This is a genomic window from Flavisphingomonas formosensis, assembly GCF_009755815.1.
In the GTDB taxonomy this organism is placed as follows: domain Bacteria; phylum Pseudomonadota; class Alphaproteobacteria; order Sphingomonadales; family Sphingomonadaceae; genus Flavisphingomonas; species Flavisphingomonas formosensis.
Window position 1 is genome coordinate 229727 of record NZ_WRPK01000008.1, and the last position, 113558, is coordinate 343284.

At 65.6% G+C, this 113558-nt stretch carries 107 protein-coding genes and 2 pseudogenes (2 of these 109 running past the window's edge); 40 read left to right on the plus strand and 69 right to left on the minus strand.

Annotated features, from left to right (window positions below; all coding sequences use genetic code 11):
• Together GQY20_RS21515 and GQY20_RS21520 are read left to right on the plus strand one after the other, a co-directional pair.
• Positions 1-473, plus strand: the final stretch of a protein-coding gene (locus tag GQY20_RS21515; protein WP_157219206.1) for an aldo/keto reductase. It extends 586 nt beyond the left edge of the window; the window shows 473 of its 1059 coding nt (coding positions 587-1059); its start codon lies off the left edge, out of view; the stop codon is at positions 471-473.
• A gap of 2 nt (positions 474-475) precedes the next feature.
• Positions 476-1744, plus strand: a complete 1269-nt coding sequence (locus GQY20_RS21520; RefSeq protein ID WP_157219207.1) for a spinster family MFS transporter — start codon at positions 476-478, stop codon at positions 1742-1744.
• 121 nt (positions 1745-1865) lie between these two features.
• On the opposite strand, the gene GQY20_RS21525 is transcribed toward GQY20_RS21520, so the two are convergent.
• Genes GQY20_RS21525 through GQY20_RS21535 form a run of 3 tightly spaced genes read right to left on the minus strand, consistent with a single transcriptional unit; the run spans position 1866 to position 4189 of the window.
• Positions 1866-2636, minus strand: coding sequence for an enoyl-CoA hydratase/isomerase family protein (locus tag GQY20_RS21525; RefSeq protein WP_157219208.1), 771 nt, complete (start codon positions 2634-2636; stop codon positions 1866-1868).
• A gap of 18 nt (positions 2637-2654) precedes the next feature.
• Positions 2655-3068, minus strand: a complete 414-nt coding sequence (locus GQY20_RS21530; protein WP_157219209.1) for a nuclear transport factor 2 family protein — start codon at positions 3066-3068, stop codon at positions 2655-2657.
• Entirely contained in the window at positions 3065-4189 is a 1125-nt protein-coding gene (locus GQY20_RS21535) for an acyl-CoA dehydrogenase family protein (RefSeq protein ID WP_157219210.1), read from the minus strand. Before GQY20_RS21535 ends, GQY20_RS21530 begins: the two co-directional genes overlap by 4 nt.
• Before the next feature lie 103 nt (positions 4190-4292).
• Here GQY20_RS21535 and GQY20_RS21540 point away from each other — a divergent pair, with 103 nt between their 5' ends.
• Genes GQY20_RS21540 through GQY20_RS21575 form a run of 8 tightly spaced genes read left to right on the plus strand, consistent with a single transcriptional unit; the run spans position 4293 to position 13209 of the window.
• The gene (locus tag GQY20_RS21540; protein WP_157219211.1) at positions 4293-5405 is read left to right on the plus strand and encodes a CaiB/BaiF CoA transferase family protein; all 1113 of its coding nucleotides are present in this window, start codon (positions 4293-4295) and stop codon (positions 5403-5405) included.
• 1 nt (position 5406) lies between these two features.
• A complete protein-coding gene (locus GQY20_RS21545; RefSeq protein ID WP_157219212.1) occupies positions 5407-6558 on the plus strand; it encodes a nitronate monooxygenase in 1152 nt (383 codons plus the stop codon).
• Positions 6552-8546, plus strand: coding sequence for an oxidoreductase (locus tag GQY20_RS21550; RefSeq protein WP_157219213.1), 1995 nt, complete (start codon positions 6552-6554; stop codon positions 8544-8546). Before GQY20_RS21545 ends, GQY20_RS21550 begins: the two co-directional genes overlap by 7 nt.
• The gene (locus GQY20_RS21555; RefSeq protein ID WP_157219214.1) at positions 8546-9007 is read left to right on the plus strand and encodes a YybH family protein; all 462 of its coding nucleotides are present in this window, start codon (positions 8546-8548) and stop codon (positions 9005-9007) included. The genes GQY20_RS21550 and GQY20_RS21555 overlap by 1 nt, the downstream gene beginning before the upstream one ends.
• Complete coding sequence (locus tag GQY20_RS21560) at positions 9004-9849, plus strand: oxidoreductase (RefSeq protein ID WP_198351110.1); 846 nt, start codon at positions 9004-9006, stop codon at positions 9847-9849. Before GQY20_RS21555 ends, GQY20_RS21560 begins: the two co-directional genes overlap by 4 nt.
• Before the next feature lie 5 nt (positions 9850-9854).
• Positions 9855-10826, plus strand: coding sequence for a DUF7064 domain-containing protein (locus tag GQY20_RS21565; RefSeq protein WP_157219215.1), 972 nt, complete (start codon positions 9855-9857; stop codon positions 10824-10826).
• On the plus strand, positions 10823-12022 hold the full coding sequence (locus GQY20_RS21570) for a phosphotransferase family protein (RefSeq protein ID WP_157219216.1): 1200 nt from the start codon (positions 10823-10825) through the stop codon (positions 12020-12022). Before GQY20_RS21565 ends, GQY20_RS21570 begins: the two co-directional genes overlap by 4 nt.
• Positions 12019-13209 (plus strand): epoxide hydrolase family protein, encoded by a 1191-nt coding sequence (locus GQY20_RS21575; protein ID WP_157219217.1) that lies wholly within the window; start codon positions 12019-12021, stop codon positions 13207-13209. The genes GQY20_RS21570 and GQY20_RS21575 overlap by 4 nt, the downstream gene beginning before the upstream one ends.
• Here the strand turns inward: GQY20_RS21575 and GQY20_RS21580 are convergent.
• From GQY20_RS21580 to GQY20_RS21600, 5 genes are read right to left on the minus strand one after another with little or no spacing between them, the layout of a single operon-like run.
• Positions 13187-14197: a TIGR03617 family F420-dependent LLM class oxidoreductase gene (locus GQY20_RS21580; protein WP_157219218.1), complete on the minus strand. Its 1011-nt coding sequence runs from the start codon at positions 14195-14197 to the stop codon at positions 13187-13189. The genes GQY20_RS21575 and GQY20_RS21580 overlap by 23 nt on opposite strands.
• 40 nt (positions 14198-14237) lie before the next feature.
• Positions 14238-15422, minus strand: coding sequence for a CaiB/BaiF CoA transferase family protein (locus tag GQY20_RS21585; RefSeq protein ID WP_157219219.1), 1185 nt, complete (start codon positions 15420-15422; stop codon positions 14238-14240).
• A 1-nt stretch (position 15423) separates the two neighbouring features.
• Positions 15424-16242: an enoyl-CoA hydratase/isomerase family protein gene (locus GQY20_RS21590; protein ID WP_157219220.1), complete on the minus strand. Its 819-nt coding sequence runs from the start codon at positions 16240-16242 to the stop codon at positions 15424-15426.
• Positions 16226-17755, minus strand: a complete 1530-nt coding sequence (locus GQY20_RS21595; RefSeq protein ID WP_157219221.1) for an AMP-binding protein — start codon at positions 17753-17755, stop codon at positions 16226-16228. The genes GQY20_RS21590 and GQY20_RS21595 overlap by 17 nt, the downstream gene beginning before the upstream one ends.
• A 4-nt stretch (positions 17756-17759) precedes the next feature.
• Complete coding sequence (locus GQY20_RS21600; RefSeq protein ID WP_198351111.1) at positions 17760-18554, minus strand: enoyl-CoA hydratase/isomerase family protein; 795 nt, start codon at positions 18552-18554, stop codon at positions 17760-17762.
• A gap of 100 nt (positions 18555-18654) precedes the next feature.
• Here GQY20_RS21600 and GQY20_RS21605 point away from each other — a divergent pair, with 100 nt between their 5' ends.
• Together GQY20_RS21605 and GQY20_RS21610 are read left to right on the plus strand one after the other, a co-directional pair.
• Positions 18655-19416, plus strand: a complete 762-nt coding sequence (locus tag GQY20_RS21605) for a glucose 1-dehydrogenase (protein WP_157219223.1) — start codon at positions 18655-18657, stop codon at positions 19414-19416.
• Between the two features lie 12 nt (positions 19417-19428).
• Positions 19429-20169 (plus strand): putative quinol monooxygenase, encoded by a 741-nt coding sequence (locus GQY20_RS21610; protein ID WP_157219224.1) that lies wholly within the window; start codon positions 19429-19431, stop codon positions 20167-20169.
• 12 nt (positions 20170-20181) lie between these two features.
• Here the strand turns inward: GQY20_RS21610 and GQY20_RS21615 are convergent, their stop codons facing one another.
• The 8 genes from GQY20_RS21615 to GQY20_RS21650 are packed head-to-tail and all read right to left on the minus strand — an operon-like array spanning position 20182 to position 27822.
• Positions 20182-21087 (minus strand): HpcH/HpaI aldolase/citrate lyase family protein, encoded by a 906-nt coding sequence (locus GQY20_RS21615; RefSeq protein WP_232476184.1) that lies wholly within the window; start codon positions 21085-21087, stop codon positions 20182-20184.
• The gene (locus GQY20_RS21620; protein WP_332836104.1) at positions 21084-21671 is read right to left on the minus strand and encodes a MaoC family dehydratase; all 588 of its coding nucleotides are present in this window, start codon (positions 21669-21671) and stop codon (positions 21084-21086) included. Before GQY20_RS21620 ends, GQY20_RS21615 begins: the two co-directional genes overlap by 4 nt.
• Positions 21563-23101 (minus strand): AMP-binding protein, encoded by a 1539-nt coding sequence (locus GQY20_RS21625; RefSeq protein ID WP_157219226.1) that lies wholly within the window; start codon positions 23099-23101, stop codon positions 21563-21565. The genes GQY20_RS21620 and GQY20_RS21625 overlap by 109 nt, the downstream gene beginning before the upstream one ends.
• Positions 23102-23131: 30 nt before the next feature.
• Complete coding sequence (locus GQY20_RS21630; protein ID WP_157219227.1) at positions 23132-23914, minus strand: enoyl-CoA hydratase/isomerase family protein; 783 nt, start codon at positions 23912-23914, stop codon at positions 23132-23134.
• A complete protein-coding gene (locus tag GQY20_RS21635; RefSeq protein ID WP_157219228.1) occupies positions 23911-25131 on the minus strand; it encodes a phosphotransferase family protein in 1221 nt (406 codons plus the stop codon). The genes GQY20_RS21630 and GQY20_RS21635 overlap by 4 nt, the downstream gene beginning before the upstream one ends.
• Complete coding sequence (locus GQY20_RS21640; protein ID WP_198351112.1) at positions 25128-25598, minus strand: hypothetical protein; 471 nt, start codon at positions 25596-25598, stop codon at positions 25128-25130. Before GQY20_RS21640 ends, GQY20_RS21635 begins: the two co-directional genes overlap by 4 nt.
• Positions 25599-25618: 20 nt before the next feature.
• Positions 25619-26671 (minus strand): phosphotransferase family protein, encoded by a 1053-nt coding sequence (locus GQY20_RS21645; RefSeq protein ID WP_157219230.1) that lies wholly within the window; start codon positions 26669-26671, stop codon positions 25619-25621.
• A gap of 11 nt (positions 26672-26682) precedes the next feature.
• Complete coding sequence (locus GQY20_RS21650; protein ID WP_157219231.1) at positions 26683-27822, minus strand: hypothetical protein; 1140 nt, start codon at positions 27820-27822, stop codon at positions 26683-26685.
• Positions 27823-27987: 165 nt separating this feature from the next.
• Here GQY20_RS21650 and GQY20_RS21655 point away from each other — a divergent pair, with 165 nt between their 5' ends.
• A complete protein-coding gene (locus GQY20_RS21655; RefSeq protein WP_157219232.1) occupies positions 27988-28470 on the plus strand; it encodes a MarR family winged helix-turn-helix transcriptional regulator in 483 nt (160 codons plus the stop codon).
• A 270-nt stretch (positions 28471-28740) separates the two neighbouring features.
• On the plus strand, positions 28741-29262 hold the full coding sequence (locus tag GQY20_RS21660) for a MarR family winged helix-turn-helix transcriptional regulator (RefSeq protein ID WP_157219233.1): 522 nt from the start codon (positions 28741-28743) through the stop codon (positions 29260-29262).
• A 45-nt stretch (positions 29263-29307) separates the two neighbouring features.
• Here the strand turns inward: GQY20_RS21660 and GQY20_RS21665 are convergent, their stop codons facing one another.
• On the minus strand, positions 29308-30459 hold the full coding sequence (locus GQY20_RS21665) for an acyl-CoA dehydrogenase family protein (protein ID WP_157219234.1): 1152 nt from the start codon (positions 30457-30459) through the stop codon (positions 29308-29310).
• A 98-nt stretch (positions 30460-30557) separates the two neighbouring features.
• Here GQY20_RS21665 and GQY20_RS21670 point away from each other — a divergent pair, with 98 nt between their 5' ends.
• A complete protein-coding gene (locus GQY20_RS21670) occupies positions 30558-31355 on the plus strand; it encodes an enoyl-CoA hydratase/isomerase family protein (protein WP_157219235.1) in 798 nt (265 codons plus the stop codon).
• Between the two features lie 50 nt (positions 31356-31405).
• Here the strand turns inward: GQY20_RS21670 and GQY20_RS21675 are convergent, their stop codons facing one another.
• The 3 genes from GQY20_RS21675 to GQY20_RS21685 all read right to left on the minus strand — a co-directional run bounded on the left by GQY20_RS21675 (position 31406) and on the right by GQY20_RS21685 (position 36110).
• On the minus strand, positions 31406-32647 hold the full coding sequence (locus GQY20_RS21675) for a cytochrome P450 (protein WP_157219236.1): 1242 nt from the start codon (positions 32645-32647) through the stop codon (positions 31406-31408).
• Between the two features lie 71 nt (positions 32648-32718).
• The gene (locus tag GQY20_RS21680) at positions 32719-34896 is read right to left on the minus strand and encodes a CaiB/BaiF CoA-transferase family protein (protein ID WP_157219237.1); all 2178 of its coding nucleotides are present in this window, start codon (positions 34894-34896) and stop codon (positions 32719-32721) included.
• Between the two features lie 32 nt (positions 34897-34928).
• Complete coding sequence (locus GQY20_RS21685; RefSeq protein ID WP_157219238.1) at positions 34929-36110, minus strand: acyl-CoA dehydrogenase family protein; 1182 nt, start codon at positions 36108-36110, stop codon at positions 34929-34931.
• 166 nt (positions 36111-36276) lie between these two features.
• Between GQY20_RS21685 and GQY20_RS21690 the strand changes: the two genes are divergently transcribed.
• From GQY20_RS21690 to GQY20_RS21705, 4 genes are all read left to right on the plus strand, one after another.
• Entirely contained in the window at positions 36277-37491 is a 1215-nt protein-coding gene (locus GQY20_RS21690; protein WP_157219239.1) for an acyl-CoA dehydrogenase family protein, read from the plus strand.
• A 3-nt stretch (positions 37492-37494) separates the two neighbouring features.
• Positions 37495-38658, plus strand: coding sequence for an acyl-CoA dehydrogenase family protein (locus tag GQY20_RS21695; protein WP_157219240.1), 1164 nt, complete (start codon positions 37495-37497; stop codon positions 38656-38658).
• A 72-nt stretch (positions 38659-38730) separates the two neighbouring features.
• Positions 38731-39168, plus strand: a complete 438-nt coding sequence (locus tag GQY20_RS21700) for a Zn-ribbon domain-containing OB-fold protein (protein WP_157219241.1) — start codon at positions 38731-38733, stop codon at positions 39166-39168.
• Positions 39169-39180: 12 nt separating this feature from the next.
• Positions 39181-40320, plus strand: a complete 1140-nt coding sequence (locus tag GQY20_RS21705) for a thiolase family protein (RefSeq protein WP_157219242.1) — start codon at positions 39181-39183, stop codon at positions 40318-40320.
• A gap of 8 nt (positions 40321-40328) precedes the next feature.
• Here GQY20_RS21705 and GQY20_RS21710 read toward each other — a convergent pair whose 3' ends face one another.
• The 11 genes from GQY20_RS21710 to GQY20_RS21760 all read right to left on the minus strand — a co-directional run bounded on the left by GQY20_RS21710 (position 40329) and on the right by GQY20_RS21760 (position 53790).
• On the minus strand, positions 40329-41639 hold the full coding sequence (locus tag GQY20_RS21710) for a hypothetical protein (RefSeq protein ID WP_157219243.1): 1311 nt from the start codon (positions 41637-41639) through the stop codon (positions 40329-40331).
• A 72-nt stretch (positions 41640-41711) separates the two neighbouring features.
• Positions 41712-42479, minus strand: a complete 768-nt coding sequence (locus GQY20_RS21715; RefSeq protein WP_157219244.1) for an enoyl-CoA hydratase-related protein — start codon at positions 42477-42479, stop codon at positions 41712-41714.
• Between the two features lie 267 nt (positions 42480-42746).
• Positions 42747-43589, minus strand: coding sequence for an SDR family NAD(P)-dependent oxidoreductase (locus GQY20_RS21720; protein WP_157219245.1), 843 nt, complete (start codon positions 43587-43589; stop codon positions 42747-42749).
• A gap of 217 nt (positions 43590-43806) precedes the next feature.
• The gene (locus tag GQY20_RS21725) at positions 43807-47292 is read right to left on the minus strand and encodes an indolepyruvate ferredoxin oxidoreductase family protein (RefSeq protein WP_157219246.1); all 3486 of its coding nucleotides are present in this window, start codon (positions 47290-47292) and stop codon (positions 43807-43809) included.
• The gene (locus tag GQY20_RS21730) at positions 47289-48287 is read right to left on the minus strand and encodes an amidohydrolase family protein (protein ID WP_157219247.1); all 999 of its coding nucleotides are present in this window, start codon (positions 48285-48287) and stop codon (positions 47289-47291) included. The genes GQY20_RS21725 and GQY20_RS21730 overlap by 4 nt, the downstream gene beginning before the upstream one ends.
• Before the next feature lie 6 nt (positions 48288-48293).
• Positions 48294-49082 carry an SDR family NAD(P)-dependent oxidoreductase gene (locus tag GQY20_RS21735; RefSeq protein WP_157219248.1) on the minus strand — a complete coding sequence of 263 codons (789 nt, stop codon included), beginning with the start codon at positions 49080-49082 and terminating at the stop codon, positions 48294-48296.
• A 3-nt stretch (positions 49083-49085) separates the two neighbouring features.
• Complete coding sequence (locus tag GQY20_RS21740; protein WP_157219249.1) at positions 49086-49997, minus strand: VOC family protein; 912 nt, start codon at positions 49995-49997, stop codon at positions 49086-49088.
• Positions 49998-50014: 17 nt separating this feature from the next.
• A complete protein-coding gene (locus GQY20_RS21745) occupies positions 50015-50503 on the minus strand; it encodes an aromatic-ring-hydroxylating dioxygenase subunit beta (protein ID WP_157219250.1) in 489 nt (162 codons plus the stop codon).
• 19 nt (positions 50504-50522) lie between these two features.
• On the minus strand, positions 50523-51854 hold the full coding sequence (locus tag GQY20_RS21750; RefSeq protein ID WP_198351113.1) for an aromatic ring-hydroxylating oxygenase subunit alpha: 1332 nt from the start codon (positions 51852-51854) through the stop codon (positions 50523-50525).
• 98 nt (positions 51855-51952) lie between these two features.
• Entirely contained in the window at positions 51953-52873 is a 921-nt protein-coding gene (locus GQY20_RS21755) for an NADP-dependent oxidoreductase (protein WP_157219252.1), read from the minus strand.
• Between the two features lie 14 nt (positions 52874-52887).
• Positions 52888-53790 (minus strand): SDR family NAD(P)-dependent oxidoreductase, encoded by a 903-nt coding sequence (locus GQY20_RS21760; RefSeq protein WP_157219253.1) that lies wholly within the window; start codon positions 53788-53790, stop codon positions 52888-52890.
• A 145-nt stretch (positions 53791-53935) separates the two neighbouring features.
• On the opposite strand from GQY20_RS21760, the gene GQY20_RS21765 reads away from it, so the two are divergent.
• From GQY20_RS21765 to GQY20_RS21780, 4 genes are read left to right on the plus strand one after another with little or no spacing between them, the layout of a single operon-like run.
• Positions 53936-55177, plus strand: coding sequence for a hypothetical protein (locus tag GQY20_RS21765; RefSeq protein ID WP_157219254.1), 1242 nt, complete (start codon positions 53936-53938; stop codon positions 55175-55177).
• A gap of 39 nt (positions 55178-55216) precedes the next feature.
• Complete coding sequence (locus tag GQY20_RS21770; protein ID WP_157219255.1) at positions 55217-56365, plus strand: acyl-CoA dehydrogenase family protein; 1149 nt, start codon at positions 55217-55219, stop codon at positions 56363-56365.
• Positions 56366-56375: 10 nt separating this feature from the next.
• Positions 56376-57542, plus strand: coding sequence for an acyl-CoA dehydrogenase family protein (locus GQY20_RS21775; RefSeq protein ID WP_157219256.1), 1167 nt, complete (start codon positions 56376-56378; stop codon positions 57540-57542).
• An 11-nt stretch (positions 57543-57553) separates the two neighbouring features.
• On the plus strand, positions 57554-58408 hold the full coding sequence (locus GQY20_RS21780; protein ID WP_157219257.1) for a MaoC family dehydratase: 855 nt from the start codon (positions 57554-57556) through the stop codon (positions 58406-58408).
• A gap of 227 nt (positions 58409-58635) precedes the next feature.
• Here the strand turns inward: GQY20_RS21780 and GQY20_RS21785 are convergent, their stop codons facing one another.
• Positions 58636-59256 (minus strand): glutathione S-transferase family protein, encoded by a 621-nt coding sequence (locus GQY20_RS21785; protein ID WP_157219258.1) that lies wholly within the window; start codon positions 59254-59256, stop codon positions 58636-58638.
• A gap of 87 nt (positions 59257-59343) precedes the next feature.
• Here GQY20_RS21785 and GQY20_RS21790 point away from each other — a divergent pair, with 87 nt between their 5' ends.
• The 4 genes from GQY20_RS21790 (at position 59344) to GQY20_RS21805 (ending at position 62909) form a co-directional block, all read left to right on the plus strand.
• Positions 59344-60525, plus strand: a complete 1182-nt coding sequence (locus GQY20_RS21790) for an acyl-CoA dehydrogenase family protein (protein WP_157219259.1) — start codon at positions 59344-59346, stop codon at positions 60523-60525.
• 10 nt (positions 60526-60535) lie between these two features.
• Complete coding sequence (locus GQY20_RS21795; RefSeq protein WP_157219260.1) at positions 60536-61687, plus strand: acyl-CoA dehydrogenase family protein; 1152 nt, start codon at positions 60536-60538, stop codon at positions 61685-61687.
• A gap of 159 nt (positions 61688-61846) precedes the next feature.
• A complete protein-coding gene (locus GQY20_RS32645) occupies positions 61847-62209 on the plus strand; it encodes an EthD domain-containing protein (RefSeq protein ID WP_157219261.1) in 363 nt (120 codons plus the stop codon).
• 34 nt (positions 62210-62243) lie between these two features.
• A complete protein-coding gene (locus GQY20_RS21805) occupies positions 62244-62909 on the plus strand; it encodes a nitroreductase (protein WP_332836105.1) in 666 nt (221 codons plus the stop codon).
• Between the two features lie 217 nt (positions 62910-63126).
• Here GQY20_RS21805 and GQY20_RS21810 read toward each other — a convergent pair whose 3' ends face one another.
• Together GQY20_RS21810 and GQY20_RS21815 are read right to left on the minus strand one after the other, a co-directional pair.
• Positions 63127-64056, minus strand: coding sequence for an electron transfer flavoprotein subunit alpha/FixB family protein (locus GQY20_RS21810; RefSeq protein WP_157219263.1), 930 nt, complete (start codon positions 64054-64056; stop codon positions 63127-63129).
• Positions 64053-64802: an electron transfer flavoprotein subunit beta/FixA family protein gene (locus tag GQY20_RS21815; protein WP_157215429.1), complete on the minus strand. Its 750-nt coding sequence runs from the start codon at positions 64800-64802 to the stop codon at positions 64053-64055. The genes GQY20_RS21810 and GQY20_RS21815 overlap by 4 nt, the downstream gene beginning before the upstream one ends.
• 282 nt (positions 64803-65084) lie before the next feature.
• Here GQY20_RS21815 and GQY20_RS21820 point away from each other — a divergent pair.
• A pseudogene (locus GQY20_RS21820) lies at positions 65085-65841 on the plus strand (IS5 family transposase).
• 265 nt (positions 65842-66106) lie between these two features.
• On the opposite strand, the gene GQY20_RS32845 reads toward GQY20_RS21820, so the two are convergent.
• The 4 genes from GQY20_RS32845 to GQY20_RS21835 all read right to left on the minus strand — a co-directional run bounded on the left by GQY20_RS32845 (position 66107) and on the right by GQY20_RS21835 (position 67977).
• The gene (locus GQY20_RS32845; RefSeq protein WP_269769769.1) at positions 66107-66517 is read right to left on the minus strand and encodes an energy transducer TonB; all 411 of its coding nucleotides are present in this window, start codon (positions 66515-66517) and stop codon (positions 66107-66109) included.
• The gene (locus GQY20_RS21830) at positions 66502-66882 is read right to left on the minus strand and encodes a hypothetical protein (RefSeq protein ID WP_157219265.1); all 381 of its coding nucleotides are present in this window, start codon (positions 66880-66882) and stop codon (positions 66502-66504) included. Before GQY20_RS21830 ends, GQY20_RS32845 begins: the two co-directional genes overlap by 16 nt.
• A gap of 67 nt (positions 66883-66949) precedes the next feature.
• The gene (locus GQY20_RS32850) at positions 66950-67072 is read right to left on the minus strand and encodes a hypothetical protein (RefSeq protein ID WP_269769770.1); all 123 of its coding nucleotides are present in this window, start codon (positions 67070-67072) and stop codon (positions 66950-66952) included.
• Positions 67069-67977, minus strand: a complete 909-nt coding sequence (locus GQY20_RS21835) for a PepSY-associated TM helix domain-containing protein (protein ID WP_157219266.1) — start codon at positions 67975-67977, stop codon at positions 67069-67071. The genes GQY20_RS32850 and GQY20_RS21835 overlap by 4 nt, the downstream gene beginning before the upstream one ends.
• Here GQY20_RS21835 and GQY20_RS21840 point away from each other — a divergent pair.
• Positions 67943-68791, plus strand: a complete 849-nt coding sequence (locus tag GQY20_RS21840) for an IS110 family RNA-guided transposase (RefSeq protein WP_157219267.1) — start codon at positions 67943-67945, stop codon at positions 68789-68791. The genes GQY20_RS21835 and GQY20_RS21840 overlap by 35 nt on opposite strands.
• Before the next feature lie 260 nt (positions 68792-69051).
• Here the strand turns inward: GQY20_RS21840 and GQY20_RS21845 are convergent.
• The 4 genes and pseudogenes from GQY20_RS21845 to GQY20_RS21860 all read right to left on the minus strand — a co-directional run.
• Positions 69052-69306, minus strand: a pseudogene (locus tag GQY20_RS21845) (DDE-type integrase/transposase/recombinase); the annotation flags it as partial.
• 477 nt (positions 69307-69783) lie between these two features.
• Positions 69784-71628 carry an acetyl/propionyl/methylcrotonyl-CoA carboxylase subunit alpha gene (locus tag GQY20_RS21850; protein ID WP_157219268.1) on the minus strand — a complete coding sequence of 615 codons (1845 nt, stop codon included), beginning with the start codon at positions 71626-71628 and terminating at the stop codon, positions 69784-69786.
• Between the two features lie 15 nt (positions 71629-71643).
• Entirely contained in the window at positions 71644-73245 is a 1602-nt protein-coding gene (locus GQY20_RS21855) for a carboxyl transferase domain-containing protein (protein ID WP_157219269.1), read from the minus strand.
• Positions 73242-74411: an isovaleryl-CoA dehydrogenase gene (locus GQY20_RS21860; protein WP_157219270.1), complete on the minus strand. Its 1170-nt coding sequence runs from the start codon at positions 74409-74411 to the stop codon at positions 73242-73244. The genes GQY20_RS21855 and GQY20_RS21860 overlap by 4 nt, the downstream gene beginning before the upstream one ends.
• A gap of 88 nt (positions 74412-74499) precedes the next feature.
• Between GQY20_RS21860 and GQY20_RS21865 the strand changes: the two genes are divergently transcribed.
• Positions 74500-75360 (plus strand): LysR family transcriptional regulator, encoded by an 861-nt coding sequence (locus tag GQY20_RS21865; protein ID WP_157219271.1) that lies wholly within the window; start codon positions 74500-74502, stop codon positions 75358-75360.
• 183 nt (positions 75361-75543) lie between these two features.
• Positions 75544-75930: a VOC family protein gene (locus GQY20_RS21870; RefSeq protein ID WP_232476186.1), complete on the plus strand. Its 387-nt coding sequence runs from the start codon at positions 75544-75546 to the stop codon at positions 75928-75930.
• A 519-nt stretch (positions 75931-76449) separates the two neighbouring features.
• Here the strand turns inward: GQY20_RS21870 and GQY20_RS21875 are convergent.
• The 3 genes from GQY20_RS21875 to GQY20_RS21885 form a co-directional block, all read right to left on the minus strand.
• A complete protein-coding gene (locus tag GQY20_RS21875; protein WP_157219273.1) occupies positions 76450-77421 on the minus strand; it encodes a zinc-binding dehydrogenase in 972 nt (323 codons plus the stop codon).
• Between the two features lie 122 nt (positions 77422-77543).
• Positions 77544-78332: an SDR family oxidoreductase gene (locus GQY20_RS21880; RefSeq protein ID WP_157219274.1), complete on the minus strand. Its 789-nt coding sequence runs from the start codon at positions 78330-78332 to the stop codon at positions 77544-77546.
• Positions 78329-78658, minus strand: coding sequence for a nuclear transport factor 2 family protein (locus tag GQY20_RS21885; RefSeq protein WP_157219275.1), 330 nt, complete (start codon positions 78656-78658; stop codon positions 78329-78331). Before GQY20_RS21885 ends, GQY20_RS21880 begins: the two co-directional genes overlap by 4 nt.
• Positions 78659-78754: 96 nt before the next feature.
• Here GQY20_RS21885 and GQY20_RS21890 point away from each other — a divergent pair, with 96 nt between their 5' ends.
• Both GQY20_RS21890 and GQY20_RS21895 read left to right on the plus strand, forming a co-directional pair.
• Positions 78755-79666 carry a LysR family transcriptional regulator gene (locus GQY20_RS21890; RefSeq protein WP_157219276.1) on the plus strand — a complete coding sequence of 304 codons (912 nt, stop codon included), beginning with the start codon at positions 78755-78757 and terminating at the stop codon, positions 79664-79666.
• 672 nt (positions 79667-80338) lie between these two features.
• Positions 80339-80587, plus strand: coding sequence for a hypothetical protein (locus GQY20_RS21895; protein WP_157219277.1), 249 nt, complete (start codon positions 80339-80341; stop codon positions 80585-80587).
• Positions 80588-80636: 49 nt separating this feature from the next.
• Here the strand turns inward: GQY20_RS21895 and tgt are convergent, their stop codons facing one another.
• The 10 genes from tgt to GQY20_RS21940 all read right to left on the minus strand — a co-directional run bounded on the left by tgt (position 80637) and on the right by GQY20_RS21940 (position 90408).
• Positions 80637-81791 (minus strand): tRNA guanosine(34) transglycosylase Tgt, encoded by a 1155-nt coding sequence (gene tgt / locus GQY20_RS21900; RefSeq protein WP_157219278.1) that lies wholly within the window; start codon positions 81789-81791, stop codon positions 80637-80639.
• A 10-nt stretch (positions 81792-81801) separates the two neighbouring features.
• Positions 81802-82578, minus strand: coding sequence for an exodeoxyribonuclease III (locus GQY20_RS21905; RefSeq protein WP_157219279.1), 777 nt, complete (start codon positions 82576-82578; stop codon positions 81802-81804).
• Positions 82579-82603: 25 nt separating this feature from the next.
• Complete coding sequence (gene erpA, locus GQY20_RS21910; RefSeq protein WP_157219280.1) at positions 82604-82939, minus strand: iron-sulfur cluster insertion protein ErpA; 336 nt, start codon at positions 82937-82939, stop codon at positions 82604-82606.
• Positions 82940-83236: 297 nt separating this feature from the next.
• A complete protein-coding gene (locus tag GQY20_RS21915) occupies positions 83237-83950 on the minus strand; it encodes a M23 family metallopeptidase (RefSeq protein WP_157219281.1) in 714 nt (237 codons plus the stop codon).
• Positions 83951-84070: 120 nt separating this feature from the next.
• Positions 84071-84868 (minus strand): ferritin-like domain-containing protein, encoded by a 798-nt coding sequence (locus GQY20_RS21920; protein ID WP_157219282.1) that lies wholly within the window; start codon positions 84866-84868, stop codon positions 84071-84073.
• Positions 84865-85329, minus strand: a complete 465-nt coding sequence (locus tag GQY20_RS21925) for a peroxiredoxin (protein WP_157219283.1) — start codon at positions 85327-85329, stop codon at positions 84865-84867. The genes GQY20_RS21920 and GQY20_RS21925 overlap by 4 nt, the downstream gene beginning before the upstream one ends.
• Before the next feature lie 14 nt (positions 85330-85343).
• Positions 85344-88034, minus strand: coding sequence for a bifunctional [glutamine synthetase] adenylyltransferase/[glutamine synthetase]-adenylyl-L-tyrosine phosphorylase (locus tag GQY20_RS21930; protein ID WP_198351114.1), 2691 nt, complete (start codon positions 88032-88034; stop codon positions 85344-85346).
• Positions 88035-88451: 417 nt separating this feature from the next.
• Positions 88452-89099 carry a sigma-70 family RNA polymerase sigma factor gene (locus GQY20_RS21935; protein ID WP_157219285.1) on the minus strand — a complete coding sequence of 216 codons (648 nt, stop codon included), beginning with the start codon at positions 89097-89099 and terminating at the stop codon, positions 88452-88454.
• A gap of 283 nt (positions 89100-89382) precedes the next feature.
• Positions 89383-89520: a hypothetical protein gene (locus GQY20_RS32230; RefSeq protein ID WP_198351115.1), complete on the minus strand. Its 138-nt coding sequence runs from the start codon at positions 89518-89520 to the stop codon at positions 89383-89385.
• A 93-nt stretch (positions 89521-89613) separates the two neighbouring features.
• Positions 89614-90408: a response regulator gene (locus GQY20_RS21940; RefSeq protein ID WP_157219286.1), complete on the minus strand. Its 795-nt coding sequence runs from the start codon at positions 90406-90408 to the stop codon at positions 89614-89616.
• A gap of 154 nt (positions 90409-90562) precedes the next feature.
• On the opposite strand from GQY20_RS21940, the gene GQY20_RS32650 reads away from it, so the two are divergent.
• The 3 genes from GQY20_RS32650 (at position 90563) to GQY20_RS21955 (ending at position 92902) form a co-directional block, all read left to right on the plus strand.
• A complete protein-coding gene (locus GQY20_RS32650; protein WP_157219287.1) occupies positions 90563-90862 on the plus strand; it encodes a NepR family anti-sigma factor in 300 nt (99 codons plus the stop codon).
• A gap of 168 nt (positions 90863-91030) precedes the next feature.
• Positions 91031-92479: a sensor histidine kinase gene (locus tag GQY20_RS21950; protein ID WP_157219288.1), complete on the plus strand. Its 1449-nt coding sequence runs from the start codon at positions 91031-91033 to the stop codon at positions 92477-92479.
• 282 nt (positions 92480-92761) lie between these two features.
• Complete coding sequence (locus GQY20_RS21955) at positions 92762-92902, plus strand: entericidin A/B family lipoprotein (protein WP_157219289.1); 141 nt, start codon at positions 92762-92764, stop codon at positions 92900-92902.
• Positions 92903-93079: 177 nt separating this feature from the next.
• Here the strand turns inward: GQY20_RS21955 and tatC are convergent, their stop codons facing one another.
• From tatC to GQY20_RS22005, 10 genes are all read right to left on the minus strand, one after another.
• Positions 93080-93847, minus strand: coding sequence for a twin-arginine translocase subunit TatC (tatC, locus tag GQY20_RS21960; protein WP_157219290.1), 768 nt, complete (start codon positions 93845-93847; stop codon positions 93080-93082).
• Positions 93844-94284 carry a Sec-independent protein translocase protein TatB gene (gene tatB / locus GQY20_RS32655; protein ID WP_232476187.1) on the minus strand — a complete coding sequence of 147 codons (441 nt, stop codon included), beginning with the start codon at positions 94282-94284 and terminating at the stop codon, positions 93844-93846. Before tatB ends, tatC begins: the two co-directional genes overlap by 4 nt.
• 63 nt (positions 94285-94347) lie before the next feature.
• Positions 94348-94599 carry a Sec-independent protein translocase subunit TatA gene (locus GQY20_RS21970; RefSeq protein WP_157219291.1) on the minus strand — a complete coding sequence of 84 codons (252 nt, stop codon included), beginning with the start codon at positions 94597-94599 and terminating at the stop codon, positions 94348-94350.
• A gap of 27 nt (positions 94600-94626) precedes the next feature.
• Positions 94627-95226: an SMC-Scp complex subunit ScpB gene (scpB, locus tag GQY20_RS21975; RefSeq protein ID WP_157219292.1), complete on the minus strand. Its 600-nt coding sequence runs from the start codon at positions 95224-95226 to the stop codon at positions 94627-94629.
• Positions 95223-95999, minus strand: coding sequence for a segregation and condensation protein A (locus GQY20_RS21980; protein ID WP_157219293.1), 777 nt, complete (start codon positions 95997-95999; stop codon positions 95223-95225). Before GQY20_RS21980 ends, scpB begins: the two co-directional genes overlap by 4 nt.
• Positions 96000-96088: 89 nt before the next feature.
• Complete coding sequence (nagZ, locus tag GQY20_RS21985) at positions 96089-97096, minus strand: beta-N-acetylhexosaminidase (RefSeq protein ID WP_157219294.1); 1008 nt, start codon at positions 97094-97096, stop codon at positions 96089-96091.
• Between the two features lie 55 nt (positions 97097-97151).
• Positions 97152-98033 (minus strand): SPOR domain-containing protein, encoded by an 882-nt coding sequence (locus tag GQY20_RS21990; protein WP_157219295.1) that lies wholly within the window; start codon positions 98031-98033, stop codon positions 97152-97154.
• The gene (gene argS / locus GQY20_RS21995) at positions 98033-99760 is read right to left on the minus strand and encodes an arginine--tRNA ligase (RefSeq protein ID WP_157219296.1); all 1728 of its coding nucleotides are present in this window, start codon (positions 99758-99760) and stop codon (positions 98033-98035) included. The genes GQY20_RS21990 and argS overlap by 1 nt, the downstream gene beginning before the upstream one ends.
• Positions 99761-99880: 120 nt before the next feature.
• Positions 99881-101227: an LLM class flavin-dependent oxidoreductase gene (locus tag GQY20_RS22000; protein ID WP_157219297.1), complete on the minus strand. Its 1347-nt coding sequence runs from the start codon at positions 101225-101227 to the stop codon at positions 99881-99883.
• Positions 101228-101319: 92 nt separating this feature from the next.
• The gene (locus GQY20_RS22005) at positions 101320-102309 is read right to left on the minus strand and encodes a sulfate ABC transporter substrate-binding protein (protein WP_157219298.1); all 990 of its coding nucleotides are present in this window, start codon (positions 102307-102309) and stop codon (positions 101320-101322) included.
• A 197-nt stretch (positions 102310-102506) separates the two neighbouring features.
• Here GQY20_RS22005 and GQY20_RS22010 point away from each other — a divergent pair, with 197 nt between their 5' ends.
• Positions 102507-103709 carry a cytochrome P450 gene (locus GQY20_RS22010; protein WP_157219299.1) on the plus strand — a complete coding sequence of 401 codons (1203 nt, stop codon included), beginning with the start codon at positions 102507-102509 and terminating at the stop codon, positions 103707-103709.
• Positions 103710-103747: 38 nt separating this feature from the next.
• Here the strand turns inward: GQY20_RS22010 and GQY20_RS22015 are convergent, their stop codons facing one another.
• The 4 genes from GQY20_RS22015 to GQY20_RS22030 all read right to left on the minus strand — a co-directional run bounded on the left by GQY20_RS22015 (position 103748) and on the right by GQY20_RS22030 (position 110470).
• Positions 103748-104605, minus strand: coding sequence for an HpcH/HpaI aldolase/citrate lyase family protein (locus tag GQY20_RS22015; RefSeq protein WP_157219300.1), 858 nt, complete (start codon positions 104603-104605; stop codon positions 103748-103750).
• Between the two features lie 7 nt (positions 104606-104612).
• On the minus strand, positions 104613-106034 hold the full coding sequence (locus GQY20_RS22020) for an efflux transporter outer membrane subunit (RefSeq protein WP_157219330.1): 1422 nt from the start codon (positions 106032-106034) through the stop codon (positions 104613-104615).
• A gap of 64 nt (positions 106035-106098) precedes the next feature.
• Positions 106099-109302, minus strand: a complete 3204-nt coding sequence (locus tag GQY20_RS22025; RefSeq protein WP_269769771.1) for a multidrug efflux RND transporter permease subunit — start codon at positions 109300-109302, stop codon at positions 106099-106101.
• A gap of 4 nt (positions 109303-109306) precedes the next feature.
• Positions 109307-110470 carry an efflux RND transporter periplasmic adaptor subunit gene (locus GQY20_RS22030; RefSeq protein WP_157219301.1) on the minus strand — a complete coding sequence of 388 codons (1164 nt, stop codon included), beginning with the start codon at positions 110468-110470 and terminating at the stop codon, positions 109307-109309.
• Between the two features lie 169 nt (positions 110471-110639).
• Between GQY20_RS22030 and GQY20_RS22035 the strand changes: the two genes are divergently transcribed.
• The 3 genes from GQY20_RS22035 to GQY20_RS22045 form a co-directional block, all read left to right on the plus strand.
• On the plus strand, positions 110640-111251 hold the full coding sequence (locus GQY20_RS22035) for a TetR/AcrR family transcriptional regulator (RefSeq protein ID WP_157219302.1): 612 nt from the start codon (positions 110640-110642) through the stop codon (positions 111249-111251).
• Positions 111252-111328: 77 nt separating this feature from the next.
• Entirely contained in the window at positions 111329-113275 is a 1947-nt protein-coding gene (acs, locus tag GQY20_RS22040; protein WP_157219303.1) for an acetate--CoA ligase, read from the plus strand.
• Between the two features lie 150 nt (positions 113276-113425).
• On the plus strand, positions 113426-113558 hold the 5' portion of the coding sequence (locus tag GQY20_RS22045) for a cupin domain-containing protein (RefSeq protein WP_157219304.1). Its footprint extends 383 nt past the window's final position; 133 of the gene's 516 nt are visible here — the first part of the coding sequence; it begins with the start codon at positions 113426-113428; its stop codon lies off the right edge, out of view.

Sequence of the window (113558 nt, forward strand, 5' to 3'; positions counted from 1 at the left end):
TGGAGGGCGAGCTGGCGCCGATGGCACAGGCGATGGGGCTCGGCATCACGCCCTGGTCCCCGCTGCGCGCCGGCATGCTAAGCGGCAAATATAGCCGCGACAACCACCAGGCGGACTCGCCGGGTCGCGCCGCCAGCTTGGCACGCAACTTCAACGAGCGCAATTTCGCGGTGGTCGACATGGTCAAGGCGGTGGCGGCCGAGCAGGGCGCAAGTCCCGCCTCCGTCGCCCTCGCCTGGCTGCTCGCGCGGCCCGGCGTCGCCGCGCCGATCATCGGCGCGCGCACCATGGCGCAGCTCGAGGCCAATCTCGCCGCACTCGATCTCCGCCTCGATCCATCCGCCATCGCCCGGCTCGATGCGGTCTCGAAGCCGGCGCTGAACTTCCCGGCGGAGTTCCTGCCGATGGCGGTGGCCAACAGCTATTCGGGGATGAGCGTGAACGGACAGGCATTCGGCCCCTCGGTGCGCTGATCATGGAAAACCGACCGCCCCGCAGCCGAGCCGGCGCGCCCGCGCCGCTGCTGCTGATCCTGCTCTCCGCCGCCTATTGCATGGCCTATATCGACCGGCTGATGATGGCCGTGGTCGCAGAACCGGTGAAGCAGGCCTTCGCGCTCTCGGACACGCAGCTCTTCCTGCTCACCGGCGCCGCCTTCGTGGTGATCTACGGTATCGTCGGCGCGCTTTCCGGCGCGCTGCTCGATCGCTGGAGCCGCAGGAAGCTCGTGATACTCTCGCTCGGCGCCTGGAGCCTGTGCACTGTCGCCTGCGGCTTTGCCGGCAATTTCTGGCAGCTCGCCCTGGCGCGCGCGGGCGTCGGCGTCGGCGAGGCGGCGATCGTGCCCGCCGCCATCTCGCTGATCAGCGACACCTATCCGCCCGAGCGCCGCCCGCTCGCCATGGCGATCTTCTATGCGGGCGGCATGGCCGGCATATTGCTCGCCTGGATGATCGGCGGCTGGATCGCCTCCGCCTATGGCTGGCGTCCCGCCTTTTTCCTTGCCGGGCCGCCGGGGCTGATCGTCGGCCTCCTGATCCTTTGGCGCGGCGAGGATCCCCCACGCGAGGCTGCGCCAGTCGCCGCGACGTCAGGCGGCTCCACCTTTCGCGTCGTCTGGTGCAATCGCCCCCTGGTCTGGCTGATCGGCGCGGGATCGGTCGTCACCTTCGTCAATATCGGCCTGGTCAACCAGCTCGGCAGCTTCTTCATCCGCAGCCATGGCATGAGCGTTCGCGAGGTCGGCCTGATCTTCGGGCCGCTGATGGCGGGCGGTATGGCCTGTGGCCTGATCGGCGGCGGGTGGATCGGCAACCGGCTGGCGGCGCACGGCGATACGGACGTGCTGATCCGCTTCTCGCTGTGGAACACGCTCGCGCTGTTTCCGCTCTACATGCTGATCTTCCTCGTGCCGTCCAAGACGCTTGCGCTGGCCGCGACCTTCGTCGGCACCAGCATCAGCGTACTCTACTCGCCCTGCTATTCCGCCGCCTATCAGGCGATCAGCGCACCGCACACGCGCGCGACGGCGGCCGGCATATCGAGCTGCGCCAACGCGCTGATCGGCAGCGCGCTCGCCACCTTCCTGGTCGGCATGCTCAGCGACCATTGGAAGCCGCTCTACGGCGCGGACAGCCTGCGCTATGCGATGATGGCTGGCATGGTGACCTGCCTCCTCTCCGCCCTCATGTTCTTGCGCGCGCGGGCGCTGCTCGCCCGGGAAAGCGGGATAAGGCTAAGGTGAATCGTCATCCCAGCGAAGCTGGGATCACTCTCGGCCATGAACCGCATGCTTTTGAAGCGATGCCAGCTTCCGCTGGCAATACGGGAACTTCAAGAAGACGAGACCGACAATCCCACCGATCTCACGCGCTCTTGAACACCGGCTTGCGCTTCTCGCGAAAGGCAGCGACGCCCTCGGCATGGTCCTCGGTGCGGCTGGCGACGGGCTGCATCACATGCTCCGTCTCCAGGAACTGATCGAAGGACAGGGTGGCAGCGAGATCCGTCTGCCGCTTGGCGAGCGAGATCGAGACGCCCGGGCCCTCGGCGAGCTGCTCGGCGAAAGCGAGGCTCCGCGCGAACAGCTCCTCCTGCGGCATCAGCTCCAGCGCGAGGCCGAGCCGCAACGCCTCCTCCGCGCGGACCACGCGGCCGGTATAGCAGAGCTCCTTGGCGCGCATCGGGCCGACCAGCCGGCTCAAGAGCCAGATCGAACCGCCGTCGGGCGCCAGCGCAACGCCGCGAAACACCTGCACGAACTTCGCCGTCTCCGCCGCGAACACGAAGTCGCAGCACAAAGCGAAGCCCCAGGACATGCCGGCGCAGATGCCGGACACGGCGGCGATGGTCGGCTTCTTCAGATGATAGATGGCGCGGTTGATCCGGCCGAGCTCGTGCATGCGACCGAGCGAGCCCGGCACGCCGCCACCGCCGAAGCTGGCGAGGTCCGCGCCGGAAGAGAAATTGCCGCCCGCCCCGGTCAGGAGCACCGCGCGCACCGAGCCGTCGAGCGCGAAATCCTCATAGGCTTCCCACAGCTCGCGCCGCATGCCGTCGGTGATCGCATTCTTGGTCTGCGGCCGGTCGAGCACGACCACCGCGACCGCGCCGTGCCGCTCAACCGTCACCGTCATCCTACGTCCCCTCGCCCGTCATGCTTCGCTGAGCTGCGTCTTGACGGCACCGCCGTCATAATAGTCGGTCACCGATCGGATCCGCCCGTCGGGCGCCAGCGTCATCACCGCGACGCCTTTGCCCGTGAAGGCGATGTCGGTGGGCGGCCGGCCATGATAGGTGCCGGTCTGCCGGCCCGAGAAGGTCCACTCAAGACAGGCGTCCACGCCCGAACGGAAGGCGCGCGGGAATTCCATGCGGATCTCGGAAATGGCGGCGACGAAATGCGCGTGGAACCCGCGCAGATCGGCGTGTCCGACACTGTAGCGGCCCACCTGATCGTCCCGGTAGGTCGCGTCCGGCGTGAACATCGCCACGAACCGCTCCGTGTCGGGACTGGCCCACGCATCGCCATAACGGCGCGCGAAGGCGGCGATATCCTCGCCGTTCATTGCATCAGCCCCCGCGCGATCGCCACTTTCTGCAACTCGTCCGTTCCGGCGTAGATTCGCTGGATGCGAGCCGCCGTCCACATGCGGGAAATGGGGTTATCGTCCATCAGCCCCGCGCCGCCGAAGAGCTGCACGCACTTGTCGAGCACGCGTCCTTCCATCTGCGTCGCCCAGAGCTTGAGGATCGCACCGTCCTCGAAGGTGAATTCCCCATTGCGCAGTTTGATCATCGCCGTATCGACCATCGTTTCGGTGATCTTGATATCGGCGCGGCACTCTGCGAGGACGAACTGGCTGTTCTGGAAATCGATCACCCTCTGTCCGAAGACCTTACGCTCCTTCACATAATCCAGGGTCAATTCGAACGCCCGTGACGCCGCACCCAGGCACCGCGCCGCGATCTGGATGCGATCCTCGAGGAACGTATCCATCAATATCTTCATCGCGCCGCCTTCGACACCGAGGAGATTGCTCGCCGGCACGCGGACATTGTCGAAGTTCAATGCGCCCGTATCTCCCTGACGCCAGCCGATCATCGGAATCTTCGCCTGTGAGACGCCGGGCGTATCGGCCTCGACGATGATCACGCTCATGCCGCGTCCGCCCTTGGACGGATCGGTCTTCGCGACGACATAGAGAAGATTGGCGCCGGACCCGTTGGAGATGAAATATTTCTCGCCATTGATGACATAGTCGTCGCCGTCGCGAAGCGCCGTGGTCGCGATGGCGGTGGCGTCGCTGCCCACGCTCGGCTCGGTCAGCGGCATGGCCTGCGTCCACGCGCCGGTCAGGATGCCGGCGAGATATTTGTCCTTCTGCGCATCACTGCCATGATTGACCAGAATATAGGTCGCGACGTCCGCCATCAGCGAGCTACCGGTGGTGGCGGTGCCCGGCGTCCGGCCGAGTTCCTCGGACATGATCGCATAGAAGGTGAAGTCGCCGCCGCCGGTATGGGCGAGGCCGAGCAGCCCCGCCTGTCCGGCCTTGCGCCAGAACTCCCGGTCGAGGCCCCCGGCCGCCTCATAGTGCTTCAGATACGGCTCATGCTCGCGGTCCAGGAACGTCCGTACCGTGCGGCGGAAAGCCTCATGCTCCTCGCCATAGCCCATGCGCGCCATGAATGTCCCTCTCCTCTTGCTGTCCGGAAAATGGTTATACAGAGCATTATACGCTTGCTATCTATTTTCGTCGAGACAAAATCAGGCTCGGGAGAGCGATTCGATGAGCGAGAGACAAGGGCCACTCCAAGGCCTGCGCGTCGTGGAGTTCGCCGGCTTGGGACCTGGCCCCTTTTGCGGCATGTTGCTGGCGGATCTGGGCGCGCAGGTCGTCCAGATCGATCGGCCGGGGAGCTCGACGGCGCATTATGGCCTGGATCCGCGGCGCAACCTGCTGCACCGCGGGCGCCGCGCGATCATCCTCGATCTCAGGCAAGCGGAGCAGGTCGAGACGGCGCTGCGCCTCGTCGAGAAGGCAGACGTGGTGATCGAGCCCAACCGCCCCGGCGTCGCGGAGAAGCTCGGCGTCGGGCCGGACACCTGCCTCGCCCGCAATCCGCGCCTCGTCTACGGCCGGATGACCGGCTGGGGCCAGGACGGCCCGCGCGCGCATCATGCCGGTCACGACATCAACTATATCGCCCTTTCCGGCGCGCTGCACACCATCGGTCCAGCGGATGACGTACCTGCAATCCCGAACAATTTCGTCGGCGACATGGGCGGCGGCGGGCTATTCCTCGCCTTCGGCATCCTCGCTGCCATCTATGAGGCGCAGCGATCCGGCCAGGGCCAGGTGGTCGATGCTGCGATGATCGAAGGCGCCGCGCTGCAGTTGATGGGCTCGCTCACCATGAAAGCGAACGGCCTCTTCACCGATCGCCGCGGCAGTCATTTTTCGGACGGTGCCTCGCATTTCTACCAAGCCTATCGAACGCGCGACGACAAATATCTGTCTGTCGGCGCGATCGAACCTCAATTCTACCGTGCCTTCCGCGAAGGTCTCGGCGTCGCCGACGATCCAGCCTTCGACCGACAGATGGATCCCGCCGCCTGGCCCGACCTAAAGGTGCGCACTGCCGCCATCATTGCGACACGCACGCGCGACGAATGGGCAGAAATCTTCAGCGGCGAATCCTGCGTGGCGCCCATATTGTCGACCGGCGAGTTGGCGGACGATCCGCATCTCGCCGCGCGCGGCAGCTTCGTCACCCTCGATGGCTGTCTGCAGGCGGCACCGGGCCCGCGCTTCAGCCGCACGCCCGGCGCGATCGCCAATCCGCCGCCGGTGCCCGGACAGGACAGCGAAGACATATTGCGCGAATGGGGAGTTGCCTGACATGCAAAGCAAATTCTGCGATCTGGTGGGGATAGAGTTCCCGCTGGTCGCTTTCAGCCATTGCCGCGACGTCGTCGCCGCGGTCAGCCGGGCCGGCGGCTTCGGCGTATTCGGTGCCACCAACGGCAAGATGACGCCCGACCAGCTCAAGATCGAGCTTGACTGGATCGACGCGCATGTCGACGGCCGCCCCTACGGCCTCGACATCGCAGTGCCCGAGAATATGGCGGATCGCGACGCGGAGGCCGTCACCACCAAGGCGCTCGAGGCGCAGATACCGGACGGGCACCGCCGCTTCGTCGACGATCTGCTGGCCCGCCACGGCATCGCCACCGATACCGCGGTCGATTCCGACACGGACCGCGAGATCGGCCATTTCCTCGACACCGCCGAACGCATGGTGGATGAGGGGCTGCGCCATCCGATCCGCCTGTTCGTCAACGCGCTCGGCAAGCCGCCGCAGTTCATGATCGACAAATGCCATGCCGCGGGCGTGCCGGTCGGCGCGCTGATCGGATCGAAGGAACATGCCATGCGCCAGCTCGAGGCCGGCATCGACGTGCTCGTGGCGCAGGGCACCGAGGCGGCCGCGCATTGCGGCGAGGTCTCTACGATGGTGCTCGTGCCCGAGGTGGTGCGAGCGTTGGAGGCGATGGGCAGCGACGTGCCGGTGCTCGCCGCGGGCGGCATCGTCACCGGACGGCAGATGGCCGCTGTCATGGCGATGGGCGCTGCCGGCGCCTGGACCGGATCGGTCTGGCTTACCACCAGCGAGAGCGACGTGCATCCGGCTGTGCGCGAGCGGCTGCTCGCCGCGCGCTCGCGCGACACACTGCGCTCGCGCGCGATGACCGGCAAGACCGCGCGCCAGCTCCGCTCCGCCTGGAACGAAGCGTGGGAGAGCAAGGACAGCCCGGGCATGTTGCCCATGCCCTACCAATATCTGCTCACCCATCGCGCCCTGCTGCTCGCCGAGAAGTCGGTCGATGGCGGCAACGATGCGGCGCGCGCAATGCTCACCGAAGGCGTCGGCCAGGGCATCGGCATGGTCGCCAGCGCCAAGTCCGCCCGTACCGTCGTGCAGGAGTTCATGGAGGATTTCGCCGACGCGCTGGAGCGGATGAGCGGCCTCATGGAGGTGGAGCCATGCTGACCAGCCTCTTCTCCCCGCTGAAGATCGGCCCGATGGAGATCGCCAATCGGGTGATGATGCCCGGCATGTCGGCGGGCCAGATCCTCGACGAGCGCGCCTTTCCGCTGCCCGAGATGATCGCCTATTTCGCCGAGCGCGCCCAGGCCGAGCCCGGCCTGATGGCGATCGGGGCGACGCAGGTCGTGCCGCCCTCCGGCCCGTTCCGCCAGCCGGTCGCGCTGTTCGATCCCGAGGTTGTCGAGCCGCTGGCGCGCGTGGTGGAAGGCGTGAAGCAGTATGACACCAAGTTCGGGCTGCAGCTCTGGGACGGCGGTACGCAGGGCGCCTCGCGCATTCAGCTTTCCCCCTCCGGCATCAGCGCCCATGCACAGCCGGTAGGAGACGTGCGGACCCGCTTCGAGCTCAAGGCGCTCTCTATCGACGAGATCGCCGAGGTGGTCGGCCACTTCGCCGCCGCTGCCGGGCATGCTCGCCAGGCGGGCGTCGATTTCGTCGAGATCCATGCGGGCCACGGCTATCTGATCAGCGCCTTCCTCTCCTCCTATTTCAACCGGCGCGAGGACCGTTATGGCGGCAGTCTCGACAACCGGGCGCACTTCCTGTTCGAGATATTGGCGGCCGTTCGCGAGGCGGTGGGGCCACAGATCGGCGTCGGCATCAAGATCAACGGCGACGACTTCTTTGCCGAAGGCGGCTGGACGATCGATGACGCGGTCGCGCTCGCGCCGATGCTCGAAGCACGCGGCGCCGACTATCTCTCGGTCACCGCCGGGGTGATGGGCGGCACGCGGCTGACGGTGCCGCCGCTCTACGAGAAACAGGGCTGCTTCACCGATCTCGCCGCCGCGGTGCGCGCCGTGGTGTCGATCCCAGTGGCCACCATCGGCCGCATCAAGGATCCGGTGATGGCCGACCGGCTGGTCGCCGAAGGGACGGCCGACATCGTCTGCATGGGCCGCCCGATGATCGCGGATTCGCAGATCGTCGCAAAAGCGCGGCGCGGCGAGCTCGACGATATACGCCGCTGCCTCGCCGATTGCCGCGGCTGCCTCGACCATGAGATGCGCTCGATCAAGAAGGGTCAGCCCGGCCAGGTGAGCTGCGTCGTCAATCCGCGCATGCAGCGGGAATCGGTCTGCGTCGACATCGAAGGCTCGGCCGCGTCCAATCCCAAGACCGTGCTCGTGGTGGGCGCGGGGCTCGCCGGACTCGAGGCGGCGCGCCGCTGCGCCTTTTCCGGACACAGGGTGATACTGTGCGAGGCACGCGGCCGTATCGGCGGACAAATCAACTGGGCGAAGATGGTACCCGGCCGAAGCGAGATCGGCGACATGCTGCCCTGGTACGCACGCCAGATCAGCAAATATGGCGTCGATCTGCGGCTGAACACATGCGTCGATATGACGATGATCGAGGCGATCGCGCCGGACATCCTATTCATCACCACCGGGAGCGTGCCGCAGGTACCGCAGAATTTGACCGATCTCGTCACCGCGGCGGAGGGCATCGATCTCGTCCTTGCCGACGATCTGTTCGAGCAGGTGCTTCCGGCCGGACGCAATGTGCTGGTAATCGGCGGCGATCAGATCGGCATGCAGGTCGCCGACTATCTCTCCGAGAGCGGCGCGAAAGTGACGGTGGCGGAGGCGCAGGGGCATTTCGCCGGCAAGCTCGCCGCCAACGATCGCTGGTATCTCACCGCGCGCTGTATCGAAAAGGGCGTCAGGCGGGTGAAGACGGTGCACGATATCCGGCTGGACGCGGCTGGCCTCACCCTGCTGAGCGATGTCGGCGAAACCGCGTTGGGCGCGATCGACCAGATCGTCTTCGCCAGCGAGCGCCATCCCCTGCGCGATCTTGCCGAAGGCGCGCGCAGCCGCGGCATCGAGACCCATGTCGTCGGCGACGCCTTCGACGTGAATTCGGAGGATGGCGGGATGATCTTCTCCACCATCGCCCGGGCCTATGACGTTGCGAGGAGGATCTGATGGCCACCGCTACGGGCGAAGACCCCGAAATACCGATCCTCGAAGGATTGCTCGAAGACTATCGACGGCAATATGACATCGGCGAAGGGATCCTCGATCGATCCAAGGTCGAGCATCTCTACAAGATGGACGACGAATTCACTGCCTATGACGTCGCCCCGCCGCTCGAAGGTTATGTCGGCTGGGATCAATATAAGGTCGGCTGGTACAAGGTCCTCGAAAAATATAGCGAGATCCACTTCCGGTTCCGCGAGACGCCCCGCATCTTCCGCCAGGGCGACGTCGCCTGGATGTCGGTGAGCGCGGACTGGTTCGGCACCTCGCGCGGCGGCGACGACTTCGCCAAGCAGTTCCGTCTCACCCTGATCTGGGTGCGCGGCGAGGACGGTCGCTGGCGCATCACCCATGAACATGGATCGAGCCCGCGCAGCTATGCGCTGGCCGGCGGGGAGATCGTATGAGCCTGCGGCATCGGACTTGGTTCGTCACCGGCGCGTCGGCCGGTTTCGGCAAGGCGCTGGTGCGCGAGATCGTGGCGCGGGGCGGCAATACGGTCGCCGCCGCGCGCCGGCCGGATGACGTGGCGGATCTCGTCGCGCTCGCGCCGGACCGCGTGCTGGCGGCGCGGCTGGACGTCACCCGGCCGGACGAGATCGCCGCGGCCGTCGAGAGCGCGCTTGCCCGCTTCGGCACCATCGACGTGCTCGTCAACAATGCCGGCTACGGCTTCCTGTCGACCATCGAGGAAGCCGGCGAGGCGGAGGTGCGACGCCAGTTCGAGACCAACGTGTTCGGTCCGGCCGCGCTGATGCGGGCGCTGCTCCCGTCGATGCGAGCGCGACGGCGAGGTTTCGTGGTCAACGTCTCCTCCACCGCCGGCGCGCGCGGCTTTGCCGGCTCGGGCTATTATTCGGCGAGCAAGGCCGCGCTGGAGGCGATGACCGAGGCACTGGCCGGCGAAGCCTCCGCGCTCGGCATCCGCGCGATGATCGTCAGCCCCGGCCCCTTCCGCACCGATTTCTTCGGCCGATCGCTCGATCTGCCGGATGGGGAGATCGCCGATTATGCGGAGGTCGCGGCGCAGCGGCGCGCCTATTCCGCGAGCGCCGGCAAGCAGCAGGGCGATCCCGCGCGCGCCGCGAGGATCATCGTCGACATGGTGGCGGGAGACGATCCGCCGCTCCGCCTTGCGCTCGGCGGGCGCGCCCATCCCACCATCATCCGCGCATTCGAGGCCAAGATCGCCGACCTCGCGCGCAGCGAGGCGATCGCTCCGCTGGCCGACTTCCCGGAAGGGGAATGACATCCATGACCACCGTCCATGACGATCTGCCCCACCCCGTTCCCGCGTTCGCGCAGCTCCGCTACAAGGAAAATTACTTCTTCATCCTGATCGCGCCCGAAAGCGGTGCCTTCGGCGTGATCCATCTCAATCACGAACCGGGCCACGACCGCGCCCGCTACACCGCCAATTTCGAGATTGGCGGCCGATCGATCCGCTATGCCAACACCACCGCCTTTCCGGACACGTTCGAATATGCGCGTACCATCGGGGACGGCGCGTTGACGCTGCATTTCGCCGAGCCGCACCAGCGCTTCGAGCTCAGGCTCGAATCGGACGCGATCGATATCGCGCTGCGCTTCACCGCGCGGCATCCGACCTTCGACTATGCCGCCTGCCGTACGGCCGGCAATGCCGCGCCTTCCTTCCAGGAGGTGATGACGCTGGGCCTCAATCTGCCGTACAATCATCAGCAGCAGGCGCTGGACGTCTCCGGCCATGCGCGCTTCGTCGACGGTCCTGAGATAGCGATCCGGGGCAGCGGCTATCGCGACCATAGCTGGGTGATACGCGCCGACGCCGGCGCCCTGCGCCACAATTGGTGCGGACTCAATTTTCCCGGCCGCAGCTTCGGCATCAAGACGCTGGAAACCAGCTTCCGCCCCGGTCACGTCGCCAAGGAAGGTTATGTCGTCGACGCCGACGGCCTGCGCGCCCTGCGCCGGATCGAGGTCCATAGCGAGGGCGAGATGCCCGATGGCCTCTGCGCGAAGCTGGTCCACGAAGTGACGGACGTGTTCGGCAATGCCTATCGGATCGAGAGCGACGTTGCCGGTCGTTTCGCCCATGTTCCGCTGGTATCCGAGGCGCCCGTGGGCAAGGTCGGCTTCCACATCGTCGAGAATTTCTGCCCGCTGCGCCTGACGACGACGGGCGAACGCGGCGAAGGACTGGTCGAGATCGGCCGCAGCTCCGCCATCGGGGGGGCCTACGCATGAGCAGCGCCATCGCAAACCAGCTTCGTCTCGTCCGCGATACCGTCGGCCGGATGAACGGCGCCGATCAGGCCGCCAAGGATGCCGTGGTCCTTCTCCTCGCCGAGATCATCGCCGACGAGACGCTGTCGTCGCCGGCTGGAGACGTCGCCGGGGAGACTGCCTTCCAGCGTACGCTCGAAACCCAGGCCCAGGCCGAACGCGCGGCACGGCCGCGAGCGGCGGTCGACGATGCGCTGGACCGGATGGCGCTTGCCGATTTCCTGAACGCCGCCATTCCCGGCGAAGGCGGCATCATCGTCCGTTCGGCGGAGACCGTATCGCGCGGCATGTCGAAGAAGACGGTGCTCGCCACGCTGGAGGGCGCACGCAGCCTGCCGGTCGCGGTCGCGCTGCGCGTCGATCGCAGCGCCAACAATTATCTCGGCACCACCGTCACCGACGAATGGGGGCCGCTGAACCGGCTCTGGGATCATGGCGCGCGCATCCCCCAGCCTTTCGTGCTGGAACCCAGCGGGGCCGTGATCGGCGATCCGTTCATCGTCTTCGCGCGCGCATCGGGTGCACCGGTCGGCAGCATCTATGTGCCGCCCGGCCGCAATCCGGCGCTGCTCGCCGATACGGCAGGCTGCATGGCGAGGGTCCACGCCGTGCCCACCGACGATTGGCCCCGTGCCGATCAGCCGCAGGGTGATGCCTTCTTCGACGCGCAATTCCACGATTATCTCGCGGACTGGCAGGCGCTGGGCGAACGCAGTGCGATCATGGACGCCTGCTTCGACTGGATCGCCCGCAACCGCGCGTTGGCCTATGGCCCGCCGGCGCTGGTCCATGACGATTTCAACTATAACAACATGCTGGTCGAGGGCGATCGCGTCTCCGCCGTGCTCGATTGGGAATTCGCCCATGTCGGAACACCGGCCGCCGACGTCGCTTATCTGTGCTATGCGGCCGAGAGCATGGCGAGCTTCGGCGATTTCCTGGCAGCCTATGAGGCCGCCGGCGGCACGCGCCCGCCTGACCGGCAGCTCGACTTCTATCGGCTCTGGGGTCAGCTCCGGCTCGGCGTGATGGGATATAAGGCGGTCCGCAATCTGGAGGACGGCCATTTCGACGACGTGCGCTACGGCATGGCGCGCTGGCACCGGCGACAGGCGCTGTTCCGTCTCGCCGATCTGATCGAGGAGCTCACCGCATGACCCCGCAATGGCTCCCTCCGCTGGACGAATCCGCGAGCGAGGCGATCCTGCCCTTCCGCGTCGCCGTTCCCCAGGCGGCGCTCGACGATCTCCAGGCGCGGCTGGCTCTCACCCGCTGGCCCGATCGCGAGACCGTATCCGATTGGTCGCAGGGCGTGCCGCTCGATCGCATGCGAAGCCTCGCCGATTATTGGCAGACGGAATACGACTGGCGGCGTTGCGAAGCGGAGATCAACCGCTGGCCCAATTTCCGGACGCGGATCGACGGCCTCGGCATCCACTTCCTGCACATCCGCTCGCCCCATGCCGATGCGATGCCGCTGATCCTCAGCCATGGCTGGCCGGGCACGATCCTGGAGTTTCTGCAGGCGATCGGACCGCTCACCGATCCCACCCGCCATGGCGGCCGTGCCGAGCAGGCCTTCCATCTCGTCATCCCGTCGCTGCCCGGCTACGGCTTTTCCGACAAGCCGACCGCCACGGGCTGGACCGTGGAGCGCATCGGCGCCGCCTGGGCAGAGCTAATGCGGCGGCTGGGTTACGCGCATTATGGCGCGCAGGGCGGGGACTGGGGCTCGGCGATCACCCGCGCCATGGCGGTGCAGCAGCCCAAGGGGCTGGCCGGCATCCATCTCAACATGGTAGTCTGCTTCCCACCCGAGGGCGAGGCGTTCGCCGATGCCGAGGCGCAGGAGGCGCGGGCCGCCGCCGACGCCCACAGGCAATGGGGCCTCGGCTATTCCACCCAGCAGAGCACGCGCCCGCAGACGCTGGGCTATGCGCTGGCGGATTCGCCCGTCGGCCAGGCCGCCTGGATCTACGAGAAATTCCAGGCCTGGACGGACAATGCCGGCGAGCCCGAGCAGGCGCTGAGCCGAGACGCAATGCTCGACACGATCATGCTCTACTGGCTCAGCGACAGCGCCGCCTCCGCGGCCCGGCTCTATTGGGAAAGCTTCCGCAGCGCCTTCGGTAACGCGGCGATCGACCTGCCCGTCGCCTGCAGCATCTTCCCCGCCGAGATGCGCCGCCCGCCGCGGCGATGGGCGGAACGCGTCTTCTCGAACATCGTCTACTGGAACCGCGCGGCACGCGGCGGCCATTTCGCCGCGTTCGAGCAGCCGGATCTGTTCGTGGCGGAACTACGTGCCGGCTTTGCGCCGATCAGGCGGTCTGCAGTTTCCTGAGCTCCTGCATCACGGCTTCGGGCATGCCCGGCCCCGAGCCGGCATAGCCACCGATCAGATCGAAGATGCCGGCGAAGCGCTCGTGCAGAGAACGGGCACAGCGCGCAGCGTCGCCCACCACGGCGAAGGTGTCGACGAAGCCGTCGTCGACCAGTTCGCCCATCTCCTTCCATCGCCCCAGCTTGAAAAGGCGGAGCAGCTCCGGCTGGGCCGCTTCCAGGCCATGGACTTCAAGCACGGCGCGATAAGCGGGGGTCGAGGCGTAGAAGGCGATGGTCTTGCGCACCCCGGCCACCGCCCGTCCCAGCTCCTCCTCGGTCTCGCCGGTCGCGATGAACGGCATTCCGACCAGCCGGAGCGCACTCTCCGGTCGGCGTCGCTCGGCCGTCGCCCGGGCGATCGCCGGCAGCGTCACCTCGCGCAGATATTTGGGGGTGGTGAAACTGTGGCAGAGCAGGCTGTCGGCCGATTGTGCGGCAACCCTGTGCATTTCGGGCCCGACCGCGGCGAGGCCGATGTGCGGGCGCGGATGATCGCCCCGCTCGGGAATGAAGATGGGAGAGGTCAGGTCATGGCGGTAGAAGGAGCCCCTATATTCGAGCGGCCTGCCCTCATACCAGCAATCCCAGATCGCATGGAGCGCCCCGACGAAATCGCGCATGCGTGGTGCGGCGTGCGACCAGGGCATGGAGAAACGTCGCTCGACATGCGCCTTGACCTGGGAGCCGAGGCCGAGGGTGAAGCGCCCTCCGGAAAGCTGCTGCACGTCATGCGCGGAATGCGCCGCGATCATCGGATTTCGCGCAAAGGCGACGGCGATGTACGTCAGTATCTCCACCCTCTCGGTCCGTTCGGCGACGAGGGTGGAGAGGATGAAGGGATCATGGCTGGATTCGTTCGTCATGATGACGTCGTAGCCAAGCTCCTCCATGCGCCGGGCCTCGGCCTGCGCATGACGGGGGGAGGTGATCATCGTCGCGATCTTCACGGGCCTCTCCTCGATCGATTGCGGGAATTGGCGGGGGTCGTCAGACCACCCCCTCCGCCCGCAGCGCGGCGATCTCTTCCGTCGAGAAACCGGCCTCGGTCAGCACCGCATCGCTGTCCTCGCCCACCCGCGGCGGCCCCTTGCGGATCGCGGCCGGCGTGCGGCTGAAAGCAACCGGCGGCTTCACATAGGGCACCGGCTTCGACAGCCCCTCGACCGGCACCTCGACGATGAACTGATCGCGCACATGCGGGTCGTCGAGCGCTTCCTGCGGCGTCAGCAGCGGCCCGGCAGGAATGCGGTTGGCCTCCAGGATCGGCAGGATCTCGGCATTCGTATGGTGCCGCGCCCATTCGGTCACGATCTCGCTCAGCGCCGCGCCATTCTCCGCGCGCAGCTCGTCATTGGCGAAGCGTGGATCGCCGAGCAGCTCCTCGCGTCCGATCATGCGCATGAAGCGGCGGAACATCGGATCGCCGAGCGCCACCATATAGACCCAGCCGTCCTTGGTCTGGATGAGGTCGGCGGGTCCGCCCGACTGGGCGCGGTTGCCGGTGCCGATCCGGTTGGTTGCGTTGAAATGCTGATCGAACAGGAAATAGTTGCCGACGGTCATCGCGGTCTGGAGGAGATTGGCCTCCACCTTCTGCCCCTCGCCCGTGCGGTCGCGGTGGCGCAGCGCGGCCAGCGCGCCATAGGCGGCGAGGAAACCGGTGCTCATGTCCACCCAGGCGCTGTTGTGTTTCATCGGCTTGCCCGGATCGCCAGAAATGTAGGTGAGCCCGCTCATCACCTGCGCGATCGCGTCGAAGCCCAGCCGGTCGGCATAAGGACCATCCGATCCGAAGGTGGTCATGTGCACGAAGATGATGTCCGGCTTGATCGCGCGCATCCGATCATAGTCGAGGCCGAGCGCGCCCGCGGTCCGGCGCGGCAGATTGGCGAAGACGATGTCCGCCGTGACGAGCAGCCGGTCGAACACCGCCCTGCCCTTCTCGCTGGCGAGGTCGATCGTCAGCCCGCGCTTGTTGCGGCCGAGCTGGGTGAAGCCGACGCCACCATGGAAACCCTCCTTGAACGGCAAGGTGGTGCGATCGTCCGCACCGCCGGGAGATTCGATCCGGATCACGTCCGCGCCGAGATCGGCGAGCAGGACCGTCGCCGCCGGGCCCGCCACGAAGCGGGTGACATCGAGCACGCGAATGCCTTCCAATATGTCCGTCATCTCACCGTCCCTTGAAGCGGGGCGCGCGCTTCTCCACGAAGGAGGCGACGCCTTCCGCGAAATCTTCGCTCGCCCCGCCGATGCCGGCGGCGCGGGCCTCGAGCGCGAGCTGCTCGGCGAGGCCGTTCCCGAGTGAGGCGTTGAGCAGTTGCTTCGCCTGACCCAGCGCCACGGAAGGCCCGTCCGCCAGCCGGCGCAGCAACGCCTCGGTCGCCGCATCCAGCTCGGCATCCGGATACAGCCAGTTGGCGAGACCGCATGCGACCGCCTGGGCGGCCGACAGCCGCTCGCCGAGCAAGCACATCTGCTTGGCGATGCGCGGCCCCACGATGCGCGGCAGGTGCCAGGTGGTCGCGCCGTCCGGACTCATCCCGAGCGCGGCATTGGCGACGACGAGCAGCGCCGTATCCGACACCAGCACGAAATCGGCGGCGGCGACATAGCCGACGCTCGCCCCCGCGCAGGCGCCACGCACCTTGGCGACGATCGGCTTGGCGATCCGCTCCATCAACGCGAACAGCGGCAGCACGTCGAGCGCCAGCGCCTCGAACCGGGCGCGCCGTTCCTCCGGCCCCGCTCCCGCCGCCTCGGCGAAGCCCTTCACGTCGCCGCCCGCCATGAAATGGTCGCCCGCGCCGCTCAGCAGGATGACCCGCACATCCTCGCGATGCTCGCATGCGCGCAGGAAGGCGATCATCGCATGCACCATCGGCTGGGTCAGCGCGTTGCGCGCCGCCGGCCGGTTGAAGGTGATCCGCGCGATGCCGCCCGCAACCTCGGTCAGCAATTCGGGGGTCAACGACTCAGCTCCCGTGGACATGATTTCCTCCCGAGGCCGTTGCCGGCCAGTAACGCGCCTTCAGCAGTCGCTTGAGCAGCTTGCCGGTCGGTTCGCGCGGCATGTCATTCTCGAAATCGATGCTGCGCGGGCATTTGTTGTGGGCCAGCCGCGCACGGCACCAGGCGATCAGCTCGGCCTCCAGTGCGGGGCCGGCCTCCGCCGGATCGCACGGCTGGACGATGGCCTTCACCTCCTCGCCATAATCGGCATGCGGCACGCCGAACACGGCGACGTCGCGTACCTTGGGATGGGTGGTCAGCAGGTTTTCCGCTTCCTGCGGATAGATGTTCACGCCGCCGGCATTAATCACATAGTCACGCCGGTCGGTGAGGAAGAGATAGCCATCCTCGTCGACATGGCCGATGTCGCCGAACGTCGCCCAACCACGCGCGTCATAGGCTCGATCGGTCTTTTCCGGATCCTTGTGGTAGGTGAAGCCGCCACAGCCCTCGAAATAGACGAGACCGGTCTCGTTCGGCCCGAGCTCCCGCCCCGCCTCGTCGACGATGTGCAGGATGCCGCGCGTCGCCCGGCCGACCGAGCCCTTCTTGCGCAGCCACTCCTCGGGCCCGATCGCAGTCTGGCCGACGCTTTCCGAGCCGCCATAATATTCGTGGAGGATCGGCCCCCACCATACCATCATCGCCTCCTTGACCGGCACCGGGCACGGTGCGGCCGAATGAATCGCGACGCGGTGGACGGAGCCGTCGAACCGACGCTGCGCCTCGTCGAGCTGAAGCATCCGCACGAACATCGTCGGCACCCATTGGGAATGGGTGACGCGATGCCGCTCGAGCGCACGGACCGCCGCCGCCGCATCGAACTTTTCCATCACGATCACCGTGCCACCGGCCTGCTGCACGGTCATGGTGAATTTGAGCGGCGCGGTGTGATAGAGCGGCGCCGGCGAGAGATAGACGGTCTCGCGATCGAAGCCGAACAGGCGGATCAGCACCTCGGTGAGTTGCGGCAGCTCCCCGACCGGCGCAGGCGCCAGGTGCGGTGTGATTCCCTTCGGCCGCCCGGTGGTGCCCGACGAATAGACCATCGCGCTGCCGCGCGTCTCGTCCGCGATCGGCGTCGCCGGCATCGCGCCGACGGCGTCCTCATAGCCCTCGCCGATGACGAGCAGGTCCACGCCCGGCCCGAGCAACGGCGCGATCGCTGCATGATCGACCGCCGTCGAGGCGAACAGCATCGCGGCGCCGCTGTCGGCGACGATATAGGCCGCCTCCTCCGGCTTGAGGCGCGTGCTGATCGGCACGAAGAGCAGGCCGGCATTGTAGGCGCCCCAGGCGATCTCGAAATAACGCGGATGATTCTCGATCCAGAGCGCGATACGATGGCCCGGTTTCAACCCGCGGGCGCGCAGCAGCTGCGACACGCGGTTGGCGCGCGCGTCGAGCTCGGCGAAACCGATCGTCTCGCCGCTGCCCGCCATGACGAGCGCGGGGCGCCCATCCTGCCGGCCGACATGATCGCGCGGGTGCATCGGATCAGCGGTTGCTGAAGGAGGGTTTGCGCTTCTCCTTGAGCGCGGCCAGCGCCTCCTTCAGATCCGCGCTGGTCATCGCATATTGCTCCAGCGCCATCGCGAACTCGAAATGATCGAGCGCCGCGCGCTGCATCGAATGATTGAGCGCGCGCTTGGTATATTGGACCGCCAGCGGCGGCAGCGCTGCCACCTTCCGAGCCAGCTCCTGCGCCAGCGGCAGCACCTGTTCGGGCTCGTCGACCAGCTCGCTCACCGCGCCCAGCCGATGCGCCTCCTCCGCACCGATCGGATCGCCGGTCAGCAGGTGGCGCTTGGCCTTGAGTAGGCCGAAGGCGGCGGGCCAGACAAGCGTGCCACCATCGCCGGCGACGAGGCCGACCTTCACGTGCGGATCGCCGATCCGGACATTCTTCGAGGCGACGAGAATGTCTGCCGACAGAGCCAGCGAGGTGCCGAGGCCATAAACGTCGCCTTGCAAGGCAACGATCACGGGCATCGCTATCTCGGCCATGCCGTGGATGACGCGGCGCCCATTGTCATAGGCATCCATGCGCGCGTCATAATCCTCGATCAGTCGCTGGATCTCGTCGAAATTGCCGCCGGCCGAGAAACAGCGTCCCGTCGACGCGATGACGAGCGCGCGAATGGCACCTGGCCGGCGCAATCTCTCGATCACCGACACGATCTCGCCGGTCATCACTTCGTCCATCGAGTTCAATATATCCGGCCGATCGAAGGTGAGGGTCGCGACGGGGCCATCCTCCACATAGCGGATATTCCTGAAATCGCCCGTCATCATCCCCGTCCCAAAAAATTGATTGTCAGCGTATGATAATGTTGCGAACTTATTTTGCAATCCGTATCCTCGCCACGAAACACGAGATCGGGAGAGGCGCATGGACAGGCGATTCACCGGCAAGGTCGCCCTTGTCGTCGGCGGAACATCGGGCATCGGCCTCGCCGCCGCGCAGGCCTTCGCGGCGGAAGGCGCACGGGTGATGATCGCCGGCCGCCGCGAGGCGGAAGGCATGGGCGGCGTCGAGGCGATTCGCAGCCGGGGCGGCAGCGCCGCCTTCGTGCAATGCGACATCACCGAGGCCGCCTCGGTGGAGCAGATGGTCGCCCGCACGGTCGAGACCTTCGGCGGGCTGCACATCGCCTACAACAACGCCGGCATCACCGGGACGGTGAACCTCTTTGTCGAGGATGCCGATCTCGCCATGTTCGAGCAGGTGATGGCGATCAACGTCACCGGCACCTGGCTGGCGATGAAATATGAAGTTCCGGCGATCCTCGCCTCGGGCGGCGGCGCGATCGTCAACTGCGCGTCGGTCGCGGGGCTGCGCGGCAGCCCGGGTTGCAGCGCCTATTATGGCAGCAAGCATGCCGTGCTGGGCATGACCAAATGCGTCGCGCTGGAAAATGCCGCGCGCGGCATCCGCGTCAACGCCGTCTGCCCCGGTCTGGTGATGACCGAACTCGTCGAGCAGGGTTTCGCCAGCGCGCAGGACAAGCTTGCCATGCTGACCGCGCGTATCCCGATGAACCGGACAGGCAAGCCGGACGAGGTCGCCAAGGCGGTACTCTGGCTCGCCTCCGAGGATTCGAGCTTCGTCAACGGTGTCGCCCTGCCCGTCGACGGCGCGACTTCGGTCTGAAAGGGATCGCCCATGGAGAAGATCTACGGCTTCGTCGCGATCGACATCGAGGAGGGCGGGCGCGAACCCTTCATCGCCGCGGCAAGACAATGCCATGACGCCATATTGCCCGACATCGCCGGCACCCAATATTATGAATGGTTCCTCTCGGCGGACGGGCGGCGGGCCTATGTCATCGAGGTCTATGACGATCCCGAGGCGGTCGCGCTGCACGGCCGGATGCTCGACGGACGCGTCGGCAAGGTGCTGGAGCACGCCCAGTTCCGGATCAGCTTCGCCGGGAACGTGCCGGACGCGTTGCAGGACCGGATGCGCGAGCGGCTCGGCGAGGTCTGCTTTGCCGGCCGGCTCGCCCATGGCCGCATGACCGAACCGACGCCGCACCGCGCGCCGCCGCCAGGCGACGAGCGCGTCTATGCCCTCGCCTGGTTCCGCCCCCACCCCGGCCGGGCCGATGCCTTCCGCACGCTCGCCCGCGAAGCCTTCGACAGCGCCTGCGCACGCGATCCGGGCACGCAGGGTTATGAGTGGTTCTTCGACGATGCAGGGAACTGCGTCGCACTCGACGTCTATGAGACTCCCGAGGCAATGCTGGCGCACATGGCCAATTGCGGGCCCATCATGGGCCGCATCCTCGATCTGGTCGACAGCCGCACCATCGTCTTCGGCGCGCTGCCCACCGCGATCGAGGCACGGCTGCGGCCGGAACTGGGCATCACCCGTTTCCCCCACCGCCTCCATGGCGTGGGATGATGCTCTGCCTCGTCATCCCCCGAACGCCTCCGCCTGCGCCAGCACCCGCTCCGCCTGCCGGAGATGGGGGATGTCCACCATCTTGCCGTCCAGCCCGACCGCACCCGCGCCGGGACTGGCGGCAAAGGCCGCGAGGACGCGTCGGGCATGATCGATCTCCTCGGCCGACGGCATGAAGCTGTCGTTGATCCCTGCCACCTGCGCCGGATGGATGGCGACGCGGCCGCTGAATCCCTCGGCCCGCGCCGCCCGGCACGACGCGCGCAGCCCTGCATCGTCGCGGAAATCGACATAGAGGGTGTCGATCGCCTGCACGCCGGACGCATGGGCCGCGAGCAGGCAGAGCGAGCGGACCATCTTGTAGGTGAAGGCCCATTCCCCGTTCGCGTCCAGATTGGTGCTGGCGCCGAGCGCGGTCGACAGATCTTCCGCCCCCCAGGTGATGCCTGCCAACCGCTCCAGCCCGGCATCGGCGAACCGACCAAGCGTGAAGGGCGCGACCGCCGTCTCGGTGGCCACCGGCAGGATCTGGATCGATCCGGCCTCGATGCCGTGCGCGGCCTCCAGCGCATCGAGATAGTGGGACAGGCGTCGTACATCCTCCGGCCCGTTGGTCTTGGGCTGCATGATCCCGTCTGGACCACCTGGCATGACTGCCGCCAGATCCTGGAGCATAAGACCGGTGTCGAACGGATTGACCCGCACCCAATATCGGGTCGGCCGCGCGCCGCGCGGGGCAGCCGCCAGGAAGGCGGAGACGAGCGCGCGGGCGCGCGGCTTGTTCTCCGGCAGCACGGCATCCTCCAGGTCGAGGATCACCGCGTCGGCGCCGCAACCGGCCACCTTCGCCAGCTTCTTCTCGCTGTCCCCCGGAATGAACAGGAAAGAGCGCAGCGGCGGACGCATCGTCCCGCTCATGACTTCGGCTTCTTGCGTTGCAGGCCCGAGCGCTTGCAGGAGGCGACGAGCTCGTCGCGCTGGTTGAACGCCTGGTGCAGGAAAGTGACGATGCCCGCATCAGGCCGCGACTTCGAATCGCGCAACTCGATCACCTCGGTCACCACATGTATGGTATCGCCATGATAGAGCGGCTTGGGAAAGCGCACCTCGTCCCAGCCGAGATTGGCGACCGCCGTGCCCAGCGTGGTGTCACCGATCGAGATGCCGACCATCAGCCCGAGGGTGAAGGCCGAATTGACGATCCGACTGCCGAACTCGGTGCCCTTCATATATTCTTCGTCGAGATGCAGTAGCGCCGGATTATGCGTCATCGCGGTGAAGAGCACATTGTCCGTCTCCGTGAGCGTGCGCCGGATCGGATGATCGAAGCGCTGCCCCACCTGCAATTCGTCGAACCAGACTCCCGCCATATGTGTCTCCCGTCGATTTCGATTCAGCGTCCTGCCGAGGACTTGTCCCGGCGGGCCAGAAACTCTTCCTTGAGCTGGCGGGCGTAGATCTTGCCCGTGTCGTGCCGCGGCAGCCGGTCGCGAAACTCCCAGCTGCGCGGGCATTTGATCGAGGCGAGCGCGGCGCGGCACCATTTTGCAAGCTCCGCGCGCAAGGCCTCCTGGTCCGCGACGGGATCGAGCGGCTGGATCACGGCGTGCAGCACCTCGCCCATATCCTCGTCGGCTATGCCGAACACGCTCGCATCGGCCACCGCCGGATGGGAGATCAGGCGATTCTCCGCTTCCTGAGGGAAGACGTTGACGCCGCCGGAGATCACCATGTTGCTGTGCCGGTCGGTCAGATAGACATAACCCTCCGCATCGAGATAGCCGATGTCTCCCAGCGTACTGCGGCCCCGGCCGTCATGGGCCTGCGCCGTGCGGTCGGGATCGTCGTGATAGGCGAAGCCGGGTCCGCCGGAAAACCAGATCGTACCGATCTCGCCGGTCGGCAGCACCCGGCCCGCATCGTCGAGGACATCGACAGCACCGAGGAAAGGCCGGCCGACCGATCCCGGATGGGCAAGCCATTCGGCCGAGCTGATCATCGTCAGGCCATTGCCCTCGGTTCCGCCATAACTTTCCTCGAGGATCGGGCCGAACCAGCCGATCGCTGCGCGCTTGACGTCCGGCGCGATCGGCGCGGCGCCATGGACGATGGTGCGCAGCGAGGAGAGGTCGGCGCGCGCCCGCACGTCTGGCGGCAGCTTGAGCAGCCGCACCAGCATGGTCGGCACCCAATGAGCATGGGTGACGCGATGCCGCTCGACCAGCACCAGCGACGCCGCCGCATCGAACGCCTCCATCACGATCAACGTGGCGCCGATCTGCTGCATCGCCATTGCGAAACGCATCGGCCCCGAATGATAGAGCGGACAGGGCATCAGATAGACGGTGTCCGCGCCCCAGCCGTAACGATCCGCATAGATGGCGAACATCTTCGACAGGCCGTCGATGCCGCCGTCCGGCAGGAGCTGCTTGATCCCCTTGGGCCGCCCGGTCGAGCCGGAGGAGTAGAGCATGTCCGAGCCACGGCTCTCGTCCGCGATCGGCGTCGGCGGGCAGGCCTGGGCATAACGGCCATCCGTCACGTCGACGAAATCGACGCCGGGAAAACGGGCCGCGAGGCGCCCCGCCAGTTCCCCTTGCTGCTCCGTGTAAAAGACCAGCCTCGCGCCGCAATTGCCGATGATGAACGCAATCTCGTCATCGCGGAACCGCCAGCTGATCGCGGTGTAATAGAGGCCGGCATTGTGCCCAGCCCAGACCAGCTCGTGGAAAACCGGCACATTCTCGACCAGCATCGCGAAATGATCGCCGCGGCGCAGCCCTCGTGCGCGCAGGAAATGCGCGCAGCGATTGGCGCGCGTATCCAGCTCGCCATAACCGATCGTGATGCCGAGCGAAGGATAGACGATCGCCGGCCGGTCGGGATCGGATGTCGCCCAGGCGCGGGGATGCTGGCGATAGGGATCGGACATGATCTGATGCCCCTCTACCGCGGCGTCCGCCTAGCGGCTGCGCTCCATGAAGGCGGTCACCCGCGCGGCATAGTCGGGATGCGCGACCACCGCGCCGATATCGATCGACTCCTGCGCGAGATGGTCGGAGATCGAGATGCGGTGGGCGACGTTCATCGCGCGCTTGGTGCGGCCCAGCGCCTCCTGCGGCAGGTCGGCGATCCGGGCGAGCAGAGCCTCGGTCCGCGCGTCCAGCTCGTCATCGGGCACGACCCAGTTGACGAGGCCGAAGTCGAGCGCGTCTTCGGGACCGAATATGTCACCGAGATAGGCGATCTGCTTGGCGCGCTTGGGGCCGATATTACGGACGAGATTATAGCTCAGCGCCGAATCGGGAATCACCCCGACGCGGATCTGCGCCGCGAGGAAGCGGCTCCTCTCGGACGCGATCGCGAGATCCGCCGCGGCGACCATCGCGAGCCCACCACCCGCCGCCATGCCGCGCACCCGCGTCACCACCGGCTGCGGGATGCGCTCGATGATCGCGAAGAGCTGGTTCCCCTTGTCGCCGCTGGTCATCCAATGGTTGGTCCGCTCGAGATCGCCCATGCCGAGCGTCGTCGAAAATTCCTTGACGTCGCCGCCCGCGCAGAAATTGTCGCCGGCGCCCGTGATGAGCACGACGCGCACGTCGCGATCGAATTCGATGCCGCGCAAATGATCGCCGAGCTCCTCCCACATGCCGTTCTTCATCGCGTTCATGACATGGGGACGATTGATCGTCGCCCGCGCGATCGGGCCATCGATCACGAAGCTGAGTTCAGACTCGCTCATGCGTTCATCTCCGTAGCAAGATCGTTGGCGAGATCGCGCAACTGCTTGGGGAAGGTGTTGTATCCGATCGCCGCTATGCGCAGATCGCGGTCCACGTCCTTGTCGTAGCTGGTCCGCGCGAAGCCGGTCAGCACGGACAGCAACAGCGTCCGCCACACGGTGAAGAAGGACAGGCGCGCGTCGCTCACCTCCGGCCCGCCCGCGCCGCGATAGGCCGCCATGAACTCTTCCCATGGAAGCACGCGCGAGACGAGGAAACGGCAATAGGCCAGATCCTCGGCCGGATCGCCGGCATGGGCGAATTCCCAGTCGAGCAGACCGGTCAGGCGGTCGTCGTCGCCCAGCGTGTTGTGCAGGCCCGCATCGCCATGGACCAGGCGCCGCTCATTGCCGATATGCGGCAGCCGCTCATGGAGCCATGCGAAGGCGGCGTCGATCAGCGGCACCGGCGCCATGCCGCTGCGATAGCGGCGCTCGTAGCTTTCGAGATGCGCGCGCACCGGATGGTCCTCGCGGCCATAGGTAAGCGCATCGGCGATGCCGAGCGCATCGATGTCGAGGCGGTGCAGCCGCGCGAGCTCGGCGGCGAAATCGCGGCAGAAGGCGGGCGAGGCATCGCTGGCGAAGAGCGTGCCCATCGCCTTGCCGCGCAGCCGCTCGAACACGATGAAGCGCCCGCCGATCGCATCCGGCGATGACTCCAGCCACAGCGGCTCCGGCACCCGCAGGCCCTGGCCGTGAACCGCCCGGATGACCGGAAACTCGTCGCTCACCGACGTTCCGGTGACCGCGGCGGCGAAATCGCGACGAATGACGAGCTGGCGTCCGTCGACACAGTCGAGCAGGATCGTGCCCTTGGAGCGCCCCCCCGGAACGGTGGTTACACGGGCGATCTCGATACCGGCATCGCGGCCGGCAAACCAGGCGGAGAAGACCGCCGCCGGAATCTCCAATTCGCTGCCCGATCCCGTCGCCGCGACCGGCGCGGCCAGCACCGCGGCGATCCGCGCTTCATGGGCATTGCGCCAATCGCGTTCGGCCTCCACTCCGGCGGCGGGTCCCGCTTCCTCCTCGACCTCGATGGACAGCCGAGCCAGCAGCATCTCGATCAGCTCGCAGCGCAGCCGGGCATTGCCCGCCTGCAGCTCCGGCTTGAGGTCGGCCCGCAGCGCCGTTAGGATGCTGCGCAGCTTTTCGCCCAGGAGCGGATCGGTCAAACCGGCCTCCCCACATAGGTCGGGAAAAAGAAGCCGCTCTCGCGATCGGCATGGCGCAGCAGATAGGCGCGCAGATCGGCATGGACCGCCTCTGCCGCCGCCTCCCCGCGCCGTGCGCGGCACAGGAGAAGCAGCGCATCCACCCGCTCGCGCCCGCGATGGTTCAATGCCTGCAGCGCATCGACGCGGGCATAGCCGCCCAGCAGCGCGGGTGCCTCGGCCAGGAAGCCGTCAAGGTCCGCATCCGCATGGCCCAGCCTCGTGCGCGCCGATTGCAGCAGTTCGACCAGCTCGGCCGTGTCCTCGTGCAGCATCGGCCCCTCGACCGGCGTGCGCGCCTGCAGATGGTTGAGGATCACGTCCACGCTGCGCAGCGCGCTCTGCGCCCATTGATCGTCGATCTTCGGTACGACATGCTCGCGCAGCGCGAGCTGCACCGCGGCAAGCATCTGCTCAGTGGTCGGCATCATAGGATCGCCTCCCCTCATCAATTCGCTGCGTTTTCGGGACGGTAGGGACTCTTGCGCCACTCGGCGACGATATGCGCCGCCTCGTCCATCGGCTTGCCGATCATCATGCCGAGCAGCTGCTCGAACAGCTTGACCCGGCCGAAACCGAGATTGAGACGTGGCGCCCGCGGATTTTTACCCGAGAGGAAGGGACGCAGCCCGTTGTTGAGCGTCGGCACCGCCTTCCACACTTCCCAGACACGATAGAAGTCGAGGCTGGAGCGGTCGATGGCGAAACCCGCCACATCCTCATAATGACCGAGCGTCGTCTCCGCATCGCCCAAGGTCAGCATGCCCTGCGACAGGGCCCAGTCCTGAGCCGGATCGCCGGCGAAGGCGAGCTCCCAGTCGGACAGGGCAACGATCCGGTCGTCCTTCCATATCTCCTCGCCCATGCCGTTATTACCCTTGCACAGCGAGATGCGCGGCGCGCTGGTCGGCAGATGCTCCTCCAGCCAGAAGGCCGCTTCGGTGACGAGCGGAAAGGGATCGGTGCGCACCTCGCGGAAGATGCGCATCCAGCGATCATAATCGGCGCGCGCGCACTCTGCGGCCGAGGCGGGTATGTCGACGAAGTCCGAAAAGCCGGTCGCATCGAGATCCAGGCTGTGCAGCGTCGCCAGCTTCTCGGCATGCTCCAGCGCCACTCGCTGGCGCCGCGCCGCCGCCTCGGCGCCCTCGTCATAAAGGCCGGGAATGTCGTTGCTTCCGTCCACCATGCGGCGGACCATCACCGGACGCCCCTCGGCGATCGCGGGCGCGGCGTCGAACCAGAGCGGCTCGGCCACTGGTACCGCCGTCGCGTGCAGGCCCTTGATGATGCGATATTCATATTCCAGCGGCACCGGGCAGATCGGGCCGCCCAGCGCATCGGTGCGGAAGACATAGCCGCCCTCGGCGCCCTTCTCCTCCGTCCAGACGAGGAAGGTCTCGCGACTGATGCCGGGAAAGGTGCGCCTGAAGCGGGTCACGCGCACGTCGCTGCCCATATGGCCGGCGAAATAGTCTTGCAGGGCTTCCAGTTCGATCATCGGGGGCTCACTCAATCAGGCAATCCGAAGCGGGGCTGCGGCCCGATGACGAACATCGGCATATAGGCGCTGCCGGGCTCGCCATTCACGGTGCAGACCGCCAGCTGTTCGCGATGCTTGGGCTTGACGGCGCTGCCGTCGGACAGGATCACCACTTCGGGATCGGAAATGTCGTAGCTGTCGATTTCGAAGGCGAGATCACGTGAGCGCCAGACGCCCTGCCCCTTGCTGTCGGCAAAACCGCCGTCGAAGCCGCCGCCGCGATAGACCCAAGGCCGGCCGACCGCCGTCGCCTCGAGCGGCACGCTGCGCCCGTCGGCCAGCGCGAGATCCAGCCGCATCGTCTCGAAGACGCGGGTGCCGGGCTTGAAACGCACATCGTGGGCGATGCCGATCACCTCGACCGGATCGCCCTCACCCCAGCGCACTTCCCCCTCGGTGTAGATGCGCTTGCCCTCGCCATCCTCGATGAGCTGCACCGCGCCGCCGAGCGTGCCGGCGCGAAAGCCGGCATGGACGAGGAACAGGCCTTTGCCGCCGGTGCGCGCGGCGGAGGCGACGCCACCGGCGCTGGGCGTGCCGGTCATCGGCTCGAACCCGCCGACGCCGGGGCGCACGCCCCAGCTATGGTCACGCCAGCCGAACCAGTCCTGCGCCTCGATCCGGGTGCCGTCGACGGTCACCGATCCACTGATCCGGCCGAGCTGGTTGTAGCGCAGATAATCGGTGTGCAGCCGGCCATCGCTGCGCGCGACATGGGGATGCTCCAGCCGCGGCGGCAGCATCGCATCGAAGGTCATGTCGAGCGCAATCGGATAGTCGCCCGCCTCCAGCAGGTAGCGCAACTCGGCAAAGGGCCGGACGACGGAGAGCGACAGTGGGCCGATCCGGGCCTCGCTGTCCGGCATCGGCCGGAGCTGGCGGGTGATCCGCACATTATGCTGCCGGGCCGAACCCGACTGCACCATGACGAAGCCCTCGATCACGTTCATGTTCTTGAACAGGGTGATCCCGGCCAGGAAGGCGATCTCGCCATCGGCGCGGAAACCGCCCATCAGCTGGCGATCATAGAAGCGATGATCGGTCGAATGGACATGATCGAAGGTCAGCGGCGCCTGGTGGTGCAGCGTCTCGTCCAGCGGAGTCAGCACATCTCTCTCCTGATTTCCATCAGGCATATTGGCCGCCGGGATGGGCGTCAATAGAAGTTCGCATGCTTATCGTCAGGTGACTGATAGAATGTGGGCAAGCAATTTTCTTGACAGCACGGTTTGCGCCCAGCATGCCCGATGAATCACGGTCCGGAACGCGCGTAAATGGATTATTCGGATACCCCAGTCGCCAGCCAGTTTCGCCTCGGCTTCCTCATTCACGACGTCTCGCGCCTGCGGCGCACGGTGATCGACAAGGCGCTGAAGCCCCTCGGCATCACACGCTCGCAATGGTGGGTGCTGAGCAATCTTTCCCGCAACACCAGCCATGAGATGATGCAGACCGAGCTCGCCAACGTGCTCGATATCGGCAAGGTTGCGCTCGGCGGCCTGCTCGATCGCCTGGAAGCCGGCGGCTATATCGAGCGCAAGGCCGATCCAGCGGATCGCCGCGCCAAGCGGATCGCGATGACCGCAAAGGGCGAGGAGATTCTCGAAAAGATGCAGGAGCAGGGCACCGAGCTCAATCGCGAGACCCTGCGTGACGTAACGGCCGAGGAAATCGCCATCGCGGAAGACATCATGCATCGCATGAAGAAGCGGCTCATGGAAATGGACGCTGAACTGCGCAAGGGCGGCACCTTCTAACCGCCGGTACCTCCGCAGCCCGATCGCAAAGCCGGTTCCGGTACCCCGCCGGAATTGGCTTCGGCGCGTCCTCCTGCCATGCCTGCGATACTCCCGAACCATATCCGGCCCGCGCAACCTGCATGGGATCGCCGCGTCGTAACCGAGAGCATAAATTTCAAAGTATATATTTCGCTTGCTTACAGTTAGTCTCCTGATAGGGTGCATTCATGGACAATCCGCGCAGCATTGGCGCGGCTGGTGCAAAGGTGTTTTCGAAGGGCGCACCCTATGGATTATTCGAAGCTGAAGGCCGCCAATCGCTTCCGCCTCGGCTTTCTCGTTCACGATGTCTCGCGGCTTCGCCGCACGGTGGTCGACAAGGTCATGAAACCGGTCGGCATTACGCGCTCGCAATGGTGGGTACTCACCAATCTGGCGCGGGATTCCAGTCATGAGATGATGCAGACCGAACTGGCGAAGGTGCTGGACATCGGCAAGGTCGCCCTCGGCGGCCTGCTCGACCGGCTGGAAGCGTCGGGCTATATCGAGCGCAAGGCCGATCCGGCCGACCGGCGCGCCAAACGGATCGTGATGACGCCGGCCGGGGAAAAGGTGCTTGAGGGCATCCAGGCGCGCGCGGTGTCGCTCAACCACACCATGCTCGACGGGGTGACGGCGGAGGAGATCCATCTGGCCGAAGACATCCTCCACCGCATGAAACGGCGCCTGATCGAGATGGATGCCGAGATGAAGGACCGCAATCCGTCCCAGCAGCCCGATCTTCCCGACGCCGATTTCTTCTCCGAATAAGCCGACGAGAGGCAGCGGCACCTTATGCCCTCCCCTCCCCGGCATTCAAAGCGCCCGGCCGATCTGGAGCCGCATGATCTCCGCGGTTCCTGCGAAGATGCGATGCAGGCGTCCGGCGGTGAACAGCCGCGAGACCGGATATTCATGCATGTAGCCGGCGCCGCCATGAAGCTGCACGCACTGATCCAGCACGCGTCCTTCCATTTCCGGGAGCCAGAGCTTGGCGACGGTCGCCTCGCCCATGTCGACCTCGCCGGTGCGCAGATAGGTGCGCAGGCAGCGATCGATATAGGCCTGACCCACATCCAGATCGGCCTTCAGGTCGGCAAGCTTGAACTGGGTGTTCTGGAAATCGAAGATGGTCTGCCCGAACGCCTTGCGGTTCTTGACGAACTCAACGGTCAGATCGAAGGCGCGGGTCGCGGCGCCATGGGCGATGATGCCCCACATCAGCCGATCCCGGTTCAGACTCTTGGCCAGGACCTTGAATCCACCGTTGAGCGGCCCGAACAGGTTGGCCGCCGGCACGCGCAGATTCTCGAAATGGAGCTCGCCATTGTTCGAGGCATGGCAGCCCATCTTCTTGAGCACGCGGCCGATGCCGAGCCCGGGCGTATCGCGCTCGACCAGGAAGATCGAGATGCCGCGCGATCCCGCCGCCGGATCAGTCTTGCAGGCGACCATGAAGAGATCGGCATCGGCAATGCCGGAAATATAGGTCTTCGCGCCGTTGATCACATAATCGTCGCCGTCACGGACAGCACTGGTGCGAATGGAGGCGAGATCGCTGCCCGAATCGGGCTCCGTCACCGTGAAGGCGAGGAGGCATTCGCCCTTCACCATCTTCGGCAACCACGTACGCTTCTGCTGCTCGGTTCCAAAATCCATCAGCTGCTCGCACATCTGATCGCGCTGAAACGCCGGACCGATGCTCGCGCCCGCAATCGAATAGCCCATTTCCTGCGTCATCACGACACGATCGAGGAAATCGCCACCCGGGCCGCCATATTCCTCCGGCACGCCGATCCCCAATATTCCCGCTTCGCCCGCCTTCAGCCAGAAGGAACGCGGAATGGCATGCGCCTCGTCCCATTGCTCGACGTGGGGATCGGCCTCGGTCTCGAAGAAATGCCGCACGGTGCGCCGGAACACCTCATGCTCATGGGAGAAGATATCGGGATCAACCTTCAGCGGCATGCCACTCTCCGATCTTGTTCACTTCATGATAATATGCATGATCACTACAAAGCGGAACGCGGGATGGCAATGGCGCGATCGCAGCGCGGGAGAGACATATGGAGCGGATCAATATCGATCGGCAGGACGGCATCTGCACGATCACCCTCAATCGGCCTGAACGGCTGAACGCGATCGACGAAGCGATGACAAGGACACTCACGCAGAGCTTCGAGGCGCTGCACGAGGATAGCGAAATCCGCGTCGTGGTGATCGCGGGGGCCGGCAAGCATTTCTCCTCGGGCGGGGACATCGGCAATATCGCCGACTGGCTCTCCGCGGATGCGGAGGCACGGCGGGAGAGCTTTAGCCACAGCGTGCGCAGCCTTTCCAAGCCGCTGTCGCTGGCGCTGGAGCAGGTGCCGCAGCCGGTGATCGCCTCGGTACGCGGCCATGCCATCGGCGTCGCGCTGCAGATCGTGATCCTCGCCGATCTCGTCGTCGCATCGGACACGGCGCGCTTCACCCTCCCCCAACTCGATCTCGCCCACACGCCGGACCATGGCGAGACTTGGGCGCTGCCGCGCAAGATCGGCCTCTCCCGCGCCTTGCAGATGTCCCTGATGGCCGAGCGGATCGATGCCGCGACGGCCGAACGCTACAATCTCGTCAACTGGCTGGTGCCCGATGCCGAGCTCGATGCGCGTACCATTGCCGTTGCACGGCGCATTGCTGCAAGCCCGCCGGTCGCGGCCCGCGGCGCCAAGGCGCTGTTCCTCGGCGCAGGCTCGCTGACGCTCGCCGAGGCAATGGAAGCCGAGGCCGCCATGCTCGGCCGCGCCGCATCGCAGGAGGATTTCGTGGAGGCGATCACGGCCTTCACGGAGAAGCGCGCGCCGCAGTTCAGCGGTCGGTGAGGGTAAATTCTCCCGTCATGCCGAACGCGTTTCAGCATGACGGGAGAAGATCAGCGCGCCGTGACCCGCACGTCCATCTGGTAGACGCCGCGGAACACCCAGACCGGCAGGAAATCGAGCGCGTCGTCCAGCACCTCGATCCTCTTCACCTTGCGCACCAGCGCACCGAGAAATTCGGTGAGCTGCATCTTGGCGAGATGATGGCCAAGGCAGAAATGGATGCCCGGGCCGAACACCATCGATCCGCGGTTGTCGCGGGTGAAATCGATCCGGTCGGCATGGTCGAACACCGCCGGATCACGATTGGCCGAGGCGATCATCACCGCCACCATCTCGCCCTTGCGGATCGTCTTGCCGTGCAGCTCGAAATCCTCATAGACTAGGCGCGGCTGGCCGCCGACCATCGAGATGAAGCGCTGCAGCTCCGTCACGATCTCGAGCATCTTGTCCTGATTGGCCTCGACATAGGCCCAGGCCTCGGGATCGCGGGCGAGCGCGTCGACCGAGAGGGTGAGCGTGTTCATCGTGGTGTCGTGCCCGGCGACGATGGCGACGTGCATCTGCGCCAATATCTCGTCATAGCTGAGCTTGTCGTCGCCCTCCGAGGCGGTGAGCAGGCCGGTGAGGAAATCCTCCTTCGGATCCGTGCGCCTTTTCTCCAGCTCGACGGCCACCGCCTCGTTCATCTTCTCCAGCGCGAGATTGGCCTTCTCCAGCCGCTCGGCCGTCGGCACCGTGGCGCCGACGCCTTCCATCAGCCAGGTCGCCCAGTCGCGCAGCTGCGGCACCAGCTCCTTGGGCATGCCGAGCAGCTGGAACAACACGTCGCCCGTCATCGCGCGCGAAATGCCCTCGTTGAACTCCAGCTCGCCCTGCTCGATCATCGTGTCGACGAGATATTCGGCCCGTGCGCGGGCGAAGGGCCGCAGCCCTTCGACGATCTTGCGGTTGAGCGCCTTCATCAGCAGCGAGCGGAGCCGCGCATGGCGCGCGCCCTCGCTGCTGGTGATCCAGAGATCGGAATATTTGACCAGCGCCGGGATGCGTGTCGCCCATTCCGCTTCGGGGATCAGGTGGAAGACCGGGAACATCCGCCCGTCGTTGGTCACCGGAATGCGACGCTGGAAGGCGTCCACAGCATCGGCATGGCGCGTGATCAGCCAGCAGCGCGATTTCTCGCTCCAGAACACCGGCTCGGCATCGCGGATCTCGTCGAGATCGCGGATCATGTCCTTACCGCGTTCGCGCGGCGCGTTGGTCAGATCGATATCGAGAATGTCCTGGACGCTCATCGCGCTCCTCCGCCCTTTCCCAACCGGTACGCCAGCATATTACAAGCTGGCGCTCAATTCCATCCTTGCACTCACGCGACCGCCTGCCTCTCGTAGAGCTCCCCGATCGCCGTCTCGTCATAGCCGAGCCGGGCCAGCAGCTCGCGCGTATGCGCGCCCGGCTGCGGCGCGGGCAAATCGGTGCCGAGCCGCGAGCGCGAGAGGGAGAAGGCGGTGCCGATCTCGTTGATCTGCCCGAAGGCGGCATGCCGGCTGACGCGCACCGTGCCGCGCGCGATGAGCTGCGGATCGGTGAGGATCTGCTCCTCCTTGCCGTCGCGAACCGGCTCGACCCAGATACCGTGCGGAGTCAGCAACGCCTGCACCGCGGCGAGATCGAGCGCGGCGACACGTCCGGCGATCTGCCGCTCCTCCGCTTCACCCCACGCCGCTGGATCGCCCGCGAGAGCCAGGGCATCGCGCAACCCCTCCGCCGCGCGCCGACCGCGCGCGACGATCGCGACCCAGCCGTCCTTCGCCTTGTAGAGGCATTCCAGCGGCGTGTAGCCGGACAGACTGCTGCTCAACGTCGGCACCCCCGCGAAGCTGCCGTCCGGGCGCTGAATCAATTCCGACAGTGTATAGATGCCGGCGTTGCACAGCGGCGATTCGAGCGCGACGCTACTCCCCGTCCGCTCGCGATACAGCAGCGCCGCCAGGATGGCGATCGATCCCAGCATGCCGCCGGCAAAATCGACGAGATTGGTCCGGTTCCAGCGCGGTTCGTTGCCCGTGCCGCCAGCCTTCACCTCATGTCCCGTCCAGGCCTGCATCACCATGTCGAATCCGGCCTTCAGCGCCAGCGGTCCGTCATTGCCGAACGCCGGCGCCTCGAGCACGATCAGCGCCGGGTTGATCGCGGACAGGCTCGCCGGATCGACGCCGAGCCGCGGCGCGACGCCGGGCCGGAAATTGTTCATCACCACGTCGGCGTCGGCGCACAGCTGCTGGACGATACGCAGCCCCTCGCCATGCTTCATGTCGACGCCGATCACTCGCTTGGAATGATTGGCGACGGTGAAGGATTTGAAGATCGAGCGGTTGGGATCGCCCTGCTTCGCCTCGACCTTCACGACATCCGCGCCGAGATCGGCGAGGACGACGCCGGCGAGCGGCCCCGCGACGAACGCGCCGCAATCGATCACGCGGATGCCCGAGAGCGGCGCCGTGCCGCGGCTCGCCCGCTTCGCCGCGCCCTCGGCGAGCGGCGCGGCGGAGAATGGCAGGCCGACATGGCGGGTGCCGTCGGGATCGGTGACGATGATGCCGTTGCGCGCGACCTGCGGATCGGACCAGCAGGCGCCTGGGGTCTGCACCTCCTCCGCCGGCAGGCCGCGCTCCCAGATGCGGGCGAGCAACTCGTCGCAATCCTTCTTCGCGACATGCGCGGCGAGCACCTCATAATCGCCGAAGAAGTCGCGCCGGCTGCCGCCCGGCTTGGGCATGCCGCTGTCGCCGGGAAGGACGCTGGGATCGTCGATTTCCAGCGCCTGGTAGAAACCGTATTTCGAGCCCGCGCCACCGATCGCCATGTGGATGAAGCGTCCGTCGCGGGTGCGGAAGATCAGCGGCGCGACGCCGCGCGGGATGACGAAATCCGCCATCGGCGTCGGCTTTTCGAGCTTCGCCCAATAGGTGCCGATCCAGGGCAAGGCCCCCTCGAACAGCGATGTCGAGACGATCTGCCCCTCGCCCGAAGCCTCGCGCTCGAACAGCGCCCCCAGCAGACCGATCAGCCCCTGCATCGCCGCGCCGTAGCTGCCCGGCTCGAACGCATTGACGATCGGCCGATCCGGCTCCTGCTCCCAGACGAGGCCGCTGCGCACCTGGGCGAGCAGCTCGGTGGAAGGCCCCACATAGCGCGTGCCCGCGGGGCCGTCGGTGATGTCGAGCAGCACGAGCCGCGGATGGCGCGCGGCCAGCGCCGCGGCATCCCGCCGGCGGACGAGATCGGGATGATCCTCGCCGCCCAGGATGCAGGCGTCCGCGTCGGCCAGCAGCGCGTCGAGCGCCTCGCCGCCAGCCCGCGCCGCGCCACGATGCCAGACCTCATAGGCCGGATAGATCGCCGCGAAGGGATCGCCGCCCGCGGGCTCGATACGCGTAACCGAAGCACCCAGATCGGCCAGCATCTTGGCAGCGAGCGCGGGCGCCATGCCGACGCCCAGATCGACGACCTTCAGGCCGTCCAGCATGCGGATCATGCTCATCGCGAACAGCTCTCCCCGATTATGTCCAATCGTCAGGCCGCGGTGTAGCGGCGGCCGAGCGTATGCTTCATGAGTTCGGTGGCGCCGGCGAAGATGCGCTGCACGCGCGCGGCGGTGAACATGCGGCTGATCGGATGATCGTCCATCCACGCCTGGCCGCCCCAGAGCTGGACGCAATTGTCGAGCGTGCGGAATTCGAGCTCGGTCAGCCAGATCTTGGCCATCGAGCTTTCGGCATCGGTGATGGTGTTGCCCGAGACCTTGCGCAGCAGCGAATTGTAGAAGGCACGGCCGACACGGATCTCCGTCTCCATTTGCGCCAGCACGAACTGGGTGTTCTGGAAATCGATCAGCCGCTGGCCGAACAGCTTGCGGTTGCGGCAATGATCGAGCGTCATCTCGAACGCGCGCTGGGCGGCGCCGATCGAGCGGGCGACGATCTGCAGCCGGTCGAGCGCCATGTTGGGCACGAACATCGACGCCGCGCCATTTTCCGGGCCGACGAGATTGGCCACCGGCACGCGCACGTCGTCGAAGAACAATTCGCCGGTGTCGCCGCCCTTATATCCCTGGGTGATCATGCGGCGCTGGGTGAAACCGGGCGTGCCCTTTTCCACGATGATCATGCTCATGCCCTTGGCGCGCAATTCCGGCGCCGTCTTGCACAGCACATAGACGAGATCGGCCTTGGCCCCGTTCGAGATGTAGATCTTGCTGCCGTTGATCACCCATTCGTCGCCATCCCGGACGGCGGTGGTGCGCGCGGCGAACGCGTCCGATCCCGATTCGGCCTCGGTCATGCCCATGCCCTGCACGCAATCGCCGGTCAGGATGCGCGGGAAATATTTCCGCTTCTGTTCCTCGGTGCCGTAATCGACCAGGAAATTGGTGCAGATATCGGTGCCGATGAAGGAACCCGCGGTCGCGCCGGCGGGCGAATAGCCGAGCTCTTCGGCGGCGACCATGATCGAGAAGCGATTGGCGCCCGGCCCGCCATATTCCTCCGGGATCGTGGCGCCGAGAATGCCGTATTCCCCGGCCTTCTTCCAGATCGCGCGATCGGTGCCCGCTTCCTCGAACTCGCGGTAGCGCGGCTCCACCTCGCGCTCGAAATAGGCCCGCACGGTGCTGCGGAACATCTCCATCTCTTCGCCATAGGGGCTCTCTTCCGTCTCCCAGTTCAGGGGATCCAGCTTGAGAAAGACGCCGCTCATCCTCGTCCTCCGTTATTTGATACGCAGGCTAACAATGCGCCAGCGATATATCAACCGCCGATTTTGGAAATCCGCGCTCGCCCACCCTTCCGGATCGCGCAATCCGCTATTGTTATGTAGCGCATGATAATCTAGCGCAATAAATAAGAGACAGGAGGAGGCGAGGATGGCGAACGAGAAATTGGTCCGCGAAGTGGAGGCCTTCATGCTCGAACGGGTGATCCCGACCGAGCAGGAGCATCATCATCAGCTGCAGACCGCGGCCAATCGCTGGACCTACACGCCGATCATGCGCGAACTGCGGGCCGAGGCCAAGGCGAAGGGCCTGTGGCTGTTCCCGATGCCGGTCGAGCTCGGCGGGCGCGGCCTCTCGCTGATGGACTATGCGCCGATCTGCGAGATCATGAACTGGTGCAACCACGGGCCGGAGATCTTCAACTGCTACACCGGCACCATCTCCAACGGCACGGCGATGAACGCCCATGCCTCGACCGAGCTCAAGGAGCGGTACATGAAGCCGCTGCTCGCCGGCGAGATCCGCTCCTGCATCTCGATCACCGAGCGCAACGTGCCCTCGTCCGATCCGACCGACCTCAAGTTCGACATCCGCCGCGACGGCGACGACTATGTGCTGAACGGCGTCAAGAGCTGGGCGACGGGCGGCGCGATGGACGAATGCCGCTTCATCCTCGTGCTCGGCGCGACCGACCTCGCCGCCCCGCGCCATGCCCGCCATTCGATGGTGCTCGTGCCGCGTGAGGCGAAGGGCCTCAGCCTCGGCCGGATCGAGACGGTGATGGGCTATGACGACGCGCCTTTCGGCCATTGCGACCTGATCTTCGACAATGTCCGCGTGCCGGCGGCGAACCTGATCGGCAAGGAGGGAGAAGGCTTCCTGATGATGCAGTCGACGCTCGGCGTCGGCCGCATCCAGCTCGGCATGGGCGCCATCGGCGCGGCCGAGCGGGCGATGATGGAGCTTTGCTCCTGGGTGGAGAAGCGCATCATCGGCGGGCGCCCGCTGGTCGACCGCCAGGTCGTCACCGACGCGATCGCGCGCAGCCGGATCGAGATCGACGCCTGCCGCGCCTTCATCGTCCAGACCGCACGGCGCATGCAGGAACAGGGCATGAAGGCGGTGCGCGGCGAGATCGCGCAGCTCAAGGTGCTGGCGCCCGACATGGCGCTGCGCGTGCTGGACCGCGCCATGCAGTTCCACGGCGGCGCCGGCCTCAGCTACGACACCCCCCTGCCGGAGCTCTGGGCGCATATGCGCACGGTGCGGATCGGCGAGGGCGCCGACGAGGTGCACCGCGAGACGATCGCGAAGGTGGAGCTCAGGCGCCAGGCCGAGTGGCGCGCCGCCACGGGCCGGGCCTGAGCCATGGACTTCGCCTTCAGCGACGATCTCCTCGCCATCCGCGACCAGGTGGAGCGGATCTGCGACGCCTTCGACGACGAGTTCTGGCGCCGCAAGGAGAAGGAGGAGAGCTTCCCCTTCGAGTTCCACCGCGCCATGGCCGACGCCGGCTTCCTGGGCATCACCATGCCCGAGGAGTTTGGCGGCTCCGGCCTCGGCGTCACCGCGGCGGCGGTGATGATGAACGCGGTGACGCGCAGCGCCGGCACCTATGCCGCCGCCTCCACCATCCACATCAACCTGTTCGGCCCGCATCCGATCGTGGTGTTCGGCACGCCCGAGCAGAAGCGGCGCTGGATCCCCGATCTCATCGCCGGGCGCACCCAGGTCTGCTTCGGCGTCACCGAGCCCGACGCCGGGCTCGACACCACCCGGATCACGACGCGCGCCGACAAGGTGGACGGCGGCTATCTGGTCAACGGCCGCAAGCTCTGGACCTCGACGGCGCAGGTCGCGCACAAGATCCTGCTGCTCACGCGCACGTCGCCGCGCGATCCGGCCGATCCGACCGCCGGCATGACCCTGTTCTACACCGATCTCGATCGAAGCCGGGTCGAGGTGCAGCGCATCCCGAAGATGGGGCGCGCCGCGGTCGATTCGAACGCGACCTTCTTCGACAATCTGCTGGTGCCGGAGGAGGACCGCGTCGGCGAGGAAGGCAAGGGCTTCCGCTACCTGCTGCACAGCCTCAATCCGGAGCGCATCCTGGTCGCGTCCGACGTGATCGGCATCGGCCAGCGCGCGCTCGCCAAGGGCGCGGATTATGCGCGCACCCGTGTCGTGTTCGATCGGCCGATCGGGCAGAACCAGTCGATCCAGCACCCGCTCGCGCAATGCTGGGCGGACCTGGAGGCGGCCTGGCTGCTGACGATGAAGGCCGCCTGGCTCTACGACAGTGGCCGACCTTGCGGCGCGGAGGCCAATGCCGCCAAGCTGCTCGGCGGGCAGGCAGGCCATGCCGCCTGCCTGCAGGCGGTAATGACCCATGGCGGCATGGGCTATGCCAAGGAATATAATGTCGAGCGCTATCTGCGAGAGGTGCTGCTCGGCCGACTGACCCCGGTGTCGGAGCAGATGATCCTCTCCTTCATCGGCGAGAAGGTGCTGGGCCTGCCGAAATCCTATTGACCGCACCGCTCGTACGCCTCAAAACAGTTCGCATACTTACTATATATGCGGACCAGGATGAGAGACCCGTTCATGACCAGCATCACCGACCTGCCCCGTCCGGCCTTCCCTTTCATCACGATCGACGATCGGGGACGGCCCGACCTCGTGGCGCAGCGCTGCACCGCCTGCGGCAGCACCTATGCGGACAGCCAGCGCGTGGCCTGCGCGCGCTGCGGCGCGCGGGAGGCGGCGCTGGAGACGTTCACCCCCGCCCATGAGGGCACGCTCCATTCGGCGGTGATCGTCCGCCGTGGCTTTCCGGGCGTGGAGGTTCCCTTCGTTTCGGCGGTGGTCGATCTCGACGGCGGCCCGACGCTGAAAGGCACGCTGCGCGGCACCAGGGGCTTCGAGCCCGAGGATGTGGCGACCGGCCAGCGCGTGCGCGTCTGCTTCGACGACGCGCTCGGCCGCAAGGACAAGGAGGGCAACAGCTATGTCGCCCATTATTTCGAACCGGTTTCCGCCTGAGGGAGCGCAGTCATGAGCCAGGACATCTATATCGTCGGCATCCACATGATCGACTTCGGGCGCTATCCGCACCGCACGCCGGCCCAGCTCGGCGCGCAGGCGGCACTGGAAGCGCTGGACGAGGCCGACGTCACCATCCACGACATCCAGGCCGTCTTCTCCGGCAGCAACTACACGACGATGATCGGCCAGCGCATCCTCCAGCAGATCGGCCAGACCGGCGTGCAGATCATCAATCTGGTCAATGCCTGCTCCACCGGCGCCTCGGCCGTGCGCATGGCCTATACCGCGATCAAGGCCGGCGAGTTCGACACGGTGCTGTGCGTCGGCGTCGAGCAGATGACCGGGCTCGGCATGCTGGGCGGGGCGGCGCCGGGCGCGATCCCGACCGAAGGCATATTGGGTTCGGCAACCATGCCGGCCGTGTTCGGCGAATCGGGAATCGAATATGCCGCCCGCACCGGCGCGACCCAGGCGGACTTTGCGCAGGTCGCGGTGAAGAATCACCATAATGCGACGATGAATCCCAAGGCCTTCCTGCGCAAGGAGACGCCGCTCGACATGGTCCTCGGCGCCGAGACCATCGCCTGGCCGCTGACCAAGCTGATGTGCTCGGTCAATGTCGACGGCGCGGCCGCGGCGGTGATCATGTCGGAGGAGAAGGTGAAGCAGCGCGGCCTGATGGACCGCGCAATCCGCATCCGCGGCTCGGCCATGGCCTCGGCGCCCTGGCAGGAGCGCGATCCGATCATGCACGACGTCAACGGCCCGACCCGCCTCGCCGCCGAAAAGGCCTATGCGATGGCCGGCCTCGAGCCCAGGGATATCGACCTCGTCGAGCTGCACGACTGCTTCGCCTCGGTGGAGCTACAGCATTACGAGAATCTGGGGCTGTGCGGCGAAGGCGAAGGCGTGAGGCTGATCCGTGACGGATCGACCGAGATCGGCGGCGCCATCCCGGTCAACGTCTCGGGTGGCCTGCTTTCCAAGGGACATCCCATCGCGGCCACCGGCATCGCCAACATGTACGAAATCGCGCAGCATCTGCGTGGCCATGCCGGCGAGCGGCAGGTGGACGGCGCGAAGATCGGCATGACCCATGTCGTCGGCCTCGGGACAAGCGCGGCGGTGCATATCTTCGAGAAGGCGTGAACGCGGCGTCACGCCGGCTCGTCCCAGTCCTCCTCCTCGTCCCAGAGCCATTCGGGCGGATCGGGCTCGTCGCGTCCGGGCGGAGCGCAGCCATGGGCGCGCCAGTGGCGGCGGTGGAGATCATAGTCGGCGACGCGCTCGCGGGTCTCGGCGATGAGCGCGGCGGCCTCGTCGGGATCGAGATCGGGGCGGGCGTTCAGCGACCAGCGGTGGTCGGGGCAGCGACGGAGCCAGAAGAGGATGGCCGCGAGCGAGGGCGGCTGCTCGACGCGGGTCCGGGTGCGGATGATGTCGCCATTGTCGTTCCGCAGGAGTTTCTCGCGGACATGGCTGTAGCCGGTGGCGCGGGCGAAGAGGGCGTCCTCGACGGCATCGTCGGCGACGCTTTTGGGGAGGCACACGGCCTGTCCGAAGGCGGCGTGGCGGAGCGTCCACTGGCGGATGGTGGTGGTCGTGACGCCGAAGGCGCGGGCGAGATCATGGTCGAGCGCGCCTTGTCCGGCGAGGGCGCGGGCGATGGGGATGATGGCGGGATCGTAGCACGCTGCGGGTGCGGGCGGATCGGCGTCGATGGCTTCGACGAGGGGTGCGATGATCAGATCGGGCAGCGGGGGGTGTATGCGATGAGGGAGGGTATCGCCTCCCTCCTTCCCGTCATCCCAGCGCAAGCTGGGATCGCTTTCAACCGTCGACCGGTCGCCCGTGGAGAGCGATCCCAGCTTTCGCTGGGATGACGGGTATGGGGCGGGCGTTTCCAGGATCTCAAGCGGATCGGTGTCGTCGGCAGGCGCAGTCGCAGGAGCGAGGGCGTCGATGCGGGCGAGCGTGTCGGCGTCGCCCTCCATCTCCGGCTCGCCGTCGATCGCGGCGCACCAGGCCTCATAGGCGACATGCTCGATCTCGCGCAGCGTCTCCTCGGTGGGCGTGAGATCGCCGGGTCCGGCCCCTCGGATCACCATCGGCGCGGCCCAGCGCTCGGGGCGGCGGATGCGCAGCCAGAAGGTGGCGGCCTTGTCGTTGGGCGGGACATGCTCGATGACGGTGGTGCGGACCAGCTCGCCGTCACGCAGGACGACATGCTCGGTCTCGCGGTCATGGCCGGTGGCCAGCCGGAAGAGGGCGCGCTCGACGGCGGCGTCGGCCGCTTCGGGAGACAGGCGGCAGGCGGCGGCGAAGTCGGGATGCTGCTGCTTCCAGTCGCGAATGGTCTGGAAGGGCACGCCGAATGCGGTGGCGAGGTCCGTGTAGAGCGCGCCGCGCTCGGCGAGCGTGCGGGCGGCGGGGATCAGGGCGGGGCTGTAGTCGGCGGTCTGGCTCATGCCGCAAGGCTGGCATGATCCTGGGGATTGCCGCGAGGGCGATAGAAAGAAGAAGGTTCACAAACCGGCGAATTACCGCCCCGTCCACACCGGCTCCCGCTTCTCCAGGAACGCCGCCATGCCTTCGGCGAAGTCCGCGCTGGCCATGCTCTCGCGGCGCAGTTCAGTCTCCGCGCGGTCGATCTCCTCGGTCGGCGCGCCTTCGATCGCCATGCGCAGGATATGGCGAGTGATGCGCAGGGACAGCGGCGAGCAGCGCAGCATGCGCCGGGCGAGCGCCCTCGCCTCCTCCACCACCTGTCCGGCCGGCGCGAGCGCACTCACCAAGCCGAAGCGCAGCGCGTCCGTGGCCGAGAGCCGGTCGCCGGTCAGCGCCAGCGACAGAGCGAGCGAGGGCGGCAGCTTGCGGGCGAGCTGGACGAGGCCGCCACCGAGCGCCGCCGCGCCGACCCTGGGCTCGGGCAATGCGAAGACGGCGGTCTCGTCCGCGATCAGCACGTCGCAGGACAGGGCGATCTCGAAGCCGCCACCCATGCACAGGCCGTTGATCGCCGCGATCACCGGCTTGGTCAGCGCGCGATGATAGGTGAGCCCGCCGCCGCCCTCCGGTGGGAGAGGCAAATTGGTGCCCGCGACATAGGCGGAAATGTCCGATCCCGCGCAGAAGGCCCTGCCCTCCCCCGTCAGGATCGCGACATGGAGATCGGGATCGGCCTCGAAGGCGTTGAAGATCGCCACCATCTGGCGGTGGGATTCGGGCACCAACGCGTTGAGCTTCTCGGGATAGGCCATCGTCACGATGAGGACGGCGCCGTCCCGCTCGACCCGGCAGAATTCCATGGCCTTCTCTCCTTGTCTCGTTCTTCGATCGACGTCATGCCAGCGGACGCTGGCATCGCTCTCGACGGGCAGCCGGGTGATGGTGGAGAGTGACCCCAGCTTCCGCTGGGGTGACGATGCTGAAAGCTCCCCATCAACGATCGGTGCATCCCGTAGAGCGAAAGCCGGGATCGCTCTCGATAGGCGAGCAGCCCAAAGTGGACAGCGATCCGGGCTTTCGCCGGGATGACGCGGACTTATGTCCCACACGCGAGGAGGGAACCCCCCTCAATAACGCCCCGGCGCGCTTGCCTGGACCTGGGCGGGTTGCTGCCCCTGGATGCCGCAGCCCGTCCACGCGATCACGTCGCCTGCCGCCGCCATCGCCTCCAGCGGCGGCAGCACGGGATCCCAGAGCCGGGCCTGGATGCGGCGGCCGTTGATGCCGTCCGCCGCATCGGAGGCGAGGAAGGCCATCGGCGGCCCCATGATCTCGGGCGGCAGCACCGCCTCGCGCGGCAGCCCCATCTCGTCGGTCATCCGCGATCCGCAGCCGCCGCCCGGCACCAGCACGTTGGCGGTGACGCCGGTGCCGGCAAGGTCGCTCGCCATGATCGCGGTCTCCGCCTCGAGCCCCGCCTTGGAACCGCCGTAGAGCGAGCTGCGCAGCATCGTGTCGAGGCTGGTCGTGTTGGCGACGATGCGGCCCCAGCCGCGCTGCTTCATCTGGTCGACGAGGCGGATGGCGAGCATCATCGGCGCGACGACGTTGATCGCCAGATAGCGCTCGATGATCGCCCGATCCGATCGCCAGAAACGATAGGGATTGACCAGATAGTCCTTGGAGACCTCGTTGATCGCGACGCCGGCATTGTTGACGAGAATGTCGACCCGCCCGAAGCGCTCCAGCGCAAGATCGGCCAGCCGCTCGGCCTCGCCCGGTTCGGCGAGGTCGGCGAGCGCATGCTCGACGCGCGGCGCGCCGAGCGCGCGGCATTCGGCGGCGGTCTGGATCAGCGTGTCCTCGCTGCGCGAGGAGAGCAGCAGGCTGTGCCCGTCCGCGGCGAGGGCATGCGCCATCACCCGGCCGAGCCCGCGTCCGCCGCCGGTCATCAGCACCATGCGTCCCATGCGCCTCTCCTTTCATTGAGCCCTCTCCCGCTTGCGGGTTGCGGCATTCCCCATCGTTGATTCGGTGCTTTTCTTCTTCGTCACCCCAGCGGACGCTGGGGGTCGCTTTCCACGGTCGCCCGGCTGCCTGTCGAGAGCGATGCCAGCTTCCGCTGGCATGACGCGGCAAAACGACGGGTGAATCCGGTAGCCCACTGGCGGGAGCCGGCTTAAGCGCTCACGCTGCCGCGGGAACCGGCGCATCGAGCGCGGCGAGCAGCTTCGTCTTCTCCGCCTCGTAGAGCGCGACATTGGCGTCCTTGATCGGGCCATAGCCCTTGACCATCTCGGGCAGCGACGCGATCGCAGCAATCTGGCCCTGGGTGGCGGGCGACAGGCGGGGCAGCAGCGCCTCGATCGTCGCGCGATACTCGCCGATCAGCCGCCGCTCCATGCGCCGCTCCGCCGTCTTGCCGAAGATATCGAAGGCTGTGCCGCGCAGGCCCTTCAGCTTCGCCAGGAGCCGGAATCCGGTGAAGATCCACGGCCCGAACTCGATCTTCTTCGGCTCGCCGCCGGGCTTGGCGGGCCGTGCGATCAGCGGCGGGGCAAGCTGCACCTTCAGCGTGTAATCGCCCTCGAACGCCTGCTCCAACCGCTCACGGAACGCGGGAGCGCCATAGAGCCGGGCCACCTCATATTCGTCCTTGTAGGACATGAGCTTGGAGAGACAGCCCGCGACCGCGGTGGTGACCTTGAGATCGCCGCCGAGGCCCGCCGCCGTTTCGGCCGCGCGTACCGTGCCGACGAAATCGGCATAGGCCCGCGCATAGCCGGCATTCTGGTAGCCGGTGAGATGCTCGATCCGCCGCGCGATCAGCGTGTCGAGATCCTGCGAGACCGGCTCGTCCACCGCGTGCAGGCCGGTGCGCGCGATATAATCGTCGAGCTTGGCCGGATCGTGCGCCGCCAGCCGGCCCCAGTTGAACACCTGCAAGGTCGACTTGACCTGCGAGCCGTTGAGCTTGATCGCTTCCCCGATCGAGGCGAGCGAGAGCGGCACCAGTCCTTTCTGCACGGCGTAGCCGAGCATGAACATGTTGGTGGTGATGCTGTCGCCCATCAGCTTGGTGGCGATCTGCGTCGCGGAGATGCCGTCGACATTGTCCCCGACGACGCTGCGCAGCGCCTCGAGCTGGCCTTCGGCACCGAAGTTGATCGCGTTGTTGGACTGGAACTGCGCGGTCGGCACCACCTCCGTGTTGACGATGATCGCGGTGTCCGGCGCGACCATGTCGAGCGTCGCCGGGCTGGTGGTGACCACCATGTCGCAGCCGATGACGAGATCGGCGGCCTGGTTCCACAGGCGCGGCGCATGGAGCTGCTCCGGCGAGGGCGCGATGCGGATATGGCTGAGCACGCCGCCGCCCTTCTGCGCCATGCCGGTCATGTCCATGACGCTGGCGCCCCTGTTGTCGAGATGCGCGGCCATGCCGGCGATCGCCGCGACGGTGAGCACGCCGGTGCCGCCGATGCCGGTCAGCAGGATGTTGTAGACCCCGTCATGGGCGCGCTGCGGCGGCGCGGGCAGCGCGCCGAACACGCTCACCAGTTCCTCATCGCGGAAGGCCGCGCCGAACTTGCGCGGCTCGCCGCCGAGGACACTGACGAAGGAGGGGCAGAAGCCGTCCTGGCAGGAGAAATCCTTGTTGCACTGGCTCTGGTCGATCTTGCGCTTGCGGCCGAACTCGGTGTCGACCGGCTGGACCGAGACGCAGTTCGATTTCTTGCTGCAATCGCCGCAGCCCTCGCACACTTCCTGGTTGATGAAGACGCGCTTGGGCGGGTTCGGGAACTTGCCGCGCTTGCGGCGGCGGCGCTTCTCGGCAGCGCAGGTCTGGTCGTAGATGATCGCCGAGACGCCGGGATGCTGCTGCATCTCGCGCTGCACCTCCTCCAGCTCGCGCCGGTGCCGCACGGTCGTGCCCGCCGGCCAGCGAATGTCGGAGGGATATTTGTCCGGCTCGTCGGTGACGATGACGATCGGCTTCACGCCTTCCCAATAGACCTGATTGGCCATGGATTCGACGGTAAGCGTGCCGTCCACCGGCTGGCCGCCGGTCATCGCCACCGCATCGTTGTAGAGCAGCTTGTAGGTCATCGTCGCCCCGCTCGCGACGGCGGCGCGAATGGCGAGGAGGCCGGAGTGGAAATAGGTGCCGTCGCCGATATTCTGGAAGGCGTGGGGCACGTCGATGAAGGGATGGAGCCCGGCCCAGAGCATGCCCTCGCCGCCCATCTGCGCGGACCATTCGGTCGGCCGGTCCGGCATGAACATCGCCGACAGGCCGTGGCAGCCGACGCCCGCGAAGGTGAGGCTGCCGTCGACGGTGCGGGTCGACGTGTTGTGCGGGCAGCCCGAGCAGAAGAAGGCGGTGCGCATCAGCCCGGTGGGCTTGATCTGGTGCACCTTGGTCTTGGCCTCGCGGATGCGGGCGATCCGCTCCTTCAGCGCCTCGTCGGCAATGCCCAGCGCCTCGATCCGCGCGACCAGCACGTCGATGACGAGAGTGACCGAGGTCTCGCCGAAATCGGGGATCAGCCGCGCGCCGGACGGATCCTTCTTGCCGGTCAGCTCCGGCCGCTCGTCGGCACGGGCGGAATAGAGCAGCGCGACGAGCTGCTCCTCGACGAAGGCGCTCTTCTCCTCGACCACGAGCAGCTCGCGGTGGCGGCGGGCGAAGGCCAGCGCCCCCTCCGGCTCGATCGGGAAGGTCATGCCGAGCTTGTACAGCCGGATGCCGAGCGCGCGGGCGCGCGCCTCGTCGATGCCGAGCTCGGCCAGCGCCTCGCGCACGTCGAGATAGGGCTTGCCGGCGGTGACGATACCGAGCTCGCGCCGGTCGGAATCGAAGATCACCTTGTCGAAGCCATTGGCGCGGGCGAATGCCTGCGCGGCGGGCAGCTTATATTCGACGAGGCGCCGCTCGATCGGCAGCGGGAAGATGTCGCCCTTGATCTTGTTGAGGCCGCCGGGCGGCATGGTGAAATCGGGAATGACCGGCAGCGAGCGGGCAGGATCGACGTCCACCGTCGAGGTGCGCTCGATCGTGTCGGTCACCACCTTGAAGGCGGTATAGACGCCCGCGAAACGCGACAGCGCCCAGCCGAGCAGGCCGAAATCGAGATATTCCTGCGTGTTCGCCGGATAGAGGATCGGCATCAGCGCCGCCTTCCACACCGGATCGGAGGAGGTCGCCGTCACCGTCGACTTGCCGCCGGTATCGTCGCCGCCGATCACCAGCACGCCGCCATTTTTGGCGCTGCCTTCCAGATTGCCCTGGCGCATCACCTCGAAGGCGCGATCCACGCCGAGATTCTTGGCGTACCAGATGGCGAAGATGCCGTCATATTTCGCCTGCTGGTAATAATGCAGCCACTGGCTGCCGCGGATCGAGGTCAGCGCCAGTTCCTCGTTCACGCCGGGCGTGAAGCGGATGTGGTTCTCCTTGAGGAGCGCCGAGGCCGCCCAGAGATTGCTGTCGTAGACGCCGAGCGGCGAGCCGCGATAGCCGGTGATGTAGCCGGCAGTGTTGAGCCCCGCGGCCAGATCGCGCTGGCGCTGCATCATCGGCAGGCGGACCAGCGCCTGGTTGGAGGAGATGTAGATCCTCCCCTCGGCCTGGGTATATTTGTCGTCGAGGCGGACGGCGGTCTTGGTCATGGGTGCAATTCCAGCAAGTGGGCGGCATTGCCGCCGAGGATGGCCAGGCGATCGCCTTCGGAAAGGCCGGCCGCGGCGACGAAGGCGGGCAGGTCGGCCTGGCCGATCTCGGTCGGCCCGTCGCTGCCGGCGAGGATCCGATCGGCGCCGAGGCGGGTGGCGAGATAGGCGAGGTTCTCGGGCGAGAAGACCACCGTGTCGTACCAGAAGCGCCGCACATAATCGGTCGGCGGCTGCTTGAGCCGGCCCTGCATCGCGCCGGGAAATTTGCGCCAGACCAGCTCCATGCGGTCGATCACCGAGCCGATCATGCCGCCGCCATGGGCAAAGACGATCTGGAGCTCGGGAAAGCGCGCGAAGATGTCGGTCGCCATGAAGCCGGCGAGCGCCATCGTGCCCTCATAGGGTATGCCGACCACAGCGCCCATCAGCGCCGGCCCCTCGATCCGCTCCAGCCCGCCCGGCTTGATACCGTGGACGAACAGCGGCAACCGGCGCGCCTCAGCTTCCGCGAGCACGGGGTGGAAGATCTCCGCCGCAATCGAGGTGCCGTTGACGTGGCTGCCGACGAAGAGACCAGACAGGCCGAGCCGGGCGACCTCGGCGACCTGCGCGCGGGCATGGTCAGGATCCTGCAGCGCGAGCACGCCCATGCCGCGCAGCCGCCGGCCGGAGCGCGCGACCATGCGGGCGCACTCCCGGTTCATCGCGTCTGTGAGGATCCGTCCCGCCTCCGGGGCGAGCCAGTAGGAGAGGAGTTCGGGCAGCGGCGAGAGCAGCTGGACGTCGACGTCCGCCGCGTCCATCGCACCGATCCGGCGATCAATGTCCCAGTAGAGAGCATCAAAATCGCGGAACGGCCTTTCGCCGACGAACATCGTCGCCGAGTCCTCGTCGGCGGCGAGACGCAGGCTCGGCCAGGCGGGCTCGTCGACCGCCGCGGGCTTGGCCGGGAAGCTCTCCGGGATGAAGTGGTTATGGAAATCGACGATCATCGCGCGTCACATCATCCACTGCGCGCCGTTGATCGAATGGATCTGGCCGTTGACCGCGGCGGCATCGTCGCTCGCGAGGAAGGCGACATAGGCCGCGACCTCGCCCATCTCGGTGAAGCGCTGCGACGGGATCTCGCGCTTGGCGACATCGCGGGGATGCACGCTCATCCTATATTTGGCGAGGACTTCCGGATCGTCGCTCATCATCGCCTGCAGATCCTCGGTGAGCACGCCGCCGGGGGAGACGACGTTGAAGGTGACGCCGTGCCTCGCAAATTCGAAGGCGAGGCCCGTCACCAGTGCATGGACGCCGCCCTTGGCCGCATTGTAGCCGGCATGGCTGTAGGTGCCGGTGTGCACCGAATCCGCGCCGACGTTGATGACGCGGCCATAGCTGCGTTCGAGCATGCCGGGCAGGAAGGCGCGGGTGCACCAGAGCGTGGTCCACAGATTGCGGTCGATGGTCTGGCGCAGCGTCTCGGCGGTATGCTCGAGAAAGGGCCGGATCACGCCGCCGCCGGCATTGTTCACCAATATGTCGCAGCGGCCATGGGCGGCGAGCACCGCCTCCAGCAGGCCCGCGGCGCCCTCCTCCCTGCTGAGATCGGCGGCGTGGCCGATCGCTTTGGGTGCGCCCGCTGCCTCCAGCTCGGCACAGAGCGCCGGCAGGCCCTCGCCATTGACGTCGCTGACCGCGAGCGCCGCACCCTCGCGCGCCAGCCGCATCGCGATCGCCTTGCCGATGCCGCGCGCGGAGCCGGTGACGACCGCGATCTTTCCGGAAAGTCCCGCCATCGCTCAGCCCGTCACCAGGCCGGGGAATTTGGCGGCATGCTGCGTATCCGGCACGGCATCCCAGAGATCGAAATTGGCGGGATCGGCCGACATCCGTCTCGGCTCGCGCGCGCCCGTCTCCGGGAACTGCTCCATGCCGAGCGTATATTCCCAGACGAAATAGTCGGGATCGTAGATATAGAGATGGATGCTGCCCGACGTCGGATGACGACCGATACCGAATTGGATCTGCACGTCATAGCGCTTGATCCGGTTGAACAGCTTGCCGATGTCATCGATCTCGTCGACCATGAAGGCGAGATGATGGAAGGTCGGCCGGGGCGCCGGAAACTGCAGCGGCGCGAAGCTGTGATGGTTGGGATTGGGGAAGGCCCTGAGCAGCGACGCGCGCCAACCCTCCAGATAGTCGGAGACCAGGAAGCCCATATTCTCGACCATATAGTCCGTGACCGCCTTGCAGTCAGGGATCACCAGGCCGTAATGCTTGCCGCCCTGGAAATTGGTCAGCCGGTTCTGCCGCGGCGCGACCGTATAGCTCATCCGCGCATAATATTCCCACACGGTGTTGAGCTTCGGCTCGACGATGCGGAAGGCGCGCTCCAGACCGAGCATCGCCGCCTCTTCCTGCGGGATGAGCTGTGGGGCGAGGCCGATGCGCTGATAATGGGCAAGCGCTCGATCGAGATCCTCCTCGGTCTCGAGTTCCCAGCTCGACCGGACGAAGCCGGGCTTTTCGGCGGGGATCAGCATCACGTCGTGATGCTGCGGCCCGATACGGAAGAAGCGGGCGCCGTCCGCGCCCTCACCCGCCGCATCCATGCCGAACACGTTGGTGGCGAATGCCGCGGACTTCTCGATATCGCTGACGTTCAGCGCGAGATAGCCAAGGCGGCGATACCGGAAATCCACTCCCATCTGTCTGTCCTCGCCCGTTACAGGATTATGGTGAGCCGCCCCTGATTGTAGAGGCTGTTGAGATCGAGCACGCAGCGCTTGTGCCGAATGCGCACGCCCTCGGGCGTCTCGACCAGGGTGAACAGCGCCTCGCCCATATAGACGGTGCTGGTATCCTCCTTGGTGCGGAACACCGCGAAATTGGCGCGGGCCTTCGTCGAGCCGTCGTCGCCGGCACTGATCCGCACGTTGCTGACCATGTGCCGCGTCTTGGAGCGCGGATATTCGGCATGGGCCGTCTTCTTGGTCAGCCGCTTGGCGCGGCCGCGGATCCGGTCGATCCGGTCCGACACCAGGAACAGAGTGTTGCGAGCATCGGCGCCGAGGGGATCCTCGCACGCCGGCGACGTCACCTCGTACAGCGCGTCCTCGCTATAGAGTTCGGCCCATTCCTCCGTCTTCCAGCCGTCCAGCAGCTCGGCTTCGCGGAACAGAAAATCCTCTACCTCGGATCGGGTCATGGTCATCGTTCGAATTGCCCCCGTTCTATTTCTTCTCGAGCGTGTCGATTCCGCGCATCACGCGATCCCACATCGTCCAATAGGCCTGCATCTGGATCTCGTCGTCCGGCATGCCCGCGCCATAGAGCGGGTTCTCGACCTTGCCGAAGCCCTTGGAAATCTCGCTCCATTCGATCGGCGTGTGATCGGCCGCGTCCTGGCAGATCTCCAGCATCTCGATGTCGTCGGGCGAGCCGAAGCCGGCCGGCCCGAGGAAGGAGACGAAATTGTCGAGCCGCAGCGCGCGCAGCTCCTCGCTCTCGTCGTCCGGGCCCATCGCCCAGGCGGTGACGCGGATCTTGTTCTCGGATTCCGGCTCGATCACCCGCACGGTCACCGACAGGATGTCGTTGATCACTAGGTTCGGGAAGATCACCAGATTCTTCTGCGTCTCGGCGATATATTTGGCGCGCTCCTCGCCGAGCCGGCGGACCAGGCTGGCATAGCGCGCCTCGATCTCGGGCCTGGTGCCCGCGCCCATCGAGGGCAGCCACTGCGCGATCGGCCGGCCGGTCGGCACATAGCTGTCGAGCACGGCATGGCCGTTGCCGAGCGCGCGCGCGCAGCCGGCGGTGTTATAGCTCTGCAGCGTCTTGTCGATCAGCCCCTCACCGGGCGTGCCCACCATCTGATCGCGCAAATAATCGAAATAAGAGGCGTGGACCGGGAAGAGATGGTAGCCGTCATAACTGTTCTCGCAGAGCAGCTTATAATTGGCGCGGATCGAATAAGTGTGTTCGCCCGAAAGGATGATCTGCTGCCCCTCGGTCTGGTCGCACAACGCGTCGATCTGGTCGCGTGCACCGTCGAGATAGTCGTAGAGGTTTATTGCGTTGGGATTGTAATTGACGAACCAGAAGCCGCGATATTCCTCCAGACGCTCCACCGAACGCAGATCGAGATGGCCGTCCGCGTTAATCCCCTCGGCATAGCCGGTCTGGGTATTCTGCGAGACGAGGTCGCCTTCGGAGCTGAACACCCAGCCATGATAGGGGCAGGTGAAGTTGCGGGCATTGCCTGTCCGCTCGCGGCACACCTTGGCGGCGCGGTGCGTGCAGCTGTTATAATGGGCGCGCACTTCGCCCTTCTTGTCGCGGATGAAGATGAGGTCGCGTCCGCCCACGCGCCGCGCATGGAAATCGCCCTTCTTCTTGAGCTCGGTATCATGACCCAGATAGAGCCAACATTTCGAGAAGATCTGCTCCTTCTCGCGCTCGAACACCTCGGCGCTGCGATAGGCGTCGCGATGGACGCGAAAGCTGCCCTGCGCCAGATCGGCCTTCACCAATTCCTCTCGGATCGGATCGTAGAGGGCCATATCGTCTCTCCTTTTATGGTCGATTCCCGACCAGTTCGCCCGCATATGGTACGTATACTAACCTTTTTTGGCAACAGTCTTCCGAGGGTGGTCGCAGATTAATCGACGGTGAGGACGATCTTCCCGCGGACATGGCCGCCCTTGCTCGCTGCGAGCGCCTCGGCCGCCCGGGCGAAGGGCAGCTGGAGGGCGATTTCGGCGCGGATGAGCCCCTGCGAAGCCAGTGCCGCGATCTCGCCGAGTTGCGCGCCGCTCGGCCGCACCCGCACCTTATAGGCACGCACGCCCTTCAGTTCCTCGAACGCGGCCGCGTCGGCGCCGCCGGCGATGCGGATCACCGAGCCGCCGGACCGGACGAGCGACCAGAGACCGGTCTCCTTCGAATTGCCGACCAGATCGAGGAGGATGTCGATATCCTGCGAACGCCCTTCGACCGGCGCGGTGCGGAAATCGACCACCTCGTCCGCGCCGAGCGCGCGCACGAAATCGGTATTGGCGGGCGACGCGGTGGCAACCACCCGTCCGCCCCTGGCCTTCACCATCTGCACCGCCACCGTGCCGACGCCGCCGGCGGCATTGTGGATCAGCACGGTTAGGCCAGCGAGATCGCGCCCATCGGCCCGCAGCCCTTGCCAGGCGGTGAGCCCGACGAGCGGCAGGCTCGCCCCTTCCGCGAAGCTGAAGCCCTCGGGCAGCGGCGCGGCATGGGCCGCATCCATCACCCGCGCTTCGGCATAGCAGCCGGTCAGACCGGGATGGGCGATCACCGGATCGCCGGCTTTCACGCTCTCCACGCCCGCGCCGACGGCATCGACGATGCCGGCGATGTCGCCGCCCGGGACCAGCGGCAGCGGCGGGAGCACCGGCGCCGTGCCGCTGAGCAGCTTCCAGTCGACCGGATTGACGCCGATCGCCTTCGTCCGCACCAGGATCTGGCCCGCGCCGGGCGCGGGCGCCTCGACCTCGTCGAGCACCAGGATGTCGGGACCGCCGAACGCATGCGCACGCATGATCTTCATGGCAGGCCTCCTGCTCAAGGGTTGACGAAGGTGTCGCGCTCGATGCCCGAATTATAGCCGGCGGCGGCGAGCGCGTGGCGGAGCGGCCCCTCCACCTCCTTGGCGTCGCGGAAGGCCGGCGCGCGCGGGCCGTGGTTCCACCCGTCGCCGACCGTATAGCCGAACCCCCACACCTCGGCGAAGACGCGGCCGCTGATGTCGGCCGCCGCCGGGCTCGCCAGGAAGGCGATCAGCGCAGCGATCCATTCGGGATCGCGCCGCTCGAGCATCTCGCCCGTCACCTCGCGCAGCCCCTCGGTCATGCGGGTCTGGGCGCGCGGCGCGATCGCGTTCACGGTGACGCCGATGCGCGAGAGCTCGCGTGCGGTGATGATCGAGAAGGCGGCGATGCCGGCCTTGGCGGCGCCATAGTTGGACTGGCCGATATTGCCGAACAGGCCCGAGCCCGAGCTGGTGTTGATGATGCGGGCATTGCGCTGGCGGCCGGCCTTGCTCTCCAGCCGCCAATAATTGGCCGCATGATGGCTGGGCGCGAAGGTGCCCTTGAGATGCACCTTGATGACGAGATCCCAATCCTGCTCGGTCATGTTGACCATCATCCGGTCGCGCAGGATGCCGGCATTGTTCACGAGGATGTCGAGCCCGCCGAAGGTGTCGATCGCCTGCTGGATCATCTCCTGCGCCTGCTGCCAGTCGGAGACGTCGGCGCCGTTGACCGCCGCCTCGCCGCCGGCGGCGCGGATCTCGTCGACCACCTCCTGCGCCGGGGACATGTCGGCGCCTTCGCCGGACGCGGTTCCGCCCAGATCGTTGACGATCACCTTCGCGCCCTCCTGCGCGAGCTTCAGCGCATAGGCCTTGCCGACGCCCCGCCCCGCCCCGGTCACGATCGCCACACGTCCGTCACAGATTCCCATCGGTCCCTCCAGCTTCCCTCTCGAAATTAGCAATCATGCTAATTGTGATGTTGCAAACTATATGCTGTGCGACTTATTTGACGGCAAGGGGCGTGTCAACGCCACGCGATCGCCAGAGGGCCTCGAAGCCGGAGGAGGGAGAGAGATGATCGAGCAGGATTTCGAGAAGATGGCGCTGACGCCGATGGACGAATATCCGTTCCACGCGACGCCCTATCCGATGTCCTATGTGCCGAACTCCGATCCGGCCTGGGACGACGGCTATTATTTCCTCGCCTATGATCTGGAGAGCGGCGTGCAGCTCTGGACGGGCATGCGCATCGCGCCGAACAGCAACATCATCGGCGGCTATGTGAACACCAACGTCCGCGGCGTGCAGCGCGCGCTGCGGCTGAGCCGGATCTGGCGGGAGGACTTCTCCGTCGCGATCGGCCCGCTGCGCTACCAGTTCGTCGAGCCCCTGAAGGCAATCCGGCTGACCTGCGACGCCAACGAGTCCGGCATCGCCTTCGACGTCGTCTGGCACGGCCTGTCGCCCTGCCATCTCGCCATCCACCACCGCGCCGTGCGGGCGGGACGGCTCACCACGGACCAGAGCCGCTACCATCAGGTCGGCCGCTGCACCGGCTGGCTGGAGATCACTGGACAGCGCTATGCCATGTCGGAGGACGCGCCGTGGGGCGGATCGCGCGACCGCTCCTGGGGGATCTACGAGAGCCGACCACCTCTCGCCCCCGCGTCCAACTGGCTGCCGCCGAGCGATCCGCCCGCCATCCCGCGCGCACTGCGCTTCTCCTGCTTTCTGGAAGCGGAGGATCTGTCGAGCTACTTCCATTTCCACGAAGGGCCGGACGGCGAGCGCGTGGTCCTGAACGATGCGTTCGGCGTGCCGTTCGAGGGCTCGATCGATTTCGGCTGGGCCGGCGGCAAGCTGCGCCTCGCCGACTATGACCATCGGCTCAACTGGCGGCCGGGCACCCGCTCTGTCACCGACGGCGTCGTCACCCTCCGCGATGCCGACGGCGGCAGCTGGACGGTGGCGCTCGATTGCCCGCACCCGCCCCATGTGCTCGGCCAGATCGGCTATCATGTCGGCGCGTGGAGCGACGGCGGCACCATCCACAGCTGGCACGGCCGTAGCCCGGCCTCGGAGTGGGACGAATATGATTTCTCCCGGCAGCCCTGCCAGCACAGATTCCCCGGCAATGGCGAGACCAAGACAGTCTACGGTGTCGAGCATATCGCCCGCGTCACCCTCACCGCGCCGGACGGGCGCGTGCGCCACGGGCGCGCCCAGTTCGAAGTCTTCCTGAACGGCCGCTACGCACCCTACGGCTTCGAGGTCCAGGGCAATCATGGCGGCCTGACCGGACGGGGCGTCGCCTGACGGCACCCCCAGACCATTCCTCGATCGGAGAAAGAGACCGTGAAGACCCTTCCCCGCCCCACCTATGGCGAAGAGCATGAGCTTTATCGCGACGCGGTGCGCCGGTTCATCGAGACCGAAGTCACGCCCCATCATCGCCAGTGGGAAGAGGATGGCGTCGTCTCGCGCGACGTGTGGAAGAAGGCGGGTGGCGCCGGTTTCCTGTGCTCGAACGCACCCGAGGAATATGGCGGCGCCGGCGCCGACTATAAATATAATGCCGTCTTCACCGAGGAGCTCGGCTATGCCGGCGCGACCGGCCCGGGCTTCGCCGTCCATTCGGACATGGCTGCCAACTACATCCTCAACTTCGCGAGCGGCGATCAGAAGCAGCGCTGGATACCGGGGATGGTTTCGGGCGACTGCATCGCCGCGCTCGGCCTCAGCGAGCCAGGCGCGGGCAGCGACCTCAAGGCGATCAAGACGAGTGCGGTGCGCGACGGCGACGATTATGTGATCAACGGCCAGAAGACCTATATCTCCAACGGCCAGCTCGCCGACATCGTCATCCTCGCCTGCAAGACCGATCCGGCGGCCGGCGCACGGGGCATGAGCTTCATCGTCGTCGAGACCGACCGACCCGGCTTCGCCCGCGGCCGCAACCTCGAGAAGTTCGGCCTACTCGCCCAGGATACGTCCGAGCTTTTCTTCTCCGACGTGCGGGTTCCCGTCGCCAACCGCATCGGTAGCGAGGGCCAGGGCATGGCGATCGCGATGTACAATCTCGCCGAGGAGCGGCTATCCATCGCCGTCCATGCGATCGGCATGTGCAAGGGCATGCTCGACGCCACCATCGCCTACACCAAGGACCGGATGATCTTCGGCAAGCCGGTGTCCGATTTCCAGAACACCCGCTTCAAGATCGCCGAGCTCGCCGCGCAGACCCAGGCGCTGCAGGTCTTCGTCGATCGCTGCGTCGATCTGGCGGTGGAGAAGGCGCTCGACATCGAAACCGTCGCGATGGCCAAGATGCTGGCCGGCGAACTGCAATGGCGCATCGCCGACGAATGCCTGCAATTCTATGGGGGCGCCGGCTACATGATGGAATATCCCATCGCCCACGCCTTCATTGATTCGCGTATCCGCAAGATCGCCGGCGGATCCTCCGAAGTGATGCGCGAGATCATCAGCCGCAAGCTCTTCATCTGAGGGGGCATCCATGGAAATCGAACTCAATGAAACCCAGCAGTCGATCCGCAATGGCGTCGGCCGCATCGTCGACCAGTTCGGCGACGAATATTGGTCGAAGCTCGACCAGAGCGGTGAATTTCCACATGAATTCCACAAGGCGCTGGCAGAGGGCGGCTTTCTCGGCATCACCATGCCGGAGGAACTCGGCGGATCGGGCCTCGGCGTGACCGAGGCGGCGATCATGATGAACCGGATCTGCCAGGGCGCAGGCGGCTATTCGGCCGCATCGACCATCCACATGAACCTGTTCGGCCCCCATGCCGTCGTCGTGTTCGGCACGCCCGAGCAGAAGGAACGGATGTTGAAGCCGCTAATCGCCGGCACCGACAAGGCCTGCTTCGGCGTCACCGAGCCAGACGCCGGCCTCGACACGACCAGCATCAAGACCTTCGCGCGCAAAGTGCCCGGCGGCTACCGGATCACCGGCCGCAAGATCTGGACCTCATCGGGCCAGGTCGCGAACAAGATCGTCATCCTCGCCCGCACGACGGCGAAGGAGGAGTGCCGCAAGCCCACCGACGGGATGAGCTTCTTCTACACCGATCTCGATCACGCGAAGATCGAGGTCCGGCGCATCCCAAAGATGGGCCGGAACGCGGTAGATTCGAACGCGACCTTCATCGACGACTATTTCGTCCCCGACGAGGACTTGATCGGCGAGGAGGGCAAGGGCTTCCATTATGTCCTCCATTCGATGAATCCGGAACGGATCCTGGTCGCGTCCGAAGCGATCGGCAACGGCCAGGGCGCTCTGAAACGCGTCTCCCAATATGCGCAGGACCGCCAGGTGTTCGGGCGCCCGATCGGCATGAACCAAGGCATTCAGCATCCGCTCGCGGAAAGCTGGATGGCGCTCGAATCCGCCTTCTGGATGGTGATGCGCGCCGCCTGGCTCTACGACGCCGGCAAAAGCTGCGGCGCCGAGGCGAACAGCGCCAAGTTTCTGGCCGCGCGCGCGGGCTTCGACGCCTGCACCCGCGCGGTGATGTTCCATGGCGGCATGGGATATTCGAAGGAATATCAGGTCGAGCGGCTGTTCCGCGAGAGCATCCTGCTGCGCATCGCCCCCATCACCGAGCAGATGATCATGAATTTCATCGGCGAAAAGGTGCTGGGCCTGCCCAAAAGCTATTGAGAGAGGGAACCATGGATCGCGAGAAAGTTGCCGGCAAGATTTTTGCCGACACCGAGCAGGCCTATAGCCGGAAGGATTCGATCCTCTACGCGCTCGGCGTCGGCTTCGGCAGCGAGCCGCTGGATGAGCAGCATATCGACTTCCTGTTCGAGGAACGGCTGAAGGCATCGCCCACCTATGCGAATGTGCTCGGCCATCCGGGCATGTGGGTGCGCGATGCCGACTATGCCGTCGACTGGAAGAAGCTGCTCCACGCCGAGCAGCGGCTGGAGATGCACCGTCCGCTGCCGCCCGAGGGGCACATCGTCGGCAAACATTTCATCCTGGGCGTGCGCGATCTGGGCGAGCGTGGCGCGATGCTCCACCAGCGCAAGCATGTGATCGACGCGGCGAGCGGCGAGACGATCGCGACCGTCACCAACACGCTAATGCTGCGCGGCGACGGCGGCTGCGGCGACTGGGGCGACGTGCCCGAAGAGCTCACCAAGCTGCCCGAGACAGCGCCCGACGGCACGCTGGAGGTACAGGCGACCGAGATCCAGCCGCTGATCTATCGCCTCTCGGGCGATCTCAATCCGCTGCACATCGATCCCGCCATCGCTAAAGGCGCCGGCTTTCCGCGGCCGATCCTGCACGGGCTCTCGACCAAGGGCATGGCGGGCTATGCGCTGCTGCGCCACTATTGCGGCTTCGATCCGGCGCGGCTGGAAGCGATGGCGGTGCGCTTCAGCCGGCCGGTACTGCCGGGTGACCGCATCCGCTTCGAATTCTGGGGCGAAGCACCGGGCACGATCCGCTTCCGTGCGGTGGTGCCGAACCGGGACGATCTGGTGGTTCTCGACCGTTGCACGGCGCGGATCGGGTAGGTTTGAGGGCCAACATTTCCAGGACTATTCCTGTCACCCCCGCCCTTCGACTGCCTGCAAAGCAGGCGCTCAGGATAAACTCGCCTACGGCGAGGCGGGGGCTCATGGCTATTTCATCAGGAAAGTCATCTCCCACGAGATAGAGACATAGGCCCACGCCTGGGAGGCGACGAAATTACGCGGCCCAACGTGCGTGGATTGGCTGGTTGCAAACCGAAAGAGCCGCCTCACGCCGCCAATTGGGTATCGTCGATCGCCTGCACCCGCTGCCACGCAGCGCGCGCCGTGCAGCGGACCAGCCAGTCAGCGATCAGTGGAAAGCCGCTCATGTCGACGCGCGGCGCGATACCGGCGATCGGGAAGGCGGTGTTGACGTCACCGATGGTGAAAGCATCGCCCGCGACATAGGCATTGCCCTTCGCCAGATGCTTTTCGAGCGCGCCGAGCGTCTCGGTGATACCCCTCAGGCAAGACCCGACCAGCGAGCCGTCGGGCGCCTCCCCCGCCTGGCCCGCGCGGCGCAGCTCGCGCACCATGATGGTGAAATGGAACTCCACCTCGGTGATCGCCCAGCTCGACCATTGATCGATCCGCGCGCGAACCCGGATGTCATCCGGAAGCAGCGGCCCCGGCTTCAGCGCAGCGAGATACGCGGTGATCGCAACCGACTCGGTCAGCACGAAATCGCCGTCGACGAGCACGGGCACCTTGCCCATCGGGTTGAGCGCGAGAAAGTCGTCCGACTTGCCGTTCGGCACCGGCACCTGCCGATAGGGCAATCCGAGCTCTTCCAGCACCCATAGGCACCGCGCTACCCGGCTTGGCTTGGTTCCATAAATCGTCAGCATTTCGCTCTCTCCCGCTTGACCGCGAATTAACACGCTGGTTTAAAGTGTGCTAGTACATCATCTATAAGCACATAGGAGAGCGCCGCAATGGGGGATAACAGCTTCGATGCCTGGCGGCGCCACTCGCCCTTCTACGGCGAGACGCACGAAGCGCTTTCGGCCAGCGTGCGCGCCTTCATCCAGCGCGAAGCCCTGCCCCATGTCGACGCCTGGGAAGAGGCCGGCATCGTGCCGCGCGATTTCCAGGAGAAGGCGGGCGCGGCGGGCCTGCTCGGGCTCGGCTTTCCCGAGGCGATAGGTGGGACCGAGGACGGGATCGACAGCTTCCACAAGCTCGTGCTGGTCGACGAGACGGCGCGCTGCGGCTCGGGCGGCGTGCAGTCGGGCCTGTTCACCCATGCCGTCGCCATGCCGCTGCTGATCGACCATGGCGATCCGGCGCTCGCTGCGCGGATCGCGCCCGAGATCATAGCGGGCCGGAAGATATTGGCGATCGCCGTCACCGCACCCTCCGGCGGATCGGACCTTGCGGCTCTGAAGACGGTCGCGCGCCGCGACGGCGACAATTTCGTGGTGAGCGGATCGAAGACCTTCATCTCGAACGGCATGCGCGCCGATTATTTCGTGACAGCGGTGCGCACCGGCGGCGCCGGCATGGGCGGTATATCGATGCTGCTCATCCCGGGCGACAGCTCCGGCATCGCGCGCACCGCGCTCCGGAAGATGGGCTGGCATGCCGGCGACACCGCGACCCTGCATTTCGACGCGGTTCGCGTGCCGGCGAACCATCTGCTCGGCGAAGAGAACAGGGGCTTCAGGCCGATCCTGCGCAACTTCAACTGGGAACGCGTCCAGGCCGCGCAGCAATGCACCGCCTTCGCGCGCATTGCGCATGAGGAGGCGGTCGACTGGGCGGCGCAACGCGTCACCTTCGGCCAACCGCTCGGCACGCATCCGGTGATCCGATCGAAGCTCGCCGACATGAAGCGGCATATCGATACCACCCAGGCCTGGACCGACCTCAACGCCTGGCGCTTCGACCAGGGCACGGAATCGGCGGCTGAGATCGCGCTGCTCAAAGTGCAGGCGACGCAGATGTTCGAAAAGGTGCTGCGCGAGGCGGCACAGGTGCTGGGCGGCGCCAGCTTCGTCAAGGGCACGCTCATCGAACGGCTCTACCGCGAGGTCCGCGTGGGCGCGATCGGCGGCGGATCCGAAGAGATTTTGCTCGATCTGGCGGGACGCCAGCTCGGCTACGGCACGCAATGAGGGAGATTCCATGCCCTATCAGACCAATGATTCGCTCTGGAGCCCGGAGCACCAGATCTTCCGCCAGACCGTGCGCCATTTCCTGGCGACCGAGGTCGAGCCGAATGTCGACCAGTGGGTCGAGGATCATGAGATCCCGCGCAGCTTCTGGCTGAAAGCGGCCGAAGCCGGCATATTGGGCGTCGACATTCCCGAGGCCTATGGCGGACCGGGCGGCGACTTCCTCCACCGGCTCGTGATCGCCGAGGAGATCGGCTACAGCGTGGCCGGCGCGAGCATGGCGCCCTCCCTGATCGCCGACGGTACCGCCGAGATTCTCTACCGCTCGGCCAGCGAGGAACAGCGTCAGACCTATCTTCCGCCGATGATCCGCGGCGAGATGCTGTTCGGCCTCGCCATCACCGAACCGGACAGCGGCAGCGACGTCTCCGCGATCCGCACCACCGCGCGGCGCGACGGCGACGATTATGTGATCAGCGGATCGAAGACCTATATCTCGCAGGCCTCGATCGCGGACGCCTTCATGGTCGTCGCGCGGACCGGCGAGGAGCCAGGCTCCAAGGGCCTCTCGATGATCATCGTCGAGGCCGACCGGCCAGGGTTCAAGCGCGGCCGCGCGCTCAAGAAGATGGGCGTCAACGCCTCGAACACCGGCGAGATATCGTTCGACGAGGTGCGCGTGCCGGTCGCCAACCTGCTCGGCGCGGAGGGGCGCGGCATGGCGCTGTGCCTCGGCGGGGTGAACATGGACCGGATCACCTGGCCGCTGATCGCTCACGCCGCCTCGCAGCGCGCCTTCGAGGAGACGGTGGAGTTCGTGAAGAACCGCAAGGCGTTCGGCCAGACGATCTTCGATTTCCAGAACACCCAGTTCAAGCTCGCAGAGATCAAGACAGAGCTCGCCGTCGGCCGCGCCTATCTGGACGAAATCATCCGCGACTATCAGGCCAATGGGAAGCTCGACACGCTGAAATGCGCGATGGCCAAGATGTGGCTGCCGGAGATGGAAGCGCGGATCATGGATACATGCGTGCAGCTCCACGGCGGCGCGGGCTATATGGACGAATATCCGATCTCGCGCCTCTACACGGCAGCGCGGCTGCATCGCATCTTCGCAGGGACGGCGGAGATCATGCGGGTGATCGTCGCGCGGTCGCTGTAGGGGGACGGATAGGCTGCTCGTTTTCGTCATTCCGACGGAAGTCGGAATCCATTCGCCGCGGCGCCTCATCTTATGGGCAACGCTGCGGCGAATGGATCCCGTATCAAGTCCGGGATGACGAATGTTGGAATCACATCACGCCATCCAAGGACCCAGCCCATGTTCAAGGTGATCGTCCTCGCGAAGAAGCGGCCCGACATCAGCTTTGAGACCTTCCGCGACTATTATTCGAACCATCACGTCCATTTCATGAACCGGCTGCTCGATCATGGCGCAGCGGTGCATCGGCGCAATTTCGTGATCCATCCGAATCCCGACGCACCCGGCGACTATGACGTTATCTCCGAGGTCTTCTACGAGGATCGCGCGACCGCCGAGGCGACGATGAATGAGATGGCCGATCCCGAGGTGCATCGCCGGCGCGTCGAGGACGAAACGCATTTCCTCATCCCCGCCTCCGTCCGCGTCTTCCTCGTCGAAACCGACACGACGGTGTTCCGTCCGATCGAGGGAATGGGCTGATGCCGGGCTATTTTCCGGGAGATTGGTCTTGAACGTGTCCGAAGCCGTGGCGACGCGGCGCTCGATCCGCCATTTCCTGCCCGATCCGGTCGATCCGGTGGTACTGCGCCGCGTGCTCGACAAGGCGCGCGCGGCGCCCTCTGGCGGCAACCTCCAGCCGTGGAATAGCCATGTGCTGTCTGGTGCCGCGCTGGCACGGCTCTGCGAGGCGATCGCCGCGGTGCTGCCGCTGGGACGGGCGGCGCATGCCCCCGAATATCCGATCTATCCCGCCGCGCTCGACGGCCGCTATAGCGCGAGCCGCCATGAGGTCGGCGAGGCGATGTATGCCGCGCTCGGCGTCACGCGGGAGGACAAGAAGGGACGGCTCGCCCAGTTCGCGCGCAATTACCGCGCGTTCGGCGCGCCGATGCTGATGCTGGTGCACATGCCGCGCTATATGGGGCCGCCGCAATGGGCCGACGTCGGCATGTGGCTGCAGACGGTGATGCTGCTGCTGCGCGAAGAAGGGCTGGACAGCTGCGCGCAGGAGGCGTGGGCGGTCTATCAGCGCGAGATCCGCGCCTGCGTCGCCATCCCGGAGGACCATATCCTGTTCTGCGGCGTCTCGATCGGGCGGCGTGCCGCGGACCGGCCGGTCAATGGCTTTCCGGTGTCGCGCGTGCCGCTGGAGGAGAGCGTGACGTTCGTCGAGGCGTGAATGCGGCTTTATCTTTCGCCATCATCCCGACGAAAGTCGGGATCCATTTTGCCGCAGCGTTGCGCCTTTTGAACGACGTGGCGGCGAATGGATCCCGGATCAGCTAAGCGCCCCCTGAGTCGGGATAACGGAGGAGAAAAACCTATCTCCGCGCTAGAATTGTCATGAAGCGATAAGCGATAATGGATCCCGACTTTCGTCGGGATGACGGGCCTCCCTACAATTTCCCCGCGAGTTCCGGGACGACCTTGAAGAGGTCGCCGACGAGGCCGATGTCCGCCACCTGGAAGATGGGGGCGTCCTCATCCTTGTTGATGGCGATGATGGTCTTCGAGTCCTTCATGCCGGCGAGATGCTGGATCGCGCCGGAGATGCCGACCGCGATATAGACTTCCGGAGCGACGATCTTGCCGGTCTGGCCGACCTGATAGTCGTTGGGCACATAACCCGCATCCACCGCCGCGCGGCTCGCGCCGACCGCCGCGCCGAGCTTGTCGGCCAGCGGCTCGATGATGGTGTGGAAGTTCTCGCTATTCTGCAGCGCGCGGCCACCCGACACGATGATCTTTGCCGAGGTGAGCTCGGGACGTTCGGACTTGCTGATTTCCGCGCCGACGAAGCTCGACAGGCCAGAATCGCCCTTGCCCGCAACGGCCTCGACCGCCGCGCTGCCGCCTTCCTTCGCCGCCTTCTCGAAGGCGGTGCCGCGCACCGTGATCACCTTCTTGGCGTCAGAGGATTGCACCGTGGCGATCGCGTTACCCGCATAGGTCGGCCGGGTGAAGGTGTCGGCGCTCTCCACCGACAGGATCTCGGAGATCTGCATGACGTCGAGCAGCGCGGCGACGCGCGGCGCGATGTTCTTGCCATTGGCGGTGGCCGGCGCGACGAACGCGTCGTAACCCGCCATCAGATCGACCACCAGCGGCGCCACATTCTCGGGCAGCGCATTGGCATAAGCGGGATCGTCCGCCAGCAGCACCTTGGCGACGCCGGCGATCTTCGCCGCCGCATCCGCCGCGCCCTGCGCGCCCGAGCCTGCGACCAGCGCATGGACTTCGCCCAGCTTGCCCGCGGCGGTCACCGCGGCCAGGGTCGCGTCCTTCACCGACCCATTGTCGTGCTCGACCAGGACCAACACGCTCATGCCGCAACTCCCATCGCCTTGAGCTTGGCGACAAGCTCGTCAACATCCGCAACCTTCACGCCCGCGACGCGCTTCGGCGGCTCGGACACCTTGAGGGTCTTGAGGCGCGGCGTCACGTCCACGCCGTAGTCGGCCGGGGTCTTCTGCGCGAGCGGCTTGGACTTGGCCTTCATGATGTTCGGCAGCGAGGCATAGCGCGGCTCGTTGAGGCGCAGGTCGGTCGTGATGATCGCCGGCGTCTTGAGGCTCACCGTCTCGAGGCCGCCATCGACCTCGCGCGTCACCTTCACGCTGTCGCCCTCGACCTCGACCTTCGAGGCGAAAGTGCCCTGCGGACGGCCCGTCAGCGCCGCCAGCATCTGACCGGTCTGGTTCGAATCGTCGTCGATCGCCTGCTTGCCGAGGATCACGAGGCCGGGGGCCTCCTCCTCGACGATCTTGGCGAGCAGCTTGGCGACGCCCAGCGGCTCCACCTCGCCCTCGGACACCACCAGGATCGCCCGGTCCGCGCCCATCGCCAGCGCAGTGCGCAGCGTTTCCTGCGCCTTCGCCTCGCCGACCGAGACCGCCACGATCTCGGTGACGACGCCCTTCTCCTTCAGGCGGATCGCCTCTTCCACGGCGATCTCGTCGAACGGGTTCATCGACATCTTCACATTGGCGAGATCGACGCCGCTGCCGTCCATCTTCACCCGCGGCTTCACATTATAATCGATCACCCGCTTCACGGGCACCAGGACCTTCATGGCCTCACCTCCTATATAGTACGGTAACACACTATATGGGGAACTATCGATTTCGCAGCGTTGCGCAAGCCCTTTTCGCGCACGCTGGCTTCCAAGAAAGTGTGGACGTAAATAGGCGTCGAACCGGGTCCTCATATCGGCGCACGTCGGCGATCCAGTAGTCGCACCGGATGCACCAGATGCTACGTGACTCAACGGTCGTCACTCAGCATGCCTCGCTAGGGTCAGGACCCATTGATACGAGCGTTGTGATGCGATTCAGGCTCCGTGAGGAGACTGGACTTGAGCGACCTGTATTGGCTGACGGACGAGCAGATGGCGCGGCTTGAGCCGTATTTTCCGAAGTGCCACGGCAAGCCCCGGGTTGACGATCGCCGGGTGTTGAGCGGGATCATTTTTGTGAACCACAATGGCTGCGCTGGCGCGATGCGCCGAAAGACTATGGGCCGCACAAGACGCTGTACAATCGCTGGAAGCGGTGGGGCGACAGGGGCGTATTCCTGCGGATAATGGAAAGTCTGGCTGCGCCGCAGGCGGCCGAACGCAAGACGGTGATGATCGACGCGACCTATCTGAAGGCGCACCGCACGGCATCGAGCCTGCGGGTAAAAAAGGGGGCGCGGGCGCCTGATTGGCCGCACGAAAGGCGGCATGAACACCAAGCTTCATGCCGTGACGGATAGCAATGGTCGCCCGATCAGCTTCTTCATGACCGCAGGCCAGGTCAGCGATTATATCGGCGCGGCGGCCTTGCTGGACGAGCTTCCCAAAGCCCAATGGCTGCTGGCGGATCGTGGCTACGACGCCGACTGATTCCGCGATGCTTTGCAGGAAAGGGCATCACCCCCTGCATCCCGGGCCGGAAATCCCGGAACAAGGCCGTCAAATACGACAAACGTCGCTACAAGCGCCGCAACCGGATCGAGATCATGTTCGGCCGCCTGAAGGACTGCGGCGGGTCGCCACACGCTACGACAGGTGCCCAACCACCTTCTTCTCCGCCATCGCCCTCGCTGCCACCGTCATCTTGTGGCTCTGATCAGCGAGTCCTGACGCTAGCTATCTGAGCGTCTCAACCCGATCTTGAGCAATGTTGCGCGGCATCGTTGATCGTTGCTCTGCGTGGCAGGGCGTCTGAATATCGTCTAGCCCACGTGGGCAAATTCGAGACGTCAACGCGACGGCGGCGATTCGCCTCTCTCGTTTGAAAGCGCCCGCTCCGGACACGCTGACAGAGCGGTCGTTGACGAAATTCGCCTGTCTTCTATCAGGTTAATTAGCCGCGCACGATATCGGCCCGCTTTTCAACGGATAAAGAACTCGATCGGCACCGCCAACTCGACTTCGTCCGGCCGATCAGCCGGAATCCTGGGCAGAGGATCGGCTCGCCGCAGCGTCTCGAGCGCGGCTCGGTCGAGCGCCGGATAGCCTGAACTACGCACCAGAGACGACGTCAGGACGCGCCCGTCGCGATTGATGTGGGAGCGGATGTAGACGACGCCCTGTTGCCGCGTGCTACGCGCCGCCCCAGGGTAGCGTCGAAATTTCTCCAACCGCGCCAACACACGGCCTTCCCAGCTATCGGGTGCGTCACTCTGCGCCAGCGGGGCTGGTGGCGCTGGGATTGCCTTCGGTGCGACGGTCTCGACCTGTTGTGGGGCGGGATCAGCCTTTGGCTGCTCGCTGGGCGGCGGTACGATCAGCGGCCTCGCCAATGGCGTGGTGATTGCTGGATCGGCTCGATCTTGGGCGGGATCGGGCGCGTTTCCTTCTCGCGCGCTGGCTGCGGATTTTCCTTCTCGGTCCGATCCGTTTCTTCCGGAGGCGATGCGAGCGGAAGCAGCGCCACCACCAGCGGGGCCGACGGCTTGGCGACCGTGGAAGGCTCGCTGAACTGAATAGCGAATGCCGCGATCAGCGCGGCATGGATCGCGAGCGTGACGGCGACCGCTTTCGGCTTGGCGCCACGCGGTGCGCCATAGACGCCGCGTTCGATGGGGAGCGCAAGCACGAGCGGCGCAGTGGTAGTATCCGCTTCGCCGACCTCGGGAAGCGGATCAGGACGCACGAGAGCGAGCACGCCGCGGCCTCCCTGATCGGCGGATGTGATGAGCGATCACGATCAACGGGAAGGCCAGCGCGGCCCACTACAACCACCACAAGCCTCCGCCACCCAGCAGCGCTGAGAGCAGGCCAAAGAGCGTCAGTAAGGCCAGGCCGATCGGCCAGCCCCATAGCCGTGCGAAACCGACATTGTCCCACCGCGTCATTTAGCGGGCTCCGGTTCCAGGCCCGCACCGTGCGAGCGTTGAGATTGCGCCGCAGGTGTCGCTCGCCGACGTCGCGCAAGCCATAGATAGAGCCCGCTGCCAAGCACCAAGATCGTCACGACGTCGAGCAAGGCCCAAAGGATCTTGAGGGGCAGACCGCCATAGTCGCCAAAATGCAGCGGGCGCGATACGTCGAGCAGGCGCAGATACCACGGCACCGGCAAAGCACCTGCCATGCTCGGCTTTCCGGTCAGCGCGTTGATGGCGACCGGGGCTGTCAGACGCTTCGTCAGCGTCGTCGTGCCGCTTCCCCACACCAGATAATAGCCTGGGATGCCGGGCGCCTTGCCGGGGAAGATCACGGTTTCGAATTTCATCTCCAGCGCAACGCGGCGCGCTGTCGCCAAGGCTTCATCCGGGCCGATCGCCATACCGTTGGACTCGACGGTGGGAAGCGTTCGGCTGATCCCAGCTCGCCAGGCGTTAGAGAGCGGGCGCTCGATCGCGTTCATAAAGCCCGTCGCTGTCACGACCAGGAGCCAAGCCGCGGACGCGATCCCAATCACGTTATGCCGGTCAAGCCAGGCGAGGCGGCGGCTGCGTTCCACTCGGATGTCGCCGAATGGCCGGCCCGCCGCAAACGGCGCGTAGATCATGATGCCCGAGATGACAGACAGCAGAGCGGTCGCACCTACGGCGGCGATGAACAGCCGCCCCGGCAGGCCTGCAAGCAATTCGCCGTGCACCGCGAGGAGCAGGCCGACGATGCCGGGGGGCTTGGGCCGGCCGGCATCCTTTGGCAGACCGCTCTGTCCATCGAACAGCAGCGGCCTCTGACCACCGTATTCCAGCGCGCATATGGGGGCGCACTTGCTGGTCGACCTCGGGCATACAGTCCGGCTCATTCCCCCTCAGTACGTCAAACCCTATGTGAGGAGAAACAAGACGGACGCAGCCGACGCGGAGGCGATCTGCGAGGCCGTGACCAAGCCGAACATGCGGTTCGTCCCGATCAAAACAAAGCAGCAACAGTCGATCCTGGCTTTGCATCGCGTGCGCAGCCTTCTGGTCCGGCAGCGAACAGCGACGATCAACGCGTTGCGCAGGCTACTCGGGGAATACGGACTTATTACAGGTAAAGGCATTCGGCAGCTAGCCGCTTTGAGCGAGCGTCTGCATGCAGCCGACGAATCGATCATGCCCAATGAAGCTCGAGAAGCTCTCCGCTGCCTCTTCCGGCACATCGATGCCCTATCTGAAAAGCTTCAGGACATGGAAGCACGGATCATTGCCTGGCACCAATCCAGTCCGGACAGCCAGCGGCTGGCTTCTGCTCCGGGCGTTGGTCCGATCACTGCGACCGCGATCGTGGCAGCTGTCGGAGATGGAAAGCAGTTCAAGTCCTCGCGTCACTTCGCTGCGTGGCTCGGTCTGACGCCGCGCATCAAAGCAGTGGCGGTAAGGAAAAAATTTGGGAGGATCAGCAAGGGCGGCGACCCCTACCTCCGCACGCTGCTGATACACGGCGCCCGAGCCGTCGTAGGAACAACATTCCGAAACGGTATCGCGCCCCGGCCTTGGCTAAAGGATCTGGTGGCACGGAGGCCGACAAACGGCGCGGCAACCGCCGTCGCTCACGATACCGCGCGTTCTCTCTGGGCCATGATGACCAGGAGCGAAGAATATCGCCACCATCCGGTTCAGCTAATGGCGGCCTAATCAGCTCGGGCCCTTCAGGGGACCGACTTGCGAGGCGAAGACAAGAAGTATGGCGAACCGGTTCAACGGGGGTTCGGCAAAGGCCAATGCAACGATGTGAACCATTTTGAGTTCGTCCATTTGTCCGGCCGTCGATCCGCGGAAACCACAGGGGCCTGCGGCGTGTGAAGCCGCACAACAAGGCCGAATACACGACCGCAAGATCCGATCTCGCTGTATCTATCGAAATGCCTTGTACGTTGGGGGTGGTCCATACACGCCGTTTTGGCTCGATAGGGCCGGTACACGTGGGGCTGCAAGCGACAATGGCGGGCGAGCGCCAGGAGCGACCGATTGTAGACGATATGGCCGTAGCCATCCTCGCCGGTGACTGCGGTCTTCATGCGGTCGTAGAGAATCTCGATCGGCACGCCGCCGAGCGCTTCGAATGCCTGCTTATGACAGCGCAGCAGCGTCTGCGGATCCCGTTGCGGAACATAGCGCGCGAACAGCAAGCGCGAACGGCCCAGCACCACTGAACCGCGAACACAAACTCGGGCGAAAGTCGGGTGAAATCGGGTGAAAATGCGGTTTTGTTCGCTAAATATTCCATCTCCACAACGCCATAGCCGGCTGAAAACATTGCATTTTTTATTCTTCGCTGTGTTGACATCGCAGGGGTCGCAAGTTCAATCCTTGCCGCGCCCACCATTTTCCCTCGACATTCAGCTCTCTTCGCTCCCCGGCTGAGGCCGGGATTACCCTGATGGCGTTCGAAAATAGGGGTAAGGTCGGGTGAAGTGCGCCGTCCGCCTTGGACGTTAAGTCAACGATGACGCCCTCGATACCGTCACGGACCGTGCGCAGATAATCGACATGGAAGACGGTATAACGACCTGCTCGGTTCGCTCAGCGGTCGGTGCTCCAGCGACCTCTTCAGCTCGATGAGATCATCGCGTCGGTTCGCCAGAATGGCCGCCACGACGTACGAGGCCGCCCTGCCCCCGGCCACGTCAGTGCTCCTGGTCCGCTATCCGCACCAGAAGGGAATCGACCTGTACCTGCGCGCCGGCCTCCACCCGCAAATCGGCAACATTTCCGTCGAATGGCGCCGCAAGCGTGTGCTCCATCTTCATCGCCTCGAGCGTAAGCAGCTTCTGGCCTTTCTTGACCGCCTGGCCTTGCCTGACATGGACCATAGTCACCTTTCCCGGCATCGGCGCAACAATAGCCCCGTCACCCACGGCGGCCCCGTGAGCACCGGTCCGGCGCCACGGCGTGAGCAGCCAAGCCTGGCCGTTTTCTGAGACGATCGCCGAGGTTCGCGGATGTTCGGTACCTGGACCGGCAAGCGCGATCTCGACCGGTTTGCCGTCGAGCAGGAAACGGCCATGGCGCTGCGGCGCGGCGTTGAGGCGGAAGCCCGGAACGCGGCTCCGGTTGACCAGCGTCTCGGCCGCACGGGCCAGCGCAGCCTTGGATGGGCCCTGAGCCTGGACCATCGCGTCGCCTTCGCGTCCGATCAGGCCCGTGTCGACCGTGCCGGCAAGGAACTGCGGATGCCCTAGCGCGGTCACCAGAAAGGCGGCGTTGGTCCTGACCGGATAAACCACCGTCTCCCTGAGCATCGCGCTGAGCCGCTCGATCGCCTGGGCGCGGGTTGCGCCATGAGCGATGACCTTGGCGATCATCGGATCGTAGAACGGCGAGACTTCGGTCCCTTCGTCGACGCCGGAGTCAATTCGGCCGCCCGGCGTCAAGCCAATCTGCAGCACCTCAAGCCGCCCGATCGAGGGCAGGAAACCACGCGCCGGATCTTCCGCATAGAGGCGCGCTTCCATGGCCCAGCCATCGATCGCCAGTTCGTCCTGGGTCTTCGGCAGCTTCTCGCCACTGGCCACCCTCAGTTGCCATTCGACCAGATCCTGCCCGGTGATCGCTTCGGTGACCGGATGCTCCACCTGCAGCCGGGTGTTCATTTCCATGAACCATATCCGGTCGGCGTGCAGGCCTTGCGAGCCATCGGCGATGAATTCGATCGTGCCTGCCCCCTCATACTCCACCGCCTTGGCTGCGCGGACGGCCGCCGCACAGACGGCGGTGCGGGTGACTTCGTCCATCCCCGGCGCCGGCGCTTCCTCGATCACCTTCTGGTGCCGGCGCTGCAGCGAACAGTCACGCTCGAACAGGTGGACGATGTTTCCGTGGCTGTCCCCGAACACCTGCACTTCGATGTGGCGAGGGGAGAGGATGTACTTTTCGATGAGGACCACGTCATTGCCGAACGAAGCACTGGCTTCGCGCTGGCAGGAAGCAAGCGCATCGAAGAAGTCCTCCGGCTTCTCGACCAGCCGCATCCCCTTGCCGCCGCCACCCGCTACGGCTTTGATCAGCACCGGGTAGCCGATCTTGCCGGCTTCCGCGGCGAGATGCATCGGGTCCTGATTATCGCCGAGATAGCCCGGCGTGGTAGGAACCCCGGCATCCTGCATCAACCTCTTGGCCGCATCCTTGAGGCCCATCGCGGTGATGGACTTGGGCTTGGGGCCGACCCAAACGAGGCCGGCGTCCAGTACCGCCTGGGCGAACTCGGCATTTTCCGAAAGAAAGCCGTATCCAGGGTGGATCGCTTCGGCCCCGGTCCGTTTCGCGGCCTCGAGAACGCGCGCGCCCACCAGATAGCTCTCGCGGGCAGGCGAAGGGCCGATGTACACCGCTTCGTCGGCGCTCCGCACGTGCAGCGCATCGGCATCGGCATCGGAATAGACCGCCACGGTCTTGATTCCGAGACGGCGTGCGGTGCGGATGATGCGACATGCGATCTCGCCGCGATTGGCTATGAGGAGGGACTTGATCACTGGCTGTCTCCCCCATCACATCCTGAATACGCCGAAAGCCGGGCGATCTGGGACAGGCACCTCCAGACTTGCCTCCAGCGCCAGGCCGAGCACGTCACGGGTCTGGACCGGGTCGATCACCCCATCGTCCCACAGCCGCGCCGTGGCGAACCAGGGATTGCCTTCCTCCTCATACTTCTGGCGGATCGGCGCCTTGAAGGCTTCTGCTTCCGCCGGCGTCCATGTCGCGGCATCGCGGTGCACGGTCGCGAGAACCGAAGCGGCCTGTTCGCCGCCCATCACGCTGATGCGGGCATTGGGCCAGGTGAAGAGAAACCGCGGCTGATAGGCACGACCGCACATTCCGTAATTGCCGGCACCGAAGCTGCCGCCGATCAGTACCGTGAACTTGGGCACCGTCGCCGTCGCGACCGCGGTAACCAGCTTCGCGCCGTGCTTTGCGATTCCTTCGGCCTCATATTTTCCGCCGACCATGAATCCCGAAACATTTTGCAGGAACAGCAGCGGGATGCGCCGCTGGCAGGCCAGTTCGATAAAGTGCGCGCCCTTTTGCGCGCTTTCCGAGAACAGCACGCCATTGTTGGCGAGGATCGCTACCGGCCATCCGTGAATATGAGCGAAGCCGCAGACCAGCGTGTTGCCGAAAAGCGGCTTGAACTCATGCAACTCCGAGGCGTCCACGATCCGGGCGATCACTTCATGCACATCATAGGGTGCGCGGACGTCCTCTGGAATGATGCTGTAGAGCTCGTCCGCGTCATATAGCGGGGCGCGCGCTTCGCGGCGGTCGATCCCGCTGTCCTGCGGTGCACCCAGCGTCGAGACGATATCGCGGACGATTGACAGCGCATGCTCGTCGTTATCGGCAAGGTGATCCGCCACTCCCGACTTGCGTGCATGGAGATCGCCGCCGCCGAGAGCCTCTGCCGAGATCACTTCGCCGGTGGCAGCCTGGACGAGGGGCGGGCCCGCCAGGAAGATGGTGCCCTGCTCCTTCACGATCACCGTCTCGTCGCTCATTGCCGGCACATAGGCTCCGCCTGCCGTGCAAGAACCCATGACCGCGGCGATCTGCGCAATCCCCCGCGCGCTCATATTGGCCTGGTTGTAGAAGAACCGGCCGAAATGGTCGCGGTCAGGGAAGACCTCGGCCTGGTTAGGCAGATTGGCGCCGCCGCTATCGACCAGATAGATGCAAGGCAGGCGGTTCTCGCCTGCGATCTCTTGCGCGCGCAGATGTTTCTTCACCGTCATCGGGAAGTAGGTGCCGCCCTTCACCGTCGCATCGTTGGCGAAGATCATGCATTGCCGGCCCGATACGCGACCGATCCCGGCGATGATGCCCGCGCCCGTCACCTCGTCGCCATACATGCCGTTTGCGGCCAGTTGGCCGATCTCGAGGAAGGGCGAACCGGGATCGAGCAGCTGTTCTACCCGGTCGCGCGGGAGCAGCTTGCCGCGGGCAACGTGCCGTCCGCGGCTGCGCTCGTCTCCACCCAGTGCAGCGATCGCAACGCGCTCGCGCAGCTCTGCCGCCAAGGCACGATTGTGCGCAGCGCGCGCCTGCGCCTCGGGAGAGGAAAGGTCGAGATTGGTCGTGAGGACCGGCGCGCTCATCGCGCCGCCCCAATCAGCTCGCGCCCGATCAACATCCGGCGGATCTCGTTGGTGCCTGCCCCGATATCGAGCAGCTTGGCATCGCGCAGGAAACGCTCGACCGGCCAATCCTTGGTATACCCTGCCCCACCCAGGGCCTGCACGGCCTCGCCCGCGGCACGAAAGGCGTTTTCCGAAGCCAGCAGGATCGCCCCGGCGGCATCGAATCGGGTCGTCTGCCCGGCATCGCAGGCACGCGCGACGGCGTAGATATAGGAGCGCGCAGACTGGAGCGCGACATACATGTCGGCGATCTTGGCCTGCATCAGTTGGAAGGTGCCGATCGGCTGGCCGAACTGCTTGCGCTCGCCGACATAAGGGATGACCACGTCGAGACAGGCCTGGATGATCCCGGTCTGGATACCGGCAAGCACGACCCGCTCATAGTCGAGCCCGCTCATCAGAACGCCGACGCCACCGTTCAGGGGGCCCATGACGTTCTCGTCGGGCAGGAAGCAGTCGTCAAACACCAATTCCGCGGTTGGCGAACCGCGCATGCCCATCTTGTCGATCTTCTGCCCGATGGAGAAACCGGCCATGTCCTTCTCGACCAGAAATGCAGTGATGCCTCTCGAACCCGCGTCGGGCGTGGTCTTGGCGTAAACCACCAGCGTATCGGCATAAGCTGCATTGGTGATCCAGAATTTGGTGCCGTTCAGTCGATATCCTCCGTCCACGCGGTCAGCTCTGAGCTTCAGGGCGACGACGTCGGAACCGGCACCGGCCTCGGACATGGCGAGGCTGCCGACATGCTCGCCGGAAATGAGCCCGGGCAGGTATTTCGCCTTCTGCTCGGGGCTGCCCCAGCGACGGATCTGATTGACGCACAGGTTCGAATGGGCGCCATAGGACAGCCCGATCGAAGCCGAGGCCCGGCTGACTTCCTCGACCGCCACGACGTGCTCAAGATAGCCCAGCCCGAGGCCCCCGAATTCCTCTTCGACAGTGATGCCGTGGAGACCGAGTTCTCCCATGGCCGGCCAGAGTTCCTCGCGCGGGAACCAGTCTTCCGCATCGATGCGGGCGGCCATGGGCGCGATCTTCTCGTCCGCGAAGCGGCCGGCCGTCTCGCGGATCATCAAAGCCGTTTCGGACAGGCCAAAATTGAATTCTGGGGTGGCTCTCATGGCAGACTCTCCTCGAGGCCGCCTCTTACCAGATGGAACGACAGCGTAGAAAATTGATTTTGGTCGCGGCTGTCCATAAAATAAATCTATGCTAAAACGCGCGCATCTCCGGCATTTCATCGCCCTCGTCGAAACGGGCGGATTCACAGCCGCAGGCCGGCGCCTCGGCCTGACCCAACCGACCTTGTCGGCGAGCGTGGCGGAACTCGAACGATTGGTGGGCGCTCCCTTGATCCTTCGCACCAGGGAAACGGGACGTCGTGCTCTCAGGTTGACGGATGCCGGCCACCGGCTGCTCGCTCAGGCCCGCACGATCGAGCGTGAATTCCGCGCTGTCGAAACGGCTCTCGTGCCGGGCCGGACGCCGACGCGGCCCCTTGTCGTGGGAGTATTGGCCTCGCTGTCCACCGCCATGATCGGCGGTCTGCGTCGACGGTTCGGCGACGAACGGCAACTGGTGCTGATGGAGGGTACCGACGCCGATCTGCGGCGCCGGCTGGGCGACCGGCAGATCGATGGCGCCCTGACCCTGCTGCGCCACGGCGAGACCGATGAACCGACGCTGGAAGAAGGCTATGCGGTGCTTATGTCGCACCGTCATCCGCTTGCAGGTCGGCGCGAAGTGGAAGCCGAGGAACTGGCCGGAGAAAGCATGATCGCCCGGCGCTCATGCGAGTTGCTGCCCGAAACGAGCAAGTTCTTCACCACCCGTGGCGTGCGACCGCATTTCCTGATGCGCAGCGCCAACGAGGATCGCTGCCTGGCCATGGTGCGAGACGGGTTTGCGATAACCACCGGCCCCGTTTCGCTCGCCGGTGGAGGCGTGGTGGCGGTGCCGTTGCATGGCTATACTTATAGGCGGAGCATCGGACTTGTGATGCCGGCCAGCGACGGCCGCGAAGCGCTCTCGACAGCCTGGGTCGCCAGCCTGGATTCTGCTTGTCGTTGAGCGCGGACCTGCCACCCCGATGGTTCTCGCTTGTCCTGGCAGGGCAAGGATGGTGTCTCCTCGAGAGGAGATCAGGTGTACCAGTCCGCACTGAACGACACTCTATCGGAAAGACGACCGATGTCTCTCAAGCACCTTTCCTTTCTGGCAGTTGCGATCCTGCTCAGTTTTCAGGGGAACGCCGTGGCGGAGCAACCCGGCCACGTCACCGGCGTCGGCGGCATCTTCGTCAAGAGCAAAGACCCCAAAGCGCTTGCGATATGGTATCGCGACGTGCTCGGCCTTGACGTGGCTTCGTGGGGCGGAGCGGCGTTGCCGCTCGATGCGCCCGGCCATCCCCCGAAGCTGTCCTGGGCGGCGTTCCCAGATTCGAGCGACTATATGAGCCCATCGACGCGAGAGTTCATGATCGACTTCGCCGTGGACGACATGGATGCGATGATCGCCCGATTGATCGCGAAAGGCGTTCCCATCCTGAAGCGCGACGATCACGATCCGTTCGGTCGCTTCGCATGGATCCAGGATCCCGACGGAACGAAGATCGAGCTTTGGCAGCCGAAGAAGAGCTAATGGTCAAAACCTGATGCTTGATGCCCACCCCCAGCCGCTCGGGAACGGCTCGATATTTGGTAGGAAGCGGTGGTTCGCAGCGACTCCTCCTAAAAAACCGTCGTTCCCGCGCAACAGGTTGAACGACAGCTCTTGTCAGAAGCTGCTGTTCGCCCTTTGCTCGAGCGGCTTCGCATAGCCAGAGGAGCTGGCGGCCGTGATCTGGCAGCTTACGGGCAGTTCGAAGCCAAGAGCTGATCTTCCTTCAGGATTTCACCGTGGCGCCGAACCCCAAGCGTGAGCCATAAGCTTCAAGAGTCGTCCGGGTGTCGATTGCCTCAACGAGAGACAATATTGCTCGGGCGTGCTCGCTCGGTGTTGCAGCTCTGGCGTGACGACCACAACCATGTGTGACCACATAGCGGAACTTGTTGAGCTGACGTTCGACGATGCGGTCCGAGGGGTCGGACCACACCGCGCGAAAGGTCAATAAACCTGCCTCCTGCGCCAGTTATGATTGGTAGCGCTTTGGCAATCATGTCATCGCGTAAACACGGTCTTCCCCCGGGTGCGACCCTCGATCATGTCACGGACCGCCTCGCGCGCTCCGGTCATCGGCATCACCGCCCCGATCTCGGGCTCAATGTTGTTCCGGATGACGAACTGCATCATCGCTTTCATTTCCTCGAGCGTGCCCATGATGGTACCGCGGATGTCGATCTGTTCGACGAAGATACGCAGCAGATCGGTCTCGGCGGCGTGGCCCGTCGTGACCCCGTTGATCACCAATACGCCGCCGCGTTTGACGGCCTTCAGACTGTCTGCCCATGTCGCGGCTCCGATATTGTCGACGACCGCGTCGGCGCGGCGTGGCAGTGGGTCGCCATGCCGGAATATACGGTTGGCGCCGAGACGTTCGGCGATCGCCGCCCCTTCGTCATTGCGGGTCGTGACCCAAACTTCGAAGCCGGCCGCCCGACCCATCTGGATCAGGGCTGTCGACATGCCGCCCGAAGCACCCTGCACGAGGATAGTCTGGCCGGGGATTAGTCGTGATTTGGTGAAAAGCGCGCGATAGGCCGTGAGCCAGGCCGTGCCGAGCAGCGATGCGTTGAGCGCCGACAGACCTTCGGGGATAGGCAGCGCGTTGCGCTTCGGAATAGCGACGTAGTCGGCCATCGTCCCGGGCACGAGTTCGCTCAGGACGTGCCAGTGAGGGTCGATCGTCTCATCGCCCCTCCAGCTGTCCGTCCCCATCACGGGGTAGATTACGATAGGCGTTCCATCGTCGAGCAGCCCGGCGCCGTCATTGCCCAGGATCATCGGAAAAGGGATCGGCTCTTCCTGCGCCGTGAGCCCGCGCAGGGTGAAAATATCATGCCGGTTTAGGCTGGCGTGGGTCACCTTCACCCGCACCCAGCCCTCTTCCACGATCGGGTCAGGGCGTTCGCCGACGACAACCGAGGCAAGTGGGTCCTCGAAATTCGCTTCTTTTGCATAGACGGCGAACATGGTCGTTCCTTTCAGAACGGTTTGGAAGTTTGGTGCCGCGTGGGTGACATCGATCGATTGCCATCGTCCGCTTGCCGATACCCGCCCTCCACTGAGGGGAGGGCGAACGTCCGGGTAGAATTTCAGACGGTCGGAACAGTGCCACCGTCGATGACGAACTCGGAGCCATGGATCGCAGCGGCACGATCTGAGGCCAAGAAAGCGATAAGCTCGGCAACCTCGCACGGCTCCGCCCCACGTCCGATCGGGATTCCGCCGATCCAGGCCATGACCGCTTGCCGTGCTTCCTCGAACGTGCCGCCATTGGTAGCCTGCATATTCTTCACGAGGTCGACGGCGCCCTCGGTCATGATCCAGCCGGGACAGACGATGTTGACCCGGACACCCTTTGGACCCAGTTCTTTGGAAATGGATTTGCTGTAGGTTCTCAGCGCCCCCTTGGCGGCGGCGTAGGCAGTGGTGGACTCGGGCAGAGGCAGCACCGACTGAGTCGAGGTGACGTGCACCACTGCGCCATTGCCTCGCTCAATCATCTGCGGGATCAGAAGGCGATCAAGGCGAACCGTCGCTAGAAGGTTCAAGTTCAGTTCCGAGAGCCAGAGGTCGTCTGTCAGCGCAACAAAGCCGCCGGGCGGCATAGCCGAGCCACCGACGACATGGGCAAGGATGTCGATGCCACCCAGCCGATCGAACGCCGCCTTGGCCAGCGCTTCGCCGCCCTCCGCCGTGGTCAGGTCCGCCTGCACATATTCGACACCCTCTATGGGATCCTTGATCGCGCGGGCGGCGGTGACCACACGGGCTCCGCCGGTCAGGAAGCGTTCGACCGTGGCGCGGCCCAGACCCTTGGTGCCACCGCTGACGAGCACGCGCTTGCCGGCGAACTCGGTGGGATCGGCCTTGATGCTCATACCGTGGTCTCCAGCGTCTTGATGGCGCCGTGCATCAGGGTGAAGCGATAGGTGAAACGGAGCGGGCTGCCTGGGAAGTCACCATGGGCGGGACCTTCGACGACGACATCCCCATCTTCTTCCCGAAGAGTATCCGGCGTGAAGATCGCCTTCACCGGGATCACTTCTTCCTCGAACAGCTGGCGGATCGCCACCTGTCCCTCGAAATGCTTGCCGTTGTCGATGAAGACGGCGTCGCGCAGGAAGGGCTTCAACATGCCGTCGATATCGAGACGGGCATTGGCCTCGATATAGTCGGCGATCGGCTTGGGCAGGTCCATTGACATGTTCATCTCCTCGACGGTGACGAGGGATATTTAGTGATGGACTTTTCGCCTGATAATCGAGACAAATTGGCATATAGTGTCACGGAAATCGGGACAATGACTCGCCATTCGCTGATCGAGCTCGAGGCGGTTCTCGCCATCGTTCGGTGCGGCTCGTTTCGAGCGGCGGCGCTCGATCTCGGCATGTCGACCACGGCCATCAGCAACGCGGTTGGCAAGCTCGAGCGGGAGCTTGCCGTGCGGTTGTTCAATCGCACCACGCGCAGCGTCTCGCTCACCTATGCGGGTCGGATCTTCGTCGCACAGATCAAACCAGCGCTTGAGGACATCCAAAAAGCGATGAATACGGCGCGCTCCCAGCAGGAAACGCCGTCCGGAACCTTGCGTATCAATGCATTCGCGACGGCCGCACGCGAACTCATGGCGCCGCTGGTCCTGAGCTATCTGCAGCGCTATCCGCAGGTTCATATCGACCTCGTCACCGAGGGACGGCTTGTCGACGTCGTAGCGGCGGGCTTCGATCTGGGAGTGCGAAGCGCGGATCTGGTGCCCAGCGACGCGATCGCCATTCCGCTGGGTCAGATGCGACGCATGGCGGTTGCCGCATCCCCCGCCTTTTTCGAAAGCAGGGCTATCCCCCAAGTGCCGCAGGAGTTGCTCGCTTATCCCTGCGTTCGCGTGCGGCTTCCCAATGGCGCATTGTTCCGATGGCGGTTCGAGAAGGGAGGTGAAGAATTGCAGCTCGACGTCGAAGGCCCGATCACCCTCGACGAGGCTTCCCTGGCCCGGATCGCGGTAATGAGCGGCGTAGGGATCGGCTATTTCATGGAAACCGATATACGCGACGACATCGCGACGGGACGGCTCGTGCGCATTCTCGAAGACTGGACGCCGCCGCTCGTGCCGCTGTGCCTCTATTATTCCAATCGGCGCAATTCCTCCGCGGCCTTCCAGGCCTTTATCGCGCTCGCGCGCGACTTCGCCGCCGGGCAGCTCGCACAGCCTTGAGTCTGCTGATTCCGCGTCCGCGCAGCGCGCCGTGGTTATGCCGCCAGGCAGTTCGACGACGCGACGATTGGCGGGCACCAGCGAACTCGCTCATCGGACGGCCGATGGGGAGGTGACCCCAGTGGAGGCGCCTTGCTGAAGATGCCCCTCGCCAAATTCTGCCAGAACCATGGGTGGCTGATCCGAACGACCGGCTCTGGATCGACTCCGGACGGTCGTTGATCCGGTACCAAGCGTCAGATTTCAACATATTTGAACGCATACACTCGGATCGCGGCTTCTCTCGATCACCCCCCGTTGATTTGCCCCAAGCAGGAGCGAGGATACGGCATCGCTGTGATTCTCAGCGCAACTGACCGCCCGTTAGCCCATTTGAGCAATGGAAAATCCGGCAATCTCATCTTGGCTTACTGACATAGCATAGGATCGTGGATATGGTGCCGCTTGGAGAGGAAGCCTGGGCCCATCGATGGAGACCCAAGGTGAACGTGCTTGCGAATATGTTCGACGCCCTGCTCGGGTGCGATCGGTTCGGTCAAAAACCCGACCGTCAACGCGTGAGGCGCAAAGGAGCCGATCACCGGACGGTCTGCAAGCGTCGCGGCGCCGCTTTGCTTCGATCAGGATCCGCCGATCGGCGATCCGTCTCCGCCTCTTTCTGAGACATCGTCCATGGACGACCACGCGTCCGTTTCCGATGCCCTGCAAGCGTTGACCACGCTTTGGCCCCAGCTGTCGATCACCCGAACGCCGGATCATATCGTCGTGCGCGACGGTGACCGGACGCTTTTCGACGGGCCGGACTGGGGGCTGCTATTCTTCCTGGCCGGCCTGCGGGCACAGATAGGCAAGCCGAAGGACGAGGCGAAGGCGCGGGGACACGCCCCGGACGATCCCGGACGCCCACACGAGTCTCGTTAAACGTCGAAAGTTGCGCGCGAAGATGCCTGCCTCCGCCATGCGGCCACGCTCAGCCGCTCGGTGCCTCGCCCTTTGCCGCAAAATAGGTGGTGCGAAAGTCATTGGCGAAAGCCGTCAGCCGTCCTGCGGCGATCGCGGAGCGCAAATCGGCCATCAGCGCCTGATAGAACCAGAGATTATGCTCGGTCATCAGCATCGCGCCGAGAATCTCGCCGGCGCGGACGAGATGATGGAGGTAGGCACGGCTCCAGCCTCCGCACACCGGGCAACCGCAGGTGGGATCCAACGGCCCCTCGTCCTCCGCATGCCTGGCATTGCGGATGTTGATCGGTCCCGATCGCGTGAAGGCCTGGCCATTGCGGCCCGACCGTGTCGGCAGCACGCAATCGAACATGTCGATACCGCGCTCGACCGCGCCGACGATGTCGTCCGGCTTGCCGACACCCATCAGATAGCGCGGCCGGTCCGCGGACAGCATGTCCACCGCGAAATCGAGCACGCGGAACATCTCCGCCTGCCCCTCGCCCACTGCAAGGCCGCCGACCGCATAACCATCGAAGCCGATCTCGATCAGCGCATCGGCTGACTGGCGACGCAGATCCTGCTCCATGGATCCCTGCTGGATGCCGAATAGCGCGGAGGCCTCGGCATGGGAGCCGCCGGCATCGAAGGCATCGCGCGACCGCTTCGCCCAGCGCATCGATCGCTCCATCGACTTCGCCGCCTTGTCTCGCGTCGCCGGAAAGGCGGTACACTCGTCGAAGGCCATCACGATGTCGCTGCCGAGCAGCCTCTGTATCTCCATCGAGCGTTCCGGGCTCAGCATGTGCCGCGATCCGTCGAGATGGCTCTTGAACGCGACGCCTTCCTCGTTCGTCTTGGTGAGCGCGGCAAGCGACATCACCTGATAGCCGCCGCTGTCGGTCAGGATCGGCCGATCCCAGCCCATGAAGCGATGCAGCCCGCCGAGCCGCGCCATCCGCTCCGCGGTGGGGCGCAGCATCAGATGATAGGTGTTGCCGAGGATGATGTCCGCGCCGGTCGCGCGCACGTCGCCCGGCTTCATCGCCTTCACCGTGGCGGCGGTGCCGACGGGCATGAAGGCCGGTGTGCGAATGTCGCCGCGGCGCATCGCGAGCACGCCGGTACGCGCGGGGCCGTCGGTCGCATCGACCGAGAAGGCGAAACGGGGGCGTTCGGTCATTGCTCGACGATCAGCGGAGCCGGATCCAGACCGGCGTATGGTCGCTGGCCTTTTCGCGCCCGCGCGCCTCCTTGTCGACTGCGGCATCGACCAGCCGGTCCGCCGCCGCCGGGCTGAGCAGGAGATGATCGATGCGGAAGCCCGCATCGCGCGCCCAGGCGCCGGCCTGATAGTCCCAGAAGGTATAGACCGGCCCGCGCGGATGGATGGCGCGCACCGCGTCGGTCCAGCCCTGAAAGATCAGCCGGCGCAATGCTGCGCGGCTCTCCGGCTGGGTCAGCGCGTCCTGGGCCATGGCCGTCGGCGAAAAGACGTCGTCCTTCGCGTCGGTCGGGATGACGTTATAGTCGCCGGCCAATACCACCGGCCGCTCCGTCGCGAGCAGCTCGGCCGCATGCGCGATGAGCCGGTCGAACCAGGCCAGCTTGTAATCGAATTTCGGACCGGGCTGGGGATTACCGTTGGGCAGATAGATGGAGGCGATCACGACATCGTTCACCTCCGCCTCGACATAGCGGCTGTGAGTGTCGTCCGGATCGCCGGGCAGGCCCATCCGGATCAGCGCCGGATCGGCCCCCCGGGCGAGGATCGCGACGCCATTGAATCCCTTCTGCCCATGCCAGACCGCGCCATAGCCGGCATCGCGGATCGCCTTTTCCGGGAATTTGGCGTCATCTGCCTTCAGTTCCTGCAGGCAGACCACGTCCGGCTGCGCCTCCTCCAGCCATTCCACGAGGCGCGGGAGACGGGCATTGATGCCGTTGACGTTGAAAGTGGCGATCTTCATGGGCCCGCGCTTTAACGCGGCAGGATCAGATCGAGAAGCTCGATCCGCACCCGCAGCCCGAGGCCGCATTGGGATTTTCGACCCGGAAGGCCGCGCCGCCGAGCGATTCGACATAATCGACCGCGCAGCCCTGGACGAGATCGAGGCTCACCGCATCCACCACGAGCGTCACGCCGTCGCGCTGCGCGCTGATGTCGTCTGCCTCCACCGTATCCGCAAGCCCGAACCGATATTGGAAACCCGCACAGCCACCGCCCTCGACGGCGAGACGCAGGATCGCGGGCTTGCCCTGCTTCGCAGCGATGGCGGCGACGCGCTTGGCGGCGGACGGCGTAAGATCGATCTGTGCGGCTTCGCTCATGTGCCAGAAATAGGCGGTGCAGGGCCCAAGGACAAGGCGGGGACGATCATAAGCCCTTTCCTTGAAGAAACACCCGCCCCCTAAACCGCAATCAGCCAGCCGAAGCTGGCATACAGCATTTTCGAAAGCTCTCGGTCTTTTCGCAACAATTCCCGTGGGGAGATCGGGTTGGAAGGACGCTCCAGTGAGACCCCTCTTGCCTTGCACCCCTTCCCGAATGGCGAAGCCTCAAACCCACAAGGAAAAGGCCGCCGGCAACGCCGGCGGCCCCCTCTCCCCTCCCGTTTCCGGGAAAACTTATTCGTCCGGGCCGCCCATCGCGACCTGGGTGGTCTGCGACTTCTGCATCGCGATCAGATAGTCCGACGCCTGCAGGAAGGGGATCGGATTGACCGCCCGGCCGTCGAGACGGACCTCATAATGAAGATGGCTGCCGGTCGAACGGCCGGTCGAACCCATCAGGGCGATGAGCTGGCCGCGCTTCACCGGCTGGCCGGACTTCACGAGGATACGCGACAGGTGACCGTAGCGCGTCTCAATGCCCTTGCCATGTTCGATTTCGACGAGGTTGCCGTAGCCGTTCATCCATGCCGAATAGCCGACTATGCCATCAGCCGTCGCATAGATGGGGGTGCCGATCGGTCCGGGCAGATCGACGCCGGCATGCATGGCGGCGGCGCCACGGAACGGATCGGAGCGAATGCCGAAGCCCGAAGAAAAGCTGATCTGGTTGATCGGACGGGTGCAGGGAATGGCGATCGTGCCTTGCTGGATGGAGTCGAGCTTCTTCCAGGAAAGGAACAGCGCGCGAAACTGAGGGTCTGCCTTGTCGCCATTGTCTCCAGCCGACACGGTTTCCGCGCTGGCGAGGGAAGCGGAGCCGATCAGCGCGGCGAGAGCCAGCATCTTCAGCGGCCCGCGGGCCTTGCTCAGAAAATCGAGCCTCCGGGACATGCCCGGACGGAACGGGGCGGCGTTTGCTTCGTTCTGGATCTCAGCGTCTGACTGCATCAATCTGTTCCCGGCGACCTTATCTGGTCTCGCCAGGGAGATCCTGGCGAGATGTGTTCTGGTATGCCGCCATGGATTTTGCCCACCCCGCAGCGACGTGAGCGTGTTGTGAAAAGTGATTTAGCTCACAGCAAGCGGAGAATAGAATTCCGTCGTCAAACCGGCTGCACCACGCGCCGAGTCGTTGAACGGTGGCTTAATGGCTCCGCGAAAGTGCAGGCCGACGAGCACACGCCAGCGATCTGCCGCGTCGAATCGTTCCGCATCGCAGCAAAATCGAAACCACCGCACTCCCGCCGCGACATGCCGCACTTCGTCAGCCAGGATGCGCGTCAGGAGCGCAGCCGACCGTTCGTCGCCCGCGCGGCAGAAATGCGCGATGGTAGCCGGCGTCACATCGAGGCCCCGCGCCTCCAATACCATCGGCACGACTGCCAGCCGCGCCGCCGCATCCTGCGTCGTCGCTTCGGCCGCCTCCCACAATCCCCCATGCGCGGGCAGATCGCCATAGCCGGTACCGAGCGCGCGCAGGCGCCGGGCGAGCAGCGCGAAATGCATCGCCTCCTCGGCGCCGACACGCATCCAATCATCGACGAAAGCCGTTGGAAACGCGTCCCCGAACCGGCCGATCAGATCGAAAGCGAGATCGATGGCGGCAAATTCGATGTGCGCCAGCGCATGCAGCGTCGCGATCCGGCCGCGCTCGCTGCCGGCCCGGCCTCGCTTGGGCATGCGCGCTGGCGACAATAATTCGGGCCTCTCCGGCCGCGCCGGCTGATCCGGCATCGCCACGTCGAAACGGCGGTCGAGCCGGCCGCACCGCCAGTCGCGCGCCGCCGCCCGCGCGGCCTTCACCTTGGCCGAGGGATCGGCCGCCAGCAGAACGCTGCGTGCGGCCTCGGCGACCGATCGTCTCACGCGAGCGCCTTCGCCGCCTCCAGCACCGCCTGCGCATGGCCCGCCACCTTCACCTTGCGCCAGATCTTCGCGATCCTGCCGTCCTTGCCGATCAGGAAGGTCGAACGGTCGATACCCATATATTTGCGCCCATAGAGGCTCTTTTCGACCCAGGTGCCGAACGCCTCGGTCACCGAACCGTCGGCATCGGTGCCGAGCGCGATCTTCAGATCATATTTGCCGATGAACTTGGCATGGCTCTTCGCCGAATCCTTGGACACGCCGAGCACCGCCGCGCCGAGCTTGGCGAACTCCGGCATCAGCGCTGTGAATTCCTGCGCCTCCTTGGTGCAGCCCGTCGTATCGTCCTTCGGATAGAAATAGAGGACCAGTATCCGCCCCCCATAATCTCCGATTCGCGCGCTGCCGCCATCCGGCGTTTCCAGCGTCACATTCGGTGCGGCGTCGCCCTCGCTCAGCATGGTCGTCTCCTTCGTCAGCCGGCGGCGATGCGCCGCCATTCCGCGGCCACCGTCTGCCGTGCCGCGGCATAGGCCGCAAGCAGGCTTTGCCAATCCGCCATGCGGCACGCACGCGCGACCAGCGCGTGCGATCGTTCCGAAGGTTCGGAGGATTCGGGCGACACGAGCCGCAACGTCACCAGCATGCGGGTGAGCAGCGCATTGGCATCGGCGAGCGCGGGCGAGAGCAATCCCGCATCGGCCAGCGCGCGCGCCGCGACGATGATCCGCGGATCGATGCCGACGCCGCTGCGCAGTTGCAGCACATGGACGCAAAATTCGCTGTCGACCAGCCCGCCGTCGATCAGCTTCACGTCGAACGGCCCTGCCGCCGGCTTGTGCTTGGCCATCTCGCCACGCATCTTCACCGCGTCCGCCACCAGCTTCTCGGGATCGCGCGGGCGGCGCAGCGTATCGGAGATGATCGCGCCCAGCGCCTCGCGCGCCGCAGCCGATCCGAACACCGGCCGCGCGCGGGTCAGCGCCATATGCTCCCACGTCCATGCGCTCTCGCGCTGGTAGAGCGCGAAGCTGTCGAGCGAGACCGCGAGCAGCCCCTGCGTGCCCGAGGGACGCAGCCGCGTATCCACCTCATAGAGCGGCCCGGAGGCGGTCGGCACGCTCAGCGCCGCGCTCACCCGCTGGGCCAGACGGTTGAAATATTGGGTGGCGCCGAGTGGACGTCGCCCGTCCGATTCCGCCAGATAGTCACCTGTGAACAGGTAGACGAGGTCGAGATCGGAGGCATGGGTCAGCCTGCCTCCACCCAGCCTGCCAAGTGCCAGCACAATCAATTCGGCACCTGCGATGCGGCCGTGCGCCGTTTCGAATTCCGCGATCGCGGCGGTCGCCAACGTCTCGAGCGCCGCCTCGGCTACGCGCGAATAGCCCGCCGCGACATCGAGCGGATCGGACGCGCCCTCGACCAGCTGGACGCCCAGCGCGAACCGCCGCTCCCCGACGCGCTGCCGCACTCGATCGAGCAGCATCTGATAGTCGTCACCAGCCTCCCGCTGCGAAAATTCCGCGACCAGATCTGGGACGCCGCCGGGCGGAGCGAGCGCGGTGGCGTCGATCAGCCCGTCCAGCAGCTCCGGCCGCCGCGCCATCGCGTCGGCCAGCGCGGGCGCCTGGCTCAGCACGTCGCCCACCATCTTGGCGAGTGGCGGCCGCGCTTCCAGCAGGCGGAAGAGGTTTATCGCGCTGGGCAGCTTGGCGATGACCGTATCGAAGCGGTTGATCGCGGTCTGCGGATCGGGCGCACCGCCGAGCGCGCGGACGAGCCCCGGCAGCACCGCCTCCAGCGCGTCGCGCGCGGCCGGCGTGCGCACCGCCCGCACCTTGCCCCCGCGCCACCCCTCGATCCGCGCCCGCGCCATCGCCGGATCGGTGAATCCCGCCTTCTCCAGCGCCGCATCCAGCAAAGCGGGGTCGTCGGACAGCATCTCCGCCCCCTCCCCCTCCAGCGAATCATAGATGCGCCCGACCGCCTCGACCGGCGGTGCCAGCAGCCCGATCAGCGCTGCGCCATTCTCCAGCCCATGCAGCTGCGCCGCATTGTCCAGCGCCGCCGCATCCTTCGGCAGGCGATGGGTTTGCTGATCGTCGATCATCTGCAGCCGGTGCTCGATGGTGCGATACAGCCGATAGGCCCCTGCAAGCCGGGTTGCCTCTTCCGGTGCGATCCGCCCCGCCTCGCCCAGCGCCGCCAGGGCATCCAGCGTCGCCGGAACGCGCAGTTCCGGCTCGCGCCCGCCGTGGATGAGCTGATGGATCTGCGCGAAGAACTCCACCTCGCGAATGCCCCCGCGCCCCCGCTTCAAATCATAGCCGGGGCCGAGCCGTTGGCCCTGCGCATGATGGTCCCGGATCCGGCGCGACATCGCCCGTATCTCGCGGATCGCGCCATAATCGAGCGCACGCCGCCAGATGAAGGGACGGATCTCATCCAGGAAATGCGCGCCGAGCACCAGATCCCCGGCCGCCGGCCGCGCACGGATGAACGCCGCCCGTTCCCAGGGCAAGGCACTCGATTCATAATAGCCTATCGCTGCGGATACCGGCAGCGCGAGCGGCGTCGCCTCGGGCGAGGGCCTGAGGCGCAGGTCGACACGGAATACATAGCCGTCCCCGTCCCGGCCCTGCAGTATCTCGACGATACGCCGGCCTATGCGGCCCGCAGCCTCCGCAGGCTCTTCGCGACGGGTGTGCGGCAAGCGCGCGGGATCGAACAGCAGGATGGGATCGATGTCCGAGGAATAGTTGAGCTCGCGGCTGCCATGCTTGCCCAGAGCGAGCGCCGCGAAGCCCTGCGGCGGCTCGCCGGGCGTGCGTTCCTCGATTGCCAGGGCGATCGCCCGATCCAGCGCGCGATCCGCAAAGTCCGAGAGGTGGCGCACCACCTCTTCCAGTCCGAATAGTCCACTGAGATCGGCAAGCGCGATGGCGAGCGCCGTGCCCCGCCGCTCGACGCGCAGCGATCGCCACACATTGTCCTCCGCCGCGCCGGCAGCCCGGGCGAGCGCCAAGCCCCCTGCCGCATCTCCCCGCGCCACCGCATCGACGATGTCGCGGTGCTGCACCATCAGTCGGCGCAGGAAGGACGAATGGCGCTCCGCGCGCCCGATCCCATCGGCAATTGCATCCGGGGCGATTGTCTCCGTCATGGCACAGCTCATAGCCGTACCGCTTTCGGACGTAAAATCGTGGGATACCTTGACGTTTCGGTTCGTTTAGCCGGCATGGAAATTCGTCAGGACAGTGGAAAGGGCCCGAAGCCGATGTACGCCGAGACGCGGCGCCATGTGCGTGCTCCCCGTCCCTATGAGGGCGTCGGTAACGCGTTGCGATCCGCCTATCGCGACCGGCAACCCCCCATGCCTGATGACATGGCAGAGTTGCTCGCCCGCCTGCGATAACGCGGGGCCGACAAGTTTTTCGGCTGGCAGCATGTGTGTCGCTGCTGGAGCGGCAGAAGCCCGATCAGGGCAAGGACCCGCCAGAGGCGCTTCTTCCGAACGAGCCACGACGGCATATGATCATATAGAACGCCCGCCTCCGACCGGAGACGGGCGCCCAAGAAATCAGCGGTCGCGGCTCAACTCGTCGACCTCGTTCATGATGGATTGAAGCGCGGTCCTGCCCTCGTCCGTCTTATACTCCCTGCGCGACGCCAGCTTGCCATCCTCCAGAAGGGACTCCAGCGCGACGCGCGCACGCGCGACACGGCTCTTGATGGTGCCAACGGCACAGCCACAGATTTCGGCCGCTTCTTCATAGGCGAACCCGCCGGCACCGACGAGGATCAAGGCCTCCCGCTGCGGCTGCGGAAGATGTAGAAGCGCCCGCTGCATATCTGCGAGTTCGATATGTCGATCCTGGCTCGCGGGCGCCGCGAGGAGCTTCGAGGCAGTGATCTCGTCCCACTCCCCCTTGAAGCGGGCTCGCCGCATCTGGGAGAGGAAGAGGTTACGCAGTATTATGAATGTCCAGGCGCGCATGTTCGTGCCTGCCTGGAAACGCTGGCGTGCGGCCCAGGCCTTGAGCAGCGTCTCCTGCACGAGATCGTCGGCAAGATCACGATTGCCCGAAAGCGACCGCCCGAACGCACGAAGATGCGGAATCACGCGCGCAAGTTCAGTCTTGAATTCATCATCCGACAGCGGCTGCGCGAGGACAGTTTCGGCTTCGTCCTCAACATCCGGCTCTTCGGGGCGGCCTTTGCTACTCATCGCGCCTCCGGGCTTGTCCCAGTCATACGCACCAGGATCGCGGCCACCAGATAGGGGTGGTTCATGCAATTGGCCATAGGCTGGTTTTGGTCTGATATTGTTTTGGAGCATCTTTCCGCAGATCCACGACCTAATTCGTCAGATGGGATGCGCTGACGGCAAGCGAGTCCATCCTCCCCTTCTTGCCGATTGCGGCCGGGCTTCCTCATTCGTTGCGGAGTCGCAAGAACCGGGATGTGCGCCTTACCAGTCTTCCGATTGGAGAAACGGAAGGCCGCAGACCCTAACGGGTCAAAAGATAGACGAGCGCAAATGCGATCACCACGAGCAGTAGCGAGATTGTGAGAATGTAGCGCGTCATGTGCGGCGTTGCGCCAGCACGCGCTTCCTCCGTCGTGAGATTGACCTGTTCTTCCGGCATGGCGGAGAGTCCTTTCCTCCGTCGTTCGTATCGACATGCCAACGCGCCGGTGATGGCCGGGTTCCACGTCCGGCCACCAATGACGCACCGCGGTCAGGCGGGAACCGTCGCCGAATCGAAAAACAGCGCCTGGCTGATCGCCGCCTTCACCGTGGACCGCTGGAAGGGCTTGGTGATCAGGAAGGTCGGCTCGGGCCGCTCGCCGGTCAGCAGCCTTTCCGGGAAGGCGGTGATGAAGATCACCGGCACGCTGAATTGGGCCAATATGTCCTTCACCGCATCGATGCCCGAGCTGTCGTCTGCAAGCTGGATGTCCGCCAGCACGAGGCCAGGACGCTTGGCCATCGCCTGTGCCACCGCCTCGTCGCGCGTGACGGCGACGCCATTCACCTCATGGCCGAGGTCTCGTACGATCGTCTCGAGGTCCATCGCGATGATCGGCTCGTCCTCGATGATCAGCACTTCTGCATGGGTCTGGCGCTCGATCTCGGCCAAGGCCTCCGCGACGAGCGCATCCACCTCTTTCGGCTCGAGATCCATCAGGTAGCCGGCATCCTCGGCGGTGAAGCCCTCCATCGCAGTCAGCAACAGCGCCTGGCGGGACAGCGGCGTGATTCGTGCAAGACGCGCCCTGGCGATCGATTCCGGCTCCTCCGTGCTGCCGACATCCGCGAGGTCGTCTGCATTGGCCGACGCCCAGATGCGCTGGAAGGTACGATAAAGGCCGAGCCGGGCATCCACGTCGCGCGGGAAATCCTCCGGTGCGGCCACGATGGCTTCCAGCGCCGCGCGCACATAGGCGTCGCCATGCTGCTGGCTGCCGGTAAGCGCGCGAGCATAGCGCCGCAGGAAGGGCAGATGAGGGGCAAGTTGCTGGCCGAGCGACATGAGCTTCGTAACTCCCTGAGAATAAGGGCTTGTGATCCAATCCCGGGCGTAAACGCAACTGTCCCGGCACCGCCGGTGGCCTTTTGCTTTAACCCCCGGCTGCGCATGGAACCAACATCTCAGTTTTTTGTTTCCATGCCAGTACAGGCAATTTATGCGATTGGTGGTTTCAGGGGTGTCACGATACCAGGAAAAGGTTCGGCCGGACGACCAGGGAGCGGCGGGAACCATTTCTCGTGTTGCGCTTTTTGATGCCACCAAGGGGATGGGCGGATTGGCTTTGGACGACCGGAACAAGAAGATGGCGACTTCGGATGAGGGGCGGGCCAAGCCGCGGTCCACAAAGTCGCCTCAGCAGAACAATCTAGGCAATGCGCTTCGCACCGTCTATCAGGAGGCGGTGAATGAAGAAGTTCCCCAGGATTTGCTCGACCTGCTCGGCAAGCTTCGCTGACAAGGCCTTGAGGCGCCTATGCGCCCGGTGAGGCCGCACTCCCTTCCCTTTCGTTTCGCACGGCTTCCCACCGGGACGAAGATGTTCGCGATTCTCACGGCCGCCTTGCTGCCGCTGGGGTTGATTGCCTTTTTCGCGTCCTTGCAAACGGCGCGGTCCAGCCGCGACATGCGACAATCCGAAGCTCAGATAGTCGCCACCGCCGTAGCCTATCAGATCGAAACAGCCATCGATCGCAACGCCGTCGCGCTGCGCGGCATCGCATCGGAAGTCGCCGCCGCGCCCCACGATCATGCCCTGTGCCGTCGCACGCCGGATCGGCTGCGGCGTGTCGACGATGGGCCCTTGCGCTTCGCCATCTTCGATCGCGGCGGGGTGCTGCTCTGCTCTACCCGCGGTTTCAAGCCGCAGATCAACCCGGAAGGGCTTAGGGAAGGCCGAACGGAGGTCGATCTCGTCGGTTTCGGCGATGCCGTGCGTTTCCGCGTCGGCGGCAGCGATGCCGGCGCGATCGCGATCGGCGAATTCTCCCGCAACACCATCGCCCATATCGCGCAGCCCAGCGGTGCGATCGACGGCACCTACGTGCTGCAGCTCCACCAGGGCAATGCGCTGATGCCGATCACCGTCGCGGTCGGTGCCCAGGGACCGATCAGCCGCACCTTCGATATCTCCGCACCGATCGCCGATGGACAGCTCTCGATCGAATTGATGGTGCGTTCCGCACCCTTCACGGCGACCGAGATAGTGCTGGTGTTGTTGCCTATCCTCATGTGGATCGCTGCCGCGCTGATCGGCTGGATCGTCGTCGAGCGCCTGCTCCTGCGGCCGCTCGCGCTGATGCAGCGGGCGATCGCCGACTATAAATCGGGCGACCCGCTGCTGGTGCTGCCGGTGCTGACCACGCCGGCGCTGGAGATCCGGCGTCTGGGCGACGCCTTCCAACGCGTCACCCAGACGATCGCGCGCCACGAGGTCGAGCTGGAACAGGGCCTCGCCCGCCAGACCAAGCTCACGCGCGAGGTGCATCACCGCGTCAAGAACAACCTCCAGATCGTGGCGAGCCTCATCAACATCCATGCACGCGGCGTCGAAACCGAGGAAGCCGCCGCTGCCTATGCCTCGATCCAGCGCCGCGTCGACGCGCTCGCCGTCGTCCACCGCAACCATTATGCCGAACTCGAGGAAAATCGCGGCCTCAGCCTCCGCGGACTGATCAGCGAGCTCGCGTCCAATCTGCGCGCCACTGCGCCGTCCAGCGCCGCTTCGCTGGCGATCAGCCTCGACGTGATGCCCGCCAATGCCTCGCAGGACGTAGCGGTCCCCGTGGCGTTCCTGATCACCGAGATCGTCGAACTTGTGATGATGCTCGATCCTGGGGGCACGATCGCGATCGAGCTCCGTCCGGCCCCTGATCCCGGCCGCGCGATTCTCTCCGTCACGTCCGCCGGCTTGCGCGATCACGACGGGCCGCATCATCCCAACCAGGATCGCATCGGCCGCGTACTGGAAGGCTTGGCCCGGCAATTGCGCGCGCCCCTGGTGAAGGACGGAGTGATCGGCCAATATGCGATAGAAATCGCGATCATACCCGATGCGTCGAATCCCGGCAGCTGATCCGCGCCTGAAATTTCTTCGCGTTTTTTCGCGAGGCACGGAACCGACACCATCGGAGATCGTTCTACGGTTCGGATAGCGACCTTTTGCCCCCCCGCTCTCGCTGTCCAAGACCATAGGCCCGGGCATCGGCTATCCCCCCGCCGATGTCCGGGCCTTAATTTTGTGCCGGAAATCCGGTTTGTTGAATCATTTCGATTCAGCAAGGACCATTGGGAACCTCCTGTCGCGCCGGACATTTACCGGCAGGTTCCAAAGGGGAACTTTGGCAGGAGACGAAAGATGGTTCGCAAGCTCGTTATGGTGGCACTCGCCGCAGGCAGCCTTATGGCGGTTGCAGCATGCAATACGGTGGAAGGCGCGGGCAAGGACGTATCCTCTGCCGGCAAGGCCGTATCCAACGCCGCGAGCGACGCCAAATAAGCTTCCTTCCTCCTTCGCAAGTTTCGACGCCGCCGGCCGCCCAGTGCACCGGCGGCGTCTTGCTGTTATGGAAAGCCGATTAGAGCATCGTGTGGAAAAGTGGGAATCGGTTTCCCGCAGAAACGATGCGATGCAAAGGTTTACAGCAAGCCGGGCGATTCGCGTCGCCCGTTTGCGCTAGGATGGCGCGATCTCGCTTCGCTGCCCCCTGGCGCGCTTGCGCTCAGTGAACCAGATGCCGATGATCGCCAGCTCATACAGCAGGACCAGCGGCAGCGCGAGCAGCAGCATGGAAACGACGTCTGGCGGGCTCAGCACAGCGGCGATCGCGAACACGCCGACGATCGCGTAACGGCGCCCTTTGATGAGTTGCGGCCGGGAGACGATCCCCGCCCTCTCCAGCAGCATCAGCAGCACCGGCAGCAGGAAAGCGACGCCGAAGCCGAAGAGGAATTTCGTGACGAAGCTCAGATAATTGCCGACGGCCGGCAGCGCCTCCTGCTTAACCCCGCCGATATCGCCAGTATAACCCAGCAGGAAATGCAGCGCGATCGGCATGGCGAGATAATAAGCCATGGCCGCACCGGACAGAAACAGCACCGGCGTCAGCAAAAGGAAGGGCAGGAAAGCCCGCTTTTCCTTTGCATAAAGGCCAGGCGCGATGAACTGCCAAAGCTGGTTGGCGATCAGCGGGAAGGACAGCATCAGGCCGGCGAAGAAGGCGACCTTCAGCTCGGCGAAGAACGCCTCGAACACGTCCGTGTAGATCAGCTTGCCCTGCCCCGCGCGCAGCAGCGGCTGCACGAGGAAGGCGAAGATCGGCTTGGCGAAATAGAGGCAGATCAGGAAGCAGGCGCCCAGCGACGCGAAGCTCCATAGCAGCCGCCTGCGCAATTCGATCAGATGATCGAGCAACGGCGCCCGGCTTTCGTCGATATCCTTCATGACGCCGGCTTGTCAGCGGGAGGCGTATCGCCCGCGCCGGATGGCGGCGGAGCGCCAGGCGCGGCCGGCACCTCGGGCGAGGCATCCGCAGCAGGAGCTTCATGGAGTGACGCTCCCGCTTCCACGGGCGGCGGCAGCGGCACGGGCGCTGGAGCGACCGGCGCCGTACCGCCGTCCGGAGGCGTCTCGACGTGCGGCTGCTGTGGATATTCGCGCATGATCCGCTCATTCTCGGCGGCCCAGCGCTTTTCCATCTCTTCCAGTTCGGACTGGCGGATCATCTCGTCGAGGCCGGAGCGGAAATGGCGGGCCATGCCCCGCGCCCGGCCGACCCACTGGCCAACCACGCGCATCACGCGCGGCAAGTCCTTCGGACCGATCACCACGAGCGCGACGACGGCCAACAGCAGAAATTCGGATGGTGCGACGTCGAACATGCGGCTCCCTACGCTGCCTTGGCGCAGGAAGAAAGCGTGGCCGTGATCCCGTGCAGCAGCACCTCAGCCCTGCGGACGATCGTCCTTCATCGGCTGAAGATTGGGATCGGAGGCGGGCTCGAGCGGCGGCTGCTGCTGCAGCCGCGGCGAGGGCGCGGGCTTGGGCTGGTCGTCGTCATCGTCCGACATGCCCTTCTTGAAGCTCTTGATGCCCTTGGCGACGTCGCTCATCATCGTCGGAAAACGGCCGCCTCCGAACAGGATGATCGCGACGATCCCCAGAATGATCCAATGAATTGGCGAACCGAAACCCATGGCACTATCTCCGCAACTTTCACCTATCTAGGCGTCCGGATCGTCTTTTTCCACCTCTGACTGATCGGCTTCCCAGGCATCCAGCGCAGAATCGATGGGATCCAGCAGGCCAGCTGCCCTGAGGTCGTCTATGCCGGGCAGGTCGCGGCGGGTTTCGAGGCCGAAATGGGCAAGGAACGCCGTGGTGGTCGCATAGGTCAGCGGTCGCCCAGGCACTTCGCGCCGCCCGGCGGGACGCACCCATCCGGCCTCGATGAGCACGTCCAGAGTGCCCTTGGATATCTGCACCCCCCGGATCGCCTCGATTTCGGCGCGGCTCACCGGCTCATGATAGGCGATGATCGCCAGCGTCTCGATGCCGGCGCGGCTCAGCTTGCGCGGCTCGAACCGCTCGCGCCGCAGAATATGGGCAAGATCAGGCGCGGTCTGGAAATGCCACAGTCCGCCCCGTTCCACCGGGCCGATGCCGCGACCGGCATAATCCTGCGCCAGCGTTCCGAGCGCCGCCTTCACGTCCACGCCCTCGCCCACCGCCTTGGAGAGATCGGCGACGCTCAATGGTCCCTCCGCCGCGAACAAGGCAGCCTCGACGGCACGCACCCCGTCGTCGGGAACGATGCCGCTCATGCCGCGCGGATCATCAGCGGCGCGAAAGCCGCATCCTGGCTGACCGCCACCTTGCCCTGGCGCGCCAGTTCCAGCACCGCCAGGAAGCTGGAGGCGAGCGCCGAACGGCGATAGCCCTCGTCCAGCGTCTCGGGCAGGAAGCGTTCCAGCGCAGTCCATTCGATACGGTGGCCGATAAGCGCCTCGATGCGGTGGATCGCCTGATCCAGCGACATCACCGGCCGGCGCGAGACGATGTGCACCGCCGGCTGGTTGCGCGCCTTGATCGCGCCATAGGCAGTGATCAGGTCGAACAGGTCGGCATGCCAGTCGGGCTTGCGGATCACCTGCAGCCCTTCCGGCGCACCGCGCAAGAAAACCTCGCGGCCGATCCGGTCGCGCGCCATCAGCCGGGCGCCCGCTTCGCGCATCGCGTTGAGCCGCTGCAGCCGCAACTGCAGACGGAAGGCCAGCTCCTCGGGCGAGGGATCGGCCTGCTCGTCCTTGGGCAGCAGCAGGCAGGATTTGAGATAGGCGAGCCAGGCCGCCATCACCAGATAGTCGGCAGCGATCTCCAGCTTGAGCGCGCGGGCATCGTTGATGAAGGCGAGATATTGCTCGACCAGCGCGAGGATCGAGATTTCGCGCAGATCCACTTTCTGCGCGCGGGCCAGCGCCAGCAGCAGATCGAGCGGCCCCTCCCACCCGTCCAGCGACAGGGTCAGCGTTTCCCCCGCAGCGGGCGCGGCCGGCGGGGCGTCGAATTCGTCGTCAAAGGCAGGATCGAGTTCCATGGACCGAGGGAGAGTGTGTCAGAGGAACGTCAGATACAAGCGACATCCTCATTGATGCTCGCCATCAAGGACGGAAGCTGATGACGACGTCATGCCTGCGCCAGCAGCGCATCCCGCTTGGCGACCAGCACCTCAAGCGTTTCCGCACTGCGCTTGTCGACGACGGTGGCCATCGCCCGATCGAGCCGCAGCTTCGCCTCCGCGCCGATCTCGCCCACCGCGTCGGCTACGGCGATCATCTCCTCCATCACGCCCGAGCAGTGCAGCACGATGTCGCATCCCGCCGCCAGCACGCCGGCCGCACGTTCCCCGAAGCTGCCGGCGAGCGCCTGCATGCCGAGATCGTCGGACATCAGCAGCCCTTCGAAGCCGATCTGCCCGCGGATCACCTCGTTGATGACGATGGGGGACAGCGTCGCGCAGCGATCCTTGTCCCACGCGGTGTAGACGACATGCGCGGTCATCGCCATCGGCGCGCCGTGCAGGGCAGCGAAAGGCTCGATGTCCCGCTCCAGCTCTGCGATCTCGGCGGTCACCACTGGCAACTCGACATGGCTGTCCGCCATAGCGCGGCCATGCCCGGGAATATGCTTGACCACACCGACCACGCCGGCCGCCCACAGGCCCTCTATCACCGCGCGGCCGAGCGCGGCGACACGCATCGGCTCGGATCCGAACGCGCGGTCGCCGATGATGTCGTGGCCGCCGGGATCGCGCACGTCGAGCAGCGGCAGACAGTCGACGGTGATGCCGAGCTCGCAGAGCGTGACGCCAATCGCCTGCGCGTTCACCCGCGCCGCCTCGATCGCGCTGACCGGCGACACGTCATAAAGCGCGTCGAAGCGCTCCGCTGTCGGGAAAGCCGGCCATTCCGGCGGCTGCAGCCGGGCGACACGGCCACCTTCCTGGTCGATCAGGATCGGCACGTCGCCTCGCGCTGCGATCTTGCGCAACTCGTCGGTGAGCGCGCGAAGCTGCGCGCGGTCCACGCAGTTGCGCTTGAAGAGAATATAACCCGCCGGATCGGCTGCCGTGAAGAAGGCACGCTCGGCATCGGTGAGTTCGGGGCCGGCCAGGCCGAAGAAGATCGGTTTCATGGCCAGCGGCCTAGAACAATGTGCCGCGGAATTGAACCCCGCGGCATTGGCTCCCTCAGTTGACGACCGAGCAGCTCTCGCCTGCGACGCGCAGCTTGCTGCAGAGCGTCGAGGCGGCCGAAGAAGACCCCGCCGAGGCGCGCAGTCGATAGAGGGTTCCGCTGTCGGTCTTGACCTGCGTCACGCTCTTGCCGAGGCCACCCAGGAAGCCGAAGCGACCGGAAAGCGACGCCCAAGCTTTGTTGGCCGCGGCTTCGCTGCTGAACGCGCCGAGCTGCACCTGGCCGCCGCCACCGCCACCCGCGCTGACCGCGGTGGAAGGCGCGACCTTCGCGGTCGCCAGCTCCGGCTTTGCGGGCGCCTTGGGCACCGGCTTCGGCGGTACCGCTTCGGCGAGCTTGGGCACCGGCGCAGCCGGCTTTGGCGGCAGCGGCTTGGCGACGGGGGCCGGCTGAGGCGCCTGCGCCGCCGTAGACGGCGGCAGCTTGACCGTGGTCACGGGCTTGGCTGCCGTCACCTTCGCATCTTCCTTCAGCGTCGCCTTGGGCAGCGCCGGTGTCGGCGCCTTGACGGTGGCGACCGGCGCTTCCGGCATCGCGCCGAGGTCGATCGCCGCGTTGAGCTCCGCCCCCTGGCTCGCGGCATAGGCGGTGTCGCCTTCGCCCGCGACGTTCATTCCGCCGGCATCGTCGGGCTTGATCTTGTAATCGCCCTCCTGCGCCTCGATCAGCTTGCCCGATCCGGTCACCGTCTCGGGCCGGTTGCGCAGCCAGAATACGCCCCCGACGATCAGGCCGATGGCGACCAGCGCGGCCACGACGCCCGCGATGAGACGGGCGACGGAAACCCCTTCCTCGCCATCCTCATCCTCGACCGCTTCCAGCCAGGGAAGACGATCCTCGTCCGCTTCCGTCCGATCCCTGCCGAAATCGGTCATCACTTCATCTCCTCGGCCGCGGCCACCCCCATGACGGCAAGGCCATTGCGAATAATTTGCCCGATAGAATCGGCCAACGAAAGTCGCGCGGATGTGGTTTCCATATCGTTAACCACCAAAAAGCGGCGCGAGGGATCGTCATTGCCCCGATTCCAGACACTGTGGAAGGCCGCGGCAAGGTCGAAAAGATAGAAAGCGACGCGATGCGGCTCGTGATTCGCCGCGGCCGATTCGATGATCCGCGGGAACTGGGCGCTGAGCTTCACCAATGCCAGTTCCTCGGCATCGAGCAGCGTGAGGTCCGGCTCCGCAACCGGAGCGAGCCCCTGCTCGGCCAGGCGGCGATGCAGCGAGCGCGTCCGCGCATGCGCATATTGCACGTAGAAGACGGGATTGTCCTTCGACGCCTCGACCACCTTGGCGAAGTCGAAATCCATCTGCGCGTCGGCCTTGCGGGTGAGCATGGTAAAGCGCACCACGTCCTTGCCGACCTCGCGCACCACGTCGGCCAGGGTCACGAACGAGCCAGAGCGCTTCGACATCTTCACCGGCTCGCCGCCGCGCAGCAGCCGCACCATCTGGACGAGCTTGACGTCGAGCGGCACCGCGCTGCCGGTCAGCGCCTTCACCGCCGCCTGGATGCGCTTCACCGTACCCGAGTGATCGGCGCCCCAGATGTCGATCAGCATGTCGGACCGGCTCGCTTTTTCGGCATGATAAGCGAGGTCGTTGCCGAAATAGGTATAGCTGCCGTCGGCCTTCTTCACAGGCCGGTCGCTGTCATCGCCGAATGCGGTGGCGCGGAACAGCGTCATCTCGACGGGCTCCCAATCGTCCGCCGCCTCGCCCTTGGGCTTTTCGAGCACGCCCTCATAGACGAGCCCCTCGGCGCGCAGCCGGTCGAGCGCGGCATTCACCTTGCCGGCTCGCTGCACCTCGGCCTCGGACGAGAAGAGATCGTGATGGATGCCCAGCAGCGCGAGGTCTGCGCGGATCATGTCCATCATCGCCGCCACCGTCTTCTCGCGGAACAGCGCCAGCCACTCGCTCTCCGGCGCGCCGACATAGCGGTCGCCAAATTCGGCGGCGAGCGCCTGGCCGACCGGGATCAAATAGTCGCCGGGATAGAGGCCTTCCGGGATGGTGACGGTCTCGCCCAGCGCCTCGCGGTAGCGCATATGCGCCGAGCGGGCGAGCGTCTGCACCTGCGAGCCGGCATCGTTGACATAATATTCGCGCGTGACCTGATAGCCCGCATATTCGAGCAGGGCGGCGAGCGCATCGCCCACTACCGCGCCGCGGCAATGGCCCATATGCATCGGCCCGGTCGGGTTGGCCGAAACATATTCCACGTTGACGCGCTTGCCCGCGCCCATGTGCGATGCGCCGTAGCGCGCGCCCTCGTCCAGGATCACCTTCAGCTCCTGGCGCCACACCTCGGGCGTCAGCCGCACGTTGATGAAGCCCGGCCCGGCGATCTCGACGCTCTCCACCTCGGCGAGTTCGCCCAGCTTCGGCGCGATTAGCCCGGCCAGCGCGCGCGGATTGGTGCCGGCCGGCTTGGCCAGCACCATCGCGGCGTTGGTCGCCAGGTCGCCATGCGTGGCGTCCCGCGGCGGCTCCACCGTCACGTTTCGACGCTCGATCCCCGCGGGCAGGCTGCCTGCCGCTACGAGGCTGTCGAGAATGCCGTCCAGGCTGGCGGCGAAACGGGCATAGAGGGTCACTGCGATCGATCCGCTGGTTTCGGGAAAGGCGGGCCCTTAGCGCATATGCCCCGCAACGTCATGCTTAAGTTGGGAATGCGCTACCCACATCCTCCCCAGCGAAGTTGGGGAGGATGACGACTATTCCGCCGCTTCGGCCCGCTCCGCAAAGAACCGGTTCTCCGGCCGCGGCAGGCCGAGATGGTCGCGCAGCGTCTCGCCCTCATATTCCGTCCGGAAAAGGCCGCGCCGCTGCAGCTCCGGTACCACCTTGTCGACGAAATCGTCGAGACCTTCGGGCAGATAGGGGAACATCATGTTGAACCCATCCGATCCCTCGCCATGCAGCCATTCTGCCATTTCGTCGGCAATGGTCGCAGGCGTGCCGACGAAGGCGAGGCCGGAATAGCTGCCCGCCTTCTCGGCCAGCTGGCGGATGGTGAGGTTCTTCGATCGCGCCGCCTCGATGATCCGTTCGCGGGCGCTCTTGCTGGCGTTGGTCTCCGGGATCTCGGGCAGCGGGCCGTCCGGATCGAAGCCCGAGACGTCATAGCCCAGCATGCCGTTCAGCGAGTGGATGCCGCTGTCATAATGAACCAGGCTGTCGAGATGCGCGCGCTTGGCCCGCGCTTCCTCCACCGTCTCGCCCACCACCACGAAAGCGGCTGGCAGGATTTTGAGATGATCGGGATTGCGGCCGATCCGCTTCATCCGGCCCTTCACGTCGGCATAGAAGCGCTGTCCTGCCGCCAGCGTGGATTCCGCGCCGAAGATCACTTCGGCGGTCTCGGCCGCCAGCTGCCGTCCCGGCTCCGACGCACCGGCCTGCACGATCACCGGCCAGCCCTGCACGGGCCGGGCGATGTTGAGCGGCCCGCGCACCGACAGGCTCGGGCCCTTGTGGTCCAGCACGTGCAGCTTGTCGGGATCGAAGAAGATCCCGCTTTCGACGTCGCGCAGGAAGGCGTCGTCGGCGAAGCTGTCCCACAGGCCGGTCACGACATCGTAGAATTCGCGCGCCCGCACATAGCGCGCATCATGATCCATCTGCGATTCATAGCCGAAATTGAGCGCCGCGTCGGGATTGGCGGTGGTGACGATGTTCCACCCTGCCCGGCCGCCGCTCAGATGATCCAGCGAGGCGAAGCGCCGGGCGATGTGGAAGGGCTCGTCGAAAGTCGTCGATGCGGTAGCGATCAGCCCGATCTTTTCCGTAACCGCCGCCAGCGCGGACAGCAGGGTAAAGGGTTCGAACGAAGTGACGGTATGGCTGCGCTTGAGCGCCTCGACCGGCATGTTCAGCACGGCGAGATGATCCGCCATGAAGAAGGCGTCGAACTTCGCCTCCTCGAGGCGCCGGGCGAAGCGCTTCAAATGGCCGAAGTTGAAATTGGCGTCGGGATAGGCGCCGGGATAGCGCCACGCGCCGGTGTGGATGCTCACCGGGCGCATGAACGCGCCAAGATGGAGCTTACGGGAATCGGCCATCACCCTGCCCTTCCTTGCTGTGCGACCGCCTGCAGATCGGAACGCTGGATAGCCGCTTCAAGATTGTGCGACCGCGAAGAGCGCGCCTTTTTCTATCGCCGCGGATCGTAAATCTGGTCGAACGTGCCGCCGTCGGCGAAATGCACCTTCTGCGCCTGCGCCCAGCTTCCATAATCGTGCGCCAGGGTGAACAGCTTGATAGGCCGGAAGCGCGCCTGATATCGCGCCGCCACCGATTTGCTGCGGGGACGATAATAGTTCCGCGCGATGATCTCCTGCGCAGTGGGCGTGTAGAGGAAGCGCAGATAGGCGTTGGCGACCGCGGCTGTGCCATGCCGCTGCACATTCTTGTCGACCACCGCGACAGACGGCTCGGCGAGGATCGAGACCGATGGATAGACGATCTGATAATCGCTGCCGCCAGCTTCCTTCAGCGCCAGCAGCGCCTCATTCTCCCATGTCAGCAGCACGTCGCCCTGGCGGCGCTGGATGAAGGTGGTGCTGGATCCGCGCGCGCCGGAATCGAGGACGAGGACGTTGCCGTACAGCTTCTTGACGAAGGCCTGCGCCGCCTTGTCCGATCCATAGGCACGCTTGCCATAGCCCCACGCCGCCAGATAGGCCCAGCGCGGCGCGCCGCCGGTCTTCGGATTGGGCGTGATCACGCCGACGCCGGGCTTCGCCAGATCGTTCCAGTCCTTGATGCGCTTGGGGTTGCCCTTGCGCACGAGGAACACGATCGTCGAATAATAGGGCGTGGAATTGACCGGCAGCCGCTTCTGCCAATCCTTCGCGATCAGCCCGCTCGCCGCGATCTCATCGATGTCGTTGGCGAGCGCGAGCGTGACCACGTCCGCCTGCAGCCCGTCGATCACCGATCGCGCCTGCTTGCCCGATCCGCCGTGCGACTGCTTGATCTCAACGCTGCGGCCGGTCTTGTCCTTCCACGCCTTGGCGAACACGGCATTGATATCGCGATAGAGCTCGCGTGTCGGATCGTAGCTCACGTTCAGGATCGTCTCGGCCGAGAGCGGCGCCGCTATGAGCGCCCCGGCCAGGATCGCGCCGATCAATCTGTTCATGCCCGTCTCCCTATTGTGGCAGGACCGATAACACTACCGAATTAGTAGTGAAGTAGTTTCGGCTATGCGGCGCCCAAGCCCACCTTTTCGACAATCAAAGCCGCCCGGCCGCAAAGCGCGGCAGTTGAACCGCGATCGGCAGCGATCCTAACCCAAGCGGCGGAGATGGCCTCTCACGGGCAGCAGAGGGACAGACGATGGCGCAACCGGTGCATTTCGATCCGTATGGGCAGGCCTATCTTCACGATCCCTATTCGATCTACGCCCGCCTGCGCGACGAGGCGCCCGTCTACCACAACCCCGAGATGAAGTTCTGGGCACTCTCACGCTACGATGACGTCGTCATGGCGCATCGGGACGCCGCGACGTTCAGCAGCGCGGGCGGCGTCACCATCGAAGGCACCGAGGCGGCAATGCCGCTGCTGATCGTCAAGGACCAGCCCGAGCATAATTGGGCCAAGGGCCTGGTGGTGAAGCTGTTCAGCCGGCCGCGCATGGCCGCACTCGACATCTTCATCCGCCGGCGCGCAATCGAGCTGCTCGAGACCGCCTATGAGAAATATGGGCCGGACGGCGAGTTCAACTTCGTCAGCGAGTTCAGCGTCGAGTTGCCGCTGAGCGTGATCAGCGAGCTGCTCGGCATTCCCGAGGAGCTGCGCGCCGAGGTCCACGAACTCGCCAACACCACCATCTATCGCGGCGAGAGCAGCGATCCCGAGGCGCAGGCCCGCGCGATGATGCGCACCATCGAGCTGTACACAGGCCTCGCCGCCGACCGCCGCGCCAACCCGCGCGACGACGTGATCACCACGCTGATCAACGAGGAAGTGACCGACGAGCAGGGCGTGAAGCACAGCATGAGCGATTTCGAGATCGCCGTGCGCTACAATGAGATGGGTTTTGCGGGCCACGAGACGGTCGCCAAGGCGATCCCCAATGCGGCGATGGCCTTCCACCGCTTCCCCGCCGAACGCGCCAAACTCACCGCCGATCGCAGCAAGATGGCCAATGCCGTCGACGAGATCCTCCGGCTCGAGCCGCCGTCCCAGCTCCAGGGCCGCACCACCACGCGCGACGTGACCCTGCACGACGTCACCATCCCCGCCGGCCAGCGGGTGATGCTCTGCACCGGCAGCGCCACCCGCGATCCGCGCGCTTTCGAAAACCCCGACGTGCTGGACATCGATCGCCCGCTCGACAATCGCTCGGTCTTCTTCGGCTTCGGCGTGCACAAATGCCTCGGCATTCACCTTGCCCGCCAGGAGATCGCGATCGCGCTGGACGAGATATTGACGCGCTTCCCCGATTTCGAGGTCGATCCCACCCGCACCACGCGCGCGGTGATGAGCAACGTGCGCGGTGTGAGTACGCTGCCGATCGTGCTGGGGAAACACGCCTGATTCCCATCCTCCCCCAAAGGGGGGAGGATAAAGAAGGGCTACACCGCCTCGACGATCGCGATCGCGCGCTTCGCCTGCACCAAGTGTAGCCGCTCGACCATCTTGCCGTCCACCCGGATCGCGCCCTTCGACGCATTTTCCGGCTCGTCGAACGCCGCCACGATCTTGCGCGCCCATGCCACCTCGGCCTCGCCGGGCGTGAAGGCGGCGTTGCAGATGTCGATCTGCCGCGGATGGATCAGCGTCTTGCCGTCGAAGCCGAAGCGGCGGCCCTGCGCGCATTGCTGCGCCAGCCCTTCGTCATCTTCCAGCGCATTGTAGACGCCATCGAGGATCGCGAGGCCATAGGCGCGCGCAGCCGCGACCGACAGGCCCAGGATCGCCTGGAACGGCTCGCGCAGCACGCCCTGTTCGCCCCCGGTTTCCTTCGCCAGATCGTTGACGCCCATCACGAAGCCGGCCAGCCGCGTGTCGCGCGCGGCCGAGGCGATATCGTCGAGCCGAAGCGCCGCGCGCGCCGTCTCGATCATCACCCACAGCACCATGCCATCGGGCGCATCCTTCAGGAAGGCATCGCAGGCGCGCACCTCCGCGCCATCGCTGATCTTGGGCACCAGCACCGCGTCCGGCCCCGCCGCGGCGAGCGCGGTCAGATCCTCGGCGCCCCACGGCGTGTCGAGCCCGTTGGCGCGCACGATCAGCTCGCGCCGGCCGAAGCCCCCCTCCTTCACGGCGGTCAGCGCCTGCTCGCGCGCCAGCGCCTTCATGTCGGGCGCCACCGCATCCTCGAGGTCGAGAATCACCACGTCGCACGGCGCGCCGCGCGCCTTCTCGATCGCGCGGGCATTGGAGGCAGGCAGATAGAGCGCGCTGCGGCGCGGACGGATATCGGTCATGCTCGGCTTACTCCGCGCCCTTCAACCCGCCGCCCAGGGCGACGTACAGCGACACCAGATTCTGCTCCTCGGCGCGGTGGAGCTGGATCAGCGCCTGCTGGGCCGAGAACAGGTTGCGTTCGGCGTCCAGCACTTCGAGATATTCGGCCACGCCGTTGGCATAGCGCGTGCGCGCGAGATCGGCGAGCTGCGTCTGCGCCACCACTGCGCGCTGCTGTGCAGCTACCTGATCGGCCAGCCAGCGCCGCCCGGCCAGCGCGTCCGCCACTTCCTGGAAGGCGGTCTGTACCGTCTTCTCATAGGTGGCGACGGCGATGTTCTCGCGCGCCTTGGCGACGTCGAGATTGCCCTTGGTCGCCCCCCAGTCGAAGATCGGCAGGCTGATCGAAGGCCCGAAGCTCCAGCCGAGCCCATCCTTGCCGACCAGCTTGTCCAGCGAGGTGGAGGAGAAGCCGGCATCGCCGGTCAGGGTGATGCGCGGGAAGAAGGCGGCGCGCGCCGCGCCGACATTGGCGCGCGCCGCCTTCAGCGAATCCTCCGCCGAGATGATGTCGGGCCGGTTGTCGAGCAGGTCCGACGGCAGGCCCGGCACGATCGCCCGGTCCAGCCGCTGGCCTTCGAGCGGCAGCGGCGGCGGCAGATCGCCGGCCAGCGGCTGGCCGGTGAGCACCTCCAGCGCGTTGCGGTTCTGCGCCAGCGACAAGCGTAGCGAGGCGAGCGAGGTCTGCGCCTGGGTGAGCAGCGTCTCGGCCTGGCGATAGTCGAGCGCGGAGGTCACGCCGGCGTCGAGCCTCAGCTTGGCGATGTGCAGCCCGTCCTCGCGGCTCTTCACCGTGCGCTCGGCCAAAGCGATCTGCTCGTCCGCCTCGCGCGCGGCGAGATAGGTGGTGGCAACATCGCGGATAAGCGAGAGGCGGAAGGCGCGTTCGGCCTGGACGGTCGAGAAATAGCTCTCGCGCGCGGCCTTGCTGAGATTCTTCACCCGTCCCCAGAAATCGAGTTCGAAGGAGGAGACACCGACGCTCGCGGAATAATTGCTATATTCGACGCCGCTCCTGCCGGCAGGCACTGCCCCCTGGCCGGACAGGCTCGCCGCGCCGACGCGGCTGCGCGTATAGGCGCCGTTCGCGTCGAGCTCGGGCAGGCGCTCGGCCTCCTGGATGCGATACTGGCCCCGCGCTTCCTGGATGCGCGCCACCGAGACGGCGAGATCGCGATTATGCTCCAGCGCGGTCGCGATCAGGATCTTGAGTTGCGGATCGACGAAAAAGTCGCGCCAGCCGATGTCGGCCGCCCGGATCTCGCCGGCCGGCTGCGCGGTATCCGCCGGATAGGCCGGCGCCGTCGGCAGCGCCGGCCGGACATGCTTCGGCGCCATGTCGCAGGCGGCGAGCATGAAGGCCAAGGCGATGCTACCCTTCTTCGTCATCCCGACGAAAGTCGTGAAGCGCTCCGCTGAGCCGGGATGACGGAAAAGGCAAGGAGCGATCCGCTCAGTCATGCGCCGGCTCCTGCGGCTCGCCGCCCTCGCCATGGCCGGCGGAATGCGGCGCCTTGCGCGTCACCCAGCGGCGCACCGCCAGATAGAAGACGGGAATGAAGAAGATGCCGAGAACGGTGGCGGTGATCATCCCGCCCATCACGCCGCTCCCAACCGCGCGCCGGCTCGCCGCGCCCGCGCCCGTGGCGAAGACGAGCGGCATCATGCCGAGGATGAAGGCAAGGCTGGTCATGATGATCGGCCGCAGGCGCAGCTTCACGGCGGAAAGAGTCGCCTCGACCACCGATTTGCCCGCTTCTTCCTCCTCGATCGCGAATTCGATGATCAGGATGGCGTTCTTCGCGGCGAGGCCGATGATCGCGATCAGGCCGACGTTGAAGTAGATGTCGGCATTGAGCCCGCGCAGCATGGTGAACAACACCGCGCCGAGCACGCCCAGCGGCACAACCAGCAGCACCGCGACCGGCACCGTCCAGCTCTCGTAGAGCGCGGCCAGCACGAGGAAGACGACGATCAGCGAGAGGCCGAGCAGCGCGGCCACCTGCCCCGCGGCCTGAATTTCCTCATAGGAGAGGCCCGTCCATTCGAAGCTGAAGCCGGGCGGAAGCTGGTTGAACAGCCGTTCCATCTCGGCGATCGCCTGTCCGGTCGAATAGCCGGGCGCCGCGGTGCCCGAGATCGACATGGCAGGATAGCCGTTATAGCGCTGCCGCTGCTGCGATCCCGAAATCCATTCCGCCTTGGTGAAGGCGCTGAACGGCACCATCTCCCCGCTGCTGTTGCGCACGCGCAGATCCAGCAGATCCTGCGGGGTCATCCGATAGGCGGCATCGGCCTGGATCAGCACGCGCAGCACGCGGCCGCTGTTGTTGAAGTCGTTGGCGTAGGCGGAACCGAAGGCGATGGCGAGCGTGTTGTTGACGTCTCCGATGGCCAGGCCGAGCGCGCGAGCGCGCACCCGATCGATCTCCACCTTGAGCTGCGGCGCATCCTCCAGCCCCTCCGGTCGCACGCCTGCCAGCACCTTGCTCTGCGCCGCGAGGCCGAGCAACTGGTTGCGCGCGCCGACGAGCGCCTGCTGGCCCTGCCCGGTGCGGTCCTCCAGCCGGAAGGAGAAGCCGCTCGCGGTGCCGAGTTCGCGGATCGCAGGCGGGTTGATGACGAAGACCATCGATTCCTTGATCTGCATCATCCGTGCGAATGCCTTGCCGAGGATGGTGCTTGCGGCATTTTCCTTGCCGTGTCGCTCGTCCCACGGCTTGAACATGGTGAAGATGATGCCGGCGCTCTGCCCCTGGCCGAAGAAGCTGAATCCACGGAAGCGCACGACCCGCGTCACCTGCGGCAGCGACCGGTAATAGTCGACCGCCTGCTGTGCCGCCTTGTCCATCCGCGCCTGGGTCGCGCCCGGCGGCCCCTGCAGGATGGAGATCAGATAGCCCTGATCCTCGTCGGGCAGGAAGCCGCCCGGCACGCGCGAGAAGAGCAGGCCGGTAAGGCCGACGAGGAGGAGGAAAACGACAAGCCACCGGACCGGCGCCTTCAGCATCCCGCCGACGCGCGCCTGATAGCGGTCCGTGGTGCGTCCGAACCAGCCGTTGAACCGGTTGAAGCCGCGTCCCAGCGCACCGCGCCAGCCGGGCGCCGACGCCGTCTCCGCGACTTCGTGGCCGCCTTCTTCCGCAGGCTTGGCGTGGGGCTTCAGGAAAGCCGCGCACAGTGCAGGGGTGAGGGTCAAGGCGAGCAGCGCCGAGAAGCCGATCGAGATGGCGAGCGTGACCGAGAATTGCCGGTAGATGCCGCCGGTCGATCCCGGAAAGAAGGCCATCGGCAGGAACACCGCGATCAGCACCAGCGTGATGCCGATGATCGCGCTGGTGATCTGGTCCATCGCCTTGATCGTCGCCTCGCGGGGCGCCAGCCCTTCTTCCGCCATGATGCGTTCGACATTCTCGATCACGACGATCGCGTCGTCGACCAGGATGCCGATCGCCAGCACCATGCCGAACAGGGTCAGCACGTTGATCGTGAAGCCGAACAGCGCGAGGCCCAGGCACGCGCCGAGCAGCGCGATCGGCACCACCAGCGTCGGGATCAGCGTGGCGCGCAGATTCTGGAGGAAGAGCAGCATGACGAGGAAGACGAGGAACATCGCCTCGATCAACGTCTTCACCACCTCGTGCACGGATGCGCTGATGAAGGGCGTGCTGTCATAGGGCGCGGCCCAGGTCACATCGGCGGGAAGCTGCTTCTGCAGCTCCGCCATGCGCTTCTTCACGCCCTCCGCCGTTGCCAGCGCATTGGCGCCATTGGTGGTCTGGATCGCCATGCCGACGCCCGGCTTGCCGTTCAGCTCGCCGCTGGTGATGTAGCTGTCGGCGCCAAGCTCGACGCGCGCCACGTCGCCCAGCTTCACTGTCGATCCATCCGGATTGGCGCGCAGGATGATCTGGCGGAACTGCTCCGGATTGGTGAAACGATTCTGCGTCGCGACCGTCGCGTTGATCTCTATGCCGTTCGCCTGCGGCAGGTCGCCGATCTGGCCGCCCGCGGTCTGGCTGTTCTGCTCCTGCACCGCGGCCAGCGCGTCGGCGGCGGACAGCTTGTAGGAAGCGAGCTTTTCCGGATCGAGCCAGATGCGCATCGCATATTGCGATCCCAGCAGGCGGATGTCGCCGACGCCGGGCACGCGGCGCAGTTCGTCGATCAGCTGCGCATTGGCGATGTTGCCGAGCTCGGTCGGTCCGGTCAGGCCGCTCTTCGAGCTGATGAACACCACCATCAGGAAGCCGCTGTTCGCCTGGACGACCTGGATGCCCTGCTGGCGGACTTCGGCCGGCAGGCGTGGCTCGACGCGGCTCAGCCGGTTCTGCACCTCCACCTGCGCGAAGTTGATGTCGGTCCCGGCCTTGAACGTGACGGTGATCGATGCGGTGCCGTTCGCCTGGCTGGTGGACGACATGTAGAGGAAGCCCTCTATGCCGTTCAGCTCCTGCTCGATCACCTGGGTGGCGTTCTGCTCCAGCGTCTCCGCGTCGGCGCCCTGATAGGTCAGGTTGATCATCAGCGACGGGGGCGCGATGTTCGGATATTGCTCGACCGAAAGGCCTCTGAGCGCGATCGCGCCGGCCAGCGCGATGCCGAGCGCGATCACCCAGGCGAAGACCGGACGGTCGATGAAGAAACGAGGTATCATCGGCTCAGCGCTGGCCGGCAGGATTGCCGGGACCGGCAGGCTTGGAGCCGGGTTTGGCGATCGTCACCGGCTGGCCGGCCTTCGCCTTGATGACACCGTCGGTGATCACCCGCTCGCCAGGCTTCAGCCCGTCGAGGATCACCCACTGGCCGCCTTGCAGCCCGCCCAGCTTCACTGTGCGCGCCTCGGCGATATTGCCCTTCCCGACCACCATCACGCTGGCGCCCTGCGGCGTCACCATCACCGATCGCTGCGGGACCGCCACGCCGCCCGGCGCGACGCCGGCCTGGATGCGCGCGCGCACGAACTGCCCAGGCAGCAAGGTGCGCTGGGGATTGGGGAATTCGGCGCGCAGCGAAACGCTGCCGGTCGTCTCGTCGACGGACATGTCGAGGAAGTTGAGATGCCCGGTCAGCCCGTAGACGCTGCCGTCCTCGAGCACGAGGCTCACCCGCACCCGGTCCAGCGACGGGATGTTGATCCGTCCCGACGCGATGTCGCGGCGCAGGTCCATCAGTTCGCTGTTGGACTGGGAGAAGTTCACGTAGATGGGATCGAGCTGCTCGATCCGCGTCATCAGCGTCGCCTGCGAGGCGCTGACCAGCGCGCCTTCCGTCACCTCGGCGCGGCCCACGCGGCCCGCGATCGGCGCCGTCACCGCGGCATAATCGAGATTCAGCCTGGCGCTGTCCACCTGCGCCCGCGCCTGGGCGACGTCCGCCTGGGACTGACGCTCGGTCGCCACCGCCGCATCATATTCCTGCTTGCTCACCGCTTGCTGCGAGACGAGCGGTGTGTAGCGGTTCACCACCTGCTGCGCGTTGGTCGCCGTCGCCTGCGCGCGCGCTAGCGCAGCGCGTGCCGCATTATAGGTGGCGGCCAGCGGCCGCGGGTCGATTCGGAACAGCGGGGCGCCCGCGCGCACGTCGCTGCCCTCCTCGTACAGCCGTCGCTCGACAATGCCGTCGACACGCGCGCGCACCTCGGCGGTGCGCACGGCCTGCACGCGGCCGGGCAGCTCGACGACATTGGCGATGGCCTGCGGCTGGATGGTGACGACATTCACCTCGGGCGGCGGGGGGGCAGGCTGCTGCTGCGCACCACAGGCGGCCAGGGCGATCGTCAGCCCGATCGATCCGGCTCGCAACGTGGGAACCAGGCTCTTCATGCTGCGCTCTTCCGGATCATTACCTGAACTTCACAATAGTCCTCTGTGTGATTCGCAATAGCCCAGGACCGGACATCACAATCGCAAAGAGGTTGTACCAGCGGGTAATGTAACATACATTACAAGTCAACGGCCCGCCAGAACGAGGGAGAGAGATCGCGGTGGCCCAATGCTGATCTGCGGCGACCGGCGGCGCGTCGATCGTCGGGAAGCCATATTGGAAGCGGCTGAGGCCCTGTTCCTCGAGCATGGCTATGATCGAGTGAGCCTGGGCGCGATCGTGAAGCGGTCCGGCGGATCGCTTGCGACGCTCTACGAACTGTTCGAGAACAAGCAGGGCCTGCTGCGCGCCGTCGTCGGCAGTGCAGTCGAGGAACGCGACGATGCGATCGAGGCGATGATCGCCGACGGGCACCGCCCGTCCGAGGTATTGCGCGCCATCGCGCGCAACCTCACCGCCTCGCTTTCCGCGCCGCGCATGATCGGCCTGATGCGGATCGTGATGATCGAGGGGTTGCGCGATCCCGAATTCGCCCGCCGCTTCTACAGCGAATATAGCCATGTCTGGACGCTGCACCTCGCCGCCCTGCTCCAGCAATGGAACGACGCGGGCCTGGCCGTGATCGACGACAGCGAAGGCGCGGCCGACCTCTATTTCAGCCTGCTGCTGCACGACGTCCAGATGCGCGGCCTGTTCCGCACCTCGGACGACGAGCCCTCGGACGGTCGCGATCCTTCATGGCGGATCGAACCGTTCATCACCCATTATCGCGTGCAGTAAATTCGCCCATCATCCCCCTTGCCATCCCCGGCCAGGCTTCGGCACAAGCGCGCGGCGAAGGCGAACGGGAGAGCAGCATGGCGGATCCAACGATCTACGAGGTTCCGGCGGAATGGGCCGGCAATGCCAAGGTGGATGCGAAGGGCTATGCCGATCTCTATGGCCGCTCCCTGGCCGATCCGGGCCGTTTCTGGCTGGAACAGGCAAAGCGGCTCGATTGGATACGCCGTCCCGAAATCGCCGGCGACTGGTCGTTCCACGAAGCCGATTTCGGCATCCGCTGGTTTGCCGACGGCAAGCTCAACGTCTCGTCCAACTGCATCGACCGGCATCTGAAGACGCGCGCCGACCAGATCGCGATTCTCTGGGAGCCGGACGATCCCCAGCAAGCGTCGAAAAGCTACACCTATCGCCAGCTCCATGCCGAAGTGTGCAAGTTCGCCAACGTCCTGAAGGCGCGCGGCGTGCGCAAGGGCGATCGCGTCACCGTCTACATGCCGATGATTCCCGAGGCCGCCTTCGCGCTGCTCGCCTGCGCACGGATCGGCGCGATCCACTCCGTCGTGTTCGGCGGCTTCTCGCCCGACGCGCTCGCGGGGCGCATCACCGACTGCGATTCGCGCATCGTGATCACTGCCGACGAGGGGCGGCGCGGCGGCAAGCCGGTGCCGCTCAAGGCGAATGTCGACAAGGCGCTCGAGCATTGCACCTCGGTCGACAGCGTCATCGTCGTGCGGGCGACCGGCGGCAGGATCGACATGGCCGAAGGCCGCGACGTGTGGCTGCACGAGGCCGCCGAGGCCGTGCCGGCGGAATGCCCACCCGAACCGATGGGCGCCGAGGATCCGCTGTTCATCCTCTATACCTCAGGCTCCACCGGCAAGCCCAAGGGCGTGCTTCATACCTCGGGCGGCTATCTGCTCTGGGCCAGCATCACCCACGATCTGGTCTTCGATCATCGTCCGGGCGAGATCTACTGGTGCGCCGCCGACATCGGCTGGGTCACCGGCCACAGCTACATCGTCTACGGCCCGCTCGCCAACGGGGCGACCACGCTGATGTACGAAGGCGTGCCCAACTGGCCGACGCCCGCGCGCATCTGGGAGGTGGTCGACCGGCATAATGTGTCGACCGTCTACACCGCGCCCACCGCGCTGCGCGCGCTGATGAAGGAGGGCGACGATTTCGTCACCCGCACCAGCCGCAAGTCGCTGCGCCTGCTCGGCACGGTCGGCGAGCCGATCAATCCCGAGGCATGGCGCTGGTATCACGAGGTGGTCGGTGAAGGCCGCTGCCCGATCGTCGACACCTGGTGGCAGACCGAGACCGGCGGCCACATGATCACTCCCCTGCCCGGCGCCACCCCGCTGAAGCCGGGCAGCGCGACCAAGCCCTTCCTGGGCATCGAGCCCCAGATCCTCGACGGCGAGGGCAAGGTGCTGGAGGGCGCGACCGAGGGCAATCTGGTGATCGCGCGCTCCTGGCCCGGCCAGATGCGTAGCGTGTGGGGCGATCACGCGCGCTTCTTCCAGACCTATTTCAGCACCTTCCCCGGCAAATACACCACCGGCGACGGCGCCCGGCGCGACGAGGACGGCTATTATTGGATCACCGGCCGGGTCGACGACGTGATCAACGTCTCCGGCCACCGCATGGGCACCGCCGAGGTGGAGAGCGCGCTCGTGCTCCACGCCAAGGTGGCCGAGGCCGCAGTCGTCGGTTTCCCGCACGACATCAAGGGCCAGGGCATCTACGCCTATGTGACGCTCAACGCCGGCGAGGAGCCGTCCGAGGCACTGCGCAAGGAGCTGCGCGACTGGGTGCGGACCGAGATCGGACCGATCGCCACACCGGACGCGATCCAGTTCGCTCCCGGCCTGCCCAAGACGCGCTCGGGCAAGATCATGCGCCGCATTCTGCGCAAGATCGCCGAAGGCGAAACCTCCGCGGCCGCACTCGGCGACACTTCCACACTCGCCGATCCCGCGGTCGTGACGGATCTGGTGGCAAACCGGGTCGGCTGAGCCCTTTTTCTCGTCCGCCCAGAGCTTGTCGAAGGCTTTCCTGTCCCTGGTCTCAAAAAGACAAAGGAAGGGCTTCGACAAGCTCGGCCGGAGCAGGGAAACTGTCTCGCGGGTCCGGATTGGGCACCGAAAAGCGAGACGGAGAGAGGCATGAACATTCGCCGCGTGGTCAGCGGGCAGGACGGCAACGGCAGATCGATCATCGTGAGCGATGAACGTATCGAGATCAGCAGCCACGGATCGATGGGCGGAGCCTCGCTGTGGAGCGCCGACGCACTGCCTC

Bases quoted from the DNA above. Each gene is read 5' to 3' on its own strand.
- nagZ (WP_157219294.1), bottom strand. From the start codon at position 97,096: ATGAAACCGATCTTCTTCGGCCTGGCCGGCCCCGAACTCACCGATGCC.
- GQY20_RS21950 (WP_157219288.1), top strand. From the start codon at position 91,031: ATGCGACAATCCGAAGCTCAGATAGTCGCCACCGCCGTAGCCTATCAG.
- GQY20_RS21670 (WP_157219235.1), top strand. From the start codon at position 30,558: ATGGAGCGGATCAATATCGATCGGCAGGACGGCATCTGCACGATCACC.
- GQY20_RS32650 (WP_157219287.1), top strand. From the start codon at position 90,563: ATGCGATTGGTGGTTTCAGGGGTGTCACGATACCAGGAAAAGGTTCGG.
- GQY20_RS21905 (WP_157219279.1), bottom strand. From the start codon at position 82,578: ATGAAGATCGCCACTTTCAACGTCAACGGCATCAATGCCCGTCTCCCG.
- GQY20_RS21560 (WP_198351110.1), top strand. From the start codon at position 9,004: ATGAGCCTGCGGCATCGGACTTGGTTCGTCACCGGCGCGTCGGCCGGT.
- GQY20_RS21590 (WP_157219220.1), bottom strand. From the start codon at position 16,242: ATGTCCACGGGAGCTGAGTCGTTGACCCCCGAATTGCTGACCGAGGTT.
- tatC (WP_157219290.1), bottom strand. From the start codon at position 93,847: ATGAAGGATATCGACGAAAGCCGGGCGCCGTTGCTCGATCATCTGATC.
- GQY20_RS21980 (WP_157219293.1), bottom strand. From the start codon at position 95,999: ATGGAACTCGATCCTGCCTTTGACGACGAATTCGACGCCCCGCCGGCC.
- GQY20_RS21540 (WP_157219211.1), top strand. From the start codon at position 4,293: ATGAGCGAGAGACAAGGGCCACTCCAAGGCCTGCGCGTCGTGGAGTTC.
- GQY20_RS21880 (WP_157219274.1), bottom strand. From the start codon at position 78,332: ATGAGCATCAAGGCCGATCCCACCGAGTTCGCCGGCAAGCGCGTGCTC.
- GQY20_RS21935 (WP_157219285.1), bottom strand. From the start codon at position 89,099: ATGAGTAGCAAAGGCCGCCCCGAAGAGCCGGATGTTGAGGACGAAGCC.
- acs (WP_157219303.1), top strand. From the start codon at position 111,329: ATGGCGGATCCAACGATCTACGAGGTTCCGGCGGAATGGGCCGGCAAT.
- GQY20_RS21625 (WP_157219226.1), bottom strand. From the start codon at position 23,101: ATGTCCGATCCCTATCGCCAGCATCCCCGCGCCTGGGCGACATCCGAT.
- tatB (WP_232476187.1), bottom strand. From the start codon at position 94,284: ATGTTCGACGTCGCACCATCCGAATTTCTGCTGTTGGCCGTCGTCGCG.
- GQY20_RS21675 (WP_157219236.1), bottom strand. From the start codon at position 32,647: ATGAGCGTCCAGGACATTCTCGATATCGATCTGACCAACGCGCCGCGC.
- GQY20_RS21630 (WP_157219227.1), bottom strand. From the start codon at position 23,914: ATGAGCGAGTCTGAACTCAGCTTCGTGATCGATGGCCCGATCGCGCGG.
- GQY20_RS21545 (WP_157219212.1), top strand. From the start codon at position 5,407: ATGCAAAGCAAATTCTGCGATCTGGTGGGGATAGAGTTCCCGCTGGTC.
- GQY20_RS21550 (WP_157219213.1), top strand. From the start codon at position 6,552: ATGCTGACCAGCCTCTTCTCCCCGCTGAAGATCGGCCCGATGGAGATC.
- GQY20_RS22020 (WP_157219330.1), bottom strand. From the start codon at position 106,034: ATGACGAAGAAGGGTAGCATCGCCTTGGCCTTCATGCTCGCCGCCTGC.
- GQY20_RS32645 (WP_157219261.1), top strand. From the start codon at position 61,847: ATGTTCAAGGTGATCGTCCTCGCGAAGAAGCGGCCCGACATCAGCTTT.
- GQY20_RS21810 (WP_157219263.1), bottom strand. From the start codon at position 64,056: ATGAGCGTGTTGGTCCTGGTCGAGCACGACAATGGGTCGGTGAAGGAC.
- GQY20_RS21655 (WP_157219232.1), top strand. From the start codon at position 27,988: ATGGATTATTCGGATACCCCAGTCGCCAGCCAGTTTCGCCTCGGCTTC.
- GQY20_RS21730 (WP_157219247.1), bottom strand. From the start codon at position 48,287: ATGATCGTCGATTTCCATAACCACTTCATCCCGGAGAGCTTCCCGGCC.
- GQY20_RS21720 (WP_157219245.1), bottom strand. From the start codon at position 43,589: ATGGGACGCATGGTGCTGATGACCGGCGGCGGACGCGGGCTCGGCCGG.
- GQY20_RS21765 (WP_157219254.1), top strand. From the start codon at position 53,936: ATGATCGAGCAGGATTTCGAGAAGATGGCGCTGACGCCGATGGACGAA.
- GQY20_RS32230 (WP_198351115.1), bottom strand. From the start codon at position 89,520: ATGCCGGAAGAACAGGTCAATCTCACGACGGAGGAAGCGCGTGCTGGC.
- erpA (WP_157219280.1), bottom strand. From the start codon at position 82,939: ATGAGCGAAGCCGCACAGATCGATCTTACGCCGTCCGCCGCCAAGCGC.
- GQY20_RS21685 (WP_157219238.1), bottom strand. From the start codon at position 36,110: ATGAGCGGCGTCTTTCTCAAGCTGGATCCCCTGAACTGGGAGACGGAA.
- GQY20_RS22010 (WP_157219299.1), top strand. From the start codon at position 102,507: ATGGCGCAACCGGTGCATTTCGATCCGTATGGGCAGGCCTATCTTCAC.
- GQY20_RS21525 (WP_157219208.1), bottom strand. From the start codon at position 2,636: ATGACGGTGACGGTTGAGCGGCACGGCGCGGTCGCGGTGGTCGTGCTC.
- GQY20_RS21760 (WP_157219253.1), bottom strand. From the start codon at position 53,790: ATGGGAATCTGTGACGGACGTGTGGCGATCGTGACCGGGGCGGGGCGG.
- GQY20_RS21835 (WP_157219266.1), bottom strand. From the start codon at position 67,977: ATGAGCCGGACTGTATGCCCGAGGTCGACCAGCAAGTGCGCCCCCATA.
- GQY20_RS21865 (WP_157219271.1), top strand. From the start codon at position 74,500: ATGCTAAAACGCGCGCATCTCCGGCATTTCATCGCCCTCGTCGAAACG.
- GQY20_RS22005 (WP_157219298.1), bottom strand. From the start codon at position 102,309: ATGAACAGATTGATCGGCGCGATCCTGGCCGGGGCGCTCATAGCGGCG.
- GQY20_RS21600 (WP_198351111.1), bottom strand. From the start codon at position 18,554: ATGACGGGCGATTTCAGGAATATCCGCTATGTGGAGGATGGCCCCGTC.
- GQY20_RS21895 (WP_157219277.1), top strand. From the start codon at position 80,339: ATGGACGACCACGCGTCCGTTTCCGATGCCCTGCAAGCGTTGACCACG.
- GQY20_RS22030 (WP_157219301.1), bottom strand. From the start codon at position 110,470: ATGAAGAGCCTGGTTCCCACGTTGCGAGCCGGATCGATCGGGCTGACG.
- GQY20_RS22035 (WP_157219302.1), top strand. From the start codon at position 110,640: ATGCTGATCTGCGGCGACCGGCGGCGCGTCGATCGTCGGGAAGCCATA.
- GQY20_RS21690 (WP_157219239.1), top strand. From the start codon at position 36,277: ATGGCGAACGAGAAATTGGTCCGCGAAGTGGAGGCCTTCATGCTCGAA.
- GQY20_RS21615 (WP_232476184.1), bottom strand. From the start codon at position 21,087: ATGAGCGGGACGATGCGTCCGCCGCTGCGCTCTTTCCTGTTCATTCCG.
- GQY20_RS21555 (WP_157219214.1), top strand. From the start codon at position 8,546: ATGGCCACCGCTACGGGCGAAGACCCCGAAATACCGATCCTCGAAGGA.
- GQY20_RS21860 (WP_157219270.1), bottom strand. From the start codon at position 74,411: ATGAGAGCCACCCCAGAATTCAATTTTGGCCTGTCCGAAACGGCTTTG.
- GQY20_RS21565 (WP_157219215.1), top strand. From the start codon at position 9,855: ATGACCACCGTCCATGACGATCTGCCCCACCCCGTTCCCGCGTTCGCG.
- GQY20_RS21890 (WP_157219276.1), top strand. From the start codon at position 78,755: ATGACTCGCCATTCGCTGATCGAGCTCGAGGCGGTTCTCGCCATCGTT.
- GQY20_RS21715 (WP_157219244.1), bottom strand. From the start codon at position 42,479: ATGGAATTCTGCCGGGTCGAGCGGGACGGCGCCGTCCTCATCGTGACG.
- GQY20_RS21775 (WP_157219256.1), top strand. From the start codon at position 56,376: ATGGAAATCGAACTCAATGAAACCCAGCAGTCGATCCGCAATGGCGTC.
- GQY20_RS21575 (WP_157219217.1), top strand. From the start codon at position 12,019: ATGACCCCGCAATGGCTCCCTCCGCTGGACGAATCCGCGAGCGAGGCG.
- GQY20_RS22000 (WP_157219297.1), bottom strand. From the start codon at position 101,227: ATGGCCGATTCCCGTAAGCTCCATCTTGGCGCGTTCATGCGCCCGGTG.
- GQY20_RS21710 (WP_157219243.1), bottom strand. From the start codon at position 41,639: ATGAGCCAGACCGCCGACTACAGCCCCGCCCTGATCCCCGCCGCCCGC.
- GQY20_RS21815 (WP_157215429.1), bottom strand. From the start codon at position 64,802: ATGAAGGTCCTGGTGCCCGTGAAGCGGGTGATCGATTATAATGTGAAG.
- GQY20_RS21520 (WP_157219207.1), top strand. From the start codon at position 476: ATGGAAAACCGACCGCCCCGCAGCCGAGCCGGCGCGCCCGCGCCGCTG.
- GQY20_RS21755 (WP_157219252.1), bottom strand. From the start codon at position 52,873: ATGAAGATCATGCGTGCGCATGCGTTCGGCGGTCCCGACATCCTGGTG.
- GQY20_RS21660 (WP_157219233.1), top strand. From the start codon at position 28,741: ATGGATTATTCGAAGCTGAAGGCCGCCAATCGCTTCCGCCTCGGCTTT.
- GQY20_RS21790 (WP_157219259.1), top strand. From the start codon at position 59,344: ATGGGGGATAACAGCTTCGATGCCTGGCGGCGCCACTCGCCCTTCTAC.
- GQY20_RS21735 (WP_157219248.1), bottom strand. From the start codon at position 49,082: ATGGCGGGACTTTCCGGAAAGATCGCGGTCGTCACCGGCTCCGCGCGC.
- GQY20_RS21925 (WP_157219283.1), bottom strand. From the start codon at position 85,329: ATGCTGAGCGAGGGCGACGCCGCACCGAATGTGACGCTGGAAACGCCG.
- GQY20_RS21955 (WP_157219289.1), top strand. From the start codon at position 92,762: ATGGTTCGCAAGCTCGTTATGGTGGCACTCGCCGCAGGCAGCCTTATG.
- GQY20_RS21595 (WP_157219221.1), bottom strand. From the start codon at position 17,755: ATGCACCCGCGCGATCATGTCGGCCGGCAGGATGGGCGCCCCGCGCTC.
- GQY20_RS32850 (WP_269769770.1), bottom strand. From the start codon at position 67,072: ATGACGCGGTGGGACAATGTCGGTTTCGCACGGCTATGGGGCTGGCCG.
- GQY20_RS21750 (WP_198351113.1), bottom strand. From the start codon at position 51,854: ATGGCCCTCTACGATCCGATCCGAGAGGAATTGGTGAAGGCCGATCTG.
- GQY20_RS21695 (WP_157219240.1), top strand. From the start codon at position 37,495: ATGGACTTCGCCTTCAGCGACGATCTCCTCGCCATCCGCGACCAGGTG.
- GQY20_RS21740 (WP_157219249.1), bottom strand. From the start codon at position 49,997: ATGGGAGTGGATTTCCGGTATCGCCGCCTTGGCTATCTCGCGCTGAAC.
- GQY20_RS21940 (WP_157219286.1), bottom strand. From the start codon at position 90,408: ATGTCGCTCGGCCAGCAACTTGCCCCTCATCTGCCCTTCCTGCGGCGC.
- GQY20_RS22025 (WP_269769771.1), bottom strand. From the start codon at position 109,302: ATGATACCTCGTTTCTTCATCGACCGTCCGGTCTTCGCCTGGGTGATC.
- GQY20_RS21795 (WP_157219260.1), top strand. From the start codon at position 60,536: ATGCCCTATCAGACCAATGATTCGCTCTGGAGCCCGGAGCACCAGATC.
- GQY20_RS21605 (WP_157219223.1), top strand. From the start codon at position 18,655: ATGGACAGGCGATTCACCGGCAAGGTCGCCCTTGTCGTCGGCGGAACA.
- GQY20_RS21930 (WP_198351114.1), bottom strand. From the start codon at position 88,034: ATGACGGAGACAATCGCCCCGGATGCAATTGCCGATGGGATCGGGCGC.
- GQY20_RS21700 (WP_157219241.1), top strand. From the start codon at position 38,731: ATGACCAGCATCACCGACCTGCCCCGTCCGGCCTTCCCTTTCATCACG.
- GQY20_RS21705 (WP_157219242.1), top strand. From the start codon at position 39,181: ATGAGCCAGGACATCTATATCGTCGGCATCCACATGATCGACTTCGGG.
- GQY20_RS21885 (WP_157219275.1), bottom strand. From the start codon at position 78,658: ATGTCAATGGACCTGCCCAAGCCGATCGCCGACTATATCGAGGCCAAT.
- GQY20_RS21585 (WP_157219219.1), bottom strand. From the start codon at position 15,422: ATGACGGACATATTGGAAGGCATTCGCGTGCTCGATGTCACCCGCTTC.
- GQY20_RS21610 (WP_157219224.1), top strand. From the start codon at position 19,429: ATGGAGAAGATCTACGGCTTCGTCGCGATCGACATCGAGGAGGGCGGG.
- GQY20_RS21530 (WP_157219209.1), bottom strand. From the start codon at position 3,068: ATGAACGGCGAGGATATCGCCGCCTTCGCGCGCCGTTATGGCGATGCG.
- GQY20_RS21665 (WP_157219234.1), bottom strand. From the start codon at position 30,459: ATGCCGCTGAAGGTTGATCCCGATATCTTCTCCCATGAGCATGAGGTG.
- GQY20_RS21745 (WP_157219250.1), bottom strand. From the start codon at position 50,503: ATGACCATGACCCGATCCGAGGTAGAGGATTTTCTGTTCCGCGAAGCC.
- GQY20_RS21535 (WP_157219210.1), bottom strand. From the start codon at position 4,189: ATGGCGCGCATGGGCTATGGCGAGGAGCATGAGGCTTTCCGCCGCACG.
- GQY20_RS21785 (WP_157219258.1), bottom strand. From the start codon at position 59,256: ATGCTGACGATTTATGGAACCAAGCCAAGCCGGGTAGCGCGGTGCCTA.
- GQY20_RS21645 (WP_157219230.1), bottom strand. From the start codon at position 26,671: ATGATCGAACTGGAAGCCCTGCAAGACTATTTCGCCGGCCATATGGGC.
- tgt (WP_157219278.1), bottom strand. From the start codon at position 81,791: ATGACCGAACGCCCCCGTTTCGCCTTCTCGGTCGATGCGACCGACGGC.
- GQY20_RS21570 (WP_157219216.1), top strand. From the start codon at position 10,823: ATGAGCAGCGCCATCGCAAACCAGCTTCGTCTCGTCCGCGATACCGTC.
- GQY20_RS21915 (WP_157219281.1), bottom strand. From the start codon at position 83,950: ATGCAGTCAGACGCTGAGATCCAGAACGAAGCAAACGCCGCCCCGTTC.
- GQY20_RS21970 (WP_157219291.1), bottom strand. From the start codon at position 94,599: ATGGGTTTCGGTTCGCCAATTCATTGGATCATTCTGGGGATCGTCGCG.
- GQY20_RS21990 (WP_157219295.1), bottom strand. From the start codon at position 98,033: ATGACCGATTTCGGCAGGGATCGGACGGAAGCGGACGAGGATCGTCTT.
- GQY20_RS21725 (WP_157219246.1), bottom strand. From the start codon at position 47,292: ATGACCAAGACCGCCGTCCGCCTCGACGACAAATATACCCAGGCCGAG.
- GQY20_RS21855 (WP_157219269.1), bottom strand. From the start codon at position 73,245: ATGAGCGCGCCGGTCCTCACGACCAATCTCGACCTTTCCTCTCCCGAG.
- GQY20_RS21780 (WP_157219257.1), top strand. From the start codon at position 57,554: ATGGATCGCGAGAAAGTTGCCGGCAAGATTTTTGCCGACACCGAGCAG.
- GQY20_RS22015 (WP_157219300.1), bottom strand. From the start codon at position 104,605: ATGACCGATATCCGTCCGCGCCGCAGCGCGCTCTATCTGCCTGCCTCC.
- GQY20_RS21680 (WP_157219237.1), bottom strand. From the start codon at position 34,896: ATGAGCATGATCCGCATGCTGGACGGCCTGAAGGTCGTCGATCTGGGC.
- GQY20_RS21875 (WP_157219273.1), bottom strand. From the start codon at position 77,421: ATGTTCGCCGTCTATGCAAAAGAAGCGAATTTCGAGGACCCACTTGCC.
- scpB (WP_157219292.1), bottom strand. From the start codon at position 95,226: ATGAGCGGCATCGTTCCCGACGACGGGGTGCGTGCCGTCGAGGCTGCC.
- GQY20_RS21640 (WP_198351112.1), bottom strand. From the start codon at position 25,598: ATGCCGACCACTGAGCAGATGCTTGCCGCGGTGCAGCTCGCGCTGCGC.